Here is a 102,472-nt window from a genome sequence, read left to right as displayed (position 1 = left end):
ATACACCAAAGACCTCGGCTTCGACGAGGTACTCATTCCCGAGTGGGCAGCCGGGTTCTCGGCGTTTGGCTGTGGCGCAGCGGATTACGAATACCGCTACGACCAGACGACCAGTATCGACATCGATCCGGACCTCTCGATGGAGGAGGCAGCGGCGACCGCGGGCGAGGCGCTGACGGAGGTCTGGACGAACCTCGAGCAGAAGGTCGAAAACGAGTTCGAGAACAGCAATATCGGCCGCGACGAGATCGAGTTCCAGTACAACATCCTCGGCCAGTACCAGGGCCAGCTCAACAGTATCGACATCGAGTCCCCGGTCGGGCGCGTCGACTCGCCGGAGAAACTCGAGCAACTGCTGGACACGTTCGAAGAGGGATACCGCCGGCAGTACTCCGAAGAGGCACGGTCGCCGGAACTCGGACACACCGTCACGCAAGCGTCCGTTCGCGGTGTCCGGGACGTCGTCAAGCCAGAGATCCCCACAGAGGAGCTCCAGGGACCGGAGCCGCCTGCAGACGCCTACAAAGATACCCGAGAGGCCTACTGGGACGGCGAGTGGCTAGACACGGAGATCTACGACCTCCACGCGCTCCAGCCCGGCAACGAACTCAGCGGCCCAGCGATCCTCGAGGGCGCTGCCACAACCTACGCGTTGCCACCGGATTGTGAGACCCGGTTAGACGAACACCGTGTCCACCACCTCACCACGACCGAATAGCGCGGCAAACCGCTTTCGTACGGAGATGCATCTGCCCGTCTCCGTGACCGCCGCTTTCGCGGTCGGTCGACCGGTGTGGCAGGTGCACTGTACGAGCCCGCATCTGGCTCTGAACAGATGTGACGAATCCAATACACCATGAGCACGGAACCAGACGAGGGGGAAAGCTTCCCCCGGATGCGACGCGAGAAGGAAACGGTTCGAGAACAACAACAGGAGGGTGTCGGCATCGGCTGGGATGGCCAGACGCTTCGCGAGCAGTTCGAAGCCCTCGAGGAGAAGACTGAAGGGACGGGCCACTACGCCGGCTTCGAGAAGCTCGAGCTGAAACAGGACAACCCGATCGAGTACGAGCAGATGTTCGCCCAGCTCCGTGGCGACCTCGTGAACGCCCGTGAAACCTCGAAGGAGGTCGCGGCGACGCCGATCGTCGAGCAGGAGGGTGAACTCTGCTACGGCCTCTTCACCCCGGAGGGCGACTCGATCGCCGTCTCGACGGGGATCATCGTGCATATCCACACGATGAGCGAGGCGATCAAGTACATGATCAACCACGATTACGAGGAAAGTCCCGGCATCGAGCCCGGCGATATCTTCGTGAACAACGACACCCACGTCGGTGACGTCCACGCGTGCGACATCATGACGCTCATCCCCATCTTCCACGACGGGGAGCTCGTCGCCTGGGCCGGCGGCGTCAATCACGTCATCGACACCGGCGCGATCGGCCCGGGGAGCATGAACGTCTCGCAGGCCTCGCGCTTCGGTGACGGTGCCTACTACACGGCCCGCAAGGTCGGCGAGGATCTCAAACTGTTCAACTCCTGGAAGAAAGATTACCCGGACAAGACGCGAACGCCTGACTTCCTGAAACTCGACGAGCGGACGCGGATGACTGGCTGTCTGATGATCCGCGATGCGGTCAAAGACATCATCAACGAGTACGGCGTCGAGCAGTTCAAACAGCTCTCGCGGGAAGCAATCGAGGACGGCCGCCGGGGCTTCCGGAACCGCATCAAGAAAACGATGCTTCCCGGTACCTATCGCGGTGCCTCGTTCGTTGACGCCCTCTACGAGGGCCAGGAGAACCTGACCCGTGCGTACGCGAACGAAAACCACCTCATGCACGCCCCCTCGGAACTGCACGTCCGGGAAGACGGCTCGTTTCAGGTGTCCTTCGAGGGCGCGAACAAGTGGGGCTGGCATCCGTACAACTGCACGCCTGCGGCAATTCAGGGCGGCATCTGGGTGATGCTCACCCAGACGGTGATCCCGAACTCGAACGTCAACGACGGCGCGTACTACAGCTGTGACTTCCACCTGCCGGTCGGCTCGTGGGCTAACACCCAGAACACGGAGACGGCCCACGCCTACGCCTGGCACTTCCTCGTGTCGGCGTGGGCCCCACTCTGGCAACACCTCTCGCGGGGCTACTACTCGAGAGGGTTCTGGGAAGAGATCAACGCCGGGAACGCCAACACCTCGAACTGGCTGCAGGGCGGCGGGATCGACCAGTTCGACAAACTGCACGCCGTCAACTCCTTCGAGTCGGCCTGCGAGGGTGTCGGCGCTCGATACGTCGAAGACGGCGAGCCCCACGCCGCGGCCATCTGGAACCCCGAAGGCGACATGGGCGACGCCGAGGTTTGGGAGATGACCGAGCCGCTGCCGTTCCTCGGACGGGCCGTCAAGCCCAACACTGGCGGCGCGGGTCGTCGTGCAGGTGGTGCCGGCTTCGAATCCATGCGGACGGTCAAAGACGTCAGCAGGTGGTTGCTCTACGAGATGGGCAACGGCTACATGACCAGCGACGGCGGCCTCTTCGGTGGCTACCCCGCTGCGTCGGGCTACATCCTCAATGCCCAGAACACCGATCTCGAGGAGCGCTTCGAGAACCAGGACGACTACCCACAGCACGACCTCGATCCCGAAAGCGGCGACTTCGAGTCGAAGATCAACGGCGACATCACCCGCCGGCCGGAGGGGATCAGCACGCCCAAGGAGTTCGACGACTACGACATGTACCTGAACTACCTCCGCGGTGGCTCGGGACTGGGCGATCCCCTCGAGCGCGATCCCGAGGACGTCGTTGCGGACATCCACGACGGCTACGTGCTCCCACGCCACGCCAAGGACGCCTACGCCGTCGTCGTCGAGAAAGTCAACGACGAGGCAAAGCACAACTCCGCCGTTCAGGGCGAGTGGGAACTCGATGCGGAGGCGACCGAGGAACTGCGTGAAGAGCGGATGCAAGAACGCGCCGAGACGGCCAAGCCAGTCACGGAGTGGTACGAGGAGCAACGCGAGCGAATCCGCACTGAGAAGGACCTCATCGACGACGTCAAGAAGACCTACGAGAGCAGCATGCGGATGAGCAAGCAGTTCGCCGAGTTCTACCACGAGTTCTGGGACCTGCCCGAGGACTTCGAATTCGCGCTGAGCGAGAAGGCGGAGAAATCCCTCGAGAACCGATTCAAGACCGGTCTCAAACAGAAGTGGGACAACCCGACGAAGGGCCATGAGACGTGGCTCGGCGTCGGCCGCGACGATGAACCGGAAGTGCCCTACACCTGGACGGCCGACCGGACGATTCAGGACCTGCCGACACCCGATGCATCGTTCAGTGACATGACTGCGGAACCAGCAACGGACGACGACTAATACGAGGTGACTACCAATGCCAGAATCCTACCCACGCGAACACATCGAGGACTTGGTCGACGACAACTTAGAGTGGAATCAGCTGCACGACATGATGAGCGACTTCAAGGACGCGGACCGCTTCCAGCAGGTCCGTGATGTCTTACAGGAACGGGTCGACTGGGACGACCCGATCATCATCCCCTACGCGGACCACCTGTACGTGGTCGCGAAACCGGACGGCCGCTGGGTCATCAAGTGCGACTGCGGCCACGAGTTCTGTGAACACGACGAGAACTGGAAGATGGATGCGCTGATCAACGTCCGCGACTCCGAGGAGGAATACCTCGAGATCTATCCCGAAGACATGCACCCGCATCCCGATTACATGGAGCTGCGGGAGTTCTTCTGTCCGGGCTGTAACACGCTGCTCGAGGTGACGAACGTCATGCCGGGCTACCCGCTCATCCACGAATTCGAGCCCGACATCGAGACGTTCTACAGCGAGTGGATCGAGGAGCCGATTCCGACGGCGGAGCCTGAGTCGGCGTAACCTTCTGAGCGATTCCTTTCCGTTCTGTGCGATCCGATCATCACGTGACAGATTATGCTAGATAAAAGCACACCAACGCTCACACAGCTCTATGACTCGGTACTCAAGCGGTACGAGACGGCACCGGCCATCTCGTTCGGGGGTGAGACGCTTACCTATGGGGCCCTCGACGACCGTTCGGCGCGGCTTGCCAACGCGCTCGTCGATCTCGGCCTCGAACCGGAGGACCGGGTCGGGCTCTTGCTCTCGAATCGCCTCGAGTACCCCATCGCGGATATCGCACTCGCTCGCGCAGGGCTCGCGAAGGTACCGCTAAACGACATGCTGTCGGCCGACGACATCGAGTACATGCTCGACAACAGCGACGCCAGCGCCGTCATCGTCGGCCCGGCGTTCAGCGAGACGATCCAAACAGTCGCCCCGAACGTGCCGTCGCTGGACCTGATCGTCACCATCGACACCGCGGCCTTGCCTGCCATTGGAGACGACCATCACGTCGCACAACTCGAGGACCTCCTCGAGACGGCGGCCCCGGAACCGCCGGATGTCGACGTGTCGACGGACACCTTGGCCGGGGTCTTTCACACGGGTGGAACGACAGGCGATCCAAAGGGGGTGAAACACACCCAGGAGAACCTCGCGTTGAACGCGCTGGCACACGCGATCGAACTCGACATCCAGCCGCGAGACGACCTCCTGTTGATGACGCCGCTGCCCCACTCGGCTGGCCTCATCATGGCTGGTGGCTTGACACAGGGGAGCTCTCACGTCATCACGCAGGGATTCGACGCCGAACAGGCCCTCGATACGATCGAACGGGAGGCCATCTCGTGGACGTTCATGGTTCCGACGATGATCTACCGCGTCCTCGACGTGCTCGTAGACCGCGAGTACGACACCGCGTCGCTCGAGACGCTCGTCTACGGGGCGGCCCCGATGAAACCGGCGCGGCTACGCGAGGGGCTCGACGAACTCGGCGACGTCTTCGTGCAACTATACGGCCAGTACGAGACGCCGGACCTCATCACCGTCCTGCCGAAGGCAGCACACGACCCCGACGACGAACGACGGCTCTCCTCGTGTGGGCTCCCGACCGCGATGTGCGAGGTGAAAATCGTCGACGAGGACGGCGAGGAAGTCCCACCTGGTCAGCCGGGAGAGATCCTCGCCCGTGGAGCCTACTCCATGGAGGGCTACTACGAACTGCCAGAGAAGACCGCCGAGACGATCGAGGACGGCTGGATACACACCGGCGACATTGGCAAGCGAGACGAGGAGGGCTACGTCTATATCGTCGACCGCGACTCCGACGTCATCATCAGCGGTGGGATGAACGTCTACTCGGTCACCGTCGAGGACGTCATCCAGCAACACAAGGATGTTGCGAACGTCGCCGTCATCGGCGTCCCGGACGACGAGTGGGGCGAGGCGGTCAAAGCCGTCATCGTCCCGGCTGACACCACGATCGACCGGGCCGATCTCGAGTCGTTCTGTGCCGATCGGCTCGCCGACTACGAACGCCCGAAATCGTTCGACGTCGTCGACGAGCTTCCGACGACGCCGTACGGCAAACTCGACAAGAAACGACTCCGCGAGCCCTACTGGGACGACCAATCACGGGAGATCAGCTAACGATGGTTTCCAAGATCGATCACCTCGGCATCCTCGTCGACGACATCGAACGGAACCGAACGCTGTTCGAACAGCTTGGTCTCGAGGTCGGAGCTATCGAACGGGTGCCATCGTTCGGCGTTGCGATCGCTTTCATCCGGGTCGGCGAGAGTCTGGTCGAACTCGTCGAACCGGTCGACCCGACCACTGCCCTCGCAGCCGCTCTCGAGGGGGCAGACCAGACGGCGATGCTACATCATATCGCCTTTCGTGTCGACGATATCGAACAACGACTCGGAGAACTCCAGCGTGCTGGCGTGGCCCTCGCAGACGAAACGCCGCGTCAGGGTGCCGGCGACGCGTCCGTCGCGTTTCTCGAGCGGCGAGCTGCCAATGGGGTTCGGGTAGAACTCGTCGAGCGTGAAGGAGACTTGACAATACGCTGATTGGAATTGTTGAAATGGTATGGGTTTTTATGAGAGGCCCACATATGGCACCCACAGCCGTGGCAATTGCCAACAATACCATCCCTGTTGAAGGTCGTACTGATATACTAATTGACAATTCTCAGCAAACGCTAATCAATGCCTGCATGGATTCGTGACGGTCCGTCGCTAGGGGGAATGCGAATAACTGCTTTCGAGGCGAGAGACGGCGAGAGAATACGATAAAGGGATGCTTCGAATCGAATTCCAGATCGAATTGGCGGGGATCTCGTCACACCTGTTCGATATCGACGAGCCAGTCGTGAGCGTCGAAATCGACAATGCGCTACCGGTCTCGGGGGATAAGGTATTTCTTTTCTTATCAGTTCAATTTGATTCTGAAATCACAGTAGGCCGATTGTCGGATGAATTGTCAAACATAGAGGTGGTCGACGTCACGCAAGCGGAACTGAACCATCATATCTACTACTTCGGTGTGATGGCACACCTCTCCGACGCCTCCGTTCTGTCGCTGTTGACCGAAACCCAGGCGATCCCACACCGAATCGTCGGAAAGAACGCTCATCTCGAGGTGATGGCGTCCGTTCGCGATTGGAACCATCTCAAGGAGGTCGCCGACGCGATCGAAACGGAACACGGGTCGCTCGAGTTGCTCGGCACGACCCAGACTGAGAACATCGGCTTTCCGCTCGGGGGCAACAAAATCAAGCAGAGCATGACCGGGAAGTTGTCGGAAGAACAGTTGGAGGTACTGGAGACGGCTTACCAGATGGGTTATTTCAAGGTCCCACAGGAGGTGACAGCTGAGGAGATCGCGAGCGAATTAGACATCAGTCGATCGACACTTTCTGCGCGCCTTCGCCGCGTTGAGCACAACTTCTGTGCACTGCTCTTTGGTCCCCAAGAATGACGACGATCATCATCATCAAGTCGGTTGACCATCACGCATCCGTCCGAGAGATCCTCGGATCGGTCGTCGATGACGGTGAACGAGTTTACTTTCTCAGACTGCCGACTGTACAGTGTCTCGGTCCACTCATTCAGGAAGTAAACCCCATGATCAACTATGGGGTAGACTATACGATCACCCCGCTTCCTGAAGGATACGACGTATCCACGCTCGTCGAGTTCGCGACCGAATTCGACGCGAATCGAATCTGTATCGGCATCTCCGACCGAACGCTGACTGGCAAGGCGCGGATCGACGATCTGACGCAATCGATTTTGCTCCACAACGACATCTCGGGCGATTTCATCGTCGGCGAACACGCGATCATTCTGGAGGAACTCGAGTATGGTGACTGACTGTACGAGACCGCCGCGAATCCGAGTTGCCTTCCGAACACCCGTCTGTCGAACCTCCACATCACATAGCGATTCATGAGTCCATCCGATCGAACCGACGAACGGCGTACTGAAGCACAGCGTGAAAAAGAAACGGTTTGGGAAAAGCGAAAACGCGGCGAAGGGATCGGCTGGAACGGCCGAACGCTCCGCGAGCAGTTGGCCGAACTCGAGGACAAAACGGAAGCGACGGGTCACTACTGTGGCCTGTCGGAGCTCACGTTGAAAAACGAGGATCCGATCCGATACGAACAGCTGTACGCGCGGCTTCGTGGCGACCTCGTGACGGCACGTGAGACGTCGAAGGAGGTGTCTGCGACGCCGATCGTCGAGCAGGAGGGTGAGCTGTGCTACGGCCTCTTTACTCCTGAAGGGGATTCGATCGCCGTCTCGACGGGGATCATCGTCCACGTCCACACGATGAGCGAGGCGATCAAGTTCATGATCAACCACGACTACGAGGAGAGCCCCGGTATCGAGCCGGGTGACATCTTTGTCAACAACGATCCCCACGTTGGCGACGTGCATCCGTGTGACCTCATGACAATTATTCCCATCTTCCACGCGGGAGAACTCATCGCCTGGGTCGGCGGCGTCAATCACGTCATCGATACCGGTGCGATCGGCCCAGGAAGTATGAACGTCTCGCAGGCGTCGCGCTTTGGCGACGGTGCCTACTACACGGCCCGCAAGATCGGCGAAAACTTCGAACTCTACAACTCCTGGAAGAAGGAATACCCTGCCAAGACACGGACACCGGATTTCCTCAAACTCGACGAGCGGACGCGGATGACTGGCTGTCTGATGATTCGCCATTCGGTCAAGGAGATGATAGCCGAACACGGGGTCGAGACGTTCAAGCAACTCTCCCGTGAAGCCGTCGAGGACGGTCGTCGAGGCTTCCGAAACCGGATTAAGAAAACGATGCTTCCCGGCACCTATCGCGGTGCTTCGTTCGTCGACGCCCTCTACGAGGGTCAGGAAAACGTCACTCGCGAGTATGCCCAAGAAAATCATATCATGCACGCTCCGTCGGAACTCCACGTCCGAGAAGACGGGACGTTTCAGGTCTCCTTCGAGGGCGCGAACAAGTGGGGCTGGCACCCATTCAATTGTACGCCGGCTGCGATACAGGGCGGCATCTGGGTGATGCTCACTCAGACGGTCATTCCAAACGAACTGGTCAATGACGGCGCTTACTACGCCTGTGATTTCCACCTGCCGGTTGGCTCGTGGGCCAACACCCAGAACACGGAGACAGCCCACGCCTACGCCTGGCACTTCCTCGTGTCGGCGTGGGCACCGCTCTGGCAACACCTCTCACGAGGGTACTTCGCCCGCGGCTTCTGGGAAGAAATCAACGCCGGAAACGCAAACACGTCGAACTGGCTGCAGGGTGGTGGTATCGACCAGTTCGACAAACTGCATGCCGTCAACTCCTTCGAGTCGGCCTGTGAGGGTGTCGGTGCCCGCTACGTCGAGGACGGTGAACCACATGCCTCGGCGGTCTGGAACCCGGAAGGAGATATGGGTGACGCCGAAGCGTGGGAAACAGTCGAACCGCTTCCGTTCCTTGGACGGTCTGTCAAACCGAATACGGGCGGTGTAGGCCGCCGGGCAGGCGGTGCCGGCTTCGAGTCCATGCGAACGGTCAAAGACGTCAGCAGATGGTTGCTCTACGAGATGGGCAACGGCTACATGACCAGCGACGGCGGCCTCTTCGGTGGCTATCCTGCTGCGTCAGGGTATATCCTCAACGCTAGAAACACGGATCTCGAGGAACGCTTCGAGAACCAAGACGACTACCCACAGCACGATCTTGACCCCGAAAGCGGTGACTTCGAATCCAAGATCGACGGCGAGATTACCCGCCGCCCGGAGGGGATCAGCACGCCCAAAGAGTTCGACGACTACGACATGTATCTGAACTATCTCCGTGGGGGCTCGGGGCTCGGTGATCCCCTCGAGCGCGACCCCGAGGACGTCCTCGCGGACATCCACGATGGCTACGTCCTGCCCCGCCATGCAGAAGACGCCTACGGCGTCATTGTCGAGAAGGTCGACGACGAAGCAATGCATAACTCCGCCGTGCAGGGCGAGTGGGAACTCGACGCGGAAGCGACCGAAAAGCGCCGTCGAGAGCGGCGCGCAGAGCGAACCGAGAAGGCACAGCCGGTCTCAGAATGGTATGCACAAGAACGTGAGCGAATTCGCAACGAGGATGACCTCATCGACGACGTAAAAAAGACCTACGAGAGTAGCATGCGGATGAGTACGCAGTTCGCCACCTTTTTCCGTGATTTCTGGGAGCTACCGGACGAATTCGAGTTCGACCTCAGCGAGAAGGCACAACAATCACTCGACAATCGTTTCGACTCCGGACTCCGTCCGATGTGGGATAGCCCCACACGGGGACACAAAACGTGGCTCGACGTTGGTGACGAACCGTACGTCCCATACACGTGGACTGACCGCTCTATTCGGGACCTCCCTGGTCCGAAATCGACGTTTGGTGACCGGGAACGAGCGGCTGATGATGACTAACGTGAACGCGACGGCTGCCAACTGTGGTGTTGCTGCGTGCTGCGTCCGAGATCTGTGAACGTATCCCGACCCTCCGTTCGGGCGGAGGGTATGGAATCACGATTCGCGGTAAAATACGGTCGGCGAGGACAAGGGCCATCCTAACTATGGTAGTAGTATAAAACAATACGACCCGGTGGGGTCGCGTTCAGTGGCCCCGTCGGCACGTCTGGTCATGAAGTGCAGGAGTTGTGGGTAGTTGGGGCCATGCGGAAGATAGGAAGACTCGCAAAAGGTTCCGTGGCAGGAACATGCCTGCATCACCGTCTCGAAACGTAATTGCTCGTCCACTCATCTCTGATGCGAGCCAGTGTTTGACTCCACGGTGCGTGCACTCTCTTATCTTTGGCTACTGAACGTCACTGCAACCTGATCGCACGACGGCTATGCGATGAGCGTGCCTTTCGTTCCAGTTGTCACTATAGCTACGTCGTTTTTCACTAGAATATAATATATGCACGTAACTGTAACACACTCTTAGGATGTCTACGACACATCGTGTATCATGAACTCGCGCGGAATAGCTGAGTCGAGACCGAGTGATTCCGCAGTGAATACGCGAAAAGTGAGCGCGTTTCTCGTCCTCGCGTTCGGTATCTCGTGGACTGCCGCCGCGCTGCTGTACGTTTCCGGTATTGAGTATGGCGGAATCACAAGCACGATACTCGTTGTCGTATTCTTCATGTGGGCACCTGCAATCGCCGCCATCGGGGTCCAACTCAGATATGGCGACCCGATCCGAAGGGACACCGGTTCAGTCCACGGGCGACTCCGCTGGATCGCCATCGCGTGGCTGGCTCCGATCGCTCTCTTGGCCGTGACCGTTGGAATCGGCCTGGGACTGCCGAGCGTCGAATTCACCACGGACTACGGCGCGTTCCTCGCCGAACAGGGATTGTCGGAGGACCAGATTGCAGAGTCCCTTGCCGTTCTCGACGAGGCCCCGGTTCCACCGATCGTTCTGTTCGTCGTACAGGGACTCGTTGCGGGGCTAACGATCAACGCCCTCGCAGCGCTGGGTGAGGAACTCGGGTGGCGCGGCTTGCTGTTGGCAGAACTCTCGCCGCTGGGATTCTGGCGGGTTTCGGGTATCACGGGCGTCGTCTGGGGTATCTGGCATGCACCGATAATCCTGCAAGGCCACAACTTTCCGGACGCACCGGTGGTCGGCGTGATCACGATGTCCGTCTGGACCGTCGCCGCGTCGCCAGTGTTCACCTATCTGACCGTGCGGGCGCAATCCGTCCTCGCCGCCACATTCTTTCACGGGACTTTCAACGCGGTCGGCTGGTTCTCGTTAGTCTATCTCACTGGTGCTACGAACCTCGTGATCGCCCCTGTCGGTATCGCCGGGATCGGAGCTGCAATCCTCGCGACGAGCGCCTGTGTCGTCCACGATCGCTATCTCGCTGACGAGCCGATTATCACCGGTGGCCCCATCTCACCATGGGGGCGCTGAGCGGCCGTATTTTCAATCTCGCTGTTTCGCTATCGTAAATAGTCACAGAGAAGAGACGCGAGTGATGTTTGCAGTCGTTGATTTAAACGACTTCGCGGTCAGAGTATGGTAGCATCTCCACTCTAGCGGTCACGACGCGTCTCACTAGTCGCGAAGGCCGCCATGTTGGGGACGTCTGCAATCAGCCCGTCGACGTTCAACTCGAGCGGGGCTCGTGCCTCCCGCCAGCTATCGATCGTCCAGACGTTCACGTCCCGTTCTTCTCCATGTACAGTTTCCACGAGGTCGCGGTCGAGGACGCCAGTTGATGGATTGACCGCTTCGGCGTCGAGTTCACGAGCAAGCTCCAAATTCTCGGTTTTGTTCTCCCCGAAAATCGGGGCCACGGCCACGCGTGGATCGGCGTCTCGAACGGCTCGAAGCGCATCTGGGTCGAACGAGGACACGTAGTACTCTCCTGGATACTGTGACGCAATATCCAACGCGCGCTCGGCAAACTCATCCCAAGAGAGAGGCCCTGAATCCTTGAATTCGATGTTCATCGTAACGCTCGGCTTGACTGCATCGAGCGTTTCGGCGAGGGTTGGGATCGTCTCCCCGGACTCGAGTACGTCTGCTTTCAACACTGTTTCGGATGGGGTTTCACTGACGAGCCCGTCTTTATCCGTGAGGGCATCGAGTGCTGCGTCGTGAAAGACGACGATCTCCCCGTCGCTCGTCGCCTCGACGTCGATCTCGATTCGATCAGCCCCGAGCCGCGACGAGCCCTCCATGGCCGCGATCGTATTTTGGGGGAACACGTCTCTGAACCCGCGGTGTGCCGTTATATGGGGTTTCTCTCGCGGATCTTGGCTTGGGCTCCCGTGCGCTGTTCCGGTACTACTCACCATCGAGACACCGAGTGCCGTACCAGTCGCTTTGACGACGCTCCGTCGTGATACACGGTCCATAATGCGGGTGTGATCTCGTGACATCGAGTAAGCCGGCATCGACCACGCTTATGACGCTTTATATGATATCTATGTCTCTATAATTAACCATCTAGATCTACAAGTTCACAATATAGTATTAGTAATACTATTTGAGAACACCGAACGTGAACAAGAACGAGAGTTGGAGAGCGACACTGGTCATAACGGTGCCGCCAGCGTCCACCGATCACCGACTTTGTGACTCCTCGAAGCACTCGCAGATTCAGATTCGTGTATGGCGAGGTGTCTAGTACGATCGAGCTGTGGCTTGCAGGGCTGAGCGGAGACCAAGATGGCACCGTCTCGAGCGATCGGTCCAACGGGCAGCTCGACCTCCAGCGTCCTGTCCAAGGCTACGCGCAGCATGGGGATGCTGGAAAACTCCTGCTCCGATCGATCAGTTTGCTTCAATAGTCACGTCCGTTGGCGTTGGATTCCCGATGTTGTCGCCAACGGGGCAGCGCTCCTCGACCGCCTCGCTCAGCGCATCCAGGGTTTCTTGGTCAGCAGCGGACTCGACGTGGATCGTCACGCCAAGTTCCTGATAGCCCGCGCGAACGTCGTCGGCCGCACCGAGGAATTTCCGCGGGTCGAGATCGCCCTGAATCTCGATTTCGACATTCTCGAGGTCGATCCCCCGCTCTTCGCCGACGGTATGGACGACGACGTTGAGGCAGCCAGCCCACGCGCCGATGAGGTACTCAACTGGGTTGGGGCCGTCATTGGTGCCGCCGAGTGCTGTAGGCTCATCAATGACGAATTCGAAGTCCCGCGCCTCGACGACCGTCTTCGTCTCGCTCTCGCTTTCTGCTGAAATCGCGAATCGTTGGATATGATCTGCCTCGCTCATCGTTTCGTTTGACGAGACGGCAGCTCATCAAGTGAACGACCGGGGGCAGATACGCCGCCCTCTGTGACGTCCGCATTCCGCGCCGTTCCAGTCGAGCGCCCTCAGAACTCTCGTTCGCCGTGGATTGAGATCTTGAAGGAAGTCATCTCTTCAGGCAAGTATTTCGATATGAGTGAGTCGGCAACGTGACGGCTTCGCGGACGTGACGCTAGCGGAGTCAAACGGTGTGAAGACGATGTTACTTGTGGTGGTGTACCCAGTTAGTGAGTTTGATAAATGAGGACTCTTCACACGCGCCACACGAATCCGGTGGCTCGAACGTATGCTCGCCTCCGGATTCATGGATCGGCGTGCCTGCATGGGTTATTTGACAGTTCTCGCAGACGTATTGTACCGGTTTCTCTGGCGCATGTGCCATGTTACCACTGGCGGCGATATCACACATAGAACTGTTGGCTCCACGCCCGGAATTACTTGAATACTGAGAGCTTCATTCCTGTTCTCAGCGAGGGAACGAGTCGACAGAGCGACGATAGAACCGGTTTTAGATGCTCTCGAGCCAGCCAGCATCGGCGGCGATGGCATACAGTTCGTAGACGAATATGATCGCGACGCCGAGTAGTGTGCCCCACAACAACACAGCAAACAGCGTCGATCCGATGACGGCCATCAGTCGCGCACCTCCCCGCCGTCGGTCGCCGGCTCGTCGAGTTGCTGGATTTCGGTTGTGAGCTCGCCGTGGTCGTACTCGCCAGCAAAGAGCTGTGCCGCAATCAGCGTTCCGACGGTCGAGACGAGAAAGGCACCACCGAAGGCCGTCAAGTAGAGCGGATCCGCAGCCGGAAGGATGCCACCGAGAATCGGAATCGACCGCAAGAGGCCAGCGAAGTCGGGGAAGTACGCGAGCCCGACCGCAAGTCCAAGAACGCTACTGGCGAGTGCGCCCGCACCGGTGAGCCGCTCCGAGTAAAGGCCATACAGAAGCGGAAACGCGACCGCCGCGCCGAGCAGATCGGCGAGGAAGAACAGTCGGAGGACGCTCCGGGCACGGAGGCTGACGTAGATCGCGCTGACGGCGACGACGATAGTCAACAGGCGCGCACCGAGTTTGAGCGACCGGTCGTCCGGGTCGGACAGCAGCCGGGGCAAATCCGCAGTGACGATGCTCGAGAGCGCGTTGAACAGCGTGTCGACGGAACTCATCACCAGCAAGAGCGCGAGGAGGACGACCGCAAGGACGATCCACTCGGGGAAGGCGGTCTGTAAGAGCACGAAGAAGGCGATGTCGGCGTTGTATGCTGAACTCGTCACGTCAGTCACGACGTCGGCGTTGCCAGCCGCAACGAGGCCAAAGAGGCCCGCGAGGAAAACGATGAGGCCGTTTGCGATGGTCGCGTTGCGAAAGCCCCGCTCGACCGTCTGTCCATCCTCGGCGGCGTAGATCCGCTGCCACCACAGCTGGTTGATCAACTCGGCTCCGAGAATGGCAAAGGCCAGCGCGAGCCCGAACTGGAGGCCAGGCACAAAGCCAGGATCGAGCAGTGATGGATTCGTAGCCGTGATTCCGTCATGGATCTCGCCGGCACCACCGAGTGAGACGATCGCACCCGCGAAGGCAACGACCAGCAGGGGCAAAACGAGCAACGCCTGAATCGAGTCAGTGAAGATCGACGCCCGAAGACCGCCATAGCTTGTATACAACAGGACGAATCCGCCGACGAGGACGGCAGTCTGCCACTGGGGGACGCCGGCGACGAGCGAGAGTGCGCCGGCGATCCCGGTTAGCTCGGCGGCGAGGAAGACGAACATATAGAGACAGCTCACCAGCAGGACGAACGCGTACATTGCCGTGCCGTACCGAGCGTGGGCGTACTCCGTCAGTGAGTGGCCGTTCGGAATTACCTCCCGGATGCGTGGCCCGACTCTCGAGTAGGCCAGCATCGGAAGTGCTTCACCGATCGCGTAGCCGACGACGGCGGCGATCCCAAAGCTCGCCCCGGCCTCCGGCGCTGCTAGCAGAATCCAGACACCCATTACGGAGGCGACGAGCGTCGCCGTCGTCCGTCCGGTTCCGGTCGAGTTCCGAGCCGTGATTAGATCCTCGACAGTTCCGATCCGTCGCCGCGAATACCAGAGTCCGATGGCGGTGAACCCGACCAGCACTGCGATGGTCAGGCCGAGCGCCACAGCTGTCCGTACCACTATCAATCACCATCTGGAACGGTATCTTCCGGCTCGTCAGACGGTTCGAACGCGGCATCGAAGAAGGCGACTTCCAGTTCGACCGTCCGCTCGAAGAGCCGCGCCAGTCGCTGCTGTCGTCGTTGCGATGCGGCTGCCCCTTCCCGATCCAGTTCCGATCGAAGCCAGGCGACGAACTCGTCGAACGCGGGATTATCGTGGATGGTGACCCACTCAGAGAGGTAGTCCCGATCCGGTAGCGCAGTCCCCATGCCGGCCCACGAGCGATAGATCCACTCGGCCGGGACGAGAACTGCGAGTGTTTCTGCATAGCCACCCTCCCGCGCGGCACGCTCGAGTAGGTCCTGTAACGCTCGCGTCACCGGCTGCAGCGTGGGTTCGGTTCGTTCGGCAGCGGCTACCTCGAGTGCGTCAAAGGACCGCTCGAAGTAATCGTCTTCATCGTCGGTGAGAGTCTCGAGGAAGTCCGCGAGCCGGGACTTGGCGGCCATCGAGGGTGCGTCGCCGAGTGCGTGGCCGAAGGTCCCGACTAATGTCTCGAGGAAGGCGTAGTCTTGGACGAGATACCGGCGAAACGCCGCGTCGTCTATCGTCCCGGCGTGTAGTTCCTCGGTAAACCGGTGTTCGGTCGCACCGGTCCAGTTGGGCTCAGAACGCGCTCGACACCACTCGGTAAATCGCGGTTCGTCGCCGCCTGTGCTCCCGGACGCTGATCCGACGGTCGCAGCGTACTCCTCGAACGTGTCGGCGACGGAATCGCCGCTCATATCGACCACTCCTCCTGTCGCCAGGCGGCGTCCCAGAAGCGGTACTCATAGCGTGCGGAGGTCCGGAACAGTTCGCGATAGCGGTCGCGTTCGTCGGGGGTCGATTCGGCCCACACGTCGTCCATCAGGTCCTTACACCACTCGGTGAGTTCCGTGAATTCCTCGCCGGCGTACATATCGATCCACTCGGCGTACCCCGCGTGGTCGGGCCGGCCCTGCTCTGCTAGTCGCTTCCCGGTGACGTTGAATCCCCACATACAGGGCAGCAGCGCGGCGATGAGGTCACCGAAGGTCCCCGTCGCCGCAGTCCGGACGAGGAAATCGGTGTACCCCTGTGTCGTCGGCGACGGCTCGATCGCTTCCAGCTCGGCCTCGCTGATCCCGAAAGTCTCAGCATAGGCACGGTGCAGGTCCATTTCGGTGTTGATCGTTGAATCCAGCAACTCGGCGAAGGTTCCCATCCGCTCGAGGTCCGGAGCCATCGCCGCGCCGTGGGCGAACACGCGGGCGTATTCGATCAGGTAGACGTAGTCCTGACGGACCCAATAGCGGAAGGGCGCTTCATCGAGTGTTCCCTCCCCAAGCTGGGAGACCATCGGGTGCTCGAGGATCGCCTCCCAGATCGGGTCCCCGATCGTGGACAGTTCGTCAGTGGCGCTCATACGTGCTCATGGGTGCTTTGCCGACTTATAACTTCATGATATAGGCCGGTTATCGTCCGCCTGAACATACTGATACCCGTCATTGCGGCGGTTGGCTGCCCGCGTCGGAACATGAAAACAATGTGATATTTGTACAGGGGCGCAGACCGCAGCCGAGATCGGCATCCCAGCAGTCGTCCGAATTCAACTTGCGCTGCCGACGATACCGTTGAGCGAGTCGTATTTGCGGTGTCGTCTGACTACTATTAATAACTCGAGTTAGCCCACACCCAATTATAAATAATGTGGGCACAGTAGTTAACAACAGATGGCTCGAGAGACGATTCCCGTCACCGTGCTGAGCGGCACTCTCGGCGCGGGTAAGACGACCGTGTTGAACAACCTACTGAACACGCGAACGGAGCTGGACATCGCGGTGCTCGTCAACGATATGGGTGAGGTAAACGTTGATGCCGACCGCGTTGCCGAACACTCCGACATCTCGGAGGACGACGAGGAACTGGTGGAGTTATCAAATGGCTGTATCTGCTGTGAACTCCGTGGTGACCTGCTCGACGCACTCGCAAAGCTCGCACAGGCACGCGACTTCGACTATCTCGTCATCGAATCCACTGGAGTCGCCGAGCCGCTTCCAGTCGCCCAGACGCTCACGATGGGGTTCGACCAGTCGGATCTCGATCCGACTGCGTTCTACGAGGAGACCGGCATCGAAGTGATGGACTACTACGAGCTCGACACGACGGTGACGGTCGTCGACGCCCACCAGTTCTGGACGACGTTCGACTCGAAAGAGTCGCTTATGGACGGTGATACCGAGAAGGACCTCGGGAACCTGCTCGTCGAACAGATCGAGTTCTGTGACGTGCTCCTATTGAACAAGTGTGATCTCGTCGACGAGGAGACGCTCGCGGAAATCGAGGAGATGCTCGCGGTGCTCCAACCGCGGGCGGAGATTGTCCGGACCGAACACGGGAACGTCGACCCGGAACTCGTCTTGGATACAGGTCGGTTCGACCTCGAGGAAGCGAGCCAGTCGGCCGGCTGGCTGCAGGAGCTGCGAGATCCCCACGAGTCCGCCGAGGAAGAACACGGCGTCACCTCGTTTGTCTACTCGTCGCGGCGTCCCTTCCATCCCGAACGGTTCGCAGAGGTACTCGACTCGCTTCCTCCGAACGTCGTCCGGTCGAAGGGACACTTCTGGCTGGCGGGGCGAGCGGAGATCGCACTGGGATTGAACGTCGCCGGGCAGTCGATCCGAATCACGCCAGCTGGCAGATGGATTGCAGCCCTTCCACCTGAAGAGCGCGAGGCCTACATCGAAGACAATCCGGAGCTCGCGGACGTCTGGGACGAGACGTGGGGTGACAGAGGGACCCAACTCGTTCTCATCGGCACCGAGATGGACCACGATGCCCTCCGTAGTGACCTCGACGACGCGACGTTGACCGACGAGGAGATGGATGCCGACTGGGCTGCCTTCGAGGACCGCTTCCCAACGTTTGGTGGCGAAGAAAACGCCGAAGAGACGACCGAACAGGACGATCAGACGAGCGAGGATCAAGCCGAAGAGATCGGCCTGTCTGGCTAACGATGCCGTCGCCACGCTCGCTCTTTCAGACGGCTGTCGATGCAAACGTGCCGCGCCAGACGCGCGAGACCGCCATCAATGGGCTTGCCATGGCGGGTGCGACGACGCAACTTCGCGTCATCGTAGTCACGAGCGGTCTCGCTGGACCGTATCGTCGGCAGGCACTGTCTGCACTCGATCTGTGTGGTGCGACCGACGACCTCGAACGACTCGCTGCCGACTCGAGCCTTCACCGATCGCTCCGAAAACAGGCCGAAGCGTTGGTGTAGCCTCGCTTCTCGCGGTTCGCTTTTCATCGCGTTGCAACTGAAGATCGCAGTTACGACATCGGCGCAGCCGAGAGAACACAGCGGGCGAGGATCACGGACATCCCCCTCAAGTTGGGTGTGCAGGTTCAACTGCGGTCCGGCGCTGTCTCCGCGAATCTGGACAACTCGCGAGGAGTCGCTCAGCAACTCGACGCGCGCCGACGACGTTCCGAGCCAGCGGTCCGACCGTCGTCTCCGCGAGTTTCCCCGCGACAGATATCCTCGAGTCGGTGCCGTCGGTACGTCGCCAGGCGAGTGTCCGATCGTTGAGGACGGGAAAGCCGTTTGCACCGCGCTCGAGACCGAGCGTCTCGGCGGCTTGGCTGACCAGCGGATGGTCGGGTGCCGGCTCGAGGCCCGTCGCAAGCAGAACCTGTGCGTTCGCTGTGGACGCGCCGTCAGCGAACCGGACGAGCAAGCCATCGTCGGTGGCGTAGGCGCATGCAATCTCGCCGATACGGATCGTGAGGTCGCCCCGATCACGGGCATCGGTCAGTCGATCCATGACGTAGGGTGGGATCGTCGCATCGTTTCTGACGGTCCGAATTCGGTCGTGTCGCGCCTGAGACCCGGCTGGGAGCGTGTGGAGGTGGGTCTCGATATGTCCCCAGTTGATCCAGTATGGGTCGGCTTCCGCGAGTGCTGTCTCCAAGTCGTGTCGAGAAAGCAGTGTTACATGCGTCTGCTCCGCGAAGCGGCATGCGAGCTGTGCGGCCGTGATGCCGCCACCGACGACGATCGTCGTGCCATCGACCCCTGTCGCCGCCATCGGATCGAATCCGTCGTCCCAGACGTGGGCGAGGGGTGCGGTGTCTGGCACCGTCGCCGTCCACGCCGGGTACGTCGGCTGCGGACCGAGCCCGAGAGCGAGACCGACGCGACGAGTAGCAAACGCCTCAGCATCCGTCTCGACTCGAAGGGAGTCTCTGGCGTCCGGATCCGTAATCGCACTCACTGTTCCCCGGACGTGACAGTCCGCGAGATTGTGGCGGTCGATAACGTATCTGGCATGGTCCAGAAAGAGTTCGAGGGTGGGTCGGTTCGGGTAGTCGTTCGTTGCAACGAGTTCGTCCCCGCGGTCGTGTCCCGTTGCGAACGTCTCGAGGGAGAACGGCTCGGTATCGATGTGGTGGACGAACGACGAACGGAGCGTCCGCATGCCACACTGTCGCGCTTTGGTGGCGAACGATGCGAGCAACTCCTCGTGGGGGTCGATGATCCGGAGGTCGTCGTGCGTGTAGCCGCCGCTATCGAGGAGGTGATTTGCGAGACAGGTTCCGTGAACGCCGCCGCCGATGATGACGTACTCGTACATTGGATTTCGATCGGTGATTGTTGGGTGGCTGTGTGCCAGTGCTGCTCGTCGCCGCCGTCAGCCTTGAGGACAGCTCTGGAACGGCCGGTTCGGTGTCGATCGAGACGTCCTCGAGGACCGGCCGCTCACCGTAGCGAAACGACACCTCGTCGACGCTGATGATCGGGTCCGCTAGGTGCCGTTCGGTCGCTGGTTCGGCCGTCATCGCATGTCCTCGAGATCGACGAACGAGTCGCCGTGGGCCGTTATCCACGTCGTCGTTCGATAGGGAGCGGCCACATCCGGCGGATAGATCGTACAGGCCGATCGTCCCGTCGTCCCGACGACGACCGCCAGCAGTCCCGCACGCGATGGGCCGGTCGCCCCTGATTCTGTTGATCCGGTCCACTCGGGTTCGGAATCGGTCGGTATTGAGTCGCTCATTACGCGTCGAGGGCCTCCGTCAGCGTCTCGAGGTTGATGTTCTCCATAATCTCAACGTACCCCCAGCCGTCATCGGCCCACTCCTGAGTCTGTCCGGGGATCGGCGTCAGTGGAAGCACGTCCGTTGCATCCGTCTCTTCGACGAGTCGCTCCGCTGCTGTCTGTGATTCGAGCGGATCAGCACAGACGTACTCGAGGTCGTGATCGGCGATAATCTCCTGGGCGCGCTCGATGTCCTGTAGCGTGGGCTGGTCGTCCGGCGAGAGACTGGTGAGCGTCTGCACGTCGAACTCGTAGCGCTGTCCGAGATACTGGAAGGCGTTGTGCCCAGCGACGAACACGACGTCTTTGGACGGGTTCTGGAGTTCGGACTGAAACGTGTCGTCGAGTTCGTCCAGTCTGGCGCTGTACGCATCAGCGTTTTCGGTATACACCTCGGCATTGTCGCCGTCGACATCGGCGAAGCTGTCGCGGATGGTCTCGACCGCCTGTTTGGCGCGCATTGGATCGAGCCAGAAGTGCGGATCGCGGCCGCTGGCGTGGTCGTGATCGTGACCGTCTTCCTCGGCTGCGTGCGCGTCCTCGTCGTCACTGGTGTGGTCGTGATCGTCCGCAGTTCCGTGATCGTGCTCGCCGTCGTCACGAGAGACGCCTTCCGCCAGTACTGTCACGGTCGACCCGGTGTCACCGGTAAGCTCGAGCGTGATAGTCCCTGTTTCGGTGTGAACCACGTAGTACTCCTCGATGCCGTCGCAACTCTCGACGCTGTGGGCTTCGTGAACGATGGAGCCCGAAGTCGGGTGTACGGTGTCGTGGCTGTCGATAAAGAACGCGTACTCACCGTTCTCGTCGGCTTCGAACGCAACGTAGCCGGTCCCTTCGGGACGTTCGACGGCGTACGGCTGGTGGGTTTGTGAGAACGTCGCCGCGTTCGCTGCAGACGGAGCCGCAGTGAGTGAATCCCTATCGCCGTCTTCCATGTGGCCACACGCGTGAGACACTGCGTGACTGTCGAGGGAGTCGTCACTGTGTGTGTCGTCGTGACTGTGTTCGTGATCGCCTTCACGGAAGGTGATTCCCTCGCCAACGGCCACGGTTTGCACGTCGTCGTCGTCTCGAACGCTCTGGACGAGGTCGTCAGCCCAAGGTTGGAACCCTTCCATCCCGTGGATAAACAGATCGGACTCGAGAACCGTTCCTTGGACCTTCGGGCCCGGTTCCCATCCGTGTCCATGCTTTCCGATCGGGACGAGTGTCTCTACGGTAGCAGTGTCGCCTGCGACCTTGCTCGCAAAATCCCCAAACACGAAAAAGGATGACTGTGCCACTGTCCCGTCGCTGCCCGAAGAATCCGAGAGACACCCTGCGGTCGTCCCGAGCGTGGCTGCTCCAAGACTCGTTGCAATCAATTGTCGGCGGGTATGTTTCGCCATCTGTTACTAAGTCTACTACACTAGATAATAATAGCTATGATAGAGATTAGGGATGTTAATAAAACTGGCCAGTGTCACAGGGCGTGTTACCAATATAGATGTGGTACTTGCCACCACCTTTTGGCGAGTTGCGGTGACCGTGCCAGTCACTGTCGAGTTTCCTGAGCGTAGACATCGAAACGACGAGCATCGTCCGCTGGACGCACAACGATAAGGGTTGACTGCAGGATGCCCCGAAGGTAGTTCACTCGCTCCGTTCTGCTTCAAGCGCCTGCAGCGTTTCGTAAGCGTCGACCGCGTACGTCATCGCCGGACCGCCGCCCATGACGACGGCGATTTTCAGTGCATCGACGATTTCATCATGGGTTGCACCAGCCTCGAGTGCGGCGTCTGTATGCCAGAGAATGCAGTGGTCACAGCGGGTGACGACGCCGATCGCGAGCGACAGTAGCTCCTTGGTCTTGTGATCGAGAACGGTTGTCGCTTCTGCCGATTCGATGAAGCCCGAAAACTGTTTCAGTTCCGGTGCTTCCTCCACGAGGTCGCCGAGCGTCCCCTTGAACTCGTCTAGCTCCTGTGTGCGTGACATCAAGTAGCTACTCACCGAGGAGGACTAAAATGTGATGGGGGTATCCCGGGTAGCGTCAGCCGATACTGCCTGTTTATCGCGTGACCCCACCAGAACCGGCACTGCTCGAGTTCTCGCTCTCCAGAATTTCAAGTACAAATGGCACAGCGTTCGCCGTGTAGCATCGTCCGATTTCGGAGATTGGGAGGACGAGGAATAACAGTCGTTACTGAGTGGCTCCTAGAAGTATTCTCACGGTGTTGATTACATCCACATTATCGTGAATTGGCCGATAAGTAGTTGTGCTTACTGTTCGCTTTCAATTTCGACAAGCGATTTGGTTCCACACTGACAATGCGGATACCTTCCCTTCCGTCTTATTTTCCCATCAGGAAGCCGAATAGCAGGATAAACGGCATCACAGTTAGGACAGATGGCGACGATCTCTTGTCCAGTCCGAGTGTTGCTCATTCGAGATAATCGGGCCGACAATGCCCACACAGATATATCAGTGCGTCGAGACTAATAAAGAGAAATCACAGTTATTGTCTTAAGACCTGCATCCTATTGTCCATATTTAAGGTTTTTAACCCCAGAAGCCGTGTGCGGACATGACATGGATGAAATACCTGAAAACGCCCCTTCAACCGACATTTCGGATCAAAATGAACTTATCCATGTCTTGATCGAAGACCCAGGAGAAGCTGACAAGTGTGTGTTTTTCCCAGAAAATGCAAGATGTGATGAGCTACATGCAAAGTGGATCCTTGCTCTCGAGGATTCGCACGTCCACCTAAAAGACGCTCAATAGTTCGCCTGTACTTACCGATTCAAAGGGGTGGTTCGCGGAGGGGTCTCTGACACTTGGTTGTCATTCCAAAAATGAGAGTATCGCCAGACTCAGGACTCTTACTCTGGACTGACGAAGCACTATACGGACTACTGTCAGTCAGTTCCGGTGCAACCGCGACCCGCACTGCGGTTGCACCGGTACACCGTTACAGCAGATCATATAAACCATGCGAACGAGTTTCAATATTCCAGATGGCTTCTCGAAGAGTTCGATCAGGTCTGGGAGGACGAAGGAATCGACAATCGGTCACGGGCAGTCCGAGAAGCGATGCAGGAGTACATCGAGTGAAAGTAATAGTTCTGCGCGACAGCAAATAGTGAATTTCCACTCGAGACAGATCGTATCACCGGAGACGCCCTGTCGTCGGCCCCATCGCATCAAGCTGGACTCTGTTGTGCTGTGGTCACTTCAAATCGTGCGCCACCGTCCTCGCTATCGGTCACGTCGACTGTCCAGCCATGGGCTTCGGCGATTCCCTTGACGATGGCGAGCCCGAAGCCCGTTCCCTCGCTTGTTGTCGAATACCCCTGATCGAATATCGCCTCGCGTATCGCAGGTGGAATGCCTGGCCCGTCGTCTGCGACATAAAATCCGTCGCGACTCTCGAGCCGGCCGACGCGGATCGTCACGTCGTCACCGCCATGGTGTAGCGCATTCGAGAGGAGATTCTCGACCAATTGCCGCAGCCGAGCTTCGTCACCCTCGAGGCGATAGTCCTCAAGCGCGACATCGATGGTCGCACGGTCGTTCGGAAACGTCTCACAGACTGACTCGAGTAGCGTCGCCAAGACGATCGGCTGGGTCTCGTCGACCTGCCGGCCGTTGCGTGCGAGCGTCAGTAGATCGTCGATGAGCGCGTTCATCCGTTTGTGAGCGGCTTCGACGCGATCGAAGTCGTCCGACGCACCGCTCTCACGGCCGAGCTCGAGTGCAGCCTGGGCGACTGTCAGCGGGTTCCGGAGGTCGTGACTGACGACGGAGGCGAACTCCTCGAGACGGGCATTGGTCCGTTGAAGTTCACGCTCGCGTTCTTTGCGTTCGGTGATATCTTGAAACGCGCCGCGTGCACCGATGAGGGTGCCATCGTCGTCGTACCACGGCGCTCCGAGCGTTCGAACCCAGCGTCTCTCATCGGCGGCCGTGATGATCCGCAACTCCAGATCGTAGCCGTCACCCGTTTCCCGCAGTCGTTCGAATGCGTTCGTAATCGTCGCTCTATCTTGTGGATGATAGAAGTCGATCCCGTCCTCAACCGTTGGCTCGTACTCGGTTGGCAGGTCGTGGATGCGACAGACTTCGTCTGTCCATCGCATCGTCTCCGTCCGGAAGTCGACTTCCCAGCCGCCGATATCTGCGGCGGCCTGGATCTGCCGGAGAAACTCCCGCTTTTGCTCGAGTTCACGGGCACGTTGTTTGTGTTTGGTGATGTTTCGCCCCTCGGTGACGAGTAGGACGACTTCGTCTCGATCATCCGTGATCGGTCGAATCGAAAAGTCGATAATGGCCGTTTCATCAGCACCTTGTACTTCGACGTCGTATCGGACGAACTGGCCGTTCGCAGCCGACGTGACAGCGTCTTTCAGCTGCATCCGAGTACGCTCGTCTCGCTGCCACCAATACGTGTCCCAGATCGGCTGGCCGACGACCTCCTCGCGTTCGAGACCGCCGAATTCGAGCGCGGAGTCGTTGGCCTCGAGCAATGTTCCGCCGGTGTCTAACAACCCGATATACTGGTACGTCTGATTGAAGATGGCGTCGTACCGGCGCTCTCGATCTTTCTGTGCGGTGATATTGCGTGTCGCGCCGACGAGTTTCTCGACGGTGTCATCGACAATGACGGGGGCGATCCGCGTCTCCCAGTAGGGGCCCTCGTTGGGGACCGAGACGAGTTCTTCGTATTCGATCGGTTCACGCCGGGCAACGCACTCGCGGTACTTCTCGAGGATGGAGTTCCCCTCTTCAAAACCGAAGACGTCACGTAACCCCCGCCCGCTGAGTTCATCGCTTGTAAGTCCCGTGTGGCGTTCATAAGCGGGGTTTACTCGTTCTAACTGAAACTCGTCTGTCTCCTCGTCGAGATCGATGAGGAAAAGCGCATCCTGCGTGTTCTCGAACAGTGTTTCTGCGAGTTCGACTCGTTCTTGACGCGCCTTGCGCTCGGTAATTTCGCGGGAAAGTATCGTGAGGCCGTCTGCGTTAACGTAAATCGACACCTCGATCCATGAGTCGAGTGGATCGTCGAATCGTGTCTCGAACGAGCGTGCTTCTTGCGTTTTAATCGCTTCCCGACACTGTACCTCGAATGCGGACCCCCGAAACGATGGAACGACATCCCACACGACTTCGCCTTCGATAGCCGCTGCTGGGACGCCAGTCCACTCCGCCATCCGGTCGTTCCAGTATGTGATTCGACACTCGGTATCTACTGCACAGCATGCATCCGAGATACGTTCGGTCAGTTGTTCGTACGTCGATTGGCTAGTGCTCATTTGATCATTGTCGGACGGCGGTATCTTCGAGGCACCGTATCAGTAGCGTGTATTGGTCAACTCCGGGCACAGACTGATGAAAAGTAGGTCCGTCCCGTGCGATGACTCCAGCAGTCGGGTCGTCGGTTTCGCTTCCCGCAATCGATTCGAAACGGGAGTTAGCGGTGACACAGTGGGCGGAGACTGTGCGTTCTAGATGGACCTCCGACACGTCCCGTCGGGACACGTTTTCGGCGTTCATTCGTGGCTGCGATATCATCCAGTCCGATGAGTTGGGCGATCGCCGAACCGTGCTCTGGTCGGCACGTTCGTATCAATTCCAAGATGTGTTAGTCTCCAGTGACAGCCTTGCGGATCCGATCAGCCAGTTCGTCGTACTGTTCGGTATCCGGCCCCTTCTGAACGTAATCGGTTACGCCAGTCTCGATAGCCTGACTGGCCACCGATTCACTGCCTTTGGCAGTGAAGACGATGAACGGCATCGTCGCGTCGTTCTCGCGGACGGCTTTTAAAAAGTCGATCCCGCTAATCGCCGGCATCTGATAGTCGCTCACAATACAGTCGAACGATTCCTCCTCGAGTCTGGTCACCGCTTCGAGGGAACTCGCTGCGGTGGTAACAGTCATATCGTCGTTCTCGCGCTCGAGGTAGGCACCGATCGTCTCGGGAAGTCCCGGTTCGTCGTCGACGAGTAATACCTGAATCTTCTCGCGCTCGTCAGGCTGACTGTCCGGTTCGCGCACACTCTCGAACTGGATCTGATGGCGAACCGCGAGGTCGAGCCACTCGCCAATGTTCCCGTGAAGGCTCGTAGACTCGACGATCTGCTGCTCCGGATCGTACGTGATCAATCCAGTGCCCACGAGTTTGGGAAAGTGACTGTGATGTAACGACGTGCGAAGGTGCTCGCGGTCGACCGCTCGAGACTCGTCGCCGTTGACCTCTGCGATCACGTCGGCGAGTTCGTCAACCGTCGCAGCCCTATGCTGACGAAGGTGGAACAGAACAGTTCGCCGACTGGCGTCGGAGAGTACGTGAAATAATTCGTCGTTCGAGAGATCGGGGCGGCCGCGGCCGTCCGGTGTACCATCGTCTCCCATACTTGGTAGAGATGACCACACAATCATAAGTGTTATTTACAATTCAGAAATATTATAAAAATACCCGATAGTCCAGCTATGCGGACACCCTTCCGAGATAGCAGGTTCGTATCCCTGGTGAATCCGAACCCGGTCTATCACGTGACTAACTTTTCTGTGATTGCGTCCGTGCAACCCGCTCGGACGGCGTGGATCGTGTCAGCGACCTCGTCGACAGTCGCACCGACCCGCATCGCGACGACTGCCTCGTGTACCAGCATCGATGCCTCGTATCCGATGACGTGATAGCCCAGGATCTCACCGTCAGGTGCCGCTCGCACCTTCACAAAGCCGTCGTCGAGTTTCTTCGCACGACCCATCGCCGAGTCGGCGTACTCGGCGCGACCGACGACGTACTCGCGCCCCTCGGCTTCGAGTTCGTCCTCGGTCACGCCGACACCGGCGATCTGCGGCTCGGTGAAAATGGCGTGTGGCATCGCACTGAGATCGAGCGCTCGGCGCTCGTCATCGACGACGTTGTCAATCACGTGACGCGTCTCGTAGTCGCCAGCGTGTTTGAACAGGGCGTTTCCGGCGACATCACCCTGTGCCCACACGTTCTCCGCTGACGTCTCGAGGTACTCGTTCGTCTCGATGAAGCCGCGATCGTCGACCTCGATACCAGCAGTCTCGAGGTTCAGTACGTCGGTGTTCGGCCGTCGACCGAGTGCGACGAGGATGTCCTCGCCGTCGACAGCGATCGTTCCCCGGCTTCAGTCTCGGCGTGGACGCGATACCCATCTCCGAGTGCCTCGACTGCCGTCACTCGGTGACCGGTGTGTACCTCGTGACGATCACTCGCGATCTCGGTCAGAGTCGCCGCGACCGCACCATCCTCGCGCGAGACGAGCGAGTCGTTCTTTTCGATGATGGTGACGTCCGTCCCGATCGAGCCGAAGACGTAGCCGAGTTCGACGGCGATGTACCCGCCACCGAGAACGACGAGGCTTTCGGGTGGGTCGGTCAGGTACAGCGCCTCGTTGCTCGTCAGATAGTCACACTCCTCGAGACCATCGATCGGCGGCACGGCGGGGCGGCTGCCGGTCGCAACGACGACGTTCTCGGCAGTCACGGCCTGTCCGTCGAGTTCGACCGTCCGTTCGTCGACGAACTCGGCTCGTTCCTTGAAGAGCGTGAGGGAAGCTTGCTCTCGGATCGTCGCTCCATATCCGCTGCGATACCACCGAGCAGGTCGTCCATCTCGTCGACGACGGCGTTCCAGTCGATTCCCTCGAGGCTGGCGTCGACGTGAAACGCGTCGGCGTCTCGAACGTGGGAGACCGCGTTTGCTGCCTGGATGAGCATCTTCGAGGGATTACAGCCTCGGTTGAGACACGTCCCGCCGAGCGGACCGGCGCCGTCTCGAGGCCGTGATCAGCTGCTGCCGCGGCGACGTTGTTGGCCGTACCACCGCCGATGATGAGGACGTCAAAATCAGACATTTCAGCGATACCCACTCCAGGAACGCCCAAATAGCGATCGAGGATGTGCACAAGTAGAACACGATCGACGAAAGAAGAGGGTACCGCGCTCGATTCTCGTGCGAACCGACGAGCGACGAGCGGGTAACGGAAGACGTACTGGGTTCAGAATCAATGTGCGGAGTCTTCGATCTCAGTGTAGTACGTCGATTCGGACCACTCACCGTCGAGATATGCGGTGGCCCACTCGGGTTCGAGAAAGACCATGAAGAATATCTCATCATCCTCGTAGGCGGTCGGCATCGCTCGCCGATCGAACCCTTGCTCGACGATATCGGCGTAGGCGTTCCCGAGAATCGGAACGTCGGCTTCGACTCCGCGACTATCGGTATACTCCGGAATGAACATCCCAGGTAGGTCCCATCCTGTGACCGAGAGGTCCTCGTCGATGGTTTCGACCATCTCTGCAGCGAGTGTTCTGTCTTTCTCACTGACGGCGTCCACGTCGCTCTCTGATTCCCCCTCGGTTTCGTTCGGGCCATCCAGACAGCCTGCGACGGTTCCGACGCCGCCAGCAATCGCGGTCGTCAGCATCGTTCGCCTCGAGACACCGCGGCAATTCCTGGGAATTCTTCGGTACATTTTGCTCACTTCGTGTCTTTGGTGACTTCGCTTCGGTTGAGCAAAAAGGAACCCCGGTTATGCAACACCGACGAATGGTCGAAAAATGGACTGATTGTGGCTGCTTGTTCCGTTCTTCATCGGGCTGGCAAGATCTCGGGCGGAACGCAGCTCAGGTAACTGAATGGCGCAGGGGACTGTGCGAGGCAGTGCACGACCAGTGTACTGAGTGTTGCTGCCGCCAACAGCGTTCGATTAGTGATAGAATAAATCGCAAGATAGTTAATACAGTTGTCTAATATTTCAGAGAGGAATCGAAACCCATGCGCCGTCGTCAATTTATCGTCGCCACCGGTCTCGGAGCGGTCACCGCTCTGGGTGGATGCCTCGGTAGCAAGTCACCACCACCACGGAAGTCGAGCGTCGTCTCCGACTTCGAGGTGAGCGACGGCACACTCGTCGTTGATCTTGCCGACAATAAGTGGGTCATGTCCCGTTACGACGGATCACAGCAGTCTCCCGCCACGGTAAGCCCCGTTGGTATCGCCAGCGCGAAAGGCAGCAGTGGCGGCGGCGGTGGCCGAGGCGCGACCGGACGCGGCACCGGCGGATACACCTCTGCGCCACATACGAGCCACGGACACGCGTGGTACCACGGTGGCGACTACGCCGACGACTGGTACGAAGACCACGAGGAGGAAGTGACGCAGTACCCCGTTACTGTCGCCGCACTCGGGGTCGCCTATCTCGGTAGCACCGATCAAATGCAAGACGAGGCACCAGACGCAGGCACAGTCCCCTGGGACGAGACGTTCCAGAATCCGAGCGGGACCGTCATGTACGACATCACCAACCGTCCGGAGTTCTCCCAGGCGGGCTGGTATCGCGTCGGTGCGAACATTGTTGGCGGCGATTCGAATCATGACTTCCGCTGGGAGTGTTACGATCTCGAGGTCAGCGACGGCGCTACGGGCTTTCGGATCGACGAACAGTGGAAGGTGTCGCCACGCATCTAAGCTGTGTGTCTCCCCTGCCCTCGACGTGCCCGCTCGAGGGAAATCTGAGCGAACGGTGATCCGCTTTCCCATGTCCGACACACGAACTGCGACGGCTGCCCTCCTCGTGCTTACGTTCGTCGTCTCGTTCTGTAGTTTCGTCTACGAGTTCGTCTACTCCGAACTGCTAACGGTGATGTACGGCGGGACCGTGACGCAGTACGTCATCACCGTCGGGCTGTACTTCTTCAGTCTCGGCGTCGGCGCTGCGCTCTCGGACGACTTGAATCCCGAGGACTACGGCGGGAACTTCTTTCGAACGGAAGTGCTTCTCGCTGCCGTCGCTCCCGCGGGCTTTCTGCTCATCGTCGGCCTCAACAGCGTTCGGGTTCCACGAGCCGTTCCACCGGAACTGCTCTGGACAGTCGCACGGCTGCCCGTCATCGTCGTCGGCTTTCTCTCGGGATTCGAACTCCCGCTTTTGACCCACATGGTCGACGACCGTGACGACGATGGCACGACAACACCCGTGTGGATCCATCGCCTCGGCGACCGGCTTCACGACTGGACCGTTACCTGCCTCGGCATCTTCTGGAACGTCGAGCGCAAGGAAGGGCGACGGAGCGGCCTCTCGGTCGTACTGGCGATGGACTACGTCGGCGGCCTCTGTGGGGCGGTCGTGTACGCCAGACTGCTGTATCCAAAGCTGGGACTCATCCCGACGATTTTCGTGCTCGCGTTGCTCAACGCCGTCGCAGCACTCGCCTTCGTCGGCTACTTCAGCGGCTGGTCGTGGCCGTCGTCCGACAACGATGCTCGGAGACTGTTCGGTGACTCGACGCCGACACCGCTCGTCGGCCGCGTCCCGAAGACGCTGCTCGTCGTCTGTCTGTTGCTGACCGCATCGTACGCGGGCGTCGTGGCTAACCACGAGACAGCAGACGAGCGACTGTCGGAACTCTACCTCGAGCAACAGATCGAGAACGAGTATCCCCCGGGCGCGATGAGCGTCGAGATCACCGACCAGGAGACGACACGGTATCAGCACGCCATCCGCTACGAGCGTACCTGGACTGGAACCGGGCCGAACCCGCATTTCACCGGGCGCTCCGAACAGTGTCTCAGGCTCGGGTCGGCGGTCCAGCTATGCGAGAGTTGGGCCGACAGCTATCACAACGGCCTCGTCGACGTGCCGATGTCGCTGGTCGACCACGGTCCCGAGACGAAGGTGCTCGTCGTCGGCGGCGGCGACTGGATCGCTATCGACCATCTCCGACAGTACAACGTCACCGTCGACCACGTCGACCTCGACGCCCAGTTCATGAACATGACGAAGCACGACCCGTTCTTCCGTCACTGGCACGACGACGCCTACGAGTACGACCGCCTACAGACGACCGCCGCCGACGGCTACCGCTATCTCCAGCAGACGAACGAAACGTACGATCTCGTTCTCCTCGACGTCCCGGGTGCGACCGACGACGACCTGCTCACGCTCTATTCCAAGGAGTTCTACCGCTCCGTCGGCCAGCACCTCTCGGACGACGGTGTGATGGTGACGTGGGCATACTCGGCAGACCGCTATCCCGAACATCACAAAGCGTTCGTGAACACGGTCGGTGCCGCCGGATTCACGCGACAACTTCCCTACTGGGCGTGGGAGGACATCGACAGCGACGGCGAGACCGAACGGGTCGAACGATTCTACGCCTTCGCACCCGGCGATCGACAGCCGCTATCCGTCGCCGATGGGACCGCGTACGTCCAGCAGTACCGTGACCGCTATCACGATCGCCAGTGGCACCGTGTCCCCCGCTACCGCGGTGTGCGGGTGAACTCCATCTTCCATCCGAACTACGACGTCCTCGTCGATACCTGACCATGCCCGAAAACATCCTTCACTCGACCGACGACAGGCCCACAAAACTGTACTTCGGCTACGCCGATGCGACGCCGGATCTCGAGGCACTCGACGTGAAGACCGTCCACCCCGACACGTTGCTCGAGTCGCCGGCGGTGTTTACCGTCATCGGCGAGTCACACTACGTCGGGCTGCCGGCACTCGGCTTTCACGAACTCTGTTCCTGTCGGCCGGTGTCGCTGGAAACGGCCTACGAGACACCACTGTCGACCGATGTCGAACGCACGTTTCGCTTCGACGGGGACACCCTTCTCGCGACGACGACCGTCTCGGGTCGACCGATCGACGCGTTCCCCGGCCCCGAGACGGCAACGGTCGCATTCCGGTTCGGCCCCGACGCGTGGACCACGATCTGCGTCGACGAGGCGGGCTACGAAACGTACCACACCTATCCGGAGTACGGACTGGCGCTTTATACCGAGACGAGCCTGCGCCTGCACGCGTCGCGTGCCGGGCGCTCGAGCAACGGCGACGAGGTGACCGACGATGCGATCCACGAGACGACTACCATCACACCACAACAGACCAGCGAACACACACGATGACAGGTAATTCGACACAGACGACCTACAACGGAGATGTCACGATCAACGGCTCGGAACGCCCGCCGATCGAACTACACGACCCTGCCGACGTGTTCGTCACGACAGCCGGTGTCGGCGGCGACCTCGAGGTTCGCAACGCGGAGTACGTATTCACACACCAGTCCGTCGACAGCGGCGTCAGCGTCGCCGACGCGGAGACGACGATCCGTGGTGATCTCGAGGACGGCTACGTCGAGCGGACTGATGGCGACATCCGCATTACCGATACGGAAGACGTGTTCGTTGCCACTGATGCCGTCGACGGCGAGTTTTCCGCACCCGGCGCGGAGAACGTCTATACGGATGCTGTCTCGACAGCGGTAACACCCACCGAGTACGACGTCTCGACCGTCGGCTGGCAGCAGTCCGGGCACGCGAGCGATCCATCGACCGGCGGCTACGCGGTTGGGATGGACCACGAGATCGAACTCGAGGGGGTGCGGACGGACATCGAACTCTACCTCGTCGGCCACGGCCACGAGGTATCCGTTGACGGCCGCAGCGCCGAGGTTTCCGTTCACTTTCTCGGGTATGATAATACTGTCAACGTCGGCCCGCATCTCGCGACCAACGTCGTCTCTGATACCGGCTTCGACAACGAAATCGACGCCGAACCGTATCCCGCAGCCGACCTCATCGAGATGTCTCGGGACGAAGCGTACGCGAACGCGGGATTCGGCCGCCGGAAAGTGACCTTTCAGGTCCCAGCCGACGACGAAGACTGGTGTTCGAACTGCGGGCGAGAAGCCGATGCGATCATCGAACGCCACCAAATGGAGGCGTTCTTCCTCTTTCGTATTCCCGTGTGGACCTACGAGCAAAGTACCAACCCCGCACAGGAGTGTGAACACTGCTCACCAAACGTCGTTCACGCCGAACTCTCGCCCGAAGAACGGCGGCGAGTTTTCGAGTGACGGTCGTATCCACCGAAACTATATAGCACACTGAAATCTATCGTGAGTATGACCGTCATATCGAGAGCTACATCGCGTCAATCGGGGTGTCACGAGGTGATACGATAATATGTCGAAAAACGAACCAAAACCGGCGCTGATGTCGTCGTCGGCCTGTCGGTACACGTTCGACCCATCGACGCAGACGGACGCCGAGCTCCAGACGACGTGGGAGTGTCCACACGAGGCACATCCCGAGAGCGAATACTGTGTGTTCCACATGAGTCGGGACGAACGCGTGGCACACGACGTCACCGCCGACGATATCGTCGATGTCCTCCAAACGAACCTCGAGTCGCCGGACACCCGCGTCAACGAGTACGTGGGCGCGGATCTGCCACACCTCTCACTTACGTATCAGGACATCAACGGCTCGACGAACCACGTTCTCAATTTCCAACATGCGGACATCGACGGGTTGGACCTCACTCACGGCTGCCTCGATCAAGGGCTCATCCTTCGAGAGGCGACCATCGGACAGCTCAAGTTCGAAGACTCAGTCGTCACGGGCGTCGTCGAGGCGAGTGACCTAACAGTTCAGGGGACGGTGACGACCGACGAAGCGACGTTCGAACAGGACGTGCGACTCGACGGGGCCGTCTTCCACGGTGATGTGAACTGTGATGAGACGACGTTTCGAGGCGATACCACGTTCGAAGCGGCGACGTTCCACGGCGTTGCCCACTTCCGAAACGTCGAGACCAGCGGCAGTAGCCACGTCCTTGAGGACCACATTTCCTTTGCCGACGCGACATTTCGTGACGACGCGAGTTTCCGACAGGCGACATTCGAGTACGTCACGTTCGAAGGCGCACAGTTCACCGCCGGTTCCGACTTCGAACACGCTGATTTCAGTGGTAACGCCCGGTTCGACGGCGCGACGTTTCAGCAGATGGCTGACTTCGACGAAGCGCGCTTCGACGACGACGCGAGCTTCGAGGACGTACGCTTCATGCAACTCGCCGAGTTTCGCGGTGTCGAATTCAACGGCGGCAGCCGGACCACGAACGACGACGTAACCTTCGAGGGAGCAGTCTTCGAGAGTGAGGCCGACTACAAACTCGCCCACTTCCGATTCGCGGATTTCAAAGACGCGACGTTCAAAGGACAGGTCAACTTCGATCGGGCGACGTTTACCGCCCGTGCGGACTGCCACCGCGTGCAGATCGCCGACGAACTCGACCTCGCCTGTGCGACCTTCGAAGACGAAGTCGACTTCACCGAGAGCAGTTTCGGCGACGACGTCATTGCTGTCGAGACAGCATTCCAGGGGGATGCGACGTTCGACGAGGTGACGTTCACTGCTCGAGCGCGATTCGACGAAGCTCGCTTCAACGAAGATGCGAGTTTCTCTGCGGCGACGTTTCACGGGCTCGCGGAGTTTCGCGGAGCGGTGTTCGAAGGCGAAACGCGACATCTCGAGGAAAACGCATCGTTCAAGGAAGCCGTCTTCCGAAAAGACGCCGAGTTCGAGGCGGCGAACTTCACGAACGTCTCGTTTTGGGATGCGACGTTCCACGGGCGCTGTGATTTCCGGCATGCGATCATCCACGAGTCGGCACAGTTCCGACTGCTCGATGGTGGGCGCGATACGTACGTCGATTTCACCGATGCAACGATCAACGGCGGGACGATCTCGCAGGTCGGCGGCGACGCGATCCCGTACGACCTCACACGGGCAACGATCGGCGACATCCAACTCGAGGGACAGGGGAACGAACACGAACTGCTCGACCACTTCCGGTTCTGTCTGACCGAGTTCGACCACTTCGACTTCAGCACTCATCACGCGTATCTCGAGCGCAACGACTGGACGATCCACGACTTCGTCGGCAACAGCGCGACCGGCCAGTTCGCCGTCGAGATGAACAACGAAATCATCGAGGAGACGTATCGCAAAGCACAGGACAGCGCCGATGCGGTCGGTGATACGCCTGCAAGTAGGGAGTTCGAGTTCAAACGCTACTACTACAACCGCAAGACCAACCTCGACATCATCCGCAACGAATACTCGTTGAACGCGTTTGGACGCGTCAAAAAGAGCGCGAGCGTCATCCTCAATATGTTCATGCAGGTGACCTGCGGGTACGGCAATCGACTCCCACGGATTGCTGCGTTCACGTTCCTGTTGCCCGCGCTATTCGGGCTGTTATATGCCCTTGGCGGTCCGTTTCTGACTCAGGCAGGAAGCGTCTTCAACGCGAGTGGGGTCGACAAGACGCCACCGGACGTCCTCTTCGACAGCGTCTACTACAGCTACATCAGCTTCAGTACAGTCGGTTACGGTGACATCAACCCGCTCGGTCCCGCAGCGCGGGTTCTCGCCGCGAGTCAGGGGATGTTGAACGGATTGTTCTTCACCCTCCTCACGTTCACGCTATTCAAGCGCGTGCTCGGTGGGAGTTAACCCCACCCACCGGGGAGTGTCATCTATGTGTGCCAGATTTTCTTAACTATCTGTTGAAATAGTGGAAGAATAGACTGTAAATAAACCAACGTCCTCTGCTTGTTAGACGACCTGTAGATGTTCCTCCCGGAGTTCGTCGTCCGTGACCTCTTGTCCGTGAGCCTCCTTCATGTGTCTCTGAGCCAGTTCTACCGCCTCTTCTTCGTCTTCCGATTGAATAATAAACCGGCACGTGTCGGATACCGATTCACAATCGAGTTTGTGTGCGTCGGCCATCGGTTCTCACTCCTGTTTCTCCGTGGTGACGGTGCTTCATAACCCAGTCATTGTTACCAAGCACCAGTCTCATCTACCACCATATATTATTTAGTGATTTCTGACAACACATATATGGGATTTTAGGAGAGGTTCTATCGAGCGATCTAGTTATTCACGGATACATCAATGCGGGGCGGTTGAATTCATCACGAAAAAGGCGGAATCCGGAAATTGGGTCCGCCACAACACTGGCTTCTCAGCCCGTTTTGAGGGTGCAGAAATGGCCCGAAGCGCGCCGTCCGTCAGTCGGACTCGTTTCCGTCGAGTAACTGCCCTCGATATAGCTCGGCGATGTCCAGATCGAACTCATCGATCGAGATGACGGTATCGTCGTCGAGATCGTCGTACTGCTCGACGTACGCTGTCGCATCCGTTTCGTCACGGAACGGCAGCGGGTTCAGTCGCATCGGGTCATCAACGCGGTCGGGGTCCGTCTCGAGCACGAAACTCGCCTGGAGTGCGTCGATCAGGTCACGGGTTTCGAAATCGTGCGCCCATGCCCCCACTATCGGTACGTCGGGGCCGTCGAACTGCTCAGGCACGACGTAATACGTGGTCAGACAGCCGGGCGTGCAAAAGTACACCCGCGTGCTGTCCTCATGGGCGAGTTGCGCGTTCCAGTCTGGGAACTTCGCAGGGACCATGTTACAGACCGCACAGTTCGCATCCGATGGGACGTCGGTCGGTTCGACCGCATCGCTTGTGTCCGACGCTTCGGAGTCGCCTTCTGCAGCGACAGAACCCGATGCCATAGCTGCAGTCGTTCCGAGTGTTGCGGCCGCGCCGAGGGCCATGAATCTGCGTCGGTGAACGTCGTGAACAGATCGCGAATTCGCCGTACATCGTGGGTCATCATCAGTCATACCTATCCACACACCGTCGCTGGTAGTAAAGCCGACACCTGCAACGCTATCACATCGCGTGTAACCGCTACCCCCCCACTTGTATCGTGTAGCACTTGCCGGTGAAGGCTAAATAGTAGCCGACCTGAATTTATCACGATGGCCGATTCGTTCGGCGACCGTCTCGAGTCGGCACTCGACTCGATGGTTCCTCTCATCGAGTGGCTACCGAACTATAATCCCTCGTGGCTTCGACGTGACGTACTCGCTGGGATCACGGTCACGGCGTCGGTGATCCCTGAAGGGCTAGCATATGCATCGCTGGCGAATATGCCGCCGGTGACGGGGCTGTATGCCGGGTTGCTGGCAACCGCTGCGTACGTGTTCTTCGGCACCTCGAGACAAGTGATATTCGGACCGACGTCAGCACTGGCGATCCTGCTGGCGGCAAGCGTCGGGTCGGTCGCGACCGGTGGAACGGCCGCCTACGTCGGGCTCGTTTTCTGGACAACGGTCCTCGTCGGCGTCTTTGCCGTCGTCGCCTGGCTCTTCCAGCTCGGATTCCTCGTTCATTTCATTTCCGATTCAGTCCTCACTGGCTTCTCAACGGGGGCAGCATTGTACATCATGTCGACCCAGATCGGGCCACTGTTTGGCATCGACGGCGCAAGCGGTGTCTTCTTCGAGCGACTCGCCTACATCGGAACGCATCTGGGTGCGACGAACCTCCCGACGCTGCTTCTCGGTGTCGCCGCTATTGCCGTCCTCGCACTTGGAGAGTGGCGATTTCCACGCCTTCCAACGGCTCTGATCGTCGTCCTGGCGTCGATTCTCCTCCTCACGGTCACTGACCTCCAACAGCAGGGGGTCGCCATCGTAGGACAGATTCCGAGTGGCCTCCCAGCGTTGACAATTCCCGCAGTGCCATCCTTATCGACAATCCGGTCACTCATCCCGATCGCCGGGGCCTTGTTCTTGCTCTCGTATGTTCAGGGAATCGGTGCGATCGAGACGTTTGCTCGAGAGAACGACTACGAGATCGACGCGAATCAGGAACTCCTCTCGACCGGCGTCGCCAACCTCGCCGCTGGTCTCGGTGGTGGGTTTGCCGTCGGTGGAAGTATGTCCCGCTCGGCGCTGAACGACGCGGTCGGTGGGAAAACACAGGTCACCAGTGCGATCGTTGCGGGCGCGCTCGTGGTCGTCTTGGTGTTTCTGACGGAGATCTTCACGAACCTCCCCGAAGCAGTTCTCGCGGCCGTCGTCATCGTTGCCGTCACGAGCCTCATCGACCTCTCGGGACTGCGTCGTCTCTACACAGTCAGTCCGTCCGAGTTCGCCATCGCCGTGGCAGTGTTGGTGGCCGTGCTCGCCTTCGGGATGCTCTGGGGTGTGCTCATCGGCGTCGTTCTCTCCCTCCTGAACGTCATTGCACACGTTTCTGCGCCGGTCACCGCTGTTCTTGGACGCGTCCCAGGAACTGATAACTTTGTTGAACGGAAGCGCCACCCCGAAGCCAAACCAGTACAGGGTGCCTTCGTGTATCGAGTCGACGCACCGCTGTTCTACGCAAATGCGACCACCATCCGTGACGATCTTCTGGATCGGGTCGACGCCGAAGAGACAGTGCCCTCTCTCGTCGTGTTCGATCTCATCTCGTCGCCGTCGATCGATGTCACCGCAGCAGAGATGCTCGAGGACCTCCACAACGACTTACAGAAACGAGAGATCGATCTCCGTGTCGCAGGCGCTGACCCGCAAGTCGCTCGAGTGCTCCGAGCGACTGACCTCGAACAAAAGATTGGACAGATCGGTGATGAAGAACCCGTCGTCGAGGTTATCCAGCGATGGGAACGGGACACAACGAACTGACCTTCTCTCGCGCCTAAAGACATCCCCAGAATTCTTGATACGGTCTGCTGTCCCGATGTCCCGGTAGACCCCCGTTCTCGAATACAATGACCTCGAGGCAGGTTACTGAGCGGTGCCACCAAACCGTTCGGGGATCACTGTCCGCTCGACGAGAAACGTGACTGCAAGACCGATAACGCTGCCAAGTATGCCGACGTCGATGAAAAAGAGGAGTCCCTCAACAACGAATCCAAGGCCAATGACGAGTGGGACACAGAGGAGCACGATCCCAGTTACAACGTAACTGAGACGTTCGCGCTGTTCTTTGGAAACACGATCACGAATAAGCCACGTGATCGGACCAAAAATGAGACCGGTCACGACAGCGAATACTGCGACCCATCCCCACGGACTGGGCTCGTAGCTACTCACACGTGTCCCCGTAACGAGTGCGATGAGAATCAGTAAGCCAATTCGTGCAAGTTGGCGTGATCGGTATGATCCTAGCATAGACCTGTGGTCGTGTTGTCGTGCATCGCTAGCTACCTTCAGTATATTTGAAACATTGGAGAAAGTCACCGAATGTCGAGCGAAATGTGACGGCGAATAAAATACGAGGAGACTATTCCTCAGTGATCGATTTCGGCCGCTGTGGAGTGTCCCGCTCGATTTCAGCATGACAAATAAAGAGACGGCCAGTTGCGCCACCTTACAGTGGTGTACGTGTTGGATAACAAATATTGAATCAGCTGAACGCCTGTGACATGGATGACCTCACAGGATTTCAACGAGACCTGCTGTACGTGATCGCTGGGTTCGAGCGACCGTCTGGACAGGACATCAAAGAAGAGGTTGAGGAATACTACAGTAGCGAGATCAATCATGGCCGGCTGTACCCGAATCTCGACACCCTCGTCAACAAAGGCCTCGTCGAGAAAGGACAGCTCGACAGGCGAACGAACTACTATGCGATTACAGCGGACGGCGAGCAAGCGATCGTGGACCGACAAGAATGGAAATCACAGTATATCGGTTAACGGCGAGACCGGCCGTGTTCACTGCGGTCTCGAGCAACGATAGTGCCATCGATCGTAACTCACAGTTGCGTCGAAGGGATCCCCTCGCAGTGAACCAGCAACAAGCAAGCGGAATATGGTTTCGGACGCTGATGTGACCGTATAGCTATGTTCTCAGGTCGCATTCGAGAACGCGTCGGTGGTATCGGTATCGCGCTTCTCGTCATCGTTCTCGCCAGCATCGGCTGGCGTCGGCGTGAGACGGCCCGGCGCGTGGCCGAGCTTCGACAGGCTGCGACCACGGGACGTGAGCGCGTGGTCACCGAAGATGATCTTGACGGACTACCCACTCCCGTCCGCACATATTTCGACACCGTCTTGCAGGAGGGACAGCCAGTCATCGACTCGGTCCGCCTCGAACAGACCGGTAAACTGCGCCCCGGCGATGCAACATCGTCGTGGAAACCGTTTACAGCGACCCAGCACGTTACTGTCGATCCGCCAGGGTTCCTCTGGGATGCGTCAGTCAGCCTTGCGCCGCTCGTCTCGGTTCGCGTCCGTGACCGGTTCCACGACTGGACGGGGGCTGCGAGCGTGTCGCTGTTCGGTGTCATCCCACTCGAGAGGGGCGACTCGAGTCCGGAACTGGAAGAAGCAGCACTGATGCGGTACCTCGCCGAGGCGGTGTGGTATCCGACTGCGCTCCTTCCCACAGCGGGGGTCGAGTGGGAGTCGATCGATGAGCGGACGGCGAAAGCGACCATCGAAAACGGGACCGTGTCCGCTTCGCTCACGTTTTCGTTTACCGAAGACGATGAGATAGCTCGCGTCCACGCTGATCGGTATCGACGTGTTGAGGATGGCTACGAGTCGACACCCTGGTCCGGCTACTGGCGAAACTACGAGACGCGAAACGGTGTTCGCGTGCCGACGGAGGGAGAGGTCGTCTGGCACCTCCCGGACGGCGACATGCACGCGTGGCAGGGACAGCTCACGGCGCTGCAGTACAACAAGTTGTGACAGCCGTTTCGATCGCTCATCGTGTCCGTTGGTCCACTCACTGCGAAGTAGCGATAGATTCAACAGTGTGTTTGGTATAAACTATCATGGCTGCCAGGGCAGCCAACGAGGACAGTCGTTTGCCGCAACTCGAGGGTGAGGACGGTGTCCCTCCCAACACTACTCGCCCTCTCCTGTGACTTCCGGCTTCTAATCTCCATCCGACTCCGTGTCCCAACCACTACCAGACGCGTTGCTGCGACGTATCCGAGAACGTCCCGGATACTCACGCACGCACATCTAACAGATTCAGTCTATCACGAATTATTATACCTAATTTGTTGCGAAATTCGGGGAATTGAGTTAGTTTTAAACCACCGCCAGCACTCGATTGAATATGGATCGACCACTGCTCGTCCCACAGTTTTTAGACCGTGCCCGAACGTATTTTGGCGAGGAAGAGGCCATCGTTGCTGCGAACGGCGATCGATTCACCTACGACGAGTTCGGCGAGCGAGCCGACCGACTCTCGGCGGCGCTGCAGGACCGCGGGGTCGAAAAAGGCGACCGCGTCGCCGTGCTCGCGCCCAACACCCACTACCACCTCGAGTCCGTCTACGGGATCACCCAGATCGGGGCTGTTCACACGCCCCTAAACTACCGGCTTGTCCCGTCGGACTTCGAGTACATGCTCAACGACTGCGACGTGACCGCGATCATTGTAGATCACGAGTACGCCGATCAGGTCGAGGCCGTCCGTGACGAGGTTCCGGTCGAGACGTTCATCGCGTCCAACGCCGACGAGGTCGACGGTGACTGGGAGGACTTCGACGAGGTGCTCGCTGACACCGAGCCGACGTACGACCGGCCCGAGATGGACGAAGAGGACATCATCACGATCAACTACACCTCGGGGACGACGGGCGATCCGAAAGGCGTCATGCGAAACCACCGCGGCGAGACCATCCACGCCTACTCTTCGTCCGTCCACCGTGACATCAGCGATGACGACGTCTATCTGTGGACGCTGCCGATGTTCCACGTCAACGGCTGGGGTCACGTCTTCTCGATCACCGGTATCGGCGGCACGCACGTCTGTACGCGCGGCGTCGACGCGGCCGACGTGTTCGAGACGATTCAGGAGGAAGACGTCTCGTACTTCTGTGCCGCACCGACCGTGCTCAACATGCTGCTCGATTACCACGAGACGAACGATCCGGTGACGACGGGCGACAACGACGTTCGCGTCGCGACCGCTGGCAGCGCCCCGCCGGAATCGACGATCCGAACCGTCGAAGACGAGTTTGGCTGGGAACTGGCACACGTCTACGGTGCGACCGAGACCGGCCCGCTCATCGCCACCTCCGAGGTCAATCGCTTCCTCGAGGACGATCAGGCCCGCTACGACATCAAGAAGCGACAGGGAATCCCGATGCTCGGCACGGAGATTCGCGTCGTCGACGACGACGGCAACGAGGTCCCGTGGGACGACGCGACGATCGGCGAGATCGTCGTCCGTGGCAACCAGATCATGGAAGGCTACTGGGAGAACCCCGAGGAGACGGAACGGGCGTTCAACGACCGTCTCGAGGGCTGGTTCCACATGGGCGATCTCGCCACCGTCGACGAGAACGGCATGATCGCGATCCAGGACCGCAAGAAGGACATCATCATCTCCGGCGGCGAGAACATCTCGAGTATCGAACTCGAGGACACGCTCTACGAACATCCCGAGGTCGCCGAGGTTGCCGTGATTCCGTCGCCGAGCGACCAGTGGGGCGAGACGCCGAAGGCGTTTATCGTGCCTGCCAACGGTGATCCAACGGATCCCGGTGTGACCGCCGAGGAGATCATCGACTTCACTCGTGAGAACCTCGCGAGCTATAAGGTCGTTCGCCGGGTCGAGTTCGTCAAGCAACTGCCGACGACGGCGACTGGGAAAGTCGAAAAGTACGAACTGCGCGAGCAGGAGTGGGACGAGGAAGACTCGCTGGTCGGTCAGGGATAACAGGAGCCGACAGCACGCGCTCACACGGGACATCCCTCTCTCGCTCGTTGTCACCGAATCGAGATCGCGGACATCAGTCTCGTTGACGTATCGCCAATTCTGACCGTCGTCAGTGGCTGAATTTCATATCTTTATCGGTTGAAATAGCAAATACGACAAAGATATAATTGTGCTCACGTGATGGGGTGTATGGTTCGTTATGCGGCCTCGCGGTGTTCCACCTGCGGTGGAAAACAAAAACTACGAGCGGATAACTCTGCCTGGTGTCCAAACTGCGCGCAGTTTTTCCCCACTGCATCGAAGTCGTAAGCCCTCGAGTCGCCCAGTCCTCGAAGCGAGCGCGATTTCTGTACGTCTCCATGAAACATCGAAGATGCTCGCTTCCATCCCCAGCACAACCTGGTGATCAGAACGAGTCGCGTGCTCGCTTATACCGGCTATTCTCTCCGATATCTGGGTTCGGCCGAAACGGTTCGAACCCGCTGCTGTCATGCTGTTTTCGGCGAACACGGCGTCGGCACGTCGGTAAGGTTTGCACGGGGCGATAGACGAAGGGCGACAGTGGGCCAACGTCCCGTATGTCGATCGCCCTGCGAACGCTCGACGACGGCGCGTGGATCAGCATCAACGATAGTCGGCAGGTGAGCGTCAGCGACGTCTGGTCGCTCACTACCGGCGCGTTCTGTGATTGTTCTCCAGCGTACGTCCTGCTCGAGGCGTTCGTCGACGTCGACATCGACGGCTCGATCGTCGTCGCCCACGCAGTCGGGCAGTGTCTCGAGTGTGGCACGCGTGATTCGATCGAGCGCCTTCCCGTCGGCCGCATCGTGAACGACGACTTCTATCCATACGACCCCGAGGACGTCCAGTGGCTCGTCGAACCCGACGGCGAACGTCCGTAAGTCGCTGGTGGCAAAGACGACCGGAACCGCCGAGACGCGGGGAGAACTGACGACAGACGACGTGTCTTATGTGTACCTTCCATATGCGGTCGTAATGCCTACCGACGTCGAGCACTGGAAGGACGAACTCTATGGAACCGAAATACGCGCCGAGATCGAGCGCTTCGCCGAGGAGGGCTGGGAGTCGATTCCCGAAGACGAGCGAGACGCTTGGTTCGAGCGCTTCAAATGGTTCGGCTTATACCACCAGCGGGCCGGGCAAGAATCGTACTTCATGCTCCGGATCGGCCCGCCGAGTGGCGTCCTCGAGCCGGGCCAGTTCCGGCGCATCGTCGAACTTGCCGACGAGTTCTCTCGCGGCCCCGCCAAAAACCCCGAGTTCGGCAACGGCTGGCTCGACGTGACCACCCGGCAAGCGATCCAGCTCCACTGGATCCGACTCGAGGACGTCCCCGAAATCTTCGAGCGCCTCGAGGACGTCGGGCTCTCGACGGTGCAGGCGTGTGGTGACTCCTGGCGGAACATCGTCGGCTGCCCGGTCGCCGGCAAGGACAAACACGAGCACGTCGATGCGGGTGCCCTGGCAACCGAACTCAACGAGACGTTCAAGCAGAACGAGGCACACTCGAATCTCCCGCGGAAGTGGAAGGTGTCGGTGACGGGCTGTGACGAAGGCTGTGGGCAGGGCGATATCAACGACCTCTCGTTTGAACCTGCCGAGAAGGTGATCGACGGGGAGACGGTGACCGGCTACAACGTCCGCGTCGGCGGCGGCCTCTCGCGCAACGAGCCGCGATTCGCCCGGAACATCGATGTCTTCGCCACCCCAGAGCAGGCCGTCGACGTCGCGGGTGGACTCTCCGCGCTCTTCCGCGACCACGGTGACCGCGAGAACCGCTACAACGCTCGCATGAAGTTCCTCGTCGACGACTGGGGGCCCGAAACGGTCCGCGAGACGCTGCAGGAAGACTACGTCGACTTCGAACTCGAGACGGCCGGCGACGATCTCCGTGAGTCGTACTCGTACAACGCGGGCGACGCCGACGGCAAACACGACCACGTCGGCGTCCACGAACAGGCAGACGGGAACTTCTACGTCGGACTGAACGTCCTCGTCGGCCGGATTGGCGTCGACGACGCCTCCGAGATCGCCGATGCGGCCGAGGCGTACGCCTCCGGTGAAGTGCGGCTGACGCAGCGTCAGAACATCATCCTCACGGACGTTCCTGACGAGAACCTCGACGCGCTGCTCGCAGAATCCGTGTTCGAGGAGTACAGCCCCGATCCGCATCCGTTCCAGCGCGGCTCGATCGCCTGTACGGGCACCGAGTTCTGCTCGCTTTCGATCGTCGAAACGAAGAATCGGCAGGTGCGCTACGCCCGCTGGCTCAAGGAGAACGTCGATCTGCCGGACGGCGTGGAGGACTTCCACATTCACCTGTCTGGCTGTACGGCCTCGTGTGCCCAGCCTCAGATCGCCGACGTTTCCCTGCGAGGGATGAAAACGCGCAAGAACGGCGAACCGGTCGAAGCCCTCGATATCGGGCTCGGCGGCGGACTCGGAGAGGACCCACAGTTCGCCTCCTGGGTCGCCGAACGCGTCCCGGCGGACGAAGTCCCCGGTGCGATCGCGAACTTGCTCGAGAACTTCGCGGCTGCCCGCGACGGCTCGGAGAGTTTCCGAGAGTTCGTCCTCGAGCGAGACGACGAGGAACTGGCCGATCTCATCGAGCCAGAAGAGACGGATTACGATGATCCGTACCTGCACAATACGAAGCGCACCTGGTATCCCTACGCCGAGGACGACGACCTCGAGGCAAGTCCTGCTCCGGCACGAGCCGACGGGACACCGATTCCATCGGACGACTAACATGGCTGACCGGCTAATGAAAGTCAACGCGTACACGACTCTCGATCTCGTCGACGCCGTCGTGACGGGCCACGACTTCGAGACGGAATCGCTAGCCGTCGTGAACGCAACAGCGAATCGAGACGACCCCGACTGCGTCCGGTTGCAGTTCGAACTGGACAACATGACCGAAGCCCACCTGCCCGCGCATATGGAAGCCCTCGAGTTGACGCCCGAACAAGCTCGGACGCTTGCGGCGGACCTCGAGAAACACGCCGCGCGCGTCGAGGAGGCACACGACACGCAGTCGGCTGCGGATCGTTCCGACGCCTAATTACCATCCATACGGACTCCTGTCAGTCAGTTCCGGCGGGACCGTACCCCACACCGCGAGCCCACCGGGACAGCGGGACAGCAGCCCGTCTCAGAAAACGTAACACCTTACTTACCAATCCGCATTTGAACACTGCCGGGGAACCAACGACCATCGAGGAGGATACGAATTACGTAGACGAGAGCTTTCGGCTAGCGAGTGCGAGGACGAGCATGACGACGATGAGCACGACCGAGAGTGCGTTGATCGTCGGGGTCAGCCCTGTTCGGAGCATCGTGTAGATGACGACCGGAACGGTGCTGGTGCCCGGCGAGATGAGAAACTGCGTTGCCGTGAACTCGCCGAACGAGACGACGAACGCGATGAACGCGCCAGCGAGGATGGCTGGCGAGATGATGGGGCCAGTCACGTGCCGGAACGTGGTAGCGGGATCCGCACCGAGAACGCGCGATGCGCGCTCGAGGTCCCGGTCGTAGGTGAGCAACTCCGAACGCACCAGCAAGAAGACGTACGGAAGCGACAGCACCGTGTGGCCGAGGATGAGCGCCGGAAAGCCCGACGGAAGCTGGATGGTGCTGAAATAGCGGACGAGCGCGATTCCCGTGATGACGGGCGAGATGATCATCGGGAGGAGCATGACCGTCGATATCTGTTCTTTGTAGGGGAACTCCCCGCGAACGAAGCCGATAGCGGCGATCGTCCCGATGATGGCAGACAGGATCGCCGATACCGTCGAGACGATCAGGCTCACCGTGAGCGCGTTGAGTAGTCGCTGGTCAGCCAGCAGTTCCTGGTACCACTTGAGCGAGAACCCCTCCTGTGGAATCGCCGGGAAATTCTGTGGCGTGAACGATGTCAGGATGACGATCAGGACCGGCAACAGGAGGAAGGCGAATACGAGCGTGATGAGCGCCCGGAACGTGACTCCCTCGAGCCGTGCTGTCGTACGTGTACTCATATGTTCCCAAGCACCTCCTGAAGATCGAACAGCGTGTTGAACACCAACAGGAGTCCGACGAGCAAGACGGTGTACACGATCGCCAGTGCGGAGGCGAACTGGATGTTGAAGTTGTCCAGGAACGCCTGTGCGATGACGTTCGCGATCATGGTCTGTTTCGGGCCGCCAAGCACAGCCGGACCGAGGAACGAGCCGGCCGCAAGGATGAACACGATGAGACCGGCAGCAACCAGTCCTGGCAGGCTCAGTGGGAAGATGACCTTGGTTATCGTCCGCCACTTCCCGGCACCGAGTACACGCGAAGCGTTGACCAGTTCCTCATCGATGGCGTTCAAGGAGTTGTAGATCGGCAACACAGCGAACGGCAGGTAGACGTTCGCGAGGCCGATAACGACGGCTGGGGTGGTAAACAGCAGGTCCGTCTCGAACCCAGTCAAGTCGGCCAGGGGACCGGCCGGTGACAGGAACAGCAGGATGCCGAAGTAGCGGACGATGTACGCGATCCACAGTGGGACGATGATGAGAATCATCGCTGTGCGGACGCGCTCGGTGCTAAACGCGAGGAAGTACGACAGCATGTACGCCAACGCGAGCGTAACAGCGGTCGTCACGAATCCATAGAGGAACGATCGAACGAACGCGTCCACGTAGATGCCGTTCAGGACACGCCGGTAGGATTCGAACGGCGTCGTCGACCCGAGGTTCAGACTCTCCGGGACCAACAACAGGATCGGCAAGACGAAAAACAGGCCGACGAATCCGAGCCCGAACAGTGCCAGATGTCGATTGGCGATCCGCCCCTCGAGCCCTTCACCGATAATGTGCGTTACTCTCCCCAGACCGCCCCGTTGGACGCTCATAGGACGATCACCCGCTCGGCTGGGAATCTGAGGAAGATATCGTCGTCGACATCGATATCCGGAAACCGCGTGGTGTGTGCAAGCGCCGTCGAGCCATCTTCGAGTGTGGCCGAGAGTTCCGCGCGGTTCCCGAGGTTCGCGATATCGGTTACGATCCCGCAGAACTCGTTTTCGGCCCCCGTCGGCTCCGGGCTCACCTCGATGTCTTCCGGCCGGACGTACAGCGAGACGGACTGGTCGTCGTCGATGCTCGAGTCGGGGAGCGTGATCCGTTTTTCGTCGTTGTAGACGACGGCCTGCCCGTTCTCGTGGGTGACGGTGCCGTTGAACTGTGTCGATTTGCCGACGAACTCCGCGACGAACGGATTAGCTGGCGACTCGTAGATCCGCTCAGGGCTGTCGATCTGCTGGGCCTGGCCGTCGTTGAGGACGACGACCTTGTCCGACATCGACAGCGCATCCTCCTGGTCGTGGGTGACGTACAGCGTCGTGACGTTGACCTCGCGTTGGATGCGATTGAGCCAGCCGCGCATCTCTTCACGAAGGACTCGATCGAGCCCCGTGAGGGGTTCGTCGAGCAGGAGGATGTCTGGTTCGTAGGCGAGCGAGCGAGCCAGCGAGACGCGCTGTTGTTGCCCACCGGAGAGTTCGCCCGGCTTGTGATCGCCGTGGTCGGGCATATCGACGAGCTCGAGTGACTCCTCGACGCGGTCTTCGACGTCGGCCGCGGAGTAGCCATGCATCTTCAGCCCGTAGGCGATGTTTTCCCGGACGGTCATGTGAGGAAACAGCGCCGTCGATTGGAACGCCATCCCGATGTTGCGCTTCTCGGGTGGGAGGTCCGTCACGTCCGTCCCGCGCAGGCGGATGCGCCCATCGGTCGGTTCGACGAGACCAGCGATCGCGTGTAACGTCGTCGACTTCCCACAGCCGGAGGGGCCGAGCAACGTGACGAACTCCCCTTCCTCGATTCGGAAGGAGAGATCCTCGACGGCGCAGAGCTCCCCGTAGTACTTCGTGAAGGTATCTACTTCGAGCATTGGCGGTTAGTTCTGTTTGATGCTGTCGAGTCGCTGGGTCCACTCGTCTTCTTTCGGCAGTACCGCATCCCAGTCGCGGAAGGCCAGATCCTCCGCAGGCGCGTAATCGGGGAGTTCCTGCATCGAACTCGGCGGGTTCTTGACCTGAACGGTGTAATTCATACCCTCTGAGAGAGACAGGAGGTTCTCTCGCTGGTAGGTATGATTGAGCAACTCGTGGGCAGCCTCTTTGTTTTCCGATCCTTTGACGAGCGCGAGGTTGTCGGACCACCCCATCGCACCCTCCTCTGGGATGACGTACTCAATGTTGTCGTAGCCCTCGTTCTGCAGTGCGAGCACGCGGCCGCCCCATGCCTCACAGATCCAGGCGTTCTCTTGTCGGAGGTAGCGAATTGACGTCGCGCCGTCGCCCCAGTAGGCGAAGACGTTTCCATTCTCCTCACGCGCCCGCTGGAACATCGTGTCCGTTTTGTCTTCGTCATCTGGGACCTCATTGATATTGAGTCCCGCTGCGGCCGCCGCGTTCGAGAGCCGGTCGATCGTTCGATCGATGAGCGATACTTTCCCCTCGTATGCGGGGTCAAGAAGTGCGTCCCATGACGTGAGTTCGCCGTCGACCTTGTCCGTATTGTAGGCAAAGCCCGTCGCGCCGTTCTCGCGGATGAGACCCATGGTGTCCTCGCCGTTCATGTTGAACGACAGCGTCCGCGCCGACTCCTTGATATTCTTCTCGTAGTTCGGAACCTGCGAGAGATCGATCGGCTCGAGGATGTCTTCCTGCTGGGCGCGTGCCATCCCGGTGTCGTTGAGCGCGACGACGTCGAACGAGCCAGGGTTTTGCTTGATCAGCGAGATCATCTCCGTCGTTCCGCCAGCCGACGTCCCCTCGACGGTCATCTCCGAATCCCAGCTGTCGAACACGGACATCTGGGTCTCCTGTGTGTTCCCACCGAACCCGAGGAACCGAAGTTTGCTGCCCGAACTGCCACTGAGCACCGATGCACAGCCCGCGAGTGCCGTCAGTGTCCCAACACCTGCTGTTGCCAGTACGTCCCGTCGATCCGCCATGCCTTTGTGTGTCATTGCCGTGAGTTTCTATTACACAATAGTATAATAGTCTTTCCCAGAAAAGTACCATTATTTTGTGAGAATTCTGAATTTGATCCCTATAATTAGGAGCGAGCAAAGATTTATGTGTATAACTGATATGTGTCTACGTAGTCGATTGACCATGACTACCACAGACACGGTGGCGGAGGAACCAACGCGGTATGAACGTGATGGGGACGTCGCACGCGTCCGGCTGAATCGACCCGATAGTCTCAACGCAGTGACGCCTGCGTTATACGAGGGAATCTGCGACGGCCTCGAGCGAGCAGCCGACGACGATGCGCGCGTCGTCGTCCTCGAGGGTGAAGGGCGGGCCTTCTGTGTGGGTGCGGACATGGAGAACCACGACGAGGCCGAGCGCACCCAGAAGGAACGCCGTGAATACGTCTGGCAGGCACAGGAGGCCGCCAAAGCAGTCCAGACGCACCCGCAACCGGTGATCGCGAAGGTTCAGGGATACGCTATCGGTGCGGGTGCTGAACTCGCACTGAGTGCTGATTTCGTGCTCATGGGCGAGGACGCGGAGATCCGATTCCCGGAAGTGTCGATCGGAACGTACATCGGCGGCGGTGTCTCCTACACGTTAGCTGCGCGCGTCGGACAGGCCCGTGCGAAGGAACTCGTCCTCTCGGCGGCGTCGCTGACCGGTGTAGAAGCAGCCGACGAAGGCGTCGTGACGAGCGCACACCCCGACGGGGAACTCGAGGACGCCGTCGACGAATTGGCCGAGGATCTTGCGGGGAACGCCCCGATTCCGATGGAGTTCGCCAAAGAACAGTTCGGGCGTGTCGGCCAGGCAACGCGTGACGACATGCTGACAGCCGAGGCCGAAGCGCTACTGGCCTGTATGGCAACCGACGACTGGCAAGAGGGTGTCGACGCGTTCGCCGAGGACCGCGAGCCGTCGTTCGAGGGGGTCTAACTGTGTCGGACTGTTCGACTGACATCGACCGAATTATGGACCCCGACTCGGTCGCCATCGTCGGCGCGTCCACCGACGAGACGAAACGGGGCTATCAAGCCATTGAGACGCTTCAGGAAGGCGGTTACGAGGGCGAGATATATCCGGTCAACCCCTCCGCTGACGAGATCCGTGGCCTCGAGGTCTACCCGACCGTCTCCGCAATCCCTGGCCGCGTCGACCTCGCGCTCATCGTTACCCCGGCACCGGTCGTCCCGCAGATCCTCGAGGACTGTGCGGACACCGATTTGGCGGGCGCGGTAGTCATCGCCGTCGGATTCGGAGAAGCCGGCGAAGACGGCCAGCAACTCGAAGATGAGATCGTCTCTCTCGCGCGCGAGCACGGGGTCAGACTGATCGGTCCGAACACCTCCGGGATGATCAACGTCCACCAGGGCCTGAACCTCGTCGGCGCGGACACGGTCCCCGAGGGAAACCTCGCGCTGCTCTGTCAGAGCGGGAACATGGCGATCTCGCTGTTCACCGAGGCCGCCACCCGAGAGGGCGTCGGCTTCAGCCACTACGTCGGCGTCGGGAACGAGGCCGATCTCCAGTTCCACGAATACCTGCCTTTCTTCGACGACGACCCCGAAACCGATGCGATCGTCTGCTACGTCGAGGGCATGAGCGACGGCCGGGCCTTCCTCGAGCAGGCCCGCGACGTAACCACGGACACGCCGATCGTTGTCCTGAAAAGCGGGCGGTCTGACGTCGGCAAGCGCTCGGCCTCCTCGCACACCGGATCGCTGGCCGGCGACGCCGCGGTGACCGATGCTGTTCTCGAACAGGCGGGCGTCGTCAGCGTCGAGCGCTCGGACGAACTCCTGTCGGTCGCGAACGCACTCTCGTCGCTTCCCAGCGCCGACGGCGAGAATGTCGCGATCCTTGCGGACGGCGGCGGCCATGCCACGCTCGCAGCGGACGCCCTCGCCGAACGCGGACTTGCCATCCCGCAACTCACGGATGAGGCACAGGACAAACTCCAAGACGTCCTCCCGGACGCGGCCAGCGTCGTCAATCCAGTGGACGTTGCAGGCGGCACGGACGAGGATCAGTCCGTGTTCGTCGACTGCGCGGAAGCCATCATCGCCGATCCGAACGTGGACGCGCTCATGCTTTCCGGCCTCTTCGGGGGCTATGGCATCCGCTTTGCCGAACAGTACACCGATGTCGAGATCGAGGCGGCAGACGATCTGGCCGACCTCGCGGCCGAACACGAGAAACCGCTCGTCGTCCAAAGCGCCTACGAAGGATTCGACACGGACCCGCACGCAGTCCTGCGTGAAAACGGGATTCCGGTCGTCGAATCGCTCGATGTCGCGACAGCGAGCCTCGAGGCCATGGCAACGTACGGCGAGCGCGTCGCAGCCGCCACCGAGAGCAGCGACTTCCGGCTTACCGGGACGACTGACACGGCCGAGACGATCAGCGATGCGCTCGCCAGCGGTCGGACGCAGCTCTCGGAGTTCGAGTCCAAGCAAGCGCTGTTGGAGGCCGATCTCCCGATCACGCCGTTCGAACTCGCGACGAGCTCGGGCGACGCACGGGACGCCGCAGCGTCAGTCGACGGGCCGGTCGCAATGAAGATCGTCTCGCCCGACATCGTCCACAAGTCGGAGGCTGGCGGCGTCGCACTCGAGGTGTCAACTGAGGCGGCCAGCGACACCTACGACGACCTGCTCGCGGCGGCCCGCGACTACGATCCCGGCGCACAGATAGACGGCGTGCTCGTCTCACCGATGGCCGACGCTGGCGTCGAACTCATCGTCGGCGTCGTCGACGACGACCAATTCGGCCCCGTGGTCATGTGTGGCCTCGGCGGTGTCTTCGTCGAGGTACTGGAAGACGTCGCGTTCCGGGCACTGCCGCTTACCGAAACCGACGCTCGATGGCTGCTCGAGGATATCGACGCTCAAGAGTTGCTCGACGGCGCACGCGGGAACCAACCCGTAGACCGCGACGCGGTCGTCGACCTGCTGGTCGCAGTCTCCGAATTCGTCGAAGCCAATCCGTCGGTGTCCGAACTGGACCTAAATCCAGTCTTCGCTACCGACGATGGCGTCGAAGTCGTCGATGCCGCGATTACGCTCGAGTCGGATGGCACTGCCCGAGTCGACGGCGAAGCACCCATTTCGCGAGGTACGACCGATGATTGAAATCGACGCACCACTGCACGTCGAACAGACCAACGACCACGTCGCTCGCGTCACCTACGACCGGCCCGATGCGATGAACGCGTACAACGAACCCCTGCTTCGAGGGGCAGTTGAAGCGTTCGAGCGCTTAGACGAGCGAGACGAGATCCGTGCGATCGTTCTCACGGGCGCTGGTGACGCGTTCTGTGCCGGCGTGGATCTGAACGACATGCCCCTGACCCCGGAGATGGATTTCGCAGAGTACGAGACGGGATTGGGGCTGTTCCAGAACGTCGTCCGAACGATCCGCGGAATCGACACGGCCGTCATCGCGGCGGTCAACGGCTACGCGCTCGGTGCCGGCTGTGATACGGCACTCGCCTGTGACTTCCGTATCGTCAGCGACGAGGGCGTCATCGGTGAGACGTTCATCGACGTCGGGTTCGTCCCCGGCGACGGCGGTGCGTTCCTCTTGCCGCGACTGATCGGCGAGGCACGCGCGAAGGAACTCATCTTCACCGGCCGGAAACTCGCCGGTGAGGAAATCGTCGAGTGGGACCTCGCACGCGAACAGGTCCCCGCGGACGAGCTACTCGACGCGGCCGCAGCATTTGCAGACCAACTTGCCGGCCGTCCACCGATCGCACTTGCCCAGAGCAAGCGGCTCGTCAACGAGAGCTTCGATGTGGACCTCGAGTGCGCACTCGAGGATGCCACTCGCGCACAGCGGATCTGTTCACAGACGGCTGACCACGAGGAGGCGGTCGCTGCCTTCCAGGAGGACCGGGAACCGGAGTTCGAGGGACGATGAAGCGATTCACAGCCAGTGTGGTCCAGTTCGACAGCACGCTCGGCCCGGCAGATGACGGAACGCTCGACCGGATGGCAGAGGCGATCGCCGCCGCCGACGCGGAGCTGGTCGTGTTCCCGGAACTCGCAACGACAGGGTATCACGTCTTCGAGGACCTCCACGACGTCGCGGAACCCATTCCGGGTCCGACGACCGAGGCGCTAAGTGCGGCTGCGTCCGACGCTGGGACCGCGGTGCTGTTCGGGATGCCTGTCCAGGACGGCGACGATGTCTACAATTGTGCGGTCTGGCTCGACGCCGACGGTACTGTGCGTGCACGCTACGACAAGCGCCACCTCTGGAACGACGAGGCCACACACTACACGGCCGGTGATGCGTACACCGTCGTCGACGCACCGTTCGGTCGGGTCGGTATCCAGATCTGTTACGATCTGAACTTTCCCGCTGCGAGTCTGGCGCTTGCGCGTGCCGAGTGTGACGTCGTGATCAATATCGCCGCCTGGACGATCCGGATGGAACGCGACTGGCACACGCTGTTGCCCGCGCGTGCAGTCGAACAGGGCGCGTACGTGATTGGCTGCAACCGCGCCGGCACGGAGGCCGGGACCACGTTCTGTGGACACAGCACGGTGATCGAACCGGATGGGGCGACGGTCGTCGAGCTGGGAACCGGCCCCGGACAGGCCGCTGTCACACTCGATCCCGGCGTCGTCGCGGCCGAGCATGAACGGAACCCGATGCGCACGGACCGTCCGGTGATCGACGCTGATGCGGTCCGACAGTGATCGTATACGCGATCCGGTTGGGAGTCTTCCAATCAAATTCCGCGACGATCGGAACGAACCTAACATATTAACGAGATGAATGCCAACAACCAATCGATGCCGAAGGTAGCGCTCGACGAGGTGGACTTCCAGATTCTCCGCCGGCTTGACGAAAACGGGGATATCGACGTCGACGAACTAAGCGAGGAACTCGACGTCAGTACCTCTACGATTTACTATCGCATGGAGAACTATCGGGAGAAGGACATCGTGAAAGGAGAGATAGCCCAACTCGACCCCCAGAAACTCGGCCTCGAATTGACGGCGATCACCGAGATCAACGCCGATTACGACGGTCCCGGGTACGAGGAGGTTGCTGAGAAGATTGCCGGTCTCTCGGGCGTTCAGCGAGTCTTCTTCATGCTCGGTGAGATGTCGTTCTACGTGTTATCGCGCGTTCGCGATCACGAGCATCTCCAGAAACTGATGGAGGAGATCATCCAGACCGAGGGCGTGGACAACTCGACGACGAACATTGTGCTGCGGACGTTCAAAGACGAGGACCGCCTGCTGGTCAACTACGACGACGAGGATCTAGAGCGGATCTTCGGAGACCAACGCCAGCCGGCAAACGACTGAGACGGTCTGCTATCACTGTTTCTAGTTCCGTACAATAGTCTGCCAGAAACAGGCGGATAGCAGAACCTATAGCCCGATTGCATGAGTAGATCGGCGGTGAAATGTCGTGGTACATCCTGATCATCGCGGGATTGTTCGAAATCGGCTGGGCAATTGGACTTCAATACTCTGACGGGCTCTCAAGACCAGTGCCCACGCTTGGAACCGCCATCGCCCTTGTCATCAGTATGCTCCTGCTCGCGCAGGCCGTCAACGACCTCCCTGTCGGCACGGCGTACGCGGTTTGGACCGGTATTGGAGCCGTTGGAACCGCTTCGCTTGGAATTTTCCTCTTCGACGAACCAGCCAGCCTTCCCCGGATTACGTTTATCGGCGTAATTGTCGTCGGTATCGTCGGTCTCCACCTCGCATCTGGTGGTCACTAACTCGTTTCTGGTGTCGGACTCGCCCATCGCCTCGAATACGGCGGTATATGCGCTGTGTATTCAGTACGGTTTCTGAGAACTATCACAAATTGGGTGTTTCAACGGCGCTGTACCGTGATCAACTGCGTCACAAGTGAAATGAGTGATTCTGCTGTCACTGTTTCCCGGCGCACCCGCGGCCTGTCATGTGGGTATGCCGGAAATGACTTCCAGTAGTTCGTATGAGACACCGATTGCATGATAGCTGCATGATAGCTATGCGATCGGGTCTGCAGTGACGTTCAGTTGCGCTGTTGGCTCGTACGGATCAGGACGACAATCTATCAACCGCCGTGAGTAGGGATTTAATTGTGCTTGAATGTAATTATATGTTGCTATGCAAGCAGCAACATATCACGGACAGAAAGACATTCGTGTCGAAGAGGTAGAAGCGGGAGCGGTCGGTGCGGACGAGGTCCGAATCGACGTCGATTCCTGTGGCATCTGTGGGTCGGATCTCCACGAATACACCGCTGGTCCGATTTTCGTTCCGGAGGACGACCCCCACCCCGTCTCTGGGGAGGCAGCTCCGATCAGGATGGGTCACGAGTACAGTGGCACCATCGCGGAGGTCGGCGAGTCCGTGACGGACCTGGCCGTCGGTGACGCCGTCGCAGTTAATCCCATCCTCTCCTGCGGTGAGTGCCGGCAGTGCCGAGAGGGGAACTACCACATCTGTGAGTCGATTGGATTTATCGGCTTGTCCGGCGGGAGCGGTGGATTCGCCGAAAGCGCAGTCGTCGATGCAGAACACGCCGTCCCGCTCGGGGAGGACGTTCCCGTCGAACACGGCGCGCTAGTCGAGCCACTGAGCGTGGGACTGCACGCAGTCCGCCGCTCCGGACTTCAGGCAGGCGATGCTGTTGCCGTATTCGGGAGTGGACCCATTGGCCTGGCGGTCATCCAGTGTGCTCGCGTGGCCGGTGCGGGAACGATTTTCGTCTCCGAACCGCGCGACGCCAGGCGCGACCGCGCAGCGGACTGTGGTGCGACGGAACTCGTCGATCCATCGACGACCGACCCCGTCGAGTATATCCACTCGCACACGGACGGCGGTGCCGACATCACGTTCGAGGTCGCGGGCGTCGAACCCTCGTTTAACGCAGCCATCGAAAGCACGGCACCAAGCGGCCGTACAACCATCGTAAGTATCTGGGAAGAAGAAGTGAATACGCATCTGAATACCCTTGTCCTCGGCGAACGGACCGTGACCGGAACGCTCGCCTATCTCGGTGGCCCGCGATCCGACGAAGAGTACGGAATGGTAATCGAGATGCTTGCCGACGGCCGCCTCGACCCGGAGCCGTTCATCACCAGCCGAATTGGCCTCGATGAGATCGTCGCCAACGGGTTCGAGCGGCTTATCGATCCCGAAAGCGATCACGTCAAAATCCTCGTCAAACCGGATATGGACTGACTCGCTCGACTGTCGAGTGACACGACCTTCATGTCTGCCTCGAGGAGTGCCGGGACGAACTGACGGGAACGAAACATGAACTACTCCAAAAGACTGAGCAATTGTGCGACGTAGGGGCTGTTTTCCCAGCTTCGATGTGGGCTGATCGTCATGATGAGTGTCCATGCTTCCTCGTGAGTCATATGCTCGTTCCGGGCGTAGTCATAGATCAGCCGTGGTGTCGGGACGATACGCGGACCTTGCAGTACGGCATGAATGAGCGCGAAATTCGTCCCACCGAATTCGTCGGTGAGAAATCCATCGACATCGAGCGCGTTTGCGAGAACGATTCCGTCGGTTTCGCCATCATCAAGACCGAACGTCGGTCGTGACTCGGGTGTATCGGCTTGCTGATACGGATCCTCAACCGTGTAATGGTCGCGGGCCGCCAGGACGTTGGTCGCTGCAGCGCTGTGAACGTCTTGATACTGGGTGATATCACGGAGCTCTGTGATGACTTCTGGCGGTACGGACACTGCACACGAGGTGAGGAGATACTGGAGGGGGTCCGGAGCCGTGTCAGTGTCGTAGTCAGCATCAGCACGGGGGACAGCGAGACTGACAAGCGCACTCGTATCCGCGACAACCGTCCGCAGACGCGGCCTGCTCATCGCTGACTAGCGTCGGTATCACCCGCCGTCGCGTCGGGACCGTAGATATCGATGTCGTCGTCGGGTGCAGCGAGATCGAGCGGTTCGTCCTCGAGATCGGCCTTCAAAAGACGGAGCCGTTGGGCGGTCTCAGCACCAACGAGCTGTTTGACCGTCTCGAATTCGAGTTGGTCGTCGTAGTATTTCGTTGCCACTAGTTCCTGAAACGTCTCGTCCTCGGCGGTGTCTGCGAGATATTCACGGATGGCTTCGACGAGGAGATCCGTCCGATCCTTGTCGAAGAGGTCCGCGATCGCGTCGAGTCGTTCGACGAGGTACTTTGGGGACTGAAAGTGGACTCGACGGGGGTCATCACTCGCGCTCATTCTATGTGCAGATTCTGCACACAAATGTATAATCGTTTCGCCTCGATGCACATAGCTTGCACATCGTGTTTCACGAGTGGTCCAACGCGGTCTCTGGTCATCTACTGAAAATTCTATATACTATTTCCTTCTCAGAAAGCGTGCAACATCGACTATACAGATCGTGAAGTATGTTGAGGATGCCTTACTCGAGTTGCTCAGCCCCAACTGTTCTGATAGAGAGACGAGCGCATACCCCCGTCTTCCCGTGAGCGACGAGTGTTCCGACGCTTGTCGGAACCGAGGAGCGAACAGGAGGGGGTGAGCGGACACACCGGCCACGAACCACGGACGGTGGCTGCCGGATTTCCCACCGCAACCGTTTTGCTGTGGCCTCGTGTAACACGGAGTGCTACGGAATCGGTGAGATGCCGTCCCCGAACCACAAGGGGTGGCGAACCAGCAGTGGTTCGCACGGCGATGACATGGATTCCGATGGGGTCGTTCGAAAATCGGAGATTTTCGTGATCACGAGAGGCAATGCCTCTCGACCGACCTCATTGACCGGGCCACAGCCCTATACAGGGGCGGAAACGAGAGTTCCTCCGGTATGCTGCCGGTTCCCCTCGAGTGCGGGTTGGTACCTCGAACGCTACACTCGGCGGAAATCCGATGGTCGGATTCCACGTCCTTCAGGGCGTGGAGGAGGTCAACGTGAGCGCCCATCGTTGCTGCTCACGAAAGCGTTGTGCATCACTTTCCTCTCTTTCGCACAATGGAAACCAACGGTCAGACCAATCTCTCTTATGTGCGCAGTTGATCATTTTGTTTACCGGAATCTCCATCATCTGTATACACCTTCACCTCTCCATCTTTCGTCAGACCGAGCGTGGCCGTTTCGGTGAGTTGATTGGCGTCAGTGACCGCTTCGAGCGTCCCGTAGAGATGTGTGTAGAGCTCTGGTCGGCAGTATGCGATTTTGATACCAGCTTCGTCGCCGCGGGCGTATACCTGAGTAACAAGCTCATCAAACGACGTTCCAGCTGGAACAGTAAATTGCACTGGCGCGCGTAGTGTCCGGGCAAGCTCGAGCGTCCGACGTGCCTTCTTGACGTTCGCTTCTGCGGCTCGTTCGATGGCACTCACGTTCGACGCGGTCGTTCCCAGTTTATCGGCGACTTCCTGCTGGGTATGACCGCTTTCACGGAGCCCGAGCACCTCCACCTGTCGGTCCGTCAATATTGTCCCCTCGGTTGCAGCCATATAAAGTCAAACAGGTGTGTTTGAGATAAGCTTATTGATCAAACACTAGTTGTTGTGATATGGCTGGTGACGGACTGCGGAGTCGCCGACGCTCGGTTCTCTCGGCTACCGCTGTCGCACTCTCGGGAGTCGCTGGTTGTTCCGACACACTCCACGGGACCGACGGACAGTCAGTGACCGTCTCGATGCTCGCCGCGGGAAGCTTGAACAATGCACTCGAAAACGGATTGCGACCGAGTGTAGATGCAACGGTTCAGATAGAAGCACACGGCTCCGCCGAGGTCGCTCGGCTCATCGCAGCGGGACAGAAAGATCCCGATCTCGTCTCGGTTGCGGATATCGCCCTCTTCGATTCACCACTGCAGCCGGACTGGTTTGCCGAATTTGCGACCAATTCGGTCGTCATCGCGTATAATCCCAATACGGACGGTGGCAAACAGCTCGCCGACGCAGGAACGGAGAATTGGTATCAACCGCTCTTGAACGGAGACATCACGATCGGAAGAACCGACCCGGATCTCGACCCACTCGGCTATCGAGCGCTGTTCATGCTCGAGCTCGCGACTGAACACTACGGAACGGACACGAATCTCCGAGACGCGATTCCACGGACAGACCAGATTTATCCCGAAACACAGCTCATTAGCCAGTTTGAAACGGGGTCAGTTGATGCCGCCATTGCGTATCGAAACATGGCTGTCGAGCGCGGATACGACTATATCGACCTCCCAGCGGAAATCGATCTCAGTGAGCCGAGCTATACAGACACCTACGAATCGGCGACCTACGAACTCCCGAGCGGAACGGTCGTCAGCGGTGGACTCATCAGTTATGGCGCAACGATTCGCAACCAATCTCCAGCCGCTGTTGATGTGTTCACGGAACACATAACGGGCGAGTATCTGAACGAGTTTGGGTTCGTTGTTCCGGACGATTATCCACGTTTCACAGGCAATGCTCCCGACGAAGTCACGAACTGACGTTGCTGCCGGGCGGTTCGACTGGCTGACAGTCGCGTTCCTCCTCGGAGCGGTGCTGCTCTGTTACTATCTCGTTCCACTCCTCGCGCTCGTTCTCAGTCAGCCACCAGGGGTCGTCATCCAGCGATTGACCAGACCTGCTGTCGTCTCAGCCGCGACCACATCACTGACGGCATCGGTCACGAGTGCGGCCATCGCGTCGCTATTCGGACTCCCACTCGCTTACTGGCTTGCCCGCACTGACGGACGAGTGAAAACGGTCGTCACCGCCGTCGTCGTACTGCCGCTCGTGCTTCCGCCGATCGTCAGCGGCATGGTGTTGCTCACGGTCGTGGGCCCGAACACGTTCCTCGGGGGACTGGCAGCAGCAAACGGCCTCCAACTGACCCGATCAGTCGTCGGAATCGTGCTGGCACAGACGTTCGTCGCCTCCCCATTCGTCGTCGTCACGGCGAAAGCAGCCTTCGAGAGCGTCGACCGGAGCCTCGAGTATGCCTCGCAGTCGCTCGGAAAGAGCCGACTGACGACGTTTCGCCGGGTCACACTGCCGCTTGCCTGGCCAGGAATCCTCGCCGGTATTACGCTCGCGTTCGCTCGTGCGATCGGCGAGTTCGGGGCAACGATCATGCTCGCGTACTACCCACGGACGATGCCCGTACAGATCTGGGTCTCGTTTACGACACTTGGATTGGAGAACGCATTCCCCGTGGCTGTTATTCTGGTTGGAATCGCCGTCGCAACGCTCGTCGTGCTGAATGTGCTCGGAACGAACCCACTGGAGTGAGCAATGCTCGAAGTCAATTCCCTTACCAAGACGTACGACACCTTCGACTTTGGCCCAGTCGATCTCACCGTCGACAACGAAGTCCTCTCGATCCTCGGCCCGTCGGGAAGTGGCAAGACGACACTGCTATCGCTGATCGCGGGCATCGTCGATCCAGATGGTGGAACCATCTCGCTGAACGGCGACCGTCTCAATGGATGTCCGCTTCAAGAGCGCCGGACTGGCCTCGTGTTTCAAGACGGTGCTCTGTTCCCGCACATGACTGCCAGAGAGAACATCGGCTATGCCGCGACTGACCGGGATCGAATCACGAAGTTCGCATCGCTGCTCGAGATCACGGACGTGCTCGATCGCCGCCCGCCGACACTGTCTGGCGGCGAACAGCAACGTGTCGCGCTTGCACGCACGTTAGCGGCAGACCCTGACCTCCTGCTATTGGACGAGCCCCTAGCCAGTCTCGACGCGCCGATTCGGCGTCGACTTCGCAGAGAACTCCATGCGCTTTTCACATCGCTCGAGATACCGGTGATCTACGTGACCCACGATCAGCGAACGGCGACGGCGCTTGGTGACCGAACTGCCATCGTTCGCGACGGTGCAATCGAACAGGTGGGATCGCCAATGACCGTTATCAACCGTCCTGCAACGAAATTCGTCGCGAGATTTACCGGCAACGAGAATCTGTTCGACGCAACTGTCGTTGAACAGCGCGAAGACACCGCTTTTCTTCGAGTTGGCAACATTCGTCTTCAGGCGACGACGACGGCCGCAGCTGGGACAACCGTCACTCTCTGCATCCATCCATCGCGCATGCAGGTACACACGCCGAACGAGGGTGACGACCTCCATGATGAGAACACGGTGTCGGGGACGATCGACCGATGGTTAACTGAAGGGAATGAGTATCGGGTGGAAGTCGATTTTGACGACGCACCGATCACGCTTACGACGACGATTCGTCCACCGAGTTTTGACCAATTACCGCTTGAAGCTGGTTCTAGCGTTCGAGTGACGATTCCACCTGCTGCGATCCATCTGCTTCGTTGACAGGCTACACATTCTAGCGACTGTGGTCTTGCGCCTGTTGTGTGTCTAATCTATCGCGGTAGAAATCAGTAATATATATTATAATTGATGGAAATATTGCTCATCAGGAACTTCAGGACGGCTAAGAAAGAGTGAGAAGAGTTTCTCGCCACAATTGAAGCACTTTCGTGGGCCTTCGTTTGGAGACGATGTTGCCATGACGTTACCGCAATGTCGACACACATGACGGTGATTTCTGTCTCGTATATACCGAGGAATTCCGCGGGAATATAAATTATTTTATTTATATTTTACGTAATCAGGTCGGCGAGAACACTCTCTGTATTGGTCAATTCAGCCCTGGTGAAATTTAAAGACGGTTATAAATATCTCAGCACGCAGACGGTCTCACATAGTGGCTTTGTGGAGTATGAACCGTAACTGTATCATTGTTTATACTAAGGTCGACGCGAACGGTGTTATCGTCGTCGCACGTCTCGTCAATCGTGCCTGCTGCGTTCGTCGTGGCTTGCAGCGTGTACTCTCCATCAGGGAGATTATCAATAACAATATATTGACCGGGCAGAGACGCGTCATACTCGTCAGCCCACCCGGCACTGATCCCCTGATACTCACAATCGAACTGGGAGCTATTACTGGCGGTTGAACGGGTTTGGTACAGATCCCGAAGACAGAATGTCTGTTTTCTTACCGCGCCCGTCCTCTCGCCTGATTCATCAAGCAGGATATAGTTATTGAAACCTTTTAAGTGCGCGTGACCATGGGACTCCGAATATTCGAACAGATCAGGGCGGTTCTCAGGACGGCCCAATTCGGCATCTGCGTCTCCCATATTGTAGATGATCATATCAAATCGAAGTAGCCTATGTTCGCCTGGGGTTACAAAGCCGTCTTCAACGTCAGGGCTGGACTCATCAAACACTTCTGTTGAAACGCTGAAATCCTCGACGCCTGGAACGAAGTTGACCCCTGTCCTGTCCTCAACGTGGTCGTCCGAGGGTTCAGGATCGGACTCGGTTGTCGTGGGTGGCGGTGTCGCCGCGTTCTCTTCGTCCGCGGTGCCTTCGCTTCCGGGGGTCGTGGAAGTATCCGTGCTCCTGTCGCTCACTGTGAACGGGTTGTCAACCGCAACGCCTCCGAGCGTGATCATGCCGATCCCCGCCACTACGATGAGGAGAACCCCCACCAGTGCCGCCGCACGCTTCCTACCTTTTATCCGTTTTATTTTCACACTTTTTCACCAAACTGTACACGGATCTAAGTGAGAAGAAATATAGTAAGATTCCTCTTAATCAAGTGATGGAATAATACGCCTGTCCTAAATTATTGGTAACTGATAAACGTCATTCTTGCTTTCAGTTTCTTCATAGAGAAATGTATTGCTGATCGCACTAACTGGAGTTGCTGTGGTTGTTCTCAGAGCAATGCCCGTCCGCCTCTCAGAGCACCTCCGAACGAACAGGTAGCCCTCTCCTACTGATCGCTGTGACGAATGCGAAGTGGGATCTCGATAACCCTACACTATACTGCTCAGTAGAGAGTTCAGTCGATATTGTGAACAATATACGAAAGGACAAGTCCACGAAATGTCTTCCACCGACGGCGTGAACGCACAAACGCATCGTATTTCCGCTTGAGTCGAGAGTTCACCGTTTCGTTCTGACTCCGTTGGCGGTAGAGTTTGGACTCCAGCCGAGCATTCCATGCTTGCTGAAGTGAGGTGAATTCATGGTGTTTGATGAGTAGCCGAATCCCGTTTTCGCGGGCCATTGCTCGAATCTGCTGATCGTCGTCTCCCCCGTCTCCAAGCAAAACTCTGAGTTCAACTGCGTTGCGGTTGATGACCGATGGTGCGACCCGCGTATCGTGGTTTCGGGTCGTGGGGATGTGGCGTTCCAAGATCGCGTCCGCTCCGTATCGACGAAGAGCGTGACTTTTAATTGGTGAACCGTCAGCTTCGTCCGTTTTGTGTGGTGGTTCGAGGCGTGACTTCGGTCGAATGCTGATTCGTCGGTCGCCGCAACACCGTTGGTTGGGAGTAGTGAAACAGGGAGGGTGATACTGCCGGACAAAACGGTTCGTCCTTCGATCGCACGCACGACGCTGTCGCCGACGGTGACAGCCGTCGAGACGCGATCGAGTATTCACTGACTGTTGTCCGGTCGTATGAGAAGCACGCCAAACGGCCATATCGAGTCTATCGAACGCGGAAGTCACAGCGCGGTGAGCCAAATCGGGTGCCGAGTTACTCAGGCTCGAGGAACTCGTTGGCCGCGAACGCAAGCGCGAGACTACTGACGATTAGGATCAAACTCGCAGTAAACGCGACCCCGGCAATGTGGCCGTATCCAAGGATATCCAGTATCGATGGAACCTGTCCCGTCCCACCGACGAACCCCTGAAAACTTACCACACCCAACGCGACGCCGATTACCAATGCGGCCGCGACGACGGCATATATCCCGCGAAGTAGTGTCGGATTCGTTTCATTCATGGCCTCGTGTTCATAGCATCTCTTTTCGATGTCGATTAACTATTTGCTTCACGGGACGTGGCCACCTGTTCGATGATCGACGTAGCACCACTCTCGAGCCGGCGAATTTGGCAGGTTGAAGCTGCTGGCGACCGCGATTCAGCGTGGCCAATTGATTGAGGATTGCTCCAAGTACATTGCTGGCCGCAGTGAGCTGGTTATCTGCCTTCTCCTCGGGGCTCTGACGAAGGTTTGCTCTGCTTTTTACTCTTCCTTTCCGATCTCGATTTTCGACAGTGATCGCTGTACCTGTTGTTTAGCCCACTAAGCGAGTCAATAACAGCGATGAACTGATCGATTATCTGAAGCGCTTCCCCGGTAAGCGTACCCTATCGAGTACCTCAAGTATGGGTCTGCGCTCATCGCGCTTGCCACCGGCCGAGATAACGGTTACTGAGATGTGTTCGTCGCCAGCGTCGATCGCGTTGACATCGATGGAGCTGTCTGTTCGTTCGGCTGTGTTGAATCGACATATGGCGGTGGGCTTCACTGTTTGATAGCCCGCTTGCTGGTATGGACTGATGGTACGCTCGTGCGGAAGATTTTTTTGCTGTCAAGTACACTGTAATTCGATGCCCTCCCGAAGAGCCCTCCTGTCTGCCATCGGTACTACCGCCTCCGTCGGAACGGCCGGCTGTGTCGGTCGGATTCGACGCGAACTTGCAGGCGATACCCCGATCGAAGGCCCCTGTGACGATCCACCAGGGGCGTGGCCGACTGCCGGTGGTGACCCCGGACGCACCGGTCGGACTACCACTGTTCCGCCAGCACCTGACGCTACCGCTGTGGACCTGCTCGCCAGCATCCGTGACGACGATGGGCAGCAGCAACACGCTTTGTCTCTCCCCGTGGTCGCAGATGGAACAGCGTATACCCCCATAAGTGGTGGACTCGCTGCGGTTTCCCTCGACGCGCCGATGAACGGGCCGATGTGGGGTCGCGACGTCGCCGACGGCATCACTGCCGTACCGCTGCTCGCCTGCGAGGCCGTCTTCGCCCCAGGAATGAATCAGCTGGCCGCCCTTGACCAGACATCGGGCGACCGGTACTGGCGAGCTGACGCCGGAAGTCACCACCGCAACGATGCCACTGTCGCGACTCTCGACGACACGGTCTACGTTGCTGGAGGGAGTCTCGCCGCCGTCGACATCAATACCGGAACGGTCCAAGAGCTCGAGGGTGCCGGCGAAACGCTAGCTATTGACGATGATAGCATCTACACAACCCGAAGCGGCTCCGGTATCTTCGCGTACGACCTGAACGGCGAGGAGCGCTGGCACAGGAACATCTCGAGCAAGGAGGTTCGCGGGTCCGCCTCAGTTCTCGACGGAACGGTCTGGGTTGCCGACTACCATGGGACGGTCTACGCTCTCGACGCCAAGACCGGAGAGGTGGACTGGTCTCACTCGCTTCCCGGTGTCAACAAAATCGACGCCGGACTTGCGGTGGCTGGTGACGAGGTATTCGTTCCCGCCGGTACCGGGACCACGAGCGTGGCCCTTGATGCTGCCACGGGCGAGATCCGTTGGGACGTCGATACTGGCATCGTTACCGGCCGTCCAGTGGTCGGTGACGACTGGGTCGCGTTCGGGCGGACAAACGACGGGGTTAGCGTCTACGACCGATCGACAGGTGAGGGGCGGACCACCTGGTCGCGCGCCGAGTACCACTTTGGCACGATTGGTGGGCTCGTCCCGGTTGAGGAAGGGTTCGTGATTTGGGAGAGCTCCTCCTCGGGACTCTCGCTGCTTCGCTGACTGATACGCATCTAGACTGAGCGTTGGATCTGCGTTCCCGAGAAGTAGAAAATTTAGACAGCTGACCGTAGAGCAGCAGTCAATAGAGAACGTAGACCGCTTCGGGTAAAGCCCTGATGTACTTGGGAATGTGATTGTAATAATACTAGCCACTAGCGCTTTCAACCCGTGAACTGTGTCGGGCTTTTCTCTTCTAGGAGATTAACTGGCGTCTGTGTCGTTCGTCCTCGACGAGGTATTCGGCAGAATAAACCGTTCTCCGTCGTGGCGAACCACCGAGACGTTCGCTCCGTAAACCGTCCGGATCGTATCCGGTGTGAGGATCTCGAGGGAGCCTGCATCGTAGATCCGCCCGTTGTGGAGTAACACGATACGGTCACAGTAGCGGGTGGCAAGGTTCAGGTCGTGCAAGGCGGCGACAACTGCCACGTCTCGGTTCTGGACGTGCGTAGAAACGAGTTCCATTACATCGAGACGGTGTTTGAGATCGAGCGCGCTGGTCGGTTCGTCCAAGACCATTACTGAAGGGTCACCGACTAATGCACGTCCGAAGCGTACCTTCTGCTGTTGACCACCGCTGAGATCGCTCATTCGTCGGGTGGCAAACTGTTCAATTTCGAGCCGCTCTAAGACTTCTGTGACCGCCTCCCGGTCGGCTTCACTCGGCGACCAGCCGCCGTGTGGCCGACGCCCCTGTAAGACCGTCTCGAAAACCGTCGCGGGGAGCGCGCTGTCATTGTGTTGGGGGACGTAGCTAGCGACTCGAGCGAGTTCGTTGGGACTGAATGCCTCGACGTTCCGCCCGTCGATGGTGATCTGTCCGGCGTCGGGGTTGTGAATCCGAGGGATCGATTTGAGGAGGGTGCTCTTGCCCGATCCGTTGGGGCCAAGCAGGCCGACGATTTCACCCGCGTCCACCCTCATATTGATCCCATCCAGGACGGTGCTATCACCGTACTGAAACCGGAGATCGGTGATCTCAAGAGTCATCGCCAGTATTCCCTCCCGGTGACAGTCAGATACAGGAACAGCGGTGCGCCGAGAAACGACGTGACGATACCGACTGGCAACACGATCGGAGCAATGACCGTCCGGGCGAACACGTCCGCAGCGACGAGCAGCGCTGCCCCGGTGACTGCCGACGCCGGCAACAGGAACCGCTCGGTCCCGCCGATCGTCATCCGGACGATGTGTGGTGCAACAAGGCCAACGAAGCCAATGATACCAACGAACGAAATCATCACCGCCGTCAGCAGCGACGCAACTGCCATCCCTCGGATGCGAAGTGATTCGACGTCAACGCCGAGGCTCTGTGCAGTCTCAGTCCCAGCGTCGAGGACATCGTAGTTCCAGCCGTTGTAGATGAAATAGCCCAGTCCCAAGCCGAATGCCGTAAGCATAATTGTGAGTTCATCCCACGCCGCCCGACTCACATCGCCAAAAGTCCAGTAGACGATTTCGGCGACCTCGGCATCGGTCGCAAAATACTGGATCGTCGCCAGCCCGGCGCTGAACAGCGACCCGATCGCGACGCCCGTAAGGATCAGCGTTTCGGGAGTCGCCTCTCTGGAGGTGACTAAAAAGAGGATCACTGCGGCCGCTGTCATCGCGGCGACGAACGCACCGATCGTTTCGACTGAGAGCGAAAGGACGCCTCCCTCGAGCCCAGCCGTGCCGACGGCGATTGTCGTCGCCGCACCGAAGGCTGCTGCGTGGGAAATACCGAGGGTGTAGGGCGCTCCGAGCGGGTTCCGAAGCATCGATTGCATCGCCGCACCCGCGACCGCGAGGCCGCCGCCAGCGATCGTCGCCGCGAGCACGCGCGGAATCCGGACGTGCCAGACCGCCAACTGCTGTGTCTCTGGACCGCGCTGGACGAGTGCAGCCAGTACCTCTTCAAGCGGGTACGAGACGGACCCGACGACAACGCCGGCGATCCACAGGACGACCAGAAGTCCTGTCATCCCGACGAGAAAGGCAATCTTCCGACGTACCGCCTCCCGATACGCGCGCAAACTCTGGTGTGGCATGGAATCAGAAGAGCGGTCGATAGACATGTGGGAACTGTGCGTGCAGGTGGTCTCCGTAGAGTCGCTCACCAAACAGCGCCTCGAAGACATCGTCGATCCGGGTCTCGAGATCGACATCAGCAAAGCGGTCGGGGTAGGATGTCTTTCCAACGAAATAGGCGTTCGCGATCATTGGCCCGAAGTTACGCATGTCGCGATAGACCTGCAAGACGGGGTAAACCTCGCCCTCCTGCACCGCAGTCAGTGCCTCGAATTCTGGATTCATGTCGATGTCTTCGAGTACTCTCTCGACACTCGTAACGTCGAGAAAGATTCGTTCAGGATCCTCCTCGAGCAGGCGCTCGTGGCTGAGAGTGATGGACTTCTGGTCAGTCTCGAGTCCCTCGATGGCATTTTCGACGTTGACGAGGTGAAACATCGTCGTATCGCCACGGGTAGTCGACAAGCCGTGTGCGCCCCGGAAGCGAAACGCAGCGGCGTAACCTTCCACGCGCTCCCCGACGGGAATGTCACCGGTACGTCTCTCTAGATCGGCCACGGTGTCTTCAAGGAATGTCGCTAACTTTTCGGCGCGCGTTGGTGAGCGGAGGACCTCACCGATTGTCTCCCAGGTCTCGAACAGCACGTCACGGCCATCCGAAGTCAAGATGTTCTCGATCTCCACGAGGACGACTGGTGTGTTCGTCTGCCGCTGTAACTCGTCGGCGCGCGAGCTGTTTCCAGTGAAAAAGATCACGTCGGGTTCGACAGCGAGGATCTGTTCGGTGTCGCCATCTCGGTCTGCACCACGGTCGCCGAAAGTTGGTACGTCGCCAAGTTCAGGGTTGGCTACAAGATACGGAAGTTCGTTCAGTATACTTTCTCGGACGCTTCCGATGCCGACGACGCGATCGGTAGCATCCATGTATGCGAGCTGTCTGAGTGTGCCGGCTCCGATGCCAAGGATCCGTTCGGGATCATCTGGAATAGCGACGGCCCTACCGGCCATGTCTGTCACGGTTCGGTCACCACTCGCTTTGCCGTCGGGTAAGACACTCGTACATCCTGCGAGTCCCGCAACGGCCGTCGTTCCGAGACCACTCAACACGGCTCGTCGTCGCGCCTGTCGACTCCCTGTTTTGTCCGATTGCTCGGGTGATCTCCGAGATTGTCGCATCTGTGAGCCTCTCGTCATCATGTGTTTCAACAAACGCATTTCATAAACGCACTTTTCACTATGACAATTTCACTTGTATTTGGGGCCTACGAACGCTACTGGCGGACAGAACTACGTGAAGATCGGTCGCGCTGCTGCGGCCGTCACCAGTGGAGACGGCCGCGAATTCACGATCGACTTCGTCTTGACTGCTGGCCGACAGTATCACATCCCAAAGCTGTTGTTGATGAACACAGCCACTGAAGTTGAGACAACTGCTGTGGTGAATAGACGGTGAGTGGTAGTTAGCGCGGCTCACAGAGCGGTCGTCCGCATTCCGGTGGACGACCTGCGGCCCTGTCTTCGTATCGTGTTTCCAGCGTGCTGTAATCCAGGAGATCGATCTCCTCTAGAGTTCGGTTGTAGACGCTCTACATTCCAGAAGCGTGTAGTCTTGCCAATGTATTAGAGTGCGGTGTCAATCGACGGGCTCTCCACTCCCATACAGCGCGCGACATCGTCGACGGATTTCATCTCGAAGACGAAGTAGTCCGCTGGGACTGTCTCGACGATCTCTCGGTACGACGGCAGCGGATCATGGGTGTCGCCGGTGCCATCGTTATCGTGGAGATGGCAGACGCGGATGCGCTCGCCAAACCGGTCAACGAAGTCACGCCAGTCGTAGCCGTTTGCCTTTGCGTGGCCCACGTCAAGCGTGACACCGAGGGCATCACCGTCGATCGGAACGTTCTGTAGCGTCGCTTCGAGATCAGCCGGTGAAGTCGTGTAGCGTCGCTTCGACTCGTTCCGTGGCTGATTCTCCAGACAGAGCGCCACGCCAATCTCGTCGGCGTACTCGGCGCACTCGAGCAGTGACTGACGGGCGTTGTCGGCGGCCTTCTCGCGGACCCACTCGGGATAGCGGTGGGGAACGGCACCGCCGTGGACGACCACGGCACCAGCGTCGGCGGTCGCCGCATCGTCGAGGGTCCGTTTGACCTGCTCGACGCTCGCCCGTCTGACGCCGTCGTTGAAACTGCCCATGTTCCAGTCGCGAAACGGTGCATGGTACGTGAGAGAGACATCGTAACGGTCGGCCAACTCGCCGAGTTCAGCTGCCGTCGGCACGTCGGGGTGTCCCTCCAGATACTCGCGTTTGACCTCGAGGTGATTCAGGCCGAGTTCGGTGAGGAACTTGAGGAACTCCTCGACGGACGCCCCGAAGCGGACGTCCATAGCCGCACCGAGTCGATTCATGGTGATCCCTCCGCGCGATAGACCGGCGTGCCTGCGACGAGCGCCTGCGTAACCGTCGGCGTTGGGTTCTCGTCGATCACCACAAGGTCCGCCCGTGCTCCCTCCGCAATCCGTCCGCGGTCAGTGAGTCCCACGGCGTCGGCCGGCTGTTTCGTGACGCGAGCGACTCGCTCGGGCAGCGGGTCGCCGGTATCGACGAACGGCGCGGCGAGCAGGGACGTGGGATGGTAGTCCGCGACCAGTGCGTCCACGACACCGGCGTCGATGGCGTCTGCCGTTCGCAGGTTGCCCCACTGGCTCCCACCGCGGACGAGGTTTGGCGCACCCATCGTGACGGTCATCCCCAGTTCGTGTGCACGTTTCGCTGTCTCGAGCGTGATCGGGTATTCGCTGATGTCTACGCCGATATCAGAGAGCCGTTCGACCTCTGTGGCCTCCTCGTCGTCGTGCGAGGCTGTCGGAATACCGTGATCGTGGGCCGTCTCTACGACGCGGTGTACCCGATCGCGGATCGTTGCCAGCTCGAGGTCGCCGCGCTCTTTGATCAACTCCTGTGCTTCTTCTATCGTGTGTTTCTGGGAATTGCGGTAGTAGTCGAGGAACGCCTCCTCGTCGCGGAACTGGCCCTTGCCGGGGATGTGACTCATCACGGACACGAGATCGGCGTCACCGGCGGCGATGAGCTCTTCCACAGCCTCGACGCACCGTTCCTGTGTCACCTCACAGCGAGCGTGGATGCGGTGGTCTGCCATGAGGTCGTCGGCGCGCTCGACGGCGTCGGTGATCTCTGCGCCCAGTTCCGGCGAACGGTTCTCCTCGGGATCGACCTCGAAGGAGATCGCGTGGAACTTCGTCGTGATGCCGGCAGCGAGGTTCGCACGGTCGGCGGCGGCGAGCGCCATGTGCGTGTCCATCCGTGCACCCGACCGCGGGTGGAGGTGGGACTCGATATCGTCGCCGTGGAGGTCGATCAGTCCGGGGAGAACGAGGCGACCCCGTGCGTCGACGGTCTCGTCTGCGCGCCGTTCAACGTCGCCGATATCGGTGATCCGGTCGCCCTCGATACGGAGCGCTCCTTCGACGACGGCCTCGGGCGTGACGAGGCGGGCGTTTTCGACGACGATCGTCGATTCGTTGACCGCGCGCTGTCCGCTCACGAAACCACCTCCAGCGCGCTGCGCTGGCGTACTCTCGTTCGCTCACGTGGTTCGCTCACGCAACCACCTCCCCATCCAACTCCTCACCGTCGTACTCTTCGATGGGAACGACCCCTCTCATGCGTGCGTCCTCGAGAACGACGACTCGATCGGCGACCGCTTCGATAACGTCGCGGTTGTGGAAGACGCCAACGACGGTCGTTCCGTCGTCGAGGAACTCCCGGAGTAACTCGATCGCGGCCGCACGCGTTTCTGGATCGAGCGCGCTGGTCGGTTCGTCGAGCAACAGCAGACGCGGCTTGGGTGCGATGGCCTGTGCGAGGTTAATCCGCTGTCGTTCACCGCCGGAGAAGGTGGCAGGATAGGCGTCCCACAGTTCATCGGGCAGGTTGAGCCGCGAGAGCAGCGACTCGGCTGTCTCCCGTGCCTGGTCGATCGGAACGCCTTGCTCGCGGAGCGGTCGGGCGACGACGTCCACGGCGGGAACGCGGGGGATCTCATCTAAGAACTGAGACGTATAGCCGATGGCGTCGTCGCGCAGTTCGATGATGTCGCGTTCGGGACAGGCCGCCAAGTCGACGTCACCGTCCGCGTCGTGGAACACAACGTGGCCGGACGTCGGCTGGTAGGTCCGGTAGATGCACTTCAGCAGCGAGGACTTCCCGCTGCCGGACTCGCCGACGATGGCGAGGAACTCTCCGTCGTCGACCTCGAAGGAGACGTCGTCGAGTCCGACGACCTGCTTCTCCCCGAGGACGTGCATGTCGAAAGTCTTCGAGAGACCGTTGACGGTTAGAACTGTCATTTATATCACCGAGTTGATGAGCGTCTGCGTGTATTCGTGGTGTGGATCTTCCATGACGCGGTCGGTCAGGCCGGATTCGACGACCCGGCCGTGGCGCATCACGAGCGTCCGGTCGGCCAGCAGGCGGACGACGCCGAGGTCGTGCGAGACGACGATGGCGGCGACGCCTTCTTCACGCTGGATCCGTCGGAATACGTCGAGGACGCGGGCCTGAACGCTCACGTCCAGTCCCGTCGTCGGCTCGTCGAGGATGACGAGCTCGGGATCGTTCGCCAGCGCGCGGGCGATCTGGACGCGCCGTTGCATCCCGCCGGAGTACGTGTGGGCCGGATCGTCCATCCGGTCGACGGGCACCTCCGTCTCGCGGAACAGGTCACGGACGCGGTCGCGGACATCCTCGTAGTTGCGCCACCCCGAGGACAGCAGTTTCTCGGCGACGTTGCCGCCGCCGGTGAACTCGAGGTTCAGCCCGTCGCGGATGTGCTGGTGGACGAGGCCGATCTCGCCGTTGCGGAGTTCGTGGCGCGTCTGGTAGTCAGCCTCCAGCAGGTTCCCGTCGTGACCTTCCAGGTGGACCGCCCCCTCCTGTCGACCCTCGCCTTCTGGCTCGAGTGCCAGCATCTCGGCGAGACTCGACTTGCCGCTGCCGGATTCGCCGACGATCCCGAGCACTTCGCCGGCCTCGAGGTCGAGGTCGACGTCGGCGCAGGCGACGACGCTCCCGCAGGCCGGACACTGGTTCGTCCCCGCACGGTCGCCGGTGCGGTCCCGACAGACCGCACAGCCCTCGCCGTAGACCTTGCTCAGGCCGGTCGCCTCGAGCAGGCTCATTCGTCGTCACCTCCGTCAGTCGCACCGGTATCTGGCGTGCCCGGCCCCCAGTCTACGCCGGACCGCTCGAGGTGGTGGTCCTTCGGGAGCGCGGGATCGTCCTGCCGTTTCAGACAGAAGCTCGTGTCGTTACAGGCGTAGTAGCGCTCGCCATCGTCGGTCTCGACCTCCGTGAGGTAGGTGTCGGTCGAGCCGCAGGCAGCACACGACTGGTCGGGGAACCGTTCGATCTGGAAGGACCGATCTTCGAACGCGAGCGGTTCGACCTCGGTGTGTGGCGGAACGGCGTAGATGCGCGCCTCGCGTCCCGCCGCGAACACGAAGAGTGTGTCCGCGTCGTCGAGTTTGGGCACGTCCCACCGCGGGATCGGCGAGGGATCCATCAGATAGCGGCCGCCGACCATCGTTGGGTAGCGCGAGGCGATGTTGATCTCGCCCCACTCGACGACGTTCTCGTAGAGGTGGACCCACATCTTCCCGTAGTTTCGGTGGGCGTGTCGCCGCCGGTTCGCCGCGTCCGAGGAGTCCACCTTACGGAGCGCGTCGGTGACGGGCACCTGCAAGACGAGGATCTGATCCTCGGTCAATACTTCCTCGGGGATTCGGTGGCGGGTCTGGATCACGTCGGCTTCGGTGGTGTCGGTGGTTGTCGCCACCTCGGCGGTGTCCTCGGCCAATCGTCGGATGTTGGCCGCATTGACGGACTCGTCGGAGCCCTGGTCGATGACCTTGAACGTGTCCTCAGGGCCGAGCAACGAGAGCGACGCCTGGATACCGCCGGTCCCCCAGCCACGCGCCAGCGGCATCGGCCGGGACGCGTAGGGGACCTGATGGCCCGGGATCGCGATGGCCTTCAGGGTGGCGCGTCTGACCTCGCGTTTGGTGTGTTCGTCCAGATAGGCGTAGTTGTAGCCCTCGAGGCCGTCTCCCTCGAGGTTCTCGAGGGCGGCCTCGACGGAGTCGGTCGGTACCGCCGTCTCCACGTCGATGTCGTCGGTTTCAGTCATCGTCACTCGCCTCGATCGTCTCTCGGTCGGTCGGGTCCGTGCTGTCGTCGGCTGTACTACCCTCGGCTTCGTCGTCGCCCGTGGTCCCTGCGCCTGCGCCTTTTCGTTCGCGAATAGCGCGGATGCGATCCAGAATCGACTGGAACGTGACGTAGTGGGGGAGTTTGAGGTGCTCGATGAAACCGAACGAATCCATCCCATCGACCACGTCGAGGACGAACTCGGCGTTCTCGGCGGGCTCGTCCTCGCTGTCGAGCTGGATGGAGGCGTCGAGGATAGTCATCGCGATGACTTTCCGTTCGTTGCGACCGAACGTCAGTCCGTAGCCGAAGGCAAACTGCGGGTCGTCGCGCTTTGCATACACCGGGACGACCGCTTCGCTCTCGCTGACGTCGACGTCGGCGACGGTTACCTCGTCGCCCGTGTAGGGATGCTCGATGGTCAGCGGCAGTTTTCCGACGCGGACCTCCGCCAGCGTCGGGTGTACCTGCCCGTATCCCCGCAGCGCCGAGTAGCCCAGGGCGGTCACCGCGCCCGTCTCCCCGCGTGCAAGTTCCTGGAGCACGGCGTCGCGGTCGACCGGCGGCGTGACCGGCTCTCGAGTCGTATCGGTCGGGGCATCGACGTCCGGTACCTCGGGGTCGTGAACCAGCCCCTCCTCGCGGAGGACGTCCATGACGTTAGTGAGCGTCGTTGGTTCGGCGTCCTCGAGGTCCCACGTCTCGGTTGGATCGTCGGGGTCGTCCTCTCCTTCAAGATCGAAGTCGAGCAATCGCTGCGTGTAGTCTTTGGTCGGCCCGAGGATCTGACCGCCGGGGACGTCCTTGAACGCGGGCGAGACGCGTCGGGTAGCGAACATCTCGGCAGGCTCGACCGGGACCGACTCGTCCCACCGCTCTAGCGTCGACCGGTACGCACGCAAGAGGAAGGCTGCCTCGACGGTATCTCCCTGTGCCTGCTTAACTGCGAGTGCAGCCAGCCGCGGTGCGTACAGCCCACCTTCGCTCATCGCTTGCGCGGTGAGCCGCTCGAGTTGTCCCTCGAGTTGATCGACGGTGATGGTCTCTTCGTCACCGGCGAGGCGCTGTTTCTCGAACAGGTCCTCGGCTCGCTCGATTATCTCTTCGCCGGCCGTGACGGCAACATAGCCCATCAGCGATCGCCTCCGTTGTCGTTCTCGCTCGACTCGGGGCCGTCTGCGACGCACAGAGTGACTGACCGCGGGAGTGCGGCGACGCGATCGTCGCTCGCGAAGACGGCGTCGACGCCGCGTGGGTAGTCTGCTTGGGCGTCCGCGAGCGCGGACAGTTCCGCTGCGGGCAGCCCGACGCCGAACGTGGTGGTCCCGTTAACGCCGGGTCCGGAAACGGTGACGTCCGTCAGCCCATCCTTGGGGGTCTCCGACAGTCCCTCGACGCGGTAGATGACGGTCGCACCCTCGCTCGGTTCGACGAGCGATCCGCGCTCGAGGTCGCGAACGTCCCACGACGGCGTCCCGTTTGCGTGGACGATATCGGCCGCTGTCGGATCGGCCGCTGAGTGCCGTCCCTGGTCGGCCAGCGCCGCAGTTAGCTCCTCGTCGCTCGAGTGAAACGTCACCTCGTGATCGACCAGGGTGGCGGTGATGGCGTAGTCCGCGGGCGTGGTCTGAATCCGAGAGACCGTTCCCGGTCGACTCATGACATCACACAGCGCACGGAACGTCTGACGCGTCCCGTGGATGGGGTCGACATCGAGCGCTCTCACAGGTCGTCCTCCATGGTTTCGAACTCGACGGCGGTATGGGTGCTCTCTGCCCACGCACGCTCGCGGTCCGCCTGTCGGTCCTCGGAGACGCTGCGAAGTCGTGTCGCGATGTCGTCGGTCAGTCGGTGTCCGCCGGCGACGGCAGCGTCGACGATCGCTCCCGACAGGGCGGCCCGTTCGTTCTTGCCGGGGACCATCGCAAATCCGCGGTCCTCGTCCAGTTCAACCTCGGCGGGTGTCACGACGACTTCCCCGAGATTGAACGGCCGTTTTTCGACGGGCTCGACGACACGTTGCATCACGAGCTGTGGGGTCGGTTCCTGCAGAACGGACAGCGGTGGGTCGTCCGCCAGCACTTCGTTCGCCAACTTGGTGAGCACGTCACCGTCGCACGCGGCGATGAGCTCGAACCGATCCGAACGATCGTGTGGATTTTCCATGCAATCATCCGGGGAGAGTCACAACACCAGTGTAAGACTTCGCTGGGTACTCTCTATTCTCCCTCTCCAGTGGCGGACTCTCCCCCGGACCGTAAATTGGCATCCAGACGACTATTGATCGCTCTGTACCGGTCCGAACTCGTCGCGGTCGATCGGGGACGCGGTTTCCCATCACTGCACCGGCTACAGCCCCTCCGGACTTTACTCAGCCAAGGGTTATTCTATCCCGTTGCCAGCTACTCGATGATGTCAGACGAGCCGACTGCTGACGCATCCAACGTACAGGACGGGACAGGGCGTACAACAACCGAGCGGCTGAGCCGCCGTCGCTTCGCGATCGGCAGCGCGGCTAGTGTCGCCGCCCTCTCCGGCCTCGCAGGATGTATTGGCTCTGCTGCCAACGGAGAGACGGTCACTATCCTTCTGACGCCCGAGAACCCATCGGATATCAGAAACGACTATCTGCCGATGAAAAACTATCTCGAGGGCGAGATCGACAGTCTCTCCATCGAGTACAAGGTACCCCAGGATTATTCGGCGATTCGACCGGCGCTCAAGAGCGAACAGGCCGAAATCGGCATGGACGACATTACGCTGATTTCCGCGCCGGATATGATGGACGTCTTCGGGACGGCAGTAACGGGCGGGACCGCGTGGTACTTCTCGATGATGCTGACGAACAAGGGTTCGGGGATCGAGAAGCGAAGCGACTTGAAGGACAAGACGGTCGCCTTTGCCGACAAGCTCTCGACGAGTGGCTCGATCTTCGCCGTCTACACGCTGAAACAGGCCGGACTCGACGTCGGCGACGCACCGCAGGGCGATCCGGTCGACTTCGAGGGAACGTGGTCGAACCACAAATTCGCCGTCGAGAAACTCGCAAACGAGGAGGCTGATGCCTGCTGTACGTGGGGCGGCAACGGCATGCCCCACGTCGAAAAGAAAAATGTCCCAGAGGACGTCAGACCGAAGACGGCCTATCTCGGCGACACTGCCGCCGAAGAACCACTGTTCAAACCGATCTGGTGGTCGTTCCCGATCCCGAAACAGCCGATCTATTCCCGACAGAGCTGGGAGTCGGACATGAAGGGGAAGATCGAGCAGGCACTCCACGATTCCACCGAAGAGATGATGAAAGAGTACCAGCCCGACGACTACGACGCCACGCTGCCGTTTACGACACTCAGAGACACCTCGATTGAGGACTACCAGCCGGTCATCAAGCGCCTCAACGACCTCGGCGTCGAACTCGGATAATACGCCAGCGACTACTCTCAGCATTCCTTTACCATGAGTACACTCACCGTAGAGAACGTGACAAAGACGTACGGAGACGTGACCGCGCTGGAAGACGTGTCCTTCGAGATCGAAGACGAGTTCGTCGTGTTACTCGGCGAATCCGGTGCCGGAAAGTCCACGCTGTTGCGCTGTATCAACGGCCTGACCGAGCCGACGACGGGAACCGTCACCCTCGACGGCGAACCGCTCGCGGGTTCACGTCCCTCCGTCGGGATGATCTTCCAACAACACAACCTCGTCGAGGGCGTCTCCGCGTACCTCAACGCGCTCACCGGCTCGCTCGAGCGGACCTCGCTGCTCGAGAGCATCTTCCAGTGGCACGATCGGGCGGACAAGCGCCGGGCGCTCGAGGCCCTCGAAACCGTCGGACTGCTCGACGAGGCCCACCAGCGCGTCTCCCAGATGAGCGGCGGCCAGCAACAGCGCGTCGGCATCGCTCGAGCGCTCGTCCAAGACCCCTCGCTCGTGCTCGCCGACGAACCGGTTGCGAGCCTCGATCCGGGAAGCGCCGAAGACGTGATGGGCTACCTGAAGAAGGCCGCGACCGTCCATGAAGTGACGGCACTCGTGAGCCTCCATCAGGTCAACATCGCCGCCCACTTCGGTGAGCGCTTCATCGGGCTGCGTGACGGCCAACTCCTCTTCGACGTCCAGCAAGGCGAGCTTACGCCTGCGTTGATCGACGAGCTGTACGGCGACGTCGAGACGGTCGGTCTCGCCGAGTATCTCGCACGCGACAGCGACGAACCCCCCACCCAACAGCGACGGAGGGTAGAGGCGTGAGCTCGGAGTCCTCGTCGCGAGGCGATCGGCTCCGTGAGTACCTCGGCCTCGCCGATGTCGGTGAGACATCCGTCGACCGGAAACTGACGGATCTCAAGCGCCGAAAGACAGTTCGTCGGTTCTGGACCGCACTCGGCGTCGTCGCCGTTGCCGTACTCCTCAACTTCAGTCTCCGCACGGTCGGGTTCTCGCTGGTCGAACTGATTACACAGTTCCCGTTCTTCCTCGATGCGATCCCCGAGTACTTCCCGCCGACGACGTACTACGGGATCCCCTTCCTCGACGTGATGCAGTACTGGTCTTTCATCGTCGAGCAGAATCTCCTCCTCTCGCTGGAGGGCGGCCGCTGGCTCGCCGGCGACATCAACATCGTCTGGGGAGCGACATTCGTCACCCTGGCCATCGCGTTCGCAGGCACGGTGCTTGGGCTTCCCGGGGCACTGCTGTTCGGCGTTATGGCGAGCGAGCGCGTCGTCCCGTACCCGTTCAACTTCCTCTTTCGGGCCACGATGAGCCTCATCCGTGCGATTCCCGCGCTGGTGTGGGTGCTTATCCTGATTCCACTTGGCGGTGTCTCGCCGTTTACCGCGACGCTTGCGATTATCATCGACACCACGGGCTATCTTGGCCGCCTGTTCACCGACGAACTCGAGGAGATCGCGGACGGCCCCATCGAAGGCATCCGCAGCACGGGCGCGAACAAGCCCCAGATCGTTTCGTTCGGCATGCTGAGCCAGGTGTTCCGGCAGTTCATTGCCTGGATTGCCTTCGACCTCGAACACAACGTCCGGGTCGCCATCAGCCTTGGCCTCATCGGCGCGGGCGGTCTTGGGCTGGAACTCGACATTCAGCGCAAGACGTTCAACTACACGGAGATGATGGCCTGCATTGTTCTAATCGTCCTACTCGCCGGCTCCGTCGAATTGCTTAGCCAGCGCGTTCGATCCTACCTCCGTGGCGAAGACGAGGTCGAGAAAACCGGCGTTCTCGAGGCGTTTTTCACCTCTCCACGGAAGATCATCGAATCTGCCGCCGGTCGGCGCAAGTAATCGCCCGCCCTCTAACACCCAATCCATGACACGCATGATACCGACAATTCAGCTCACGTCACGCGCACCCATGCAACGTACTTGTACCGCTTGTCACTCCCAGCATAGGCTCCGATTCCGACGCACCAGCAACGCACGCGGGGAGGCAGCGACATGACCTACATCGACTCTCGCGGCGGCGATCGCGTGAAGTCACTCTCGCCCGAGCCGACGATCCACGATCCGGTACAGATCACTGAGAGTACGCTCGGCGAGTGGACCGAGATCCGCCCGCACTCACGGCTGCACGCCGCCGAAGTCGGCGACTACACGTACCTGATGGAGCGCGTCCAGCTCGATTACACGACCATCGGCAAGTTCGGCAACATCGCCTCCGATGTCCGACTCGGCCCGCCGAACCATCCCATCGATCGCCCGACGGCACACCATCTCACCTACCGGGCAGCGATGTACGACATGGGCGAGGACGACGACGCGATCTTCGAGTGGCGAGCCGACCAGCCCGTCGAAATCGGTCACGACGTCTGGATCGGCCACAGCGCGACGGTACTCCCTGGGGCCACCATCGGCAACGGTGCGGTCGTCGCCGCCGGAGCGGTCGTCGTCGACGACGTCCCACCCTACACCATCGTTGCAGGGGTCCCGGCCAAACCGGTCCGCCGGCGGTTCCCCGAAGACGTCGCCGCGCGACTCGAGGCCACCGAGTGGTGGCACTGGGACCACGAGACGCTTTCCGACCGCCTTGCGGACTTTCGCGACCTCGAGTCGTTCCTCTCGGCGTACGCACCCGAGACCGCGGAGCCGTCACGACTCGACTGACCACGTCCAGAGACGTACGTCTGCCATCACGGTCGCTCACGTGTAGCGCGTATTTTTCTGGTAGTTGGATAGCGTGACCAGGATTCACCGGTCAGTGATACCTCTCATCCTGAACTGAGTTCTTTCCCACCGAGGATGGACTGGAGCTGTTCGGGCGGATCTAGTCCTCGCCGTTTCCACGTGGCTAACATGGTCGTGATCGTCTCGTGAATCTGGACCCCTTCGGCTGAGCGGAGGGTCCGGAACATCTTCCGCAGCACAACTTGCTCGCGCAGAGCGCGCTCTGCGCGATTATTCGTCGACTCGACGTCTGGCTCTGTAACGAACGTCAGCCAGTGCCCTAACCCGTTCCTGATCTTCTGGATCAGCTTCTTGACCTCCTGTGCCTCGTAGTCTTCTCTGATCAGCCCTTCCAGATGTAACGACGCCTCCGCCCGCTTTTGCTCGCGGGCGGAGGCGGACGGATCCTCCTCGTCGAACGCCGTTAAATCGTCGTGGAGAGCGTGTAACTCTGCAGACAACCTCTTTGCTTCCTCGTACCGTTCAGCAACGTACTCCGCCTCTCGCAACAGATGTGCCCAGCACCGCTGGAGCTTCGTGTGATAGCTCGGATACGCTGACCAACCGTCACAACTGAGCGTCGAGTCCTCGGCGAAGTCCTCGCCGAGGACGTCCTCTAACACCTGGCTTCCACGACTCTCATCAACCCAGAACAGCACTTCTTCATCAGTAACGAACGTCCACGCCCAGTGTTGCTCTCCGTCAACAGGAAAACCCGTTTCATCGCAGTAGACGACGTCACTTTCCTGAATACGGGCTTTGACATCGTCATACGCGGGTCGCAGCCGGTCTGCGACCCGCTTGGTCAGGTTGTAGATCGTCCGATGTGAGATGGGTGTATCGAGCTCCCAGTCAAACAGCTCCGCCTGTTTGCGGTTTGGAAGTCGCTGATGGAACCTACCGAGGGCGGTTTGGGCCATGATATTTGGCCCAAACCGCCCGGTTTCCGGGCAGTCTGGATGTTCAGCAATGACTTCGTTTCCACAGGAACAGCGGTGTTTGCCGAGTTCGTACTCGACGACAGTGGTTGGAATAGGGAGAGGAATGTCGATAATCGTCCGTGAGATGTAGCTGTCCGGGTTAGAGAGGATTTGCTCACAGTCTGGGCAATATCCCTGATCGACTCGAATAGTCTCCTCTGGTTCCGGAGGCGGTCGAGTTGTTCCTTCGTGACCTTCGTCACGTCCTGGAGAGGAGTCGCTGGCGGCGTCAGCGTCGCCGCCAGCGTCGTCCCCTTGGTCTTCGTTTTCTTCCTCGTCGCTGTCATCGTTGCCAGGTGATCCAGCTGCACCACCCTGCTTACTGGGTGGTGTGTTTGGGTTTTCGTACCGCTTGAGGCGAGCCTCAAGTTGTTCGATCTGCTGTTGTTTTGCAGTGATCTGACGACGAAGAAGTCGGTTCTCAAGCTCTTTGACGACGAGTTGCTGGCGGAGATGCGTACTGTTCTCGGTGCGGATCGTGGAATCTATCGATTCCAGCGATCCGCTAACCCCCAGCGACACACTTGATTCACCATTGAGAGACCATTCATGAGACTGCTACGAAATCGGTCTGACGGCAAATCGCTATCCAACTACTTTTTCTGTACCCATACACCGACACTGCGAGATTCGTCTCCGTCTCATGCGTTCATCGTCGGGCAACCCATTGTGCTGAAGCCCGGCTCGAGTGGGACCCATCCGCTGGCAGTCAGGACTGCCGAAACGATTGTCTGCGGACGAGCCAGTATACGACGCCGAGGAATCCGGCGAGAAGTCCAATTTCGGCGAGGCGTCGCCCCCGCCTGCGCTCCGTCGGTGTCGACTCACGATCGTGTTTCGTGGGTTGTGACTCATGCTTGTGTTCCGTAATCACCGACTCACGCTCCTGCTCTGTGGCAGCGCGAGTGCCTGTTTGTGGCGCTTCGACAGCACCCCGCCGTTCGGCGAGCGCGGCGAAGTCGGCAGCAAACGCTTCGACCTCGTCCCAGTCGGTGTACTCGTAGTCTCGTGAGGTATCCGTATCGCCGGTCGTTACCGCCGAAAACAGCTTGAAGAAGAGCCGCGTGAAGGGGCCGTATCGCGTGTATTTGACCGCACCGGCAAAGAGCCCAACGCGGTCGGGCTGCCATCCGGTTCGTTCGATGAGGTCGTCGACCCACTCCTGGGCTCCGTCTCGAGCCCAGTCGGAGGGAATGGCCGAAGCAAAGGACAGCTGGAAGAACGCGGTTGGCTTCGCCGCGAGCGCCTCGCGGTTTCGGTCGATGAACGCGACGACTTCCGACAGGTGTTTGCGATTGATGACCGGCGAGCCGACGAGCACTGCATCGATATCATCGACGATCGAATCCGACATCTCTGTCACGTATCGCGTTGTGACGTCGTGGCCGCGGTCGGTGAGCACGGTTTCGATGTACTCGGCGACCGTCGCCGTCTGTCCCTCGTCGGTTCCGTACACTATGAGAAACGACACCATCCGGAATCACGACTTCGCTACGACCACGATAGTCGTAGTTCTGTGGGGCGCTCAGATCATGACGTGGTCGGGCTGGACGCCGGAGTGTAAGCGGACGGCAATCTCGGCGGCGTGGACCCAGTAGTAGATCGCACGCTCGAGCGCTCGAGTCACCGTCACCAGGTAGCCGTACATCTCCGGATCGTACGCCGTTACCAGTTCGAACAGTTCGTCGAGGTCGCGGTGGACGGTCTCCTCTTGCGCGATGAGATCGTCGTGGGCCGCGAGGTCACACTCGAAGAGGATCGCCGTGAGATAGTCGTTGATCTGCTCGCCCGCGTCGAAGATATCGCAGACGCGCTCTTCGACCACACCGGTGGTTGCTACCTCCTGGTTGTCGATGACGTCAGTGATGAAGCAGGCTCGATCGCCGACGATCTCTAAGTTCGTCGCAATCGTCGCCAAGTCAGCGGCGACTCGGTTGCCGGGCCAGTCGGTTGTCAGCGTGTATGACTTGAGTTCAGAGAGAACTGCCGAGTGGCGCTCGTTCGCCAGCGACTCGAGTGTATCCGCCGGCCGTTCGGGTTCTGCGCCGACGAACGACTGACGGGCAGCCGCATACTGTGTGGTAGTGACGTCCTCGAGTCGCGCCAGCAAGCCGAGTACTGTCTCTCCTCGCTCACCGGGAGCTGTCGTCTCGGCTGCCGCCATATCCCGTTCGTGATCGGTGTCGGCGGTCTCATTTGGCACACAGTCGGCGTCGAGCGGTGAGAGTGTGTCTGCGTGTGCGTACAACGACGTATTGTCGACGACGTACGCCTTTCGGACGATGTCATCCGCTTTCAGCTCCTGTAGTAGTTCGGAGAGATACTGTTCGGAGATGCCGACGTCCGCCGCCAGCCGCGCTTTCGTCTCCGGCGCGGTGCGATCGATGGATTCGATAACCTGTGCGATCGTCGCATCGCGACCCTGTCGAGTCGCGTCTTGTGGCCGATGCCACATTTCCCGGAACATACCTGTGAAACTCGACGGGCGGGGATAGTCGTGTGCAATAGACTGTCCAGACGCCTATATAGCAACTGGACGGCCGTTGCACTCTCGAGTCGAGAGCTGTCACAACTACAAACAGTATTGATATGTAGTCGCCTATAGCGGACTAATCCATTCATATAAGCGGTAAAGGGGGAGTCACGCGGTTCGGTCAGTATGGAGACACGGAAAGTTCAGCTCTCCGGTGGAACGACGTACACCATCTCGCTCCCGAAGTCCTGGGCACAGGAACACGGGATCGAGGCCGGATCTGTACTCTCGTTACATCCGAATCAGGACGCCTCGCTACTCGTCGAAGCGATGGGCGGCCGCACCAGTGCCGACCGCTCGACGACGATCGATGTCTCCACTGACAGCGACAACACGATCCGCCAACGAATTCGCGCTGTTCATGCAGTCGGCTACGATTCGGTGACCCTCGTGGATACGACGGGGCATCCAGCGGACCGCCGGAAACTGGTCGACCGAACGCTGACGGAATTATCGGGGTTCGAACTCCTCGAGACGACCGACACCCGCATCCGACTGACGAACCTCATCGACGCCGAGAACGTCGACGTCAGAAAGAGCACGCTCCGGCTCCGGCTGGTGATGCTTGCGATGCACCGGGATGCCGTAACTGCTGTCATCGACGGGAACGAAGATCTGGCCCAACGCGTTATCGAGCGCGACAGTGAGGCCGACAAGCTGTTCGCGATGGTCACACGCCACTTTCGGCGCTCGCTGACCGACCTCCACGAAGTCGAGAAACTGGACTGGAGTCGGGACGAGCTCTTCGAGTACTACTACGCCGCACGTCAGTTCGAACGCATCGCCGATCACGCCGAGAAGATCGCCGAGTTCGCACTCGAGCCGGCGGCGTCGATCCCACCGGCGTACGCCACACGACTCTCCGAACTCGCCACCGCCTCCCGGCAGGTCGTCGATGAGGCAGCCGACGCCATCCTGACAGACGCCAGCGTTGCGGCCGCCAACGGCGCGCTTGCGAAACGCGATCGGCTACTGGAGCAACTCGAAGAGTTCGACCGCGATCTCTACGATCACGACGTGCCAAACGAAGCGTACGTCCTCGGACTCCTGCTCGACAGTCTCCGCCGAACGGTTCGGTACGGTGCGAACGTCGCCGAAATCGCCCTCCAGCAGGTCACTAGGCAGAACACTGTAGACTGATGCAGCGGCCCCCTCGTGTGCGGTTGATATGTTGTTGAAGCGATAAGAACGGCGTTGGTTGATTCTCGGATGGTCCAGTTCTGCGGTCCAGTGCCCGGAGCTGCTGATCGCCATACCTCTTGTCTCCAGTTCGATTCGACGACGGGCGAACAGCCACCACCAGCGTGGGGTCGTTTCAGCACCCGAGAGCGGTATGAGACGCGGTCGGCAGCTCAACGGACGCGCTCGATCGGGTCTCCCGTCTCGAGTTCTGCCGCGACTTCCGGGGTGAGGCCGGCGATACTGTCGATGAGATTTATCCGGTAACTGGCCGGCCCGTTGTACTCGAGGTCAGTTGCACGCTCGCCAGCGAGCCCGTAGGCGAGGGTTCCGTGTAAGGCAGCGGTCACGTCGTCCTCGAGACTGCCAGTGAAGACCGCGAGAGTCGCCCCAAGCATACAGCCCGTCCCGACGACCGTCGAGAGCATCTTGTCACCAGCACGTAGGCGGTAGATCCGGTCGGATCCGGCGACGATGTCTTCGGCACCCGAGGCGACAACTGCAGCGCCGGTTGTCTCCGCGAGTGCCTGTGCCGATTCCGTAATTTCCTCGTACTCACCGACGGACTCGACGCCTTTCACCTCGGCTGTCTTCCCCGCCAGCTGCGTGATTTCCCCGTAGTTGCCCTTGATGACGGCAAACTCGACGTCTTCGAGTAAGCTCGTATGGACCTCGTCTCGGGTCGGCGTCGTCCCTGCACCGACGGGGTCGAGGACGACCGGGACACCAAGGTCGTTGGCTGCCCGACCCGCGGCGTGTAACGCCTCGATGTTCGAATCGGTCATCCGGCCAGTGTTGAGCAGTACCGCACCCGCGAGTTCGGCCATCTCGGGTGCTTCGTCGGGTGCATCCGCCATCACCGGTAACGCACCCCAACTGAGAGTGACGTTCGCCAGATCGTTTTTCGTTACCTCGTTCGTCAACTGCTGGACCAGCGGCTCGCGTTCACGAATTGCCGCAAGCGAGTCCGCCAGCACCTCACCGGTACCCGCAACGTCGTTAGTCATCGCTGCCCACCTCCCTAGAGACGACGGCGGCTACCTCCCTTGTCGCAGTCGCCGGATCGTCGGCTGCAGTGATCTCGCTGATCATGGCGACGCCGGTCGCACCCGCTTCGAGAACCGGTGGCGCATTCGAAGCGGTGACGCCGCCGATCCCGATGACGGGAATCGAGACGGCCGCAGCGATCTCGGAGACGTGCTCGAGGCCGGTTCCGTTCTTCTCCTTGGGCACATCTTTCTTCGAGTCAGTACCGTAGATAGCGCCTACACCGAGATAGTCCGCGCCGGCCGCTTCGGCCTCGATCGCTTCCTCGACCGTCGATGTCGAGCAGCCAATGACAGCCTCGGAACCGAGCAGTTCGCGGGCGACTGCGACGGGAAGGTCGGACTGACCAAGGTGGACACCGTCGGCGTCGATCGCCTGTGCGATATCGACCCTGTCGTTGACGAGCAGGGCAACGCCCGCCTCGGCAGTGCGTTCACGCAACTTGCGACCGAGTTCGTAGCGCCAGCGAGCGTCGGTGTCTTTCTCTCGGAGCTGAACGACGTCGACGCCGCCGTCGATCGCGGCTTCGACCACCTCGACGGTACGCTTCCCGTCGGAAAGCGATTCCTGTGTCACCAGATACGTCCGCCAATTCTTTGGATTCATAAGAGTTATTACTCAGTGGTAAAACTAAGCCGCTTCGATTCGAACCCTCGAGTGAGCGCTCGTTCACTCCACGACCAAGTGATTCCGATAGCTTTCTCGGGATGCAACCGACGAATCCGTTGCGTCGGTTCTCGACGCCTGATCGTCTGGCAGAGACAACGAACTATCAACTGGGAAGAGTTGCTCTATACCAAAGAAACGAGGGCGAGTACCCCGCGCCACCGGGCGCGGGGGTGAAGCCCGACACTCGGCCAACCTATCATCCTCCTTCCATACCTTTACAAGACCGCAGTACCACGATTAGAATATGCAGAAGTCGCTGACCAAAACACTCGTCTTTCAACTCCAACCAGACGAGTCCGGTCAGCAACTTCTGGACGACGCCTTCCTCGAAGCCCGCTGCGTGTACAACGAAACCATCCGCCGAGCAAAGAACGGTGATGACTGGGATGAGATTCGGAAAGACTTGGAGTCTGACGCCGACCTCGTGAACAACACCGCCCAACTCGTCGTACAGAAGTCGCTCGAAGCGATGGAAAACTATTACGAGTACGACGACTACAACCAACCCAGCCACACCACAGATAGCGCGTACCCGCTCCGGTCAAACTACGAGGAAGGGTACAACCTGTTCCTCGAAGACGACTGTATCCGTTACCGTCTCAGCGCGAAGCCGTACAACCCGGTGAAAGGCACTCTTTGCGGTTCACCCGACGCCCTCGAACAACTCCGCCACGCCATCCAATCCGATGCGTGGCGTGTCGGAACGGCAGAAGCGATGAGGCGGAACGAGAAGTACGAACTCCATATCAACATTACCCACACGGAGGCCGATGTACGAGACAAAGAGGATTCACGAATGGTGGTGGGTATGGATATTAACGAGGACTGCGTTGCGCTCGCTGCCCTCCACGAGGACGACATCGTTGATTCGGTGGTCATCGACTTCCCTGAAATCAAGGAGGAACGCCATCGATATTTCACGATGCGAAAGCGGATGCAAAACAACGGGAAGTCGTCGTTCGACCGGGCGTTCGAGCAACAAGAGGAACGGTTCGTCCACGACCAACTCCACAACGTCTCTCGACAAGTCGTGGAGTGGGTGTCTCAGTTCGAGAAGCCCGTCATCGTCTTTGAAGACCTCAAAGAGATGCGGAACTCGATTGACTATGGCACCCGGATGAACCGTCGCCTTCACTCACTTCCGTTCCGCAAACTTCGAGAGTTCATCACGTACAAAGCCGCGTTCCAAGGGGTTCCGTCCGACAAAATCAACCCGGAATACACGAGTCAGGCGTGTTCACTCACCGAGTGTGAGCAGACAACTCGTGCAAACCGGAACAAGAAGCGATTCAAGTGCGTGGATTGTGGGCGGCAAGACCACGCTGACCGGAACGCGGCTATCAACATCGCCAAGAAGGGATTGGCGACACTGGATCGGAATGTGCCTGCTCTCAAGACGCTTCCCAACGTGCGGAAGCTGCGACGGCAGGCATCGGGCTGTGTGACCCAGCCGACCGTGACCCACGACACCGCCAGAGGTCACCACGCCGATGGTGTCGCGGGTGTGTCCGACTAATCCACGGGAAGCCACGGGCCACCGCGCCCGTGGCGGTTCACTGAAGACGACAGACTGCACTGGGATCGTTCCGTAACCGTTTGAGAGAATGCAATCAAGAAGTCGATTACGGCCGTCGCACTCCGTGACTTCGGTGAGAAGATACTACGTGTAGCCAAACAAGCGTTGGAATCACGCGGGGAAGCCCGTCTGGCTCGAGCTTCTGCCGGCAGTGTCCAACCGTCTGGGCATTCATCCCGAGCCGTTGCCTGATACGGTCTGCTGTCAATCAGTTCCGGTGCACCCGCAACCCGCACTGCGGTCCTACCGGTAAATCGGTACAGAAAACCGTATGAGCCAATGATATCTGTGTCTAGAGCTTCCGATTCCACTCCTCGGTGGCGAACGTCTCGCTGGCGCGTGCCCGCGCTTCACTGACAACCGCGTTCGGGAGCGAACCGGGCTCGGCATCGAAGCGCTCGGCGAACGTGTCTTTCAGCGCAGTAATGATCTCCGCCCGGGTCGCGTCGACGTAGTCACGCATGACAGCGACGCGCTTCTCTGCGGACTCGATTGCCTTGTCAGAGACTTTCTCCTCGCCGATGCGGAGCACTCGAAGCATCTCGCTCGTATCGAGTGCGTAGCTCATCGTTGTGTGATGCAAGACGGCGTCGTCTTTGCGAAGCTGTGCCGAGCCACCGATCTTGCCGTCGGGATGAGCGATGTCGTTCAACGGCTCGTGAGAGACCTCGAGCCCACTGCTCCGGAGGGCGTCGATCGCCCACTGGTCGAGTGCAGCGTAGCTGGTCTCGATGTCGTCCGGGACTGCCTCGCGTGGCAGGTACAACGAATAGGTGATGACAGCCCCTGGTTCGACGTACATCGCCCCGCCGCCGGTGAGTCGCCGGACGACATCGAGATCGCGTTGGTCGACGTAGTCGACCGCGACTTCGTCTTCGTACGCCTGAAACCGTCCGAGCGCGACCGCAGGCGACTCACGATACCAGAACCGCAGCGTCGGCTCGAGCTCACCCTCGTCGAGCCGCTCCGCCAGAACGCCCTCGAGGGCCTGTTGAACCGGCTCGCTATACGCTCCGTCGTCGATAATCCGGTAGGTCATTCGATCGCCTCCAGCGTTGCAGCTGCCAGATGCCCCGCGTCGAACCCAATAAGCGTCGCGTCGACCCCTTGGATCGCCTCGATGAGCGTCGCTCGAGAAACGTCTGTCGGGTGGCCCTCGAGTGCGGCCTCGAGCGCCGCGTGACTCTCCGGTGGCTCGAGAAAGAAATCACCGGTCACGCGGACGTCCGTCACTCGTTCATCGTAGGTGACCTCGACCTCGAGGAGCTTTCCAGTCGGGACTTTCAGTGTCGCGCTGTCGTGCATTCGTACGAAAAACGGCTGGGAAGAGTGTAACCGAGCCGAGAGACTAGAACGCGTCGTCTTCGACGGTGATGTCGGCGTGCAGGCCCTCGCGAAGCGCCGCGTGTACGTGGCATTCTTCTTCGCCGAGGGCCGCCAGTTCGTCGGGATCCTCGACGTCAGCTTCGACTTTCAGGGTGAACTCGATGGCATCGAGATGGTCCTCGTCGTTGAGCGTGGCCGATGCGTCGATCTCCATCTGACCGAGATCGTCGTAGCCGGCTTTTTGCGCACCGACTCGGACGGCGGGGAGGAAACACGACGCGTAGTCGGCGACGAGTACCGCGACGGGATTCGGGCCCGTCTCTTCCATCGGATCGATGGCAAGTGCGAAATCGCCGATGACGCTCTGGGTGTCGAATCCGTCTTCACTGGTCGTCGTCAAGGAGATATCGTCCATGTCTGTATTGTGTGGTATCCACCATACAGAAAAGTACCTTGTGGATCGGACGGATATAAATACGGTCGGGAGATAGCCCGACTGCAGCCCGGTGCTGCCTTCCGCGATGATGGCAGATCGTCAGTGGGTGTGGACCGCTTCGTCACGAGCGTCGGCGGCGGCTTCCATGATAGCCTCCGACAGCGTTGGGTGCGTATGGACCGTCCCGGCGAGCGTCGAAAGGTCGGCACCGACCTCGAGTGCGAGAGCGACCTCACCGATCAGTTCGGAGGCGTTCGGGGCGACGATCTGCGCGCCGAGGACGCGTTCTGTCGCCGCGTCGGCGACCACGCGAACGAATCCATCGGTCGCCTCGACGGTCAGCGCACGGCCGTTTGCCTGCAGTGGCATCTGACCGACGACCGGGTCATAGCCTCTCTCAGCGGCGTCCTCGCGGGTCAATCCGACTGTCGCGACTTCTGGATCGGTAAACACCGCAGCGGGCATCGCCTCGTGGTCGAGGGCGGCCGGCTGACCGGCGATTGCGGCCGCGGCGATCTCGCCCTCGTAACTGGCCTTGTGTGCGAGCATCGGCTCTCCGGCAACGTCACCGACGGCGAAGACGTGGTCACGGCTCGTTCGACCCTGCGCGTCCGTCGGAACGAACCCGTTCTCGTCGAGTTCGATCCCGATCGCCTCGAGGTTCGCCGTGTCGGCAGCCGGTTCGCGGCCGGCGACGACTAACACGGCGTCGGCGGTGAGTTCGGCCGTCGTGCCGTCTTCGGCTTCCGTCGTGACGAGGACGCCGTCATCGGTCGACTCCCAGTCGGCAGCGCGCTCGCCGAATCGGAACTCGACGCCGTACTCGACGGCCCGTTCGCGAACGACGCGCGAGACATCGTCGTCGTACATTGGCAAGACATCGTCGAACATTTCGACGACGGTGACGTCCGTGCCTACCTTCGCGAAGACCGTCGACAGCTCCATACCGATATAGCCTGCGCCGACGACGAGCAGCTGATCGGGGGCATCCGAGAGTTCGAGTGCATCGCTCGAGTCGAGGATCCGCTCACCGTCGGGCTCGAATCTTGGAATCTCGATGGGCCGGCTGCCGGTGGCGACGATCGCGTACTCGAACGACAGGGTGGCCTCCCCGTTGTCGGTCGAGATGCGGGCGCGGTGGTCGTCGACGAACGCCGCGTGGCCGTCCACGAGCGTGACGCCGGCTGCACGACACAGGCTCTCGACGCCGCCGGTCAGCTGATCGACCACGCCGTCTTTCCAGTCGGTCAGCCGGTCGACGTCGACGCTGATCTCGGCGGAGATTCCCAGATGCTCCGCGCTCGTCGCTTCGTGGGCCACGTCTGCCCCGTGGATGAGCGCCTTCGACGGGATACAGCCGTCGTTGAGGCACGTGCCCCCGTAGGCATCCTTCTCGACGAGCGTAACCTCGAGCCCGAGTTGGGCGGCGCGGATGGCCGCGACGTATCCACCGGGCCCGGCCCCGATGACGAGTACCTCGGTCGACGCGGGAACGCCGTCGATGGTGTTCGCGGACGTTTCTGACGGTTCCGTTGACCCGGTACCATCATCGATGCGGGTGACTGCCGGGGTCACGCCCTCAGAATCCGACTCGTTCGCGTCGTTTTCTTCGTCCGGCGTCTCGAGTCGCGTTACAGCCGGAGTGGGGTCATCGCCGTCCGCGTCAGCGGAGGTGTCGCCTGCGGCTTTCCCGTCGGTATCGAAGTGCAGGGCGACTTCGCCGACGGAGACGGTATCGCCGAGGTCAGCGACGACTTCGGTAACAGTGCCATCGACCGGTGCCGACACCTCGATGACGGACTTGTCGGTTTCGACTTCGGCGACGAGATCGCCTTCGGTAACGACGTCACCCGGTTCGACGTGACAGGCGACGAACGTCCCCTCATCCGCGCCGTTTCCAAGCTCCGGGAGCTCGAACTCGTAGGTCATCAATCCTGACTCAGTTCTCGTGTCTAATATTGGCTTTGATCTACAATACTATTGGTGGGACGGTAGCATGTGATGCCGTCACATCTAGCCGGAGATACGAAGACAGAGCGGCAAAAAGACGCCAATGGATTCAAACACAGTAGTGGATCTCTAATCCGACATCAAACAATACCATACAACTGAACTGTCGAGAGTATCGAACCACCTCCGGTCTCAATTTGATTCGGCGTTCGACATGCTGGAGTGGCACGGCCACCTGCTGGCGCAGGCGGTCGTGCCGATTGCGCCCTCCAATCTACGGAATACGGCTAATCCGATCGATATAGACTACCGCATCGCGGAGCGAATCAACGAGCACAGCGACACGGTTCGTCTTCGGCAGACGCAACTCGACAAGACGTACTCGAACCGCTCACAGGTAGAAACAGCGATCGGTGTCTGCAAGAATCTCGGCCTCGGACTCGCAGGCCGAGTGAGGGTCAAAGCACACGTTTTCATCGCTCTCTGCCTTCGTCTGGCTGTTACACTCGCTAATCACCACCGCGAAAACGGTGTCGCTAGTCCCACCATCACGCTATGAGATCCATCATGCTCCACCGCCTTGTTTATAGCCAGACACAACGAGACGCTGTCTGTGAGCGGCGAACGTTCAACTGGTTCAGCTTCTTTTTCACAAAAAGTGACTATCTCTATTTCAATCTAACGCCGACGAGGAGTAACTCCGCTCTACGCCACGATCGCGTAACTAGACAATGGCCAGTGCCCATACTCTATTCCGGGTTCGGCGCGCCTACGTGTCAGTGACGGCGAACCCACCTCTTCGATGTTGGGATGTCTCTCGCGAGTGGTGGCCATGCGTCAATCTCGGCGTTGAAGCGGGCGTGTCCGTGGCCGCCCGGTCCGATTTTCTCCACATCGCGTTCGAACGGCAACGCGAGTCGTTCCATTCGTTCTCGAGATGGCTATTTTCGACGCATTCGGCACGAAAGCCGACCGTTCAGATTTGGCGGGATTTCATGTAGCGATATGTGATTTACACAAATTCAGCAGACCTTCTCGACTCTGAGGTGTATTTTAGTTGTCCGTAGTCGACAACCACATACACGGTAACTTTTAGTGACTATCATAAAAACAGAGACGTACAGAAATGGCAGTCTTAGAATCACCACACCCCCGAGCAAACGGCTTTCTCGAGTGGGTGAGCCGATGAGTAGCGAACGAATCCGCTGGTCGCACAAGTCCCTCGACGAACTCCGCACGTTTTGGAACAACGAAATCGAACCCGACCTCCGACGGGACGGCGTCGATCTCTCCGACCGACCGTCCTATCAGGACTTACTCGAGACGGGCTACGGCGGCCTCCAAGACGCGCTGCGCGAACAACACGACATGACGCTTGCGGAGTTCCTTCGGTCGGCCGGCTACTTCGAGGACGACAGCGAGGGCTATCAGTGGGGTATCGACGACGAAACAGCGATCGACGAGCTCAAGTCGTACATCCGCACACTGTCGCGCCGCCGCAACCTCGCGGACAGCACTATCGAGACGAAACGCTCGCGACTGGCGGCCTACGCGCGCCTCTATCGAGACGTGCATGGCAGCGCTGACCTCACCGATCACCTCGGCGACCTCGCACACCGGGCCGATGAAATCGAACGGGTGCTCGCCGTCTTTGACGAACTCGATCGTGACTTAGACAGCGAGGCGTCGAAACTCCGCTATCTCGGGGACGTCTCGCAGTTCTACGAACACCTCCAGCGCCGTGGGAAAGCCGCGTACAATCCTGCCGAGACCATCGACATGGAATATGGATGGGAACGCTCGGAACCCGACAATCCGGCCCTCTCGAGCGAGCAAGTTCGCCGGCTGTACGATGCCGTCGAGAGCCCCGACGAGGAACTGTTGGTGCTCGCCCTCTGTGGGTGGGGACTACGCCGCAACGAAGTCGCCTCGTTGCACGTCTCCCAGCTCGCACTCGAAGGCGATGACCCGCACATCTATTTCGAGGAACGCAAGAACGGTCCCGGCACGGTTGCGTTGCTCTATGGCCGCGAGACGCTGACCGATCGAATCGACGCGCTTGGCAGCGCCGACCGCGAATGGTCGGGCTACTTGTTCCCCTCGAGCCGGGCCGAAAGCGGCCACGTTGTCGGCGAGACGATACAGGCACGCTTTCAACGGATCGCCGAGCGGGCAGATGTCCAGGTGCGCGGAGAAACGCCGACCTCAAAGATGGGGCGACGGTTCTGGTATACGGCGTATGCAAACGCACAGAAACAGTTGCTCGAGAATCTCGACGCGATCGCGGCCGATCAGGGGAGTTCCGATGCGAGTGTCGTACTGAAAAACTACCTCTCGGAGGCCGAACGGAGACAGTATCGGCGTGAGTACATGCGCGAGCGGCTCGCAGAGGCATTCGGCGAATAATGGGTCCAGACGGCTATGTTGAATCGCCATACGACGGTGGATTTCACTGTTTGACGGCCTGCTAGATGTTATAGACGACACATATCAAGGCGATTTCACGGAACTCGCGATACCAGGTACGCGCTCGCACGGTATAGCCGAGCGAGCGCTTGACAGTTGAGTTGACGGTTTCAGCCATTGACCGCTGAGCGTACCGATCGTCGTCAATGCGGGCGTTGTGTGCGTGATCGTACGGAGCGAAGATTCGGTGTTTGATCAGTGGGCGAATGTCGAGTTCGTTCTTCGAGGGCACGGCCTTTACGGGTACGTCGAGACGGTCCGTGCCAGAGAGCCGACCCGCGAGAGCCTTCGAGAAAAGAAGCCTGAACCAACATATCTCGAGGCTGCTGCGGCCGATCTGGGCTGTTCGAACCCGCTGTACGTCGGCGACAGTGAGAGCGACATTGTCGCCGGCCAGCAGGCAGGCTTTGATACCGTCTTTCTCCGTCGAGATCACAACGCCACTCGTCACCTTGAGATAGAGCCTACCGTCGAGGCCGAGAGCCTGAGCGCCGTTCTGGAATTGTTGTAGGGATGGGAATTATCCCCGACCGATTCGTGTGACCGGTATGCACCAGCCGACAGTCGGGACGGTCCGTGAATATACCCTGGGTGACGACGATGTCCCTTGGGTCCTCGGGACACACCTCACTGAACGCTGTGGGCCGCTTGCTCGAGCGCCCGATGGAAACCGAGTGTTGCTGATCGAGGCACACGGCTTCGCCCGCCGGCTGCCGTACCACCACCACAAGCTCACGCTCGTGTTCGCCGCAATGCGCCGGTTCAGGGATCGCTTGTCCGACGCCGGTTACAACGTGATCTATCTCAAGGCGGAGACGTTCGGCGACGCACTCGAGACGTTCTTCGCGGAGCATCCCGACGCCACGCTCGTGACGATGCGGTCGCCGAGCTACGGCTCCGAGCGGCGATTTCGTGACCTCGTCGCCGACGCCGGTGGCGACCTTCGGGTCTGCGAGAACGAACTGTTTGTCAGCACCCGCGGGGCGTTCGACGAGTGGGCCGACGGCGCAGAGACGTTCACGCACGAACAGTTCTACCGATGGATGCGCCGGGAGTCCGGCGTGCTGATGGACGGCGAGGAGCCGGTCGGCGGCGAGTGGAACTTCGACGACCAAAATCGTGAATTCCCGCCCGAAGAGTGGGAGGCACCACCCGCCCCCTCCCCGGAGCCCGACGTAGTAGTCGAGGAGACCGCTGCCTGGGTCGAGTCGACGTTCGACACCTGGGGCAGTACCGAGGGGGTTCGTTGGCCGGTAACTCGCGAGGGAGCCCGCGACCACCTCGAGCACTTCCTCGAGCATCGGCTTCCCGCGTTCGGTCCCTACCAAGATGCGATGCGAACCGACGACTGGGCAATGGCCCACTCGCTTTTGAGCGCGGTGCTCAACATCGGCCTGTTACACCCACTCGAAGTGATTGAGGCGGTCGAAACGGCCTACCACGACCGGGATACGGTCTCGCTTCCGTCCGCGGAGGGCTGTATCAGGCAGCTTCTGGGCTGGCGCGAGTTCGTCCGTCACGTGTATCGACAGACGATGCCGGAACTGGCGAGTGCCAACCAGCTCGAGGCGACGGCTTCGCTGCCGGACTTTTACTGGACGGGCGAGACGGGGATGAACTGTCTCGCCGAGACGATCGGCGACGTCTACGATCGGGGATACGCCCACCACATTCAGCGGCTGATGGTCCTGGCGAACTTCGCGACGCTGTGGGGCGTCGAGCCTCGGGAACTCAACGAGTGGTTTCACGCGACCTACGTCGACGCCTATCACTGGGTGACGACCCCGAACGTCGTCGAGATGGGCCAGTACGCCCATGGTGTCTTCGCGACGAAGCCGTACGTCTCGTCGGCGAATTACGTCGATCGGATGTCCGACTACTGCGCCGACTGCCGCTACGACAGCGACGAGACGACCGGCGAAGGTGCGTGTCCGTTCAACGCCCTCTACTGGGACTTTTTGGCCCGAAACGAAGCGAAACTCCGCGACAATCACCGGATGAGACTGATGTACTCACACGTCGATGCCAAACGCGAGGCCGGCGACCTCGAGGCGATCCGCGAGCACGTCGTCGATCTGCGGGCCAACGTCGACGACGTGTAGTCTCAGTAGCGGATCGCCGCATCGAAAATTCCTGCCGTCTGGCCAAGTCCGACGAGCACGAGCCCACCGACCGCGGCCGTCCGGGTGCCCCAGGTTGGGCTGACGGCGTAGAGGGCCGCGCCGAGCAGACAGCCCGCGGTCCCGACCGCGTAGATCCAGCCCCCTTTGGTGACCCGACGCCCGGTATCGACGAAGCCGACTGCCGGTAGAAGCATCCAGCCGAAGAGAGCGACGGCCGTAAGCGCCGGATTCGTCGGCTCGAGCCAGAGGCCGACGACACCACAGAGCGTGACGACCGAGCCGACGGTGATGAGCAGCCACCACGTGCGTAGGACGCCCTCGCGCATGTCGGCGTAGCCGGTCGCCGCGAAGCCGACCAGAAGGACGGCCATCACGACGTGAGCGATGAACAGCGTGTGCTCGGTTACGACCTCGAGGTGGGCGGCCGTCACGAATGTCCAGGCCAACGGGACCAGGATCGGCGGGCCGAGCTCTCGAGCGCGTCTGAACATGCCGGAGCATACTGTGTGCTGACACAAATGCGTACACGGTGGTAGCTCCCGCCGAGTGTCTCGAGACCCTATCCTCCGAGCAGCGATGTCAGCTATCCAGTTCTTCGTAGCGTGCCTCGATGTCGATCATCGGCCGCGGGTAGTCGACGCCGAGTTCGACGCCGTAGGTGGCCTGTTGCTCGTCGCTCAGTCGCCAGGGCCGGTGGACGAACGCCGAGGGAAGTCCCTCGAGTTCGGGACGCCAAGTCGTCACGTACTCGCCGTCGGCGTCGTAGTATTCGGCCTGTGAGAGGACATCGAAGTAATTGTCGCGGGAGTCGTTTCCCACGCCGGCCTGGTAGGCCCAGTTCCCCCAGTTTGAAGCGACGTCGTAGTCAACGAGTCGTTCCTCGAAGTATGCTGCTCCCCAGCGCCAGTCGATACCAAGTGCGTCGGCAAGAAACGAGGCGACGTTCTGGCGGCCACGATTGGACATGTATCCCGTCCGGTTTAGCTCGCGCATGTTCGCATCGACGAACGGAATCCCCGTCTCGCCGTTCGCCCACCGCTCGAACGTCTCCCGGTCGTGCTCCCACGCTTTTTCGATGTCCCGGATTCCGTTGGGATGGAAAAACTGTGCGCCGTATTTACAAAACTGGAACTGGAAGAAGTCACGCCACAGTAACTCGAAGACGAGCCAGTAGGTGTCCTCGTTCGAGACTCGTTCGGCCTCGTAGCGACGGACCTCGTCATAGATCCACCGTGGCGAGAGACACCCTGCCGCCAGCCACGGCGAGAACTTCGAGGAGTAGTCTGCCCCCAGCATCCCGTTTCGGGTCTCTTTGTACTCTCTGAGGTGATCTCCTTCCCAGAAATACGCCTCGAGGCGGCGCTTGCCGGCTGATTCGCCTCCCTCGAAGGCCAGCACTGTACGTTCGTCCTCGGGCGGCGTCTCGAGTCCGAGGTCCGACAGCGTCGGTACACCGCCGGCGGGCAAGGCTGGCGTGGAAATCGATTTCGGTGGTTCGACGGGCTCTCGAATCGAACACTCGCGTTCAATCTCTTTGCGCCACGGCGTGAACGTATCTCCCATCCGCTCGTATGACGTCGGGAGATCAGAGACGTGATACAGCGTATGCGTCCACCGGTGCTCGAAGGCGATCTCGTCGGGAAGTGCCGCTCGAACACTGTCTTCCACCTTGCGTTCCTCCGTCGCCGGTTTCGTTTGTGCGTACACGGCATCGGCGTCGACGCGACCCGCGATGTCGGGAACGACTGTCTCCGGACGGCCCTGCCTGACGAACAGCTCGCCCCCTCGTTCTCGGAGCGCCGCCCGTAACTCGAGCAGTGACTCGCGGCGGAATCTGGCGCGGTGAGTGCCGAGCTTTTCGGTCCCGTCGCGTGTCTCGCCGCGCTCGTGCGGATCGACGACGTAGACCGGCACGATTTCGTCTGCCGTGGTGACCGCATCGGCGAGCGTCGGATTGTCCGTGACTCGGAGATCGTCTCGAAACCAGACGACGGCGGTGTCCATGGTTTCTGGACGGAGAGCGATAGCAAGTATCTGTGGACAAACAGTGATACCGGATTCACCCAGCTACCAGCGTGTCATAGAATACGACTTACACCCTCTACCTGACGATTATACAGCTCTCAATTCGTGTATGATCCTGTAGTTTCGCCAGTCATTGACTTTGTTTAATACATATGGCGTGAATAATATCTGTTGAGAACCATTGTATGACACGCTCTCTAAGAGTAACCAGAAAACACATCTAATCATATCTATTTTGATGGATATGATCACACGACGAGAGCTGCTATTTTCTGTTGGAGGCGGTCTCATCGGTGGTGCTAGTGTATATACTGGCACATCCCTGCTATCGACTGGATACGAATCTATTGGGTGTGGTTTCTGCGGTGCGTGCTCGCGCCACGCCTCCTTGTCCTCGGTACTGAGTTGGTCGTTGAACAGTTCGGTCGCCCGCTCGTAGCCGCACTGTCCCACGGACTGAAAAGATGTACACAGGCCGACTATACTGTCTCCCCGTGAGATCGTTCTTCAGTCCGGGCGGCTGAGCCAGCGCCAGATTCGTCGGGAGAGGGGAACCTGGACGCCTGGCTCTTTGACCACGAGGACGGAACTCGTCGTCTCGGCGGGGACGAAATCAGTGGTCTGACCGAAAAACTCGCGAATCCGCTCTGGCCGGATGGGTCCACCCATTACCAAGAGATCGGCCGCGTTGGCCCGTTTGACCAAAGCGCGGTCGATGTCGTCGGTTCGAAGTAGTTCCGTCTCCGTAGGACTATCTGTGAGTTTCGCGAGGTCGGTCAAATACTCCCGAGCGGACGTTTCCGCCTCCTCGGCGGCCTCCTCGTCGATTGCCTTGACCAACGTCAGGCGCGCACCCGTGGCGGCAGCGATCGCGTCTGCGAGTTCAATCTCCGCGCGGTCGTAGGGGTTGGTCGCGGCCGCGACGACGATGTCCTCGATGTCGCCGGTCTCCCGGTATTTCAGTACGGCGAGTCTGACCGGGAGCGGCGACCGGAGTATTTCGTCGACATGACTCTCTCGGAAGTGGTGTTTTCTGATTGGGTCGTGCCAATCGATGAGAACGAGTTCCGTTTCCTCGCGGATGGCATCTATGAGAGCAGCGCCCCGATCGTGGGTGTGGATCTGCTCGAAGGTGACGGTGTGCTCGTCCCGATCCAGCGTGTGGGCGCTCTCGATGGGTTCCTTCCAGTCGGCATCAGCGTGAGGTGCAGGCTCCACGATCGGGGTCTGCGGGGGGATTTTCGAGATAGCCAGTACCTCCAGGTCGGCATCGAATTCCTCGGCAAATGCAGTCATTAACGTACAGAGGAGCGGGTTGGTTTCTCCCTCAAAGGTCTCGACCAGTACATGCGACCCAAGGTCCGTGAACTCCCTACTCTTCGATGCTTTCTCTTCGATCGACTGTCGGTACTGGGCTCCGAGAAGCAGGTCCCTGATGTCGTGGTCCGGCTCGACGGGCTCTCCGATCTGTCGCTGGACGGCGTACCACCCGATTCCGAACAGGACGAACACGACCGCCGCGACCTGCGAGAGTCGCCCCATAAACGGAAGCAGGAGCAACGCGGTGACGGCACCGGCAAGCGGCAACCACGGTGAAAACGGGACTCGGTACGCCGGTTCGTACCACTCCGGTTGGGCGCTCCGGAGCAAGACGACGGTGAGGTTCAGAAGCGCGAACACAAGAATGCCGAACGTGCCCCCGATTTTCGCTAGGCCTTCGACGTCGCCGCGGAACGCCAACACCAGCGTGATCATTACGCACCCGGTTAGCCAGACGGCCCACGTCGGCGTCTCGAAGCGGGACGAACGCTGTCGAAGTTTCGGTGTTACAAGCCCATCACGCGACATCGCGAAGGGGAACCGCGAGGCGGACAACACGGCCGCATTGGCAGTCGACACGGTCGCGAAGATGCCCGCGATCGCGACGACCGCGCCACCGAGAGCACCGAGAAACAGTCTCCCAGCGTCGGCGACCGGCGCCGTACTCTCGGCGATGTCGTCGAGCGGCATGACCCCCGTGATGATGAGCATAATTGCGACGTACAGGAACGTGACGAAGACCACGGCGCTAAACAACGCCCGCGGGAGCGTCGTTCCGGGATCTTTGACCTCCTCGGCGACCGCGGTCGCCTTCACCACCCCCAGATAGGAGATGAACACGAGTCCAGTCGTGGCGACCACCCCTCCAACGCCGCCGGCTGTGAACGGCTGCCACAGCGTGGGATCGGCCGCAAACAAGCCCTTGCCGACGAAAATTCCAAGGATGACGACCAGTCCGCCGACGATGAGATTCTGGAGCCAACTGCTCTTTTCGGCTCCAACCCAGTTTAGGACCGTCAACAGGAACCCGCCAACGACTGCTACGCTGAGAATCGGGACGGCCGAGAACTCGGTGACGTACCAGCCGAGTCCGACCAGAGCAAACGAGCCCTTGAAGACGAGCGAAAGCCACGTACCGAAACCGACGACGGTGCCGATGAGTGGCCCCATCGCTCGGCTCGTGAAGTAGTAGGAACCGCCAGACACGGGCATCGCCGTCGCGAGTTCGACTGCACACATCGTCGCCACGAGCGCGATCAGGCCGGCTAGACTAAACGAGAGCGCCGCAGCAGATCCCGCACCTTCCGCTGCCGGCCCCGGAAGGACGAAAATCCCCGCTCCGAGCATCGTCCCTGTCGTGAGAGTGAATACCGCAACCATACCGAGTTCGCGGCTGAGATCAGAATCCGTTCCCTCGGACATGTGTTCTGTGAAGAGATACCCTGATACTACTTAAAAACGGAGGCTTCATTCCAGCTCAGCCGTGAGAGCGTCATATAATTCAACTCATAGCTTGAGTTTCTCACTTTCTGGATCGTCTTCTCGCTCGTAATTGATGATTGCAATCACGATCCGGAGACACAGCGCAAGTATCTCTTGTCTATGGGACGTAGCCACTCGAGGAACCCGGTTCTGTTGGAGTAGACTCCTACTGAACTGTAACAGAGAGCCCCACTTCATCCTGGTTGACTTCTCATATCGGTCTCTGACACTTCGATAGGAGAAAGTATAGGCTATCTAACTAGCTGGTGGTGTGTCAGACGGACACACTCTCGTCACAATACGGGTTATTCCGGAACCCACTCGAGTGTCACTTCCGCGAATAGGTTCAATAAAAAAGTGATAGAATACTACTCTGTGTCTGACCTCGAACGTGATTTCGACGACGACTAACCCTCTTATCTATAGATAATCTCACCAGCAGCGACATGAATTCGGCTCGGCGTCTACTGTGAAGGGCGAAG

Annotated in this window: 92 protein-coding genes and 8 pseudogenes; 46 read left to right on the top strand and 54 right to left on the bottom strand. The window is 59.9% G+C overall.

The annotated features are described in order from the left end of the window. The 9 genes and pseudogenes from BDK88_RS19020 to BDK88_RS18980 form a co-directional block, all read left to right on the top strand. A pseudogene (locus BDK88_RS19020) lies at positions 1-718 on the top strand (hydantoinase/oxoprolinase family protein); the annotation flags it as partial. A gap of 138 nt (positions 719-856) precedes the next feature. Next, positions 857-3,379: a hydantoinase B/oxoprolinase family protein gene (locus BDK88_RS19015; RefSeq protein ID WP_130501719.1), complete on the top strand. Its 2,523-nt coding sequence runs from the start codon at positions 857-859 to the stop codon at positions 3,377-3,379. 16 nt (positions 3,380-3,395) lie between these two features. Next, complete coding sequence (locus BDK88_RS19010) at positions 3,396-3,911, top strand: acetone carboxylase subunit gamma (protein ID WP_130501718.1); 516 nt, start codon at positions 3,396-3,398, stop codon at positions 3,909-3,911. Positions 3,912-3,965: 54 nt separating this feature from the next. Continuing rightward, entirely contained in the window at positions 3,966-5,543 is a 1,578-nt protein-coding gene (locus BDK88_RS19005; RefSeq protein WP_130501717.1) for an AMP-binding protein, read from the top strand. Between the two features lie 2 nt (positions 5,544-5,545). Beyond that, the gene (locus tag BDK88_RS19000; protein ID WP_130501716.1) at positions 5,546-5,968 is read left to right on the top strand and encodes a VOC family protein; all 423 of its coding nucleotides are present in this window, start codon (positions 5,546-5,548) and stop codon (positions 5,966-5,968) included. 229 nt (positions 5,969-6,197) lie between these two features. Then, the gene (locus tag BDK88_RS18995; protein WP_130501715.1) at positions 6,198-6,878 is read left to right on the top strand and encodes a helix-turn-helix domain-containing protein; all 681 of its coding nucleotides are present in this window, start codon (positions 6,198-6,200) and stop codon (positions 6,876-6,878) included. Next, the gene (locus tag BDK88_RS18990; protein WP_130501714.1) at positions 6,875-7,273 is read left to right on the top strand and encodes a hypothetical protein; all 399 of its coding nucleotides are present in this window, start codon (positions 6,875-6,877) and stop codon (positions 7,271-7,273) included. The genes BDK88_RS18995 and BDK88_RS18990 overlap by 4 nt, the downstream gene beginning before the upstream one ends. Positions 7,274-7,348: 75 nt before the next feature. Continuing rightward, on the top strand, positions 7,349-9,856 hold the full coding sequence (locus tag BDK88_RS18985) for a hydantoinase B/oxoprolinase family protein (RefSeq protein WP_130501713.1): 2,508 nt from the start codon (positions 7,349-7,351) through the stop codon (positions 9,854-9,856). Positions 9,857-10,445: 589 nt separating this feature from the next. Next, the gene (locus BDK88_RS18980; protein WP_165397006.1) at positions 10,446-11,354 is read left to right on the top strand and encodes a CPBP family intramembrane glutamic endopeptidase; all 909 of its coding nucleotides are present in this window, start codon (positions 10,446-10,448) and stop codon (positions 11,352-11,354) included. Between the two features lie 122 nt (positions 11,355-11,476). On the opposite strand, the gene BDK88_RS18975 is transcribed toward BDK88_RS18980, so the two are convergent. The 6 genes from BDK88_RS18975 to tenA form a co-directional block, all read right to left on the bottom strand. Beyond that, the gene (locus BDK88_RS18975; RefSeq protein ID WP_277613492.1) at positions 11,477-12,244 is read right to left on the bottom strand and encodes a glycerophosphodiester phosphodiesterase; all 768 of its coding nucleotides are present in this window, start codon (positions 12,242-12,244) and stop codon (positions 11,477-11,479) included. Positions 12,245-12,722: 478 nt separating this feature from the next. Further along, positions 12,723-13,175, bottom strand: coding sequence for an OsmC family protein (locus BDK88_RS18970; protein ID WP_130501710.1), 453 nt, complete (start codon positions 13,173-13,175; stop codon positions 12,723-12,725). Positions 13,176-13,719: 544 nt separating this feature from the next. Beyond that, positions 13,720-13,845, bottom strand: a complete 126-nt coding sequence (locus BDK88_RS22165; RefSeq protein WP_277613490.1) for a hypothetical protein — start codon at positions 13,843-13,845, stop codon at positions 13,720-13,722. Continuing rightward, positions 13,845-15,377: a sodium:solute symporter family transporter gene (locus tag BDK88_RS18960; protein ID WP_130501709.1), complete on the bottom strand. Its 1,533-nt coding sequence runs from the start codon at positions 15,375-15,377 to the stop codon at positions 13,845-13,847. Before BDK88_RS18960 ends, BDK88_RS22165 begins: the two co-directional genes overlap by 1 nt. A 2-nt stretch (positions 15,378-15,379) precedes the next feature. After that, the gene (locus BDK88_RS18955) at positions 15,380-16,144 is read right to left on the bottom strand and encodes a TenA family protein (protein ID WP_130501708.1); all 765 of its coding nucleotides are present in this window, start codon (positions 16,142-16,144) and stop codon (positions 15,380-15,382) included. After that, the gene (gene tenA / locus BDK88_RS18950) at positions 16,141-16,806 is read right to left on the bottom strand and encodes a thiaminase II (RefSeq protein WP_130501707.1); all 666 of its coding nucleotides are present in this window, start codon (positions 16,804-16,806) and stop codon (positions 16,141-16,143) included. The genes BDK88_RS18955 and tenA overlap by 4 nt, the downstream gene beginning before the upstream one ends. A gap of 307 nt (positions 16,807-17,113) precedes the next feature. Between tenA and BDK88_RS18945 the strand changes: the two genes are divergently transcribed. Further along, entirely contained in the window at positions 17,114-18,394 is a 1,281-nt protein-coding gene (locus BDK88_RS18945; RefSeq protein WP_130501706.1) for a GTP-binding protein, read from the top strand. 2 nt (positions 18,395-18,396) lie between these two features. Then, complete coding sequence (locus tag BDK88_RS18940) at positions 18,397-18,663, top strand: hypothetical protein (protein WP_130501705.1); 267 nt, start codon at positions 18,397-18,399, stop codon at positions 18,661-18,663. A gap of 106 nt (positions 18,664-18,769) precedes the next feature. Here the strand turns inward: BDK88_RS18940 and BDK88_RS18935 are convergent, their stop codons facing one another. The 4 genes from BDK88_RS18935 to BDK88_RS18915 form a co-directional block, all read right to left on the bottom strand. Beyond that, positions 18,770-20,017 (bottom strand): FAD/NAD(P)-binding protein, encoded by a 1,248-nt coding sequence (locus tag BDK88_RS18935; protein ID WP_130501704.1) that lies wholly within the window; start codon positions 20,015-20,017, stop codon positions 18,770-18,772. A gap of 201 nt (positions 20,018-20,218) precedes the next feature. Next, positions 20,219-20,440 (bottom strand): DUF7511 domain-containing protein, encoded by a 222-nt coding sequence (locus tag BDK88_RS18925; protein WP_130501703.1) that lies wholly within the window; start codon positions 20,438-20,440, stop codon positions 20,219-20,221. After that, entirely contained in the window at positions 20,440-21,873 is a 1,434-nt protein-coding gene (locus BDK88_RS18920; protein ID WP_165397005.1) for a metal ABC transporter substrate-binding protein, read from the bottom strand. The genes BDK88_RS18925 and BDK88_RS18920 overlap by 1 nt, the downstream gene beginning before the upstream one ends. A gap of 244 nt (positions 21,874-22,117) precedes the next feature. Next, a complete protein-coding gene (locus tag BDK88_RS18915) occupies positions 22,118-22,462 on the bottom strand; it encodes a carboxymuconolactone decarboxylase family protein (protein WP_092934776.1) in 345 nt (114 codons plus the stop codon). Between the two features lie 595 nt (positions 22,463-23,057). Here BDK88_RS18915 and BDK88_RS18910 point away from each other — a divergent pair. After that, positions 23,058-23,252, top strand: coding sequence for a DUF7511 domain-containing protein (locus BDK88_RS18910; protein ID WP_130501702.1), 195 nt, complete (start codon positions 23,058-23,060; stop codon positions 23,250-23,252). Between the two features lie 208 nt (positions 23,253-23,460). Continuing rightward, a pseudogene (locus BDK88_RS21940) lies at positions 23,461-23,579 on the top strand (CopG family ribbon-helix-helix protein); the annotation flags it as partial. 92 nt (positions 23,580-23,671) lie between these two features. Here BDK88_RS21940 and BDK88_RS18900 read toward each other — a convergent pair. From BDK88_RS18900 to BDK88_RS18885, 4 genes and pseudogenes are all read right to left on the bottom strand, one after another. Then, positions 23,672-25,783 (bottom strand): PAS domain-containing sensor histidine kinase, encoded by a 2,112-nt coding sequence (locus BDK88_RS18900; RefSeq protein ID WP_130501701.1) that lies wholly within the window; start codon positions 25,781-25,783, stop codon positions 23,672-23,674. A gap of 329 nt (positions 25,784-26,112) precedes the next feature. Beyond that, complete coding sequence (locus tag BDK88_RS18895) at positions 26,113-26,883, bottom strand: response regulator (RefSeq protein WP_130501700.1); 771 nt, start codon at positions 26,881-26,883, stop codon at positions 26,113-26,115. A gap of 137 nt (positions 26,884-27,020) precedes the next feature. Beyond that, positions 27,021-28,364: pseudogene (locus tag BDK88_RS22415) on the bottom strand (dihydrolipoyl dehydrogenase family protein). Positions 28,365-28,514: 150 nt separating this feature from the next. Next, positions 28,515-28,937 carry a hypothetical protein gene (locus BDK88_RS18885; protein WP_130501699.1) on the bottom strand — a complete coding sequence of 141 codons (423 nt, stop codon included), beginning with the start codon at positions 28,935-28,937 and terminating at the stop codon, positions 28,515-28,517. Positions 28,938-29,287: 350 nt separating this feature from the next. Here BDK88_RS18885 and BDK88_RS18880 point away from each other — a divergent pair, with 350 nt between their 5' ends. From BDK88_RS18880 to BDK88_RS18860, 5 genes are all read left to right on the top strand, one after another. After that, positions 29,288-29,980, top strand: a complete 693-nt coding sequence (locus BDK88_RS18880) for a hypothetical protein (protein ID WP_130501698.1) — start codon at positions 29,288-29,290, stop codon at positions 29,978-29,980. Positions 29,981-30,050: 70 nt separating this feature from the next. Further along, a complete protein-coding gene (locus tag BDK88_RS18875; RefSeq protein WP_130501697.1) occupies positions 30,051-31,838 on the top strand; it encodes a spermidine synthase in 1,788 nt (595 codons plus the stop codon). A 2-nt stretch (positions 31,839-31,840) separates the two neighbouring features. Beyond that, on the top strand, positions 31,841-32,425 hold the full coding sequence (locus BDK88_RS18870; RefSeq protein WP_207225332.1) for a hypothetical protein: 585 nt from the start codon (positions 31,841-31,843) through the stop codon (positions 32,423-32,425). Continuing rightward, positions 32,422-33,378, top strand: coding sequence for a hypothetical protein (locus BDK88_RS18865; protein ID WP_130501696.1), 957 nt, complete (start codon positions 32,422-32,424; stop codon positions 33,376-33,378). Before BDK88_RS18870 ends, BDK88_RS18865 begins: the two co-directional genes overlap by 4 nt. A 139-nt stretch (positions 33,379-33,517) precedes the next feature. Next, positions 33,518-35,824, top strand: coding sequence for a pentapeptide repeat-containing protein (locus BDK88_RS18860; RefSeq protein WP_130501738.1), 2,307 nt, complete (start codon positions 33,518-33,520; stop codon positions 35,822-35,824). A gap of 102 nt (positions 35,825-35,926) precedes the next feature. Here the strand turns inward: BDK88_RS18860 and BDK88_RS18855 are convergent, their stop codons facing one another. Next, a complete protein-coding gene (locus tag BDK88_RS18855; RefSeq protein ID WP_130501695.1) occupies positions 35,927-36,100 on the bottom strand; it encodes a DUF1059 domain-containing protein in 174 nt (57 codons plus the stop codon). 284 nt (positions 36,101-36,384) lie between these two features. Continuing rightward, a complete protein-coding gene (locus BDK88_RS18850) occupies positions 36,385-36,894 on the bottom strand; it encodes a nitrous oxide reductase accessory protein NosL (RefSeq protein WP_165397004.1) in 510 nt (169 codons plus the stop codon). A gap of 249 nt (positions 36,895-37,143) precedes the next feature. Between BDK88_RS18850 and BDK88_RS18845 the strand changes: the two genes are divergently transcribed. Then, positions 37,144-38,856 (top strand): SulP family inorganic anion transporter, encoded by a 1,713-nt coding sequence (locus tag BDK88_RS18845; RefSeq protein ID WP_130501693.1) that lies wholly within the window; start codon positions 37,144-37,146, stop codon positions 38,854-38,856. Positions 38,857-38,958: 102 nt separating this feature from the next. Here BDK88_RS18845 and BDK88_RS18840 read toward each other — a convergent pair whose 3' ends face one another. After that, on the bottom strand, positions 38,959-39,267 hold the full coding sequence (locus BDK88_RS18840; protein WP_130501692.1) for a hypothetical protein: 309 nt from the start codon (positions 39,265-39,267) through the stop codon (positions 38,959-38,961). A gap of 332 nt (positions 39,268-39,599) precedes the next feature. On the opposite strand from BDK88_RS18840, the gene BDK88_RS18835 reads away from it, so the two are divergent. The 6 genes from BDK88_RS18835 (at position 39,600) to BDK88_RS18810 (ending at position 45,943) form a co-directional block, all read left to right on the top strand. Continuing rightward, the gene (locus BDK88_RS18835) at positions 39,600-39,872 is read left to right on the top strand and encodes a PadR family transcriptional regulator (protein WP_130501691.1); all 273 of its coding nucleotides are present in this window, start codon (positions 39,600-39,602) and stop codon (positions 39,870-39,872) included. Positions 39,873-40,019: 147 nt separating this feature from the next. Continuing rightward, entirely contained in the window at positions 40,020-40,871 is an 852-nt protein-coding gene (locus tag BDK88_RS18830) for a DUF6544 family protein (protein WP_130501690.1), read from the top strand. Positions 40,872-41,247: 376 nt separating this feature from the next. Next, on the top strand, positions 41,248-42,858 hold the full coding sequence (locus tag BDK88_RS18825) for a long-chain-fatty-acid--CoA ligase (RefSeq protein WP_130501689.1): 1,611 nt from the start codon (positions 41,248-41,250) through the stop codon (positions 42,856-42,858). Between the two features lie 578 nt (positions 42,859-43,436). After that, entirely contained in the window at positions 43,437-43,760 is a 324-nt protein-coding gene (locus tag BDK88_RS18820) for a hypothetical protein (protein WP_130501688.1), read from the top strand. 94 nt (positions 43,761-43,854) lie between these two features. Further along, positions 43,855-45,630, top strand: a complete 1,776-nt coding sequence (locus tag BDK88_RS18815) for a nitrite/sulfite reductase (protein WP_130501687.1) — start codon at positions 43,855-43,857, stop codon at positions 45,628-45,630. A 1-nt stretch (position 45,631) separates the two neighbouring features. After that, entirely contained in the window at positions 45,632-45,943 is a 312-nt protein-coding gene (locus tag BDK88_RS18810; protein WP_008014609.1) for a DUF6360 family protein, read from the top strand. A gap of 169 nt (positions 45,944-46,112) precedes the next feature. Here BDK88_RS18810 and BDK88_RS18805 read toward each other — a convergent pair whose 3' ends face one another. From BDK88_RS18805 to BDK88_RS18790, 4 genes are read right to left on the bottom strand one after another with little or no spacing between them, the layout of a single operon-like run. Further along, the gene (locus BDK88_RS18805) at positions 46,113-46,901 is read right to left on the bottom strand and encodes an ABC transporter permease (RefSeq protein ID WP_130501686.1); all 789 of its coding nucleotides are present in this window, start codon (positions 46,899-46,901) and stop codon (positions 46,113-46,115) included. Continuing rightward, complete coding sequence (locus BDK88_RS18800; protein ID WP_130501685.1) at positions 46,898-47,761, bottom strand: ABC transporter permease; 864 nt, start codon at positions 47,759-47,761, stop codon at positions 46,898-46,900. Before BDK88_RS18800 ends, BDK88_RS18805 begins: the two co-directional genes overlap by 4 nt. Then, positions 47,758-48,801, bottom strand: coding sequence for an ABC transporter ATP-binding protein (locus BDK88_RS18795; RefSeq protein WP_130501684.1), 1,044 nt, complete (start codon positions 48,799-48,801; stop codon positions 47,758-47,760). Before BDK88_RS18795 ends, BDK88_RS18800 begins: the two co-directional genes overlap by 4 nt. A 6-nt stretch (positions 48,802-48,807) precedes the next feature. Further along, a complete protein-coding gene (locus BDK88_RS18790) occupies positions 48,808-49,884 on the bottom strand; it encodes an ABC transporter substrate-binding protein (protein ID WP_130501683.1) in 1,077 nt (358 codons plus the stop codon). Positions 49,885-50,032: 148 nt separating this feature from the next. Between BDK88_RS18790 and BDK88_RS18785 the strand changes: the two genes are divergently transcribed. From BDK88_RS18785 to BDK88_RS18755, 7 genes are all read left to right on the top strand, one after another. Then, on the top strand, positions 50,033-50,833 hold the full coding sequence (locus tag BDK88_RS18785) for an enoyl-CoA hydratase/isomerase family protein (protein WP_242611723.1): 801 nt from the start codon (positions 50,033-50,035) through the stop codon (positions 50,831-50,833). A gap of 35 nt (positions 50,834-50,868) precedes the next feature. Beyond that, positions 50,869-53,028, top strand: coding sequence for an acetate--CoA ligase family protein (locus BDK88_RS18780; RefSeq protein ID WP_242611722.1), 2,160 nt, complete (start codon positions 50,869-50,871; stop codon positions 53,026-53,028). Beyond that, complete coding sequence (locus BDK88_RS18775) at positions 53,021-53,818, top strand: enoyl-CoA hydratase/isomerase family protein (RefSeq protein ID WP_242611721.1); 798 nt, start codon at positions 53,021-53,023, stop codon at positions 53,816-53,818. Before BDK88_RS18780 ends, BDK88_RS18775 begins: the two co-directional genes overlap by 8 nt. Beyond that, entirely contained in the window at positions 53,815-54,603 is a 789-nt protein-coding gene (locus tag BDK88_RS18770; protein WP_130501680.1) for a carbon-nitrogen hydrolase family protein, read from the top strand. The genes BDK88_RS18775 and BDK88_RS18770 overlap by 4 nt, the downstream gene beginning before the upstream one ends. Before the next feature lie 96 nt (positions 54,604-54,699). Further along, entirely contained in the window at positions 54,700-55,221 is a 522-nt protein-coding gene (locus BDK88_RS18765; RefSeq protein WP_049911976.1) for an Lrp/AsnC family transcriptional regulator, read from the top strand. A gap of 101 nt (positions 55,222-55,322) precedes the next feature. Continuing rightward, entirely contained in the window at positions 55,323-55,646 is a 324-nt protein-coding gene (gene sugE / locus BDK88_RS18760) for a quaternary ammonium compound efflux SMR transporter SugE (protein ID WP_130501679.1), read from the top strand. Positions 55,647-56,022: 376 nt separating this feature from the next. Beyond that, entirely contained in the window at positions 56,023-57,102 is a 1,080-nt protein-coding gene (locus tag BDK88_RS18755; RefSeq protein WP_130501678.1) for a 2,3-butanediol dehydrogenase, read from the top strand. An 80-nt stretch (positions 57,103-57,182) separates the two neighbouring features. On the opposite strand, the gene BDK88_RS18750 is transcribed toward BDK88_RS18755, so the two are convergent. The 3 genes from BDK88_RS18750 to BDK88_RS18740 all read right to left on the bottom strand — a co-directional run bounded on the left by BDK88_RS18750 (position 57,183) and on the right by BDK88_RS18740 (position 59,359). Then, a complete protein-coding gene (locus tag BDK88_RS18750) occupies positions 57,183-57,752 on the bottom strand; it encodes a hypothetical protein (RefSeq protein WP_130501677.1) in 570 nt (189 codons plus the stop codon). Next, a complete protein-coding gene (locus BDK88_RS18745; protein WP_130501676.1) occupies positions 57,749-58,117 on the bottom strand; it encodes a hypothetical protein in 369 nt (122 codons plus the stop codon). The genes BDK88_RS18750 and BDK88_RS18745 overlap by 4 nt, the downstream gene beginning before the upstream one ends. A 783-nt stretch (positions 58,118-58,900) precedes the next feature. Further along, positions 58,901-59,359, bottom strand: coding sequence for a Tfx family DNA-binding protein (locus BDK88_RS18740; protein ID WP_130501675.1), 459 nt, complete (start codon positions 59,357-59,359; stop codon positions 58,901-58,903). 59 nt (positions 59,360-59,418) lie between these two features. On the opposite strand from BDK88_RS18740, the gene BDK88_RS18735 reads away from it, so the two are divergent. Genes BDK88_RS18735 through BDK88_RS18725 form a run of 3 tightly spaced genes read left to right on the top strand, consistent with a single transcriptional unit; the run spans position 59,419 to position 62,170 of the window. Beyond that, positions 59,419-60,339 (top strand): extracellular solute-binding protein, encoded by a 921-nt coding sequence (locus BDK88_RS18735; RefSeq protein WP_130501674.1) that lies wholly within the window; start codon positions 59,419-59,421, stop codon positions 60,337-60,339. After that, positions 60,314-61,123 carry an ABC transporter permease gene (locus BDK88_RS18730; RefSeq protein ID WP_130501673.1) on the top strand — a complete coding sequence of 270 codons (810 nt, stop codon included), beginning with the start codon at positions 60,314-60,316 and terminating at the stop codon, positions 61,121-61,123. The genes BDK88_RS18735 and BDK88_RS18730 overlap by 26 nt, the downstream gene beginning before the upstream one ends. A 3-nt stretch (positions 61,124-61,126) precedes the next feature. Beyond that, entirely contained in the window at positions 61,127-62,170 is a 1,044-nt protein-coding gene (locus BDK88_RS18725; RefSeq protein WP_130501672.1) for an ABC transporter ATP-binding protein, read from the top strand. A gap of 370 nt (positions 62,171-62,540) precedes the next feature. On the opposite strand, the gene BDK88_RS18720 is transcribed toward BDK88_RS18725, so the two are convergent. From BDK88_RS18720 to BDK88_RS18710, 3 genes and pseudogenes are all read right to left on the bottom strand, one after another. Further along, positions 62,541-63,356 carry a lysyl oxidase family protein gene (locus BDK88_RS18720; RefSeq protein ID WP_242611720.1) on the bottom strand — a complete coding sequence of 272 codons (816 nt, stop codon included), beginning with the start codon at positions 63,354-63,356 and terminating at the stop codon, positions 62,541-62,543. Positions 63,357-63,712: 356 nt separating this feature from the next. Then, positions 63,713-64,230: pseudogene (locus BDK88_RS21920) on the bottom strand (transposase); the annotation flags it as partial. Between the two features lie 185 nt (positions 64,231-64,415). After that, positions 64,416-64,664, bottom strand: a complete 249-nt coding sequence (locus tag BDK88_RS18710) for a hypothetical protein (RefSeq protein ID WP_130501670.1) — start codon at positions 64,662-64,664, stop codon at positions 64,416-64,418. 611 nt (positions 64,665-65,275) lie between these two features. Here BDK88_RS18710 and BDK88_RS18705 point away from each other — a divergent pair. Continuing rightward, the gene (locus BDK88_RS18705; RefSeq protein ID WP_165397003.1) at positions 65,276-66,460 is read left to right on the top strand and encodes an outer membrane protein assembly factor BamB family protein; all 1,185 of its coding nucleotides are present in this window, start codon (positions 65,276-65,278) and stop codon (positions 66,458-66,460) included. Positions 66,461-66,661: 201 nt separating this feature from the next. Here BDK88_RS18705 and BDK88_RS18700 read toward each other — a convergent pair whose 3' ends face one another. The 12 genes and pseudogenes from BDK88_RS18700 to phnG all read right to left on the bottom strand — a co-directional run bounded on the left by BDK88_RS18700 (position 66,662) and on the right by phnG (position 76,868). Continuing rightward, a complete protein-coding gene (locus BDK88_RS18700) occupies positions 66,662-67,450 on the bottom strand; it encodes an ABC transporter ATP-binding protein (protein WP_130501669.1) in 789 nt (262 codons plus the stop codon). Further along, positions 67,447-68,490: a FecCD family ABC transporter permease gene (locus BDK88_RS18695; RefSeq protein WP_130501668.1), complete on the bottom strand. Its 1,044-nt coding sequence runs from the start codon at positions 68,488-68,490 to the stop codon at positions 67,447-67,449. The genes BDK88_RS18700 and BDK88_RS18695 overlap by 4 nt, the downstream gene beginning before the upstream one ends. Positions 68,491-68,494: 4 nt before the next feature. Then, complete coding sequence (locus BDK88_RS18690; RefSeq protein ID WP_130501667.1) at positions 68,495-69,577, bottom strand: ABC transporter substrate-binding protein; 1,083 nt, start codon at positions 69,575-69,577, stop codon at positions 68,495-68,497. Positions 69,578-69,929: 352 nt separating this feature from the next. Further along, positions 69,930-70,016: pseudogene (locus tag BDK88_RS22410) on the bottom strand (IS5/IS1182 family transposase); the annotation flags it as partial. A gap of 74 nt (positions 70,017-70,090) precedes the next feature. After that, positions 70,091-70,882, bottom strand: a complete 792-nt coding sequence (locus tag BDK88_RS18680; protein WP_207225330.1) for a sugar phosphate isomerase/epimerase family protein — start codon at positions 70,880-70,882, stop codon at positions 70,091-70,093. Then, complete coding sequence (locus BDK88_RS18675) at positions 70,879-72,039, bottom strand: alpha-D-ribose 1-methylphosphonate 5-triphosphate diphosphatase (RefSeq protein WP_130501665.1); 1,161 nt, start codon at positions 72,037-72,039, stop codon at positions 70,879-70,881. Before BDK88_RS18675 ends, BDK88_RS18680 begins: the two co-directional genes overlap by 4 nt. A gap of 55 nt (positions 72,040-72,094) precedes the next feature. After that, entirely contained in the window at positions 72,095-72,844 is a 750-nt protein-coding gene (locus BDK88_RS18670) for a phosphonate C-P lyase system protein PhnL (protein ID WP_130501664.1), read from the bottom strand. Beyond that, complete coding sequence (locus BDK88_RS18665; RefSeq protein ID WP_130501663.1) at positions 72,845-73,675, bottom strand: ATP-binding cassette domain-containing protein; 831 nt, start codon at positions 73,673-73,675, stop codon at positions 72,845-72,847. Beyond that, the gene (locus BDK88_RS18660; RefSeq protein ID WP_130501662.1) at positions 73,672-74,682 is read right to left on the bottom strand and encodes an alpha-D-ribose 1-methylphosphonate 5-phosphate C-P-lyase PhnJ; all 1,011 of its coding nucleotides are present in this window, start codon (positions 74,680-74,682) and stop codon (positions 73,672-73,674) included. The genes BDK88_RS18665 and BDK88_RS18660 overlap by 4 nt, the downstream gene beginning before the upstream one ends. Further along, positions 74,675-75,835, bottom strand: a complete 1,161-nt coding sequence (locus BDK88_RS18655) for a carbon-phosphorus lyase complex subunit PhnI (RefSeq protein ID WP_130501661.1) — start codon at positions 75,833-75,835, stop codon at positions 74,675-74,677. The genes BDK88_RS18660 and BDK88_RS18655 overlap by 8 nt, the downstream gene beginning before the upstream one ends. Further along, positions 75,835-76,428, bottom strand: coding sequence for a phosphonate C-P lyase system protein PhnH (phnH, locus tag BDK88_RS18650; RefSeq protein ID WP_130501660.1), 594 nt, complete (start codon positions 76,426-76,428; stop codon positions 75,835-75,837). Before phnH ends, BDK88_RS18655 begins: the two co-directional genes overlap by 1 nt. After that, positions 76,425-76,868, bottom strand: coding sequence for a phosphonate C-P lyase system protein PhnG (gene phnG / locus BDK88_RS18645; protein ID WP_130501659.1), 444 nt, complete (start codon positions 76,866-76,868; stop codon positions 76,425-76,427). The genes phnH and phnG overlap by 4 nt, the downstream gene beginning before the upstream one ends. A 246-nt stretch (positions 76,869-77,114) precedes the next feature. Between phnG and BDK88_RS18640 the strand changes: the two genes are divergently transcribed. The 4 genes from BDK88_RS18640 (at position 77,115) to BDK88_RS18625 (ending at position 80,818) form a co-directional block, all read left to right on the top strand. Further along, positions 77,115-78,125 (top strand): PhnD/SsuA/transferrin family substrate-binding protein, encoded by a 1,011-nt coding sequence (locus tag BDK88_RS18640; protein ID WP_130501658.1) that lies wholly within the window; start codon positions 77,115-77,117, stop codon positions 78,123-78,125. Between the two features lie 33 nt (positions 78,126-78,158). Then, a complete protein-coding gene (locus BDK88_RS18635) occupies positions 78,159-78,950 on the top strand; it encodes a phosphonate ABC transporter ATP-binding protein (protein ID WP_092934278.1) in 792 nt (263 codons plus the stop codon). Next, complete coding sequence (phnE, locus tag BDK88_RS18630) at positions 78,947-79,999, top strand: phosphonate ABC transporter, permease protein PhnE (RefSeq protein WP_130501657.1); 1,053 nt, start codon at positions 78,947-78,949, stop codon at positions 79,997-79,999. Before BDK88_RS18635 ends, phnE begins: the two co-directional genes overlap by 4 nt. 153 nt (positions 80,000-80,152) lie before the next feature. After that, positions 80,153-80,818, top strand: a complete 666-nt coding sequence (locus BDK88_RS18625) for a DapH/DapD/GlmU-related protein (protein WP_130501656.1) — start codon at positions 80,153-80,155, stop codon at positions 80,816-80,818. A gap of 104 nt (positions 80,819-80,922) precedes the next feature. Here the strand turns inward: BDK88_RS18625 and tnpC are convergent, their stop codons facing one another. The 3 genes from tnpC to BDK88_RS18610 form a co-directional block, all read right to left on the bottom strand. After that, a complete protein-coding gene (tnpC, locus tag BDK88_RS18620; protein ID WP_130501655.1) occupies positions 80,923-82,380 on the bottom strand; it encodes an IS66 family transposase in 1,458 nt (485 codons plus the stop codon). A 187-nt stretch (positions 82,381-82,567) separates the two neighbouring features. After that, complete coding sequence (locus tag BDK88_RS18615) at positions 82,568-83,314, bottom strand: flavodoxin domain-containing protein (RefSeq protein ID WP_242611719.1); 747 nt, start codon at positions 83,312-83,314, stop codon at positions 82,568-82,570. Between the two features lie 69 nt (positions 83,315-83,383). Next, complete coding sequence (locus BDK88_RS18610) at positions 83,384-84,325, bottom strand: PhoU family transcriptional regulator (protein ID WP_130501653.1); 942 nt, start codon at positions 84,323-84,325, stop codon at positions 83,384-83,386. A 192-nt stretch (positions 84,326-84,517) separates the two neighbouring features. Here BDK88_RS18610 and BDK88_RS18605 point away from each other — a divergent pair, with 192 nt between their 5' ends. Next, positions 84,518-85,531 carry a phosphate uptake regulator PhoU gene (locus tag BDK88_RS18605; RefSeq protein WP_130501652.1) on the top strand — a complete coding sequence of 338 codons (1,014 nt, stop codon included), beginning with the start codon at positions 84,518-84,520 and terminating at the stop codon, positions 85,529-85,531. A 212-nt stretch (positions 85,532-85,743) separates the two neighbouring features. Here BDK88_RS18605 and thiM read toward each other — a convergent pair whose 3' ends face one another. Further along, positions 85,744-86,577 carry a hydroxyethylthiazole kinase gene (thiM, locus tag BDK88_RS18600; RefSeq protein WP_130501651.1) on the bottom strand — a complete coding sequence of 278 codons (834 nt, stop codon included), beginning with the start codon at positions 86,575-86,577 and terminating at the stop codon, positions 85,744-85,746. Then, entirely contained in the window at positions 86,570-87,223 is a 654-nt protein-coding gene (thiE, locus tag BDK88_RS18595) for a thiamine phosphate synthase (protein ID WP_130501650.1), read from the bottom strand. Before thiE ends, thiM begins: the two co-directional genes overlap by 8 nt. Before the next feature lie 307 nt (positions 87,224-87,530). Here thiE and BDK88_RS18590 point away from each other — a divergent pair, with 307 nt between their 5' ends. Next, complete coding sequence (locus BDK88_RS18590) at positions 87,531-88,802, top strand: RNA-guided endonuclease InsQ/TnpB family protein (RefSeq protein ID WP_130501649.1); 1,272 nt, start codon at positions 87,531-87,533, stop codon at positions 88,800-88,802. 352 nt (positions 88,803-89,154) lie between these two features. On the opposite strand, the gene BDK88_RS18585 is transcribed toward BDK88_RS18590, so the two are convergent. The 5 genes and pseudogenes from BDK88_RS18585 to BDK88_RS21915 form a co-directional block, all read right to left on the bottom strand. Then, a complete protein-coding gene (locus BDK88_RS18585) occupies positions 89,155-89,901 on the bottom strand; it encodes a lipoate--protein ligase family protein (protein WP_130501648.1) in 747 nt (248 codons plus the stop codon). Next, a complete protein-coding gene (locus tag BDK88_RS18580; RefSeq protein ID WP_130501647.1) occupies positions 89,898-90,167 on the bottom strand; it encodes a hypothetical protein in 270 nt (89 codons plus the stop codon). The genes BDK88_RS18585 and BDK88_RS18580 overlap by 4 nt, the downstream gene beginning before the upstream one ends. Positions 90,168-90,210: 43 nt before the next feature. After that, positions 90,211-90,603, bottom strand: a complete 393-nt coding sequence (locus BDK88_RS18575) for an OsmC family protein (RefSeq protein WP_130501646.1) — start codon at positions 90,601-90,603, stop codon at positions 90,211-90,213. Between the two features lie 120 nt (positions 90,604-90,723). Continuing rightward, positions 90,724-92,127, bottom strand: a complete 1,404-nt coding sequence (gene lpdA / locus BDK88_RS18570) for a dihydrolipoyl dehydrogenase (protein ID WP_242611727.1) — start codon at positions 92,125-92,127, stop codon at positions 90,724-90,726. Positions 92,128-92,349: 222 nt separating this feature from the next. Next, positions 92,350-92,553: pseudogene (locus BDK88_RS21915) on the bottom strand (biotin/lipoyl-containing protein); the annotation flags it as partial. Between the two features lie 160 nt (positions 92,554-92,713). On the opposite strand from BDK88_RS21915, the gene BDK88_RS22405 reads away from it, so the two are divergent. Then, the gene (locus tag BDK88_RS22405; RefSeq protein ID WP_394342681.1) at positions 92,714-93,133 is read left to right on the top strand and encodes a transposase; all 420 of its coding nucleotides are present in this window, start codon (positions 92,714-92,716) and stop codon (positions 93,131-93,133) included. Between the two features lie 626 nt (positions 93,134-93,759). Next, positions 93,760-94,980, top strand: a complete 1,221-nt coding sequence (locus BDK88_RS18565) for a tyrosine-type recombinase/integrase (protein ID WP_130501644.1) — start codon at positions 93,760-93,762, stop codon at positions 94,978-94,980. A 61-nt stretch (positions 94,981-95,041) separates the two neighbouring features. On the opposite strand, the pseudogene BDK88_RS18560 reads toward BDK88_RS18565, so the two are convergent. Next, positions 95,042-95,257: pseudogene (locus tag BDK88_RS18560) on the bottom strand (transposase); the annotation flags it as partial. Between BDK88_RS18560 and BDK88_RS18555 the strand changes: the two are divergent. Then, the gene (locus BDK88_RS18555; protein WP_338143225.1) at positions 95,198-95,551 is read left to right on the top strand and encodes an HAD family hydrolase; all 354 of its coding nucleotides are present in this window, start codon (positions 95,198-95,200) and stop codon (positions 95,549-95,551) included. The pseudogene BDK88_RS18560 and the gene BDK88_RS18555 overlap by 60 nt on opposite strands. A 37-nt stretch (positions 95,552-95,588) precedes the next feature. Then, entirely contained in the window at positions 95,589-97,142 is a 1,554-nt protein-coding gene (locus BDK88_RS18550) for a cryptochrome/photolyase family protein (protein ID WP_130501643.1), read from the top strand. 2 nt (positions 97,143-97,144) lie between these two features. Here BDK88_RS18550 and BDK88_RS18545 read toward each other — a convergent pair whose 3' ends face one another. The 4 genes and pseudogenes from BDK88_RS18545 to BDK88_RS18530 form a co-directional block, all read right to left on the bottom strand. Continuing rightward, a complete protein-coding gene (locus tag BDK88_RS18545; protein ID WP_165397002.1) occupies positions 97,145-97,654 on the bottom strand; it encodes a hypothetical protein in 510 nt (169 codons plus the stop codon). Positions 97,655-97,742: 88 nt separating this feature from the next. Beyond that, entirely contained in the window at positions 97,743-99,167 is a 1,425-nt protein-coding gene (locus BDK88_RS18540) for a DASH family cryptochrome (RefSeq protein ID WP_130501642.1), read from the bottom strand. A gap of 369 nt (positions 99,168-99,536) precedes the next feature. Continuing rightward, a pseudogene (locus BDK88_RS21910) lies at positions 99,537-99,638 on the bottom strand (MarR family transcriptional regulator); the annotation flags it as partial. Between the two features lie 57 nt (positions 99,639-99,695). After that, positions 99,696-101,930: an APC family permease gene (locus BDK88_RS18530; RefSeq protein ID WP_130501641.1), complete on the bottom strand. Its 2,235-nt coding sequence runs from the start codon at positions 101,928-101,930 to the stop codon at positions 99,696-99,698. Positions 101,931-102,472 lie beyond the last annotated feature (542 nt).

Origin of the sequence: Natrinema hispanicum (genome assembly GCF_004217335.1) — an archaeon.
GTDB lineage: Archaea > Halobacteriota > Halobacteria > Halobacteriales > Natrialbaceae > Natrinema > Natrinema hispanicum.
This window is presented reverse-complemented; position numbering and strand designations above follow the sequence as displayed.

Bases quoted from the DNA above. Each gene is read 5' to 3' on its own strand.
- BDK88_RS19015 (WP_130501719.1), top strand. From the start codon at position 857: ATGAGCACGGAACCAGACGAGGGGGAAAGCTTCCCCCGGATGCGACGC.
- BDK88_RS19010 (WP_130501718.1), top strand. From the start codon at position 3,396: ATGCCAGAATCCTACCCACGCGAACACATCGAGGACTTGGTCGACGAC.
- BDK88_RS19005 (WP_130501717.1), top strand. From the start codon at position 3,966: ATGCTAGATAAAAGCACACCAACGCTCACACAGCTCTATGACTCGGTA.
- BDK88_RS19000 (WP_130501716.1), top strand. From the start codon at position 5,546: ATGGTTTCCAAGATCGATCACCTCGGCATCCTCGTCGACGACATCGAA.
- BDK88_RS18995 (WP_130501715.1), top strand. From the start codon at position 6,198: ATGCTTCGAATCGAATTCCAGATCGAATTGGCGGGGATCTCGTCACAC.
- BDK88_RS18990 (WP_130501714.1), top strand. From the start codon at position 6,875: ATGACGACGATCATCATCATCAAGTCGGTTGACCATCACGCATCCGTC.
- BDK88_RS18985 (WP_130501713.1), top strand. From the start codon at position 7,349: ATGAGTCCATCCGATCGAACCGACGAACGGCGTACTGAAGCACAGCGT.
- BDK88_RS18975 (WP_277613492.1), bottom strand. From the start codon at position 12,244: ATGGTGAGTAGTACCGGAACAGCGCACGGGAGCCCAAGCCAAGATCCG.
- BDK88_RS18970 (WP_130501710.1), bottom strand. From the start codon at position 13,175: ATGAGCGAGGCAGATCATATCCAACGATTCGCGATTTCAGCAGAAAGC.
- BDK88_RS22165 (WP_277613490.1), bottom strand. From the start codon at position 13,845: ATGGCCGTCATCGGATCGACGCTGTTTGCTGTGTTGTTGTGGGGCACA.
- BDK88_RS18955 (WP_130501708.1), bottom strand. From the start codon at position 16,144: ATGAGCGGCGATTCCGTCGCCGACACGTTCGAGGAGTACGCTGCGACC.
- tenA (WP_130501707.1), bottom strand. From the start codon at position 16,806: ATGAGCGCCACTGACGAACTGTCCACGATCGGGGACCCGATCTGGGAG.
- BDK88_RS18945 (WP_130501706.1), top strand. From the start codon at position 17,114: ATGGCTCGAGAGACGATTCCCGTCACCGTGCTGAGCGGCACTCTCGGC.
- BDK88_RS18940 (WP_130501705.1), top strand. From the start codon at position 18,397: ATGCCGTCGCCACGCTCGCTCTTTCAGACGGCTGTCGATGCAAACGTG.
- BDK88_RS18935 (WP_130501704.1), bottom strand. From the start codon at position 20,017: ATGTACGAGTACGTCATCATCGGCGGCGGCGTTCACGGAACCTGTCTC.
- BDK88_RS18925 (WP_130501703.1), bottom strand. From the start codon at position 20,440: ATGAGCGACTCAATACCGACCGATTCCGAACCCGAGTGGACCGGATCA.
- BDK88_RS18920 (WP_165397005.1), bottom strand. From the start codon at position 21,873: ATGGCGAAACATACCCGCCGACAATTGATTGCAACGAGTCTTGGAGCA.
- BDK88_RS18915 (WP_092934776.1), bottom strand. From the start codon at position 22,462: ATGTCACGCACACAGGAGCTAGACGAGTTCAAGGGGACGCTCGGCGAC.
- BDK88_RS18910 (WP_130501702.1), top strand. From the start codon at position 23,058: ATGGATGAAATACCTGAAAACGCCCCTTCAACCGACATTTCGGATCAA.
- BDK88_RS18900 (WP_130501701.1), bottom strand. From the start codon at position 25,783: ATGAGCACTAGCCAATCGACGTACGAACAACTGACCGAACGTATCTCG.
- BDK88_RS18895 (WP_130501700.1), bottom strand. From the start codon at position 26,883: ATGGGAGACGATGGTACACCGGACGGCCGCGGCCGCCCCGATCTCTCG.
- BDK88_RS18885 (WP_130501699.1), bottom strand. From the start codon at position 28,937: ATGCTGACGACCGCGATTGCTGGCGGCGTCGGAACCGTCGCAGGCTGT.
- BDK88_RS18880 (WP_130501698.1), top strand. From the start codon at position 29,288: ATGCGCCGTCGTCAATTTATCGTCGCCACCGGTCTCGGAGCGGTCACC.
- BDK88_RS18875 (WP_130501697.1), top strand. From the start codon at position 30,051: ATGTCCGACACACGAACTGCGACGGCTGCCCTCCTCGTGCTTACGTTC.
- BDK88_RS18870 (WP_207225332.1), top strand. From the start codon at position 31,841: ATGCCCGAAAACATCCTTCACTCGACCGACGACAGGCCCACAAAACTG.
- BDK88_RS18865 (WP_130501696.1), top strand. From the start codon at position 32,422: ATGACAGGTAATTCGACACAGACGACCTACAACGGAGATGTCACGATC.
- BDK88_RS18860 (WP_130501738.1), top strand. From the start codon at position 33,518: ATGTCGTCGTCGGCCTGTCGGTACACGTTCGACCCATCGACGCAGACG.
- BDK88_RS18855 (WP_130501695.1), bottom strand. From the start codon at position 36,100: ATGGCCGACGCACACAAACTCGATTGTGAATCGGTATCCGACACGTGC.
- BDK88_RS18850 (WP_165397004.1), bottom strand. From the start codon at position 36,894: ATGGCATCGGGTTCTGTCGCTGCAGAAGGCGACTCCGAAGCGTCGGAC.
- BDK88_RS18845 (WP_130501693.1), top strand. From the start codon at position 37,144: ATGGCCGATTCGTTCGGCGACCGTCTCGAGTCGGCACTCGACTCGATG.
- BDK88_RS18835 (WP_130501691.1), top strand. From the start codon at position 39,600: ATGGATGACCTCACAGGATTTCAACGAGACCTGCTGTACGTGATCGCT.
- BDK88_RS18830 (WP_130501690.1), top strand. From the start codon at position 40,020: ATGTTCTCAGGTCGCATTCGAGAACGCGTCGGTGGTATCGGTATCGCG.
- BDK88_RS18825 (WP_130501689.1), top strand. From the start codon at position 41,248: ATGGATCGACCACTGCTCGTCCCACAGTTTTTAGACCGTGCCCGAACG.
- BDK88_RS18820 (WP_130501688.1), top strand. From the start codon at position 43,437: ATGTCGATCGCCCTGCGAACGCTCGACGACGGCGCGTGGATCAGCATC.
- BDK88_RS18815 (WP_130501687.1), top strand. From the start codon at position 43,855: ATGCCTACCGACGTCGAGCACTGGAAGGACGAACTCTATGGAACCGAA.
- BDK88_RS18810 (WP_008014609.1), top strand. From the start codon at position 45,632: ATGGCTGACCGGCTAATGAAAGTCAACGCGTACACGACTCTCGATCTC.
- BDK88_RS18805 (WP_130501686.1), bottom strand. From the start codon at position 46,901: ATGAGTACACGTACGACAGCACGGCTCGAGGGAGTCACGTTCCGGGCG.
- BDK88_RS18800 (WP_130501685.1), bottom strand. From the start codon at position 47,761: ATGAGCGTCCAACGGGGCGGTCTGGGGAGAGTAACGCACATTATCGGT.
- BDK88_RS18795 (WP_130501684.1), bottom strand. From the start codon at position 48,801: ATGCTCGAAGTAGATACCTTCACGAAGTACTACGGGGAGCTCTGCGCC.
- BDK88_RS18790 (WP_130501683.1), bottom strand. From the start codon at position 49,884: ATGACACACAAAGGCATGGCGGATCGACGGGACGTACTGGCAACAGCA.
- BDK88_RS18785 (WP_242611723.1), top strand. From the start codon at position 50,033: ATGACTACCACAGACACGGTGGCGGAGGAACCAACGCGGTATGAACGT.
- BDK88_RS18780 (WP_242611722.1), top strand. From the start codon at position 50,869: ATGGACCCCGACTCGGTCGCCATCGTCGGCGCGTCCACCGACGAGACG.
- BDK88_RS18775 (WP_242611721.1), top strand. From the start codon at position 53,021: ATGATTGAAATCGACGCACCACTGCACGTCGAACAGACCAACGACCAC.
- BDK88_RS18770 (WP_130501680.1), top strand. From the start codon at position 53,815: ATGAAGCGATTCACAGCCAGTGTGGTCCAGTTCGACAGCACGCTCGGC.
- BDK88_RS18765 (WP_049911976.1), top strand. From the start codon at position 54,700: ATGCCGAAGGTAGCGCTCGACGAGGTGGACTTCCAGATTCTCCGCCGG.
- sugE (WP_130501679.1), top strand. From the start codon at position 55,323: ATGTCGTGGTACATCCTGATCATCGCGGGATTGTTCGAAATCGGCTGG.
- BDK88_RS18755 (WP_130501678.1), top strand. From the start codon at position 56,023: ATGCAAGCAGCAACATATCACGGACAGAAAGACATTCGTGTCGAAGAG.
- BDK88_RS18750 (WP_130501677.1), bottom strand. From the start codon at position 57,752: ATGAGCAGGCCGCGTCTGCGGACGGTTGTCGCGGATACGAGTGCGCTT.
- BDK88_RS18745 (WP_130501676.1), bottom strand. From the start codon at position 58,117: ATGAGCGCGAGTGATGACCCCCGTCGAGTCCACTTTCAGTCCCCAAAG.
- BDK88_RS18740 (WP_130501675.1), bottom strand. From the start codon at position 59,359: ATGGCTGCAACCGAGGGGACAATATTGACGGACCGACAGGTGGAGGTG.
- BDK88_RS18735 (WP_130501674.1), top strand. From the start codon at position 59,419: ATGGCTGGTGACGGACTGCGGAGTCGCCGACGCTCGGTTCTCTCGGCT.
- BDK88_RS18730 (WP_130501673.1), top strand. From the start codon at position 60,314: ATGCTCCCGACGAAGTCACGAACTGACGTTGCTGCCGGGCGGTTCGAC.
- BDK88_RS18725 (WP_130501672.1), top strand. From the start codon at position 61,127: ATGCTCGAAGTCAATTCCCTTACCAAGACGTACGACACCTTCGACTTT.
- BDK88_RS18710 (WP_130501670.1), bottom strand. From the start codon at position 64,664: ATGAATGAAACGAATCCGACACTACTTCGCGGGATATATGCCGTCGTC.
- BDK88_RS18705 (WP_165397003.1), top strand. From the start codon at position 65,276: ATGCCCTCCCGAAGAGCCCTCCTGTCTGCCATCGGTACTACCGCCTCC.
- BDK88_RS18700 (WP_130501669.1), bottom strand. From the start codon at position 67,450: ATGACTCTTGAGATCACCGATCTCCGGTTTCAGTACGGTGATAGCACC.
- BDK88_RS18695 (WP_130501668.1), bottom strand. From the start codon at position 68,490: ATGCCACACCAGAGTTTGCGCGCGTATCGGGAGGCGGTACGTCGGAAG.
- BDK88_RS18680 (WP_207225330.1), bottom strand. From the start codon at position 70,882: ATGAATCGACTCGGTGCGGCTATGGACGTCCGCTTCGGGGCGTCCGTC.
- BDK88_RS18670 (WP_130501664.1), bottom strand. From the start codon at position 72,844: ATGACAGTTCTAACCGTCAACGGTCTCTCGAAGACTTTCGACATGCAC.
- BDK88_RS18665 (WP_130501663.1), bottom strand. From the start codon at position 73,675: ATGAGCCTGCTCGAGGCGACCGGCCTGAGCAAGGTCTACGGCGAGGGC.
- BDK88_RS18660 (WP_130501662.1), bottom strand. From the start codon at position 74,682: ATGACTGAAACCGACGACATCGACGTGGAGACGGCGGTACCGACCGAC.
- BDK88_RS18655 (WP_130501661.1), bottom strand. From the start codon at position 75,835: ATGGGCTATGTTGCCGTCACGGCCGGCGAAGAGATAATCGAGCGAGCC.
- phnG (WP_130501659.1), bottom strand. From the start codon at position 76,868: ATGGAAAATCCACACGATCGTTCGGATCGGTTCGAGCTCATCGCCGCG.
- BDK88_RS18640 (WP_130501658.1), top strand. From the start codon at position 77,115: ATGTCAGACGAGCCGACTGCTGACGCATCCAACGTACAGGACGGGACA.
- BDK88_RS18635 (WP_092934278.1), top strand. From the start codon at position 78,159: ATGAGTACACTCACCGTAGAGAACGTGACAAAGACGTACGGAGACGTG.
- BDK88_RS18625 (WP_130501656.1), top strand. From the start codon at position 80,153: ATGACCTACATCGACTCTCGCGGCGGCGATCGCGTGAAGTCACTCTCG.
- BDK88_RS18610 (WP_130501653.1), bottom strand. From the start codon at position 84,325: ATGTTCCGGGAAATGTGGCATCGGCCACAAGACGCGACTCGACAGGGT.
- BDK88_RS18605 (WP_130501652.1), top strand. From the start codon at position 84,518: ATGGAGACACGGAAAGTTCAGCTCTCCGGTGGAACGACGTACACCATC.
- thiM (WP_130501651.1), bottom strand. From the start codon at position 86,577: ATGACTAACGACGTTGCGGGTACCGGTGAGGTGCTGGCGGACTCGCTT.
- thiE (WP_130501650.1), bottom strand. From the start codon at position 87,223: ATGAATCCAAAGAATTGGCGGACGTATCTGGTGACACAGGAATCGCTT.
- BDK88_RS18590 (WP_130501649.1), top strand. From the start codon at position 87,531: ATGCAGAAGTCGCTGACCAAAACACTCGTCTTTCAACTCCAACCAGAC.
- BDK88_RS18585 (WP_130501648.1), bottom strand. From the start codon at position 89,901: ATGACCTACCGGATTATCGACGACGGAGCGTATAGCGAGCCGGTTCAA.
- BDK88_RS18580 (WP_130501647.1), bottom strand. From the start codon at position 90,167: ATGCACGACAGCGCGACACTGAAAGTCCCGACTGGAAAGCTCCTCGAG.
- BDK88_RS18575 (WP_130501646.1), bottom strand. From the start codon at position 90,603: ATGGACGATATCTCCTTGACGACGACCAGTGAAGACGGATTCGACACC.
- BDK88_RS18565 (WP_130501644.1), top strand. From the start codon at position 93,760: ATGAGTAGCGAACGAATCCGCTGGTCGCACAAGTCCCTCGACGAACTC.
- BDK88_RS18550 (WP_130501643.1), top strand. From the start codon at position 95,589: ATGCACCAGCCGACAGTCGGGACGGTCCGTGAATATACCCTGGGTGAC.
- BDK88_RS18545 (WP_165397002.1), bottom strand. From the start codon at position 97,654: ATGTTCAGACGCGCTCGAGAGCTCGGCCCGCCGATCCTGGTCCCGTTG.
- BDK88_RS18540 (WP_130501642.1), bottom strand. From the start codon at position 99,167: ATGGACACCGCCGTCGTCTGGTTTCGAGACGATCTCCGAGTCACGGAC.
- BDK88_RS18530 (WP_130501641.1), bottom strand. From the start codon at position 101,930: ATGTCCGAGGGAACGGATTCTGATCTCAGCCGCGAACTCGGTATGGTT.